General features: G+C 76.4%; 94 protein-coding genes, 1 pseudogene and 2 riboswitches (2 of these 97 running past the window's edge). Of the genes and pseudogenes, 44 read left to right on the top strand and 51 right to left on the bottom strand.

Features of this window, described 5'->3' with window-relative positions; all coding sequences use genetic code 11:
• Window positions 1-912: the 3' portion of a ubiquitin-activating E1 family protein gene (locus tag Cpa01nite_RS03070; protein WP_203667287.1), read on the top strand. It extends 105 nt beyond the left edge of the window; only the last 912 of its 1,017 coding nucleotides appear in the window; its start codon lies beyond the left edge, outside the window; its stop codon occupies window positions 910-912.
• 161 nt (window positions 913-1,073) lie between these two features.
• Here Cpa01nite_RS03070 and Cpa01nite_RS03075 read toward each other — a convergent pair whose 3' ends face one another.
• The 3 genes from Cpa01nite_RS03075 to Cpa01nite_RS03085 all read right to left on the bottom strand — a co-directional run bounded on the left by Cpa01nite_RS03075 (window position 1,074) and on the right by Cpa01nite_RS03085 (window position 3,949).
• Window positions 1,074-1,421 (bottom strand): WhiB family transcriptional regulator, encoded by a 348-nt coding sequence (locus tag Cpa01nite_RS03075; RefSeq protein ID WP_203667288.1) that lies wholly within the window; start codon window positions 1,419-1,421, stop codon window positions 1,074-1,076.
• A gap of 137 nt (window positions 1,422-1,558) precedes the next feature.
• Window positions 1,559-1,753: a hypothetical protein gene (locus Cpa01nite_RS03080; RefSeq protein WP_203667289.1), complete on the bottom strand. Its 195-nt coding sequence runs from the start codon at window positions 1,751-1,753 to the stop codon at window positions 1,559-1,561.
• Between the two features lie 156 nt (window positions 1,754-1,909).
• Window positions 1,910-3,949, bottom strand: coding sequence for an ATP-dependent helicase (locus Cpa01nite_RS03085; protein ID WP_203667290.1), 2,040 nt, complete (start codon window positions 3,947-3,949; stop codon window positions 1,910-1,912).
• Between the two features lie 146 nt (window positions 3,950-4,095).
• On the opposite strand from Cpa01nite_RS03085, the gene Cpa01nite_RS03090 reads away from it, so the two are divergent.
• A complete protein-coding gene (locus Cpa01nite_RS03090) occupies window positions 4,096-4,362 on the top strand; it encodes a mycoredoxin (protein WP_203667291.1) in 267 nt (88 codons plus the stop codon).
• An 8-nt stretch (window positions 4,363-4,370) separates the two neighbouring features.
• Here Cpa01nite_RS03090 and nudC read toward each other — a convergent pair whose 3' ends face one another.
• Window positions 4,371-5,564, bottom strand: coding sequence for an NAD(+) diphosphatase (gene nudC / locus Cpa01nite_RS03095; RefSeq protein WP_203667292.1), 1,194 nt, complete (start codon window positions 5,562-5,564; stop codon window positions 4,371-4,373).
• Window positions 5,565-5,760: 196 nt separating this feature from the next.
• On the opposite strand from nudC, the gene Cpa01nite_RS03100 reads away from it, so the two are divergent.
• Window positions 5,761-6,696 carry a phosphotransferase gene (locus Cpa01nite_RS03100; protein WP_203667293.1) on the top strand — a complete coding sequence of 312 codons (936 nt, stop codon included), beginning with the start codon at window positions 5,761-5,763 and terminating at the stop codon, window positions 6,694-6,696.
• Window positions 6,697-7,008: 312 nt separating this feature from the next.
• On the opposite strand, the gene Cpa01nite_RS03105 is transcribed toward Cpa01nite_RS03100, so the two are convergent.
• Together Cpa01nite_RS03105 and Cpa01nite_RS03110 are read right to left on the bottom strand one after the other, a co-directional pair.
• Entirely contained in the window at window positions 7,009-10,593 is a 3,585-nt protein-coding gene (locus tag Cpa01nite_RS03105; protein ID WP_203667294.1) for an ATP-dependent helicase, read from the bottom strand.
• Window positions 10,590-14,018, bottom strand: coding sequence for an ATP-dependent helicase (locus Cpa01nite_RS03110; RefSeq protein ID WP_239068484.1), 3,429 nt, complete (start codon window positions 14,016-14,018; stop codon window positions 10,590-10,592). Before Cpa01nite_RS03110 ends, Cpa01nite_RS03105 begins: the two co-directional genes overlap by 4 nt.
• A gap of 64 nt (window positions 14,019-14,082) precedes the next feature.
• Here Cpa01nite_RS03110 and Cpa01nite_RS03115 point away from each other — a divergent pair, with 64 nt between their 5' ends.
• Both Cpa01nite_RS03115 and Cpa01nite_RS03120 read left to right on the top strand, forming a co-directional pair.
• The gene (locus Cpa01nite_RS03115) at window positions 14,083-14,808 is read left to right on the top strand and encodes a TetR/AcrR family transcriptional regulator (protein ID WP_203667295.1); all 726 of its coding nucleotides are present in this window, start codon (window positions 14,083-14,085) and stop codon (window positions 14,806-14,808) included.
• A 42-nt stretch (window positions 14,809-14,850) separates the two neighbouring features.
• Window positions 14,851-15,075, top strand: coding sequence for a DUF3107 domain-containing protein (locus Cpa01nite_RS03120; RefSeq protein WP_203667296.1), 225 nt, complete (start codon window positions 14,851-14,853; stop codon window positions 15,073-15,075).
• A gap of 60 nt (window positions 15,076-15,135) precedes the next feature.
• Here the strand turns inward: Cpa01nite_RS03120 and Cpa01nite_RS03125 are convergent, their stop codons facing one another.
• Complete coding sequence (locus Cpa01nite_RS03125; RefSeq protein ID WP_203667297.1) at window positions 15,136-15,894, bottom strand: ferritin-like fold-containing protein; 759 nt, start codon at window positions 15,892-15,894, stop codon at window positions 15,136-15,138.
• A gap of 142 nt (window positions 15,895-16,036) precedes the next feature.
• On the opposite strand from Cpa01nite_RS03125, the gene Cpa01nite_RS03130 reads away from it, so the two are divergent.
• Together Cpa01nite_RS03130 and Cpa01nite_RS03135 are read left to right on the top strand one after the other, a co-directional pair.
• Window positions 16,037-17,299, top strand: coding sequence for an MFS transporter (locus Cpa01nite_RS03130; protein ID WP_203667298.1), 1,263 nt, complete (start codon window positions 16,037-16,039; stop codon window positions 17,297-17,299).
• Window positions 17,300-17,599: 300 nt separating this feature from the next.
• On the top strand, window positions 17,600-19,324 hold the full coding sequence (locus Cpa01nite_RS03135; RefSeq protein WP_373307308.1) for a DEAD/DEAH box helicase: 1,725 nt from the start codon (window positions 17,600-17,602) through the stop codon (window positions 19,322-19,324).
• A 250-nt stretch (window positions 19,325-19,574) separates the two neighbouring features.
• On the opposite strand, the gene Cpa01nite_RS03140 is transcribed toward Cpa01nite_RS03135, so the two are convergent.
• From Cpa01nite_RS03140 to Cpa01nite_RS03150, 3 genes are read right to left on the bottom strand one after another with little or no spacing between them, the layout of a single operon-like run.
• A complete protein-coding gene (locus Cpa01nite_RS03140) occupies window positions 19,575-20,450 on the bottom strand; it encodes an oxygenase MpaB family protein (protein WP_203667299.1) in 876 nt (291 codons plus the stop codon).
• Window positions 20,451-20,507: 57 nt separating this feature from the next.
• Window positions 20,508-21,131 (bottom strand): MarC family protein, encoded by a 624-nt coding sequence (locus Cpa01nite_RS03145; protein ID WP_203667300.1) that lies wholly within the window; start codon window positions 21,129-21,131, stop codon window positions 20,508-20,510.
• A complete protein-coding gene (locus Cpa01nite_RS03150) occupies window positions 21,128-21,970 on the bottom strand; it encodes a PHP domain-containing protein (protein WP_203667301.1) in 843 nt (280 codons plus the stop codon). The genes Cpa01nite_RS03145 and Cpa01nite_RS03150 overlap by 4 nt, the downstream gene beginning before the upstream one ends.
• A gap of 80 nt (window positions 21,971-22,050) precedes the next feature.
• Here Cpa01nite_RS03150 and Cpa01nite_RS03155 point away from each other — a divergent pair, with 80 nt between their 5' ends.
• Window positions 22,051-23,619, top strand: a complete 1,569-nt coding sequence (locus Cpa01nite_RS03155; RefSeq protein ID WP_203667302.1) for an aminopeptidase P family protein — start codon at window positions 22,051-22,053, stop codon at window positions 23,617-23,619.
• A 94-nt stretch (window positions 23,620-23,713) separates the two neighbouring features.
• Here Cpa01nite_RS03155 and Cpa01nite_RS03160 read toward each other — a convergent pair whose 3' ends face one another.
• The gene (locus tag Cpa01nite_RS03160) at window positions 23,714-24,472 is read right to left on the bottom strand and encodes a YflT domain-containing protein (RefSeq protein ID WP_203667303.1); all 759 of its coding nucleotides are present in this window, start codon (window positions 24,470-24,472) and stop codon (window positions 23,714-23,716) included.
• A gap of 173 nt (window positions 24,473-24,645) precedes the next feature.
• Here Cpa01nite_RS03160 and Cpa01nite_RS03165 point away from each other — a divergent pair, with 173 nt between their 5' ends.
• The 5 genes from Cpa01nite_RS03165 to galK all read left to right on the top strand — a co-directional run bounded on the left by Cpa01nite_RS03165 (window position 24,646) and on the right by galK (window position 29,957).
• Complete coding sequence (locus tag Cpa01nite_RS03165) at window positions 24,646-25,977, top strand: magnesium transporter MgtE N-terminal domain-containing protein (protein WP_203667304.1); 1,332 nt, start codon at window positions 24,646-24,648, stop codon at window positions 25,975-25,977.
• Window positions 25,970-26,572, top strand: coding sequence for a DUF1003 domain-containing protein (locus Cpa01nite_RS03170; RefSeq protein ID WP_203667305.1), 603 nt, complete (start codon window positions 25,970-25,972; stop codon window positions 26,570-26,572). Before Cpa01nite_RS03165 ends, Cpa01nite_RS03170 begins: the two co-directional genes overlap by 8 nt.
• 63 nt (window positions 26,573-26,635) lie before the next feature.
• A complete protein-coding gene (locus tag Cpa01nite_RS03175; protein WP_203667306.1) occupies window positions 26,636-27,802 on the top strand; it encodes an Mrp/NBP35 family ATP-binding protein in 1,167 nt (388 codons plus the stop codon).
• Between the two features lie 59 nt (window positions 27,803-27,861).
• Window positions 27,862-28,689: a DeoR/GlpR family DNA-binding transcription regulator gene (locus Cpa01nite_RS03180; RefSeq protein WP_203667307.1), complete on the top strand. Its 828-nt coding sequence runs from the start codon at window positions 27,862-27,864 to the stop codon at window positions 28,687-28,689.
• A gap of 5 nt (window positions 28,690-28,694) precedes the next feature.
• Window positions 28,695-29,957, top strand: a complete 1,263-nt coding sequence (gene galK / locus Cpa01nite_RS03185; RefSeq protein ID WP_203667308.1) for a galactokinase — start codon at window positions 28,695-28,697, stop codon at window positions 29,955-29,957.
• Window positions 29,958-30,145: 188 nt separating this feature from the next.
• Here galK and Cpa01nite_RS03190 read toward each other — a convergent pair whose 3' ends face one another.
• Window positions 30,146-30,823, bottom strand: coding sequence for a helix-turn-helix domain-containing protein (locus tag Cpa01nite_RS03190; RefSeq protein ID WP_203667309.1), 678 nt, complete (start codon window positions 30,821-30,823; stop codon window positions 30,146-30,148).
• A gap of 56 nt (window positions 30,824-30,879) precedes the next feature.
• On the opposite strand from Cpa01nite_RS03190, the gene Cpa01nite_RS03195 reads away from it, so the two are divergent.
• Window positions 30,880-32,208 (top strand): MFS transporter, encoded by a 1,329-nt coding sequence (locus Cpa01nite_RS03195; protein WP_203667310.1) that lies wholly within the window; start codon window positions 30,880-30,882, stop codon window positions 32,206-32,208.
• Between the two features lie 15 nt (window positions 32,209-32,223).
• Here the strand turns inward: Cpa01nite_RS03195 and Cpa01nite_RS03200 are convergent, their stop codons facing one another.
• Window positions 32,224-33,036 carry an exodeoxyribonuclease III gene (locus tag Cpa01nite_RS03200; protein ID WP_203667311.1) on the bottom strand — a complete coding sequence of 271 codons (813 nt, stop codon included), beginning with the start codon at window positions 33,034-33,036 and terminating at the stop codon, window positions 32,224-32,226.
• A gap of 69 nt (window positions 33,037-33,105) precedes the next feature.
• Window positions 33,106-34,374, bottom strand: coding sequence for a TetR/AcrR family transcriptional regulator (locus Cpa01nite_RS03205; RefSeq protein WP_203667312.1), 1,269 nt, complete (start codon window positions 34,372-34,374; stop codon window positions 33,106-33,108).
• Window positions 34,375-34,459: 85 nt separating this feature from the next.
• On the opposite strand from Cpa01nite_RS03205, the gene Cpa01nite_RS03210 reads away from it, so the two are divergent.
• On the top strand, window positions 34,460-35,398 hold the full coding sequence (locus Cpa01nite_RS03210) for an ATP-binding cassette domain-containing protein (RefSeq protein WP_203667313.1): 939 nt from the start codon (window positions 34,460-34,462) through the stop codon (window positions 35,396-35,398).
• Window positions 35,395-36,204, top strand: a complete 810-nt coding sequence (locus Cpa01nite_RS03215) for an ABC transporter permease (protein WP_239068485.1) — start codon at window positions 35,395-35,397, stop codon at window positions 36,202-36,204. The genes Cpa01nite_RS03210 and Cpa01nite_RS03215 overlap by 4 nt, the downstream gene beginning before the upstream one ends.
• Before the next feature lie 102 nt (window positions 36,205-36,306).
• On the opposite strand, the gene Cpa01nite_RS03220 is transcribed toward Cpa01nite_RS03215, so the two are convergent.
• On the bottom strand, window positions 36,307-37,122 hold the full coding sequence (locus tag Cpa01nite_RS03220) for a phosphotransferase (RefSeq protein ID WP_203667314.1): 816 nt from the start codon (window positions 37,120-37,122) through the stop codon (window positions 36,307-36,309).
• 168 nt (window positions 37,123-37,290) lie between these two features.
• Here Cpa01nite_RS03220 and Cpa01nite_RS03225 point away from each other — a divergent pair, with 168 nt between their 5' ends.
• On the top strand, window positions 37,291-38,862 hold the full coding sequence (locus Cpa01nite_RS03225; protein WP_203667315.1) for a purine-cytosine permease family protein: 1,572 nt from the start codon (window positions 37,291-37,293) through the stop codon (window positions 38,860-38,862).
• On the top strand, window positions 38,859-39,590 hold the full coding sequence (locus Cpa01nite_RS03230) for a cysteine hydrolase family protein (RefSeq protein ID WP_203667316.1): 732 nt from the start codon (window positions 38,859-38,861) through the stop codon (window positions 39,588-39,590). The genes Cpa01nite_RS03225 and Cpa01nite_RS03230 overlap by 4 nt, the downstream gene beginning before the upstream one ends.
• 193 nt (window positions 39,591-39,783) lie before the next feature.
• Here Cpa01nite_RS03230 and Cpa01nite_RS03235 read toward each other — a convergent pair whose 3' ends face one another.
• The 3 genes from Cpa01nite_RS03235 to Cpa01nite_RS03245 form a co-directional block, all read right to left on the bottom strand.
• Complete coding sequence (locus Cpa01nite_RS03235; protein ID WP_203667317.1) at window positions 39,784-40,662, bottom strand: bifunctional methylenetetrahydrofolate dehydrogenase/methenyltetrahydrofolate cyclohydrolase; 879 nt, start codon at window positions 40,660-40,662, stop codon at window positions 39,784-39,786.
• A 13-nt stretch (window positions 40,663-40,675) separates the two neighbouring features.
• The gene (gene glyA / locus Cpa01nite_RS03240; protein WP_203667318.1) at window positions 40,676-41,965 is read right to left on the bottom strand and encodes a serine hydroxymethyltransferase; all 1,290 of its coding nucleotides are present in this window, start codon (window positions 41,963-41,965) and stop codon (window positions 40,676-40,678) included.
• Window positions 41,966-42,027: 62 nt separating this feature from the next.
• Window positions 42,028-42,116, bottom strand: a riboswitch (ZMP/ZTP riboswitch).
• Between the two features lie 65 nt (window positions 42,117-42,181).
• Window positions 42,182-42,688, bottom strand: a complete 507-nt coding sequence (locus tag Cpa01nite_RS03245) for a GNAT family N-acetyltransferase (RefSeq protein ID WP_203667319.1) — start codon at window positions 42,686-42,688, stop codon at window positions 42,182-42,184.
• A 148-nt stretch (window positions 42,689-42,836) separates the two neighbouring features.
• Here Cpa01nite_RS03245 and purU point away from each other — a divergent pair, with 148 nt between their 5' ends.
• Complete coding sequence (gene purU / locus Cpa01nite_RS03250; RefSeq protein ID WP_203667320.1) at window positions 42,837-43,709, top strand: formyltetrahydrofolate deformylase; 873 nt, start codon at window positions 42,837-42,839, stop codon at window positions 43,707-43,709.
• Between the two features lie 58 nt (window positions 43,710-43,767).
• Here purU and Cpa01nite_RS03255 read toward each other — a convergent pair whose 3' ends face one another.
• Window positions 43,768-44,550, bottom strand: coding sequence for an ATP-binding cassette domain-containing protein (locus tag Cpa01nite_RS03255; RefSeq protein ID WP_203667321.1), 783 nt, complete (start codon window positions 44,548-44,550; stop codon window positions 43,768-43,770).
• A 49-nt stretch (window positions 44,551-44,599) separates the two neighbouring features.
• A complete protein-coding gene (locus tag Cpa01nite_RS03260) occupies window positions 44,600-45,718 on the bottom strand; it encodes an ROK family transcriptional regulator (RefSeq protein ID WP_239068486.1) in 1,119 nt (372 codons plus the stop codon).
• Between the two features lie 214 nt (window positions 45,719-45,932).
• Between Cpa01nite_RS03260 and Cpa01nite_RS03265 the strand changes: the two genes are divergently transcribed.
• Window positions 45,933-46,127: a hypothetical protein gene (locus Cpa01nite_RS03265; protein ID WP_203667323.1), complete on the top strand. Its 195-nt coding sequence runs from the start codon at window positions 45,933-45,935 to the stop codon at window positions 46,125-46,127.
• Between the two features lie 4 nt (window positions 46,128-46,131).
• Entirely contained in the window at window positions 46,132-46,515 is a 384-nt protein-coding gene (locus Cpa01nite_RS03270) for a type II toxin-antitoxin system death-on-curing family toxin (RefSeq protein ID WP_203667324.1), read from the top strand.
• A 67-nt stretch (window positions 46,516-46,582) separates the two neighbouring features.
• Here the strand turns inward: Cpa01nite_RS03270 and Cpa01nite_RS03275 are convergent, their stop codons facing one another.
• The gene (locus Cpa01nite_RS03275; protein WP_203667325.1) at window positions 46,583-47,800 is read right to left on the bottom strand and encodes an NADP-dependent isocitrate dehydrogenase; all 1,218 of its coding nucleotides are present in this window, start codon (window positions 47,798-47,800) and stop codon (window positions 46,583-46,585) included.
• A 205-nt stretch (window positions 47,801-48,005) separates the two neighbouring features.
• Here Cpa01nite_RS03275 and Cpa01nite_RS03280 point away from each other — a divergent pair, with 205 nt between their 5' ends.
• On the top strand, window positions 48,006-49,124 hold the full coding sequence (locus tag Cpa01nite_RS03280; protein ID WP_203667326.1) for an aquaporin: 1,119 nt from the start codon (window positions 48,006-48,008) through the stop codon (window positions 49,122-49,124).
• Between the two features lie 298 nt (window positions 49,125-49,422).
• On the opposite strand, the gene Cpa01nite_RS03285 is transcribed toward Cpa01nite_RS03280, so the two are convergent.
• A complete protein-coding gene (locus Cpa01nite_RS03285) occupies window positions 49,423-49,842 on the bottom strand; it encodes a DUF3017 domain-containing protein (protein WP_203667327.1) in 420 nt (139 codons plus the stop codon).
• Window positions 49,843-50,167: 325 nt separating this feature from the next.
• Between Cpa01nite_RS03285 and Cpa01nite_RS03290 the strand changes: the two genes are divergently transcribed.
• Window positions 50,168-51,505, top strand: a complete 1,338-nt coding sequence (locus tag Cpa01nite_RS03290; RefSeq protein ID WP_203667328.1) for an FAD-dependent oxidoreductase — start codon at window positions 50,168-50,170, stop codon at window positions 51,503-51,505.
• A gap of 185 nt (window positions 51,506-51,690) precedes the next feature.
• Here the strand turns inward: Cpa01nite_RS03290 and Cpa01nite_RS03295 are convergent, their stop codons facing one another.
• From Cpa01nite_RS03295 to Cpa01nite_RS03315, 5 genes are all read right to left on the bottom strand, one after another.
• The gene (locus tag Cpa01nite_RS03295; protein ID WP_203667329.1) at window positions 51,691-52,893 is read right to left on the bottom strand and encodes a VanZ family protein; all 1,203 of its coding nucleotides are present in this window, start codon (window positions 52,891-52,893) and stop codon (window positions 51,691-51,693) included.
• Window positions 52,894-53,106: 213 nt separating this feature from the next.
• On the bottom strand, window positions 53,107-56,202 hold the full coding sequence (locus tag Cpa01nite_RS03300; protein WP_203667330.1) for an alpha-mannosidase: 3,096 nt from the start codon (window positions 56,200-56,202) through the stop codon (window positions 53,107-53,109).
• A 68-nt stretch (window positions 56,203-56,270) separates the two neighbouring features.
• Entirely contained in the window at window positions 56,271-57,176 is a 906-nt protein-coding gene (locus Cpa01nite_RS03305; protein ID WP_203667331.1) for a carbohydrate ABC transporter permease, read from the bottom strand.
• The gene (locus Cpa01nite_RS03310) at window positions 57,176-58,105 is read right to left on the bottom strand and encodes a carbohydrate ABC transporter permease (protein ID WP_203667332.1); all 930 of its coding nucleotides are present in this window, start codon (window positions 58,103-58,105) and stop codon (window positions 57,176-57,178) included. The genes Cpa01nite_RS03305 and Cpa01nite_RS03310 overlap by 1 nt, the downstream gene beginning before the upstream one ends.
• Window positions 58,105-59,463 carry an extracellular solute-binding protein gene (locus tag Cpa01nite_RS03315; RefSeq protein WP_203667333.1) on the bottom strand — a complete coding sequence of 453 codons (1,359 nt, stop codon included), beginning with the start codon at window positions 59,461-59,463 and terminating at the stop codon, window positions 58,105-58,107. Before Cpa01nite_RS03315 ends, Cpa01nite_RS03310 begins: the two co-directional genes overlap by 1 nt.
• Before the next feature lie 218 nt (window positions 59,464-59,681).
• Between Cpa01nite_RS03315 and Cpa01nite_RS03320 the strand changes: the two genes are divergently transcribed.
• Genes Cpa01nite_RS03320 through Cpa01nite_RS03330 form a run of 3 tightly spaced genes read left to right on the top strand, consistent with a single transcriptional unit; the run spans window position 59,682 to window position 61,326 of the window.
• Window positions 59,682-60,107: a hypothetical protein gene (locus tag Cpa01nite_RS03320; protein ID WP_203667334.1), complete on the top strand. Its 426-nt coding sequence runs from the start codon at window positions 59,682-59,684 to the stop codon at window positions 60,105-60,107.
• On the top strand, window positions 60,101-60,328 hold the full coding sequence (locus tag Cpa01nite_RS03325) for a helix-turn-helix transcriptional regulator (protein ID WP_203667335.1): 228 nt from the start codon (window positions 60,101-60,103) through the stop codon (window positions 60,326-60,328). The genes Cpa01nite_RS03320 and Cpa01nite_RS03325 overlap by 7 nt, the downstream gene beginning before the upstream one ends.
• Window positions 60,325-61,326, top strand: coding sequence for an NAD(P)-dependent alcohol dehydrogenase (locus Cpa01nite_RS03330; RefSeq protein ID WP_203667336.1), 1,002 nt, complete (start codon window positions 60,325-60,327; stop codon window positions 61,324-61,326). Before Cpa01nite_RS03325 ends, Cpa01nite_RS03330 begins: the two co-directional genes overlap by 4 nt.
• Here the strand turns inward: Cpa01nite_RS03330 and Cpa01nite_RS03335 are convergent.
• The 5 genes and pseudogenes from Cpa01nite_RS03335 to purN form a co-directional block, all read right to left on the bottom strand.
• Complete coding sequence (locus tag Cpa01nite_RS03335; protein WP_203667337.1) at window positions 61,319-62,548, bottom strand: ROK family transcriptional regulator; 1,230 nt, start codon at window positions 62,546-62,548, stop codon at window positions 61,319-61,321. The genes Cpa01nite_RS03330 and Cpa01nite_RS03335 overlap by 8 nt on opposite strands.
• A 62-nt stretch (window positions 62,549-62,610) precedes the next feature.
• Window positions 62,611-66,354: pseudogene (gene pulA, locus Cpa01nite_RS03340) on the bottom strand (pullulanase-type alpha-1,6-glucosidase); the annotation flags it as partial.
• A 226-nt stretch (window positions 66,355-66,580) separates the two neighbouring features.
• Window positions 66,581-68,212 carry a bifunctional phosphoribosylaminoimidazolecarboxamide formyltransferase/IMP cyclohydrolase gene (gene purH / locus Cpa01nite_RS03345; RefSeq protein WP_203667339.1) on the bottom strand — a complete coding sequence of 544 codons (1,632 nt, stop codon included), beginning with the start codon at window positions 68,210-68,212 and terminating at the stop codon, window positions 66,581-66,583.
• Window positions 68,213-68,261: 49 nt separating this feature from the next.
• A riboswitch (ZMP/ZTP riboswitch) is annotated at window positions 68,262-68,353 on the bottom strand.
• A gap of 34 nt (window positions 68,354-68,387) precedes the next feature.
• Complete coding sequence (locus Cpa01nite_RS03350) at window positions 68,388-68,612, bottom strand: PLDc N-terminal domain-containing protein (protein WP_203667340.1); 225 nt, start codon at window positions 68,610-68,612, stop codon at window positions 68,388-68,390.
• A 75-nt stretch (window positions 68,613-68,687) separates the two neighbouring features.
• On the bottom strand, window positions 68,688-69,347 hold the full coding sequence (gene purN / locus Cpa01nite_RS03355; RefSeq protein WP_203667341.1) for a phosphoribosylglycinamide formyltransferase: 660 nt from the start codon (window positions 69,345-69,347) through the stop codon (window positions 68,688-68,690).
• Between the two features lie 159 nt (window positions 69,348-69,506).
• On the opposite strand from purN, the gene Cpa01nite_RS03360 reads away from it, so the two are divergent.
• Window positions 69,507-70,130, top strand: coding sequence for a hypothetical protein (locus Cpa01nite_RS03360; protein WP_203667342.1), 624 nt, complete (start codon window positions 69,507-69,509; stop codon window positions 70,128-70,130).
• A 47-nt stretch (window positions 70,131-70,177) separates the two neighbouring features.
• Here Cpa01nite_RS03360 and Cpa01nite_RS03365 read toward each other — a convergent pair whose 3' ends face one another.
• The 4 genes from Cpa01nite_RS03365 to sucC form a co-directional block, all read right to left on the bottom strand.
• Window positions 70,178-71,545, bottom strand: a complete 1,368-nt coding sequence (locus tag Cpa01nite_RS03365) for a cell division protein PerM (RefSeq protein WP_203667343.1) — start codon at window positions 71,543-71,545, stop codon at window positions 70,178-70,180.
• Between the two features lie 211 nt (window positions 71,546-71,756).
• The gene (locus tag Cpa01nite_RS03370) at window positions 71,757-74,282 is read right to left on the bottom strand and encodes an RCC1 domain-containing protein (RefSeq protein WP_203667344.1); all 2,526 of its coding nucleotides are present in this window, start codon (window positions 74,280-74,282) and stop codon (window positions 71,757-71,759) included.
• A 374-nt stretch (window positions 74,283-74,656) separates the two neighbouring features.
• On the bottom strand, window positions 74,657-75,553 hold the full coding sequence (gene sucD / locus Cpa01nite_RS03375) for a succinate--CoA ligase subunit alpha (RefSeq protein WP_147794277.1): 897 nt from the start codon (window positions 75,551-75,553) through the stop codon (window positions 74,657-74,659).
• A 38-nt stretch (window positions 75,554-75,591) separates the two neighbouring features.
• A complete protein-coding gene (gene sucC, locus Cpa01nite_RS03380) occupies window positions 75,592-76,776 on the bottom strand; it encodes an ADP-forming succinate--CoA ligase subunit beta (protein WP_203667345.1) in 1,185 nt (394 codons plus the stop codon).
• A 173-nt stretch (window positions 76,777-76,949) separates the two neighbouring features.
• On the opposite strand from sucC, the gene Cpa01nite_RS03385 reads away from it, so the two are divergent.
• The 3 genes from Cpa01nite_RS03385 to Cpa01nite_RS03395 all read left to right on the top strand — a co-directional run bounded on the left by Cpa01nite_RS03385 (window position 76,950) and on the right by Cpa01nite_RS03395 (window position 78,400).
• A complete protein-coding gene (locus tag Cpa01nite_RS03385; protein ID WP_203667346.1) occupies window positions 76,950-77,183 on the top strand; it encodes a helix-turn-helix domain-containing protein in 234 nt (77 codons plus the stop codon).
• Between the two features lie 31 nt (window positions 77,184-77,214).
• Window positions 77,215-77,766, top strand: a complete 552-nt coding sequence (locus Cpa01nite_RS03390) for a Clp protease N-terminal domain-containing protein (protein WP_203667347.1) — start codon at window positions 77,215-77,217, stop codon at window positions 77,764-77,766.
• Window positions 77,767-78,013: 247 nt separating this feature from the next.
• Window positions 78,014-78,400: a hypothetical protein gene (locus Cpa01nite_RS03395; protein ID WP_203667348.1), complete on the top strand. Its 387-nt coding sequence runs from the start codon at window positions 78,014-78,016 to the stop codon at window positions 78,398-78,400.
• A 55-nt stretch (window positions 78,401-78,455) separates the two neighbouring features.
• On the opposite strand, the gene Cpa01nite_RS03400 is transcribed toward Cpa01nite_RS03395, so the two are convergent.
• The 7 genes from Cpa01nite_RS03400 to Cpa01nite_RS03430 all read right to left on the bottom strand — a co-directional run bounded on the left by Cpa01nite_RS03400 (window position 78,456) and on the right by Cpa01nite_RS03430 (window position 89,051).
• The gene (locus Cpa01nite_RS03400) at window positions 78,456-79,577 is read right to left on the bottom strand and encodes an amino acid adenylation domain-containing protein (protein ID WP_203667349.1); all 1,122 of its coding nucleotides are present in this window, start codon (window positions 79,575-79,577) and stop codon (window positions 78,456-78,458) included.
• Window positions 79,574-80,674 (bottom strand): hypothetical protein, encoded by a 1,101-nt coding sequence (locus tag Cpa01nite_RS03405; RefSeq protein WP_203667350.1) that lies wholly within the window; start codon window positions 80,672-80,674, stop codon window positions 79,574-79,576. Before Cpa01nite_RS03405 ends, Cpa01nite_RS03400 begins: the two co-directional genes overlap by 4 nt.
• On the bottom strand, window positions 80,671-81,585 hold the full coding sequence (locus tag Cpa01nite_RS03410) for a hypothetical protein (RefSeq protein ID WP_203667351.1): 915 nt from the start codon (window positions 81,583-81,585) through the stop codon (window positions 80,671-80,673). The genes Cpa01nite_RS03405 and Cpa01nite_RS03410 overlap by 4 nt, the downstream gene beginning before the upstream one ends.
• Complete coding sequence (locus Cpa01nite_RS03415; RefSeq protein WP_239068487.1) at window positions 81,585-83,207, bottom strand: phenylacetate--CoA ligase family protein; 1,623 nt, start codon at window positions 83,205-83,207, stop codon at window positions 81,585-81,587. Before Cpa01nite_RS03415 ends, Cpa01nite_RS03410 begins: the two co-directional genes overlap by 1 nt.
• 5 nt (window positions 83,208-83,212) lie before the next feature.
• Complete coding sequence (locus Cpa01nite_RS03420) at window positions 83,213-83,878, bottom strand: AIM24 family protein (protein ID WP_203667352.1); 666 nt, start codon at window positions 83,876-83,878, stop codon at window positions 83,213-83,215.
• Between the two features lie 138 nt (window positions 83,879-84,016).
• The gene (gene pcrA, locus Cpa01nite_RS03425; RefSeq protein ID WP_203667353.1) at window positions 84,017-86,590 is read right to left on the bottom strand and encodes a DNA helicase PcrA; all 2,574 of its coding nucleotides are present in this window, start codon (window positions 86,588-86,590) and stop codon (window positions 84,017-84,019) included.
• A gap of 43 nt (window positions 86,591-86,633) precedes the next feature.
• A complete protein-coding gene (locus Cpa01nite_RS03430) occupies window positions 86,634-89,051 on the bottom strand; it encodes a glycoside hydrolase family 31 protein (RefSeq protein ID WP_203667354.1) in 2,418 nt (805 codons plus the stop codon).
• Window positions 89,052-89,111: 60 nt separating this feature from the next.
• Here Cpa01nite_RS03430 and Cpa01nite_RS03435 point away from each other — a divergent pair, with 60 nt between their 5' ends.
• The gene (locus tag Cpa01nite_RS03435; RefSeq protein ID WP_203667355.1) at window positions 89,112-90,143 is read left to right on the top strand and encodes a LacI family DNA-binding transcriptional regulator; all 1,032 of its coding nucleotides are present in this window, start codon (window positions 89,112-89,114) and stop codon (window positions 90,141-90,143) included.
• 60 nt (window positions 90,144-90,203) lie between these two features.
• Here the strand turns inward: Cpa01nite_RS03435 and Cpa01nite_RS03440 are convergent, their stop codons facing one another.
• Complete coding sequence (locus Cpa01nite_RS03440; RefSeq protein WP_203667356.1) at window positions 90,204-90,554, bottom strand: hypothetical protein; 351 nt, start codon at window positions 90,552-90,554, stop codon at window positions 90,204-90,206.
• 98 nt (window positions 90,555-90,652) lie between these two features.
• On the opposite strand from Cpa01nite_RS03440, the gene Cpa01nite_RS03445 reads away from it, so the two are divergent.
• Window positions 90,653-91,168, top strand: a complete 516-nt coding sequence (locus tag Cpa01nite_RS03445) for a hypothetical protein (RefSeq protein WP_203667357.1) — start codon at window positions 90,653-90,655, stop codon at window positions 91,166-91,168.
• Window positions 91,169-91,207: 39 nt separating this feature from the next.
• On the opposite strand, the gene Cpa01nite_RS03450 is transcribed toward Cpa01nite_RS03445, so the two are convergent.
• Both Cpa01nite_RS03450 and Cpa01nite_RS03455 read right to left on the bottom strand, forming a co-directional pair.
• Complete coding sequence (locus tag Cpa01nite_RS03450) at window positions 91,208-91,867, bottom strand: LuxR C-terminal-related transcriptional regulator (protein ID WP_166942131.1); 660 nt, start codon at window positions 91,865-91,867, stop codon at window positions 91,208-91,210.
• Window positions 91,864-93,150, bottom strand: coding sequence for an ATP-binding protein (locus Cpa01nite_RS03455; protein ID WP_203667358.1), 1,287 nt, complete (start codon window positions 93,148-93,150; stop codon window positions 91,864-91,866). The genes Cpa01nite_RS03450 and Cpa01nite_RS03455 overlap by 4 nt, the downstream gene beginning before the upstream one ends.
• 136 nt (window positions 93,151-93,286) lie before the next feature.
• Here Cpa01nite_RS03455 and Cpa01nite_RS18810 point away from each other — a divergent pair, with 136 nt between their 5' ends.
• The 4 genes from Cpa01nite_RS18810 (at window position 93,287) to Cpa01nite_RS03470 (ending at window position 96,859) form a co-directional block, all read left to right on the top strand.
• Window positions 93,287-94,879, top strand: a complete 1,593-nt coding sequence (locus Cpa01nite_RS18810) for a PspC domain-containing protein (RefSeq protein WP_203667359.1) — start codon at window positions 93,287-93,289, stop codon at window positions 94,877-94,879.
• Window positions 94,879-95,757 carry a hypothetical protein gene (locus Cpa01nite_RS03465; protein WP_203667360.1) on the top strand — a complete coding sequence of 293 codons (879 nt, stop codon included), beginning with the start codon at window positions 94,879-94,881 and terminating at the stop codon, window positions 95,755-95,757. Before Cpa01nite_RS18810 ends, Cpa01nite_RS03465 begins: the two co-directional genes overlap by 1 nt.
• 151 nt (window positions 95,758-95,908) lie before the next feature.
• Complete coding sequence (locus Cpa01nite_RS18960; RefSeq protein WP_373307311.1) at window positions 95,909-96,061, top strand: type IV toxin-antitoxin system AbiEi family antitoxin domain-containing protein; 153 nt, start codon at window positions 95,909-95,911, stop codon at window positions 96,059-96,061.
• On the top strand, window positions 96,062-96,859 hold the full coding sequence (locus tag Cpa01nite_RS03470; protein WP_203667361.1) for a hypothetical protein: 798 nt from the start codon (window positions 96,062-96,064) through the stop codon (window positions 96,857-96,859).
• Between the two features lie 94 nt (window positions 96,860-96,953).
• On the opposite strand, the gene Cpa01nite_RS03475 is transcribed toward Cpa01nite_RS03470, so the two are convergent.
• Window positions 96,954-97,448 (bottom strand): aromatic ring-opening dioxygenase LigA, encoded by a 495-nt coding sequence (locus tag Cpa01nite_RS03475; protein WP_239068488.1) that lies wholly within the window; start codon window positions 97,446-97,448, stop codon window positions 96,954-96,956.
• A 296-nt stretch (window positions 97,449-97,744) separates the two neighbouring features.
• Between Cpa01nite_RS03475 and aroD the strand changes: the two genes are divergently transcribed.
• Window positions 97,745-98,569, top strand: coding sequence for a type I 3-dehydroquinate dehydratase (gene aroD, locus Cpa01nite_RS03480; protein WP_203667362.1), 825 nt, complete (start codon window positions 97,745-97,747; stop codon window positions 98,567-98,569).
• A 78-nt stretch (window positions 98,570-98,647) separates the two neighbouring features.
• On the opposite strand, the gene guaA is transcribed toward aroD, so the two are convergent.
• Entirely contained in the window at window positions 98,648-100,249 is a 1,602-nt protein-coding gene (gene guaA, locus Cpa01nite_RS03485) for a glutamine-hydrolyzing GMP synthase (protein ID WP_203667363.1), read from the bottom strand.
• A 40-nt stretch (window positions 100,250-100,289) separates the two neighbouring features.
• The gene (locus tag Cpa01nite_RS03490) at window positions 100,290-100,694 is read right to left on the bottom strand and encodes a MerR family transcriptional regulator (RefSeq protein ID WP_373307315.1); all 405 of its coding nucleotides are present in this window, start codon (window positions 100,692-100,694) and stop codon (window positions 100,290-100,292) included.
• 237 nt (window positions 100,695-100,931) lie between these two features.
• On the opposite strand from Cpa01nite_RS03490, the gene Cpa01nite_RS03495 reads away from it, so the two are divergent.
• A complete protein-coding gene (locus Cpa01nite_RS03495) occupies window positions 100,932-102,059 on the top strand; it encodes an acyltransferase family protein (RefSeq protein ID WP_239068490.1) in 1,128 nt (375 codons plus the stop codon).
• A 93-nt stretch (window positions 102,060-102,152) separates the two neighbouring features.
• Here Cpa01nite_RS03495 and Cpa01nite_RS03500 read toward each other — a convergent pair whose 3' ends face one another.
• Window positions 102,153-102,557 carry a DUF3817 domain-containing protein gene (locus Cpa01nite_RS03500; RefSeq protein ID WP_203667364.1) on the bottom strand — a complete coding sequence of 135 codons (405 nt, stop codon included), beginning with the start codon at window positions 102,555-102,557 and terminating at the stop codon, window positions 102,153-102,155.
• Window positions 102,558-102,686: 129 nt separating this feature from the next.
• On the opposite strand from Cpa01nite_RS03500, the gene Cpa01nite_RS03505 reads away from it, so the two are divergent.
• Window positions 102,687-104,633 (top strand): ABC transporter transmembrane domain-containing protein, encoded by a 1,947-nt coding sequence (locus Cpa01nite_RS03505; RefSeq protein WP_239068491.1) that lies wholly within the window; start codon window positions 102,687-102,689, stop codon window positions 104,631-104,633.
• The gene (locus Cpa01nite_RS03510; RefSeq protein ID WP_203667366.1) at window positions 104,614-106,347 is read left to right on the top strand and encodes an ABC transporter ATP-binding protein; all 1,734 of its coding nucleotides are present in this window, start codon (window positions 104,614-104,616) and stop codon (window positions 106,345-106,347) included. The genes Cpa01nite_RS03505 and Cpa01nite_RS03510 overlap by 20 nt, the downstream gene beginning before the upstream one ends.
• A 114-nt stretch (window positions 106,348-106,461) precedes the next feature.
• On the opposite strand, the gene Cpa01nite_RS03515 is transcribed toward Cpa01nite_RS03510, so the two are convergent.
• The gene (locus Cpa01nite_RS03515) at window positions 106,462-107,343 is read right to left on the bottom strand and encodes an SURF1 family protein (RefSeq protein ID WP_239068492.1); all 882 of its coding nucleotides are present in this window, start codon (window positions 107,341-107,343) and stop codon (window positions 106,462-106,464) included.
• Between the two features lie 291 nt (window positions 107,344-107,634).
• Here Cpa01nite_RS03515 and Cpa01nite_RS03520 point away from each other — a divergent pair, with 291 nt between their 5' ends.
• The 4 genes from Cpa01nite_RS03520 to Cpa01nite_RS03535 form a co-directional block, all read left to right on the top strand.
• Window positions 107,635-110,124, top strand: coding sequence for a phosphoketolase family protein (locus tag Cpa01nite_RS03520; RefSeq protein WP_203667367.1), 2,490 nt, complete (start codon window positions 107,635-107,637; stop codon window positions 110,122-110,124).
• A gap of 219 nt (window positions 110,125-110,343) precedes the next feature.
• Complete coding sequence (pta, locus tag Cpa01nite_RS03525; RefSeq protein WP_203667368.1) at window positions 110,344-112,425, top strand: phosphate acetyltransferase; 2,082 nt, start codon at window positions 110,344-110,346, stop codon at window positions 112,423-112,425.
• Entirely contained in the window at window positions 112,422-113,609 is a 1,188-nt protein-coding gene (locus tag Cpa01nite_RS03530; RefSeq protein WP_203667369.1) for an acetate/propionate family kinase, read from the top strand. Before pta ends, Cpa01nite_RS03530 begins: the two co-directional genes overlap by 4 nt.
• Window positions 113,610-113,764: 155 nt before the next feature.
• A protein-coding gene (locus Cpa01nite_RS03535; RefSeq protein WP_203667370.1) for a tetratricopeptide repeat-containing diguanylate cyclase crosses the window boundary here: on the top strand, window positions 113,765-114,480 show its start. 1,042 nt of this gene lie beyond the right edge of the window; only the first 716 of its 1,758 coding nucleotides appear in the window; the start codon lies at window positions 113,765-113,767; the stop codon falls past the right edge of the window.

The following is a 114,480-nucleotide window of genomic DNA, read 5'->3' on the forward strand; positions in this document are numbered from 1 at the left end:
CGGGCCGAACGCCTGCTCCGCGCCGGCGACCGCCCCGTGGACGACGCGCTGCCCGCGTCGGCGCTCGCCGCCCTGCGCGCCGCCGGGCTGCTCCGCCCGCGCGGCGCCCGTGCCCGCCGGGTCCGCCCGGACCTGGTGCCCGAGGCCCTCGCCCACGGCCTGACCCGCGCGGACGGCGACGGCGTCGACTCCGTGCGGCGGCGGTCGCGCGCCACCGTGGCTGTGGTCGGGCTCGACCGCGCCGGGACCACCGCGGCGAGCACCCTCGCGCTGGCCGGCGTCGGGGGCCTGCTGCTCGACGACCCGCGCCCGCTCGGCCCTGCGGACGTGGCGGGACCCGTGGCCGCGCGCCGGACCGTCGACGGCGCGACGGACCGCGCCACCGCGGTCGTCGACGGGTTGCGCCGGCTCGCCCCCCGCACCCGCGTCCACGTGCGCCGCGGCCTCGGCGCCGTGCTCGCCGAGCGGCCGGACGCGGTGGTGACGGCGTCGGCCGGGGCGACCGACCCCGCGTCCGCGCTCGCGCTGCTGGGCGCGGACCTGCCCCACCTGCCGGTCGTCACACGCGAGGCGGATGCCCTGGTCGGGCCGTTCGTGCGCGCGGCGGCGGACGACCGCGCCCTGCCCTGCCTGCGATGCCTCGACCTGCACCGCGCCGACGCCGACCCGGCGTGGCCGGTGGTGCTGGCGCAGCTCGTGGCCCCCGGCGCCGACGGGCACGCCCCGGGCGTGCCGGCCGCGCTCGCCGCCGTCGCGGGCGGGCTGGCCGCCGCCGAGGTGCTCGCGCACCTGGACGGCGGGTCGCCCCGGACGGCCGGGGCGCAGTACGAGGTCCCGGTGCCGTCGGCGGAGCCGCGGCTGCGCCGGTGGGCGGCGCACCCGGCGTGCGGGTGCGCCGCCCTGGACGGCTGACCGCCCGGCCGTCGTGGCCGGCCGGGCGGGGCGGACGAGCGGGCGGGGCGGACGAGCGGGCGGGGCCGCCGCCCGACCGTCGTGGCCGGCCGGGCGAGCGGACGGCGAGCCGCGCGGCCCCGCCCCCGGGTGCGGACCGGGGGCGGGGTGGCGGGCGGCGGTCAGGCCGCCGGGCTCGCGTCCTTGCGCGGCCGGCCGCGGCCGCGCTTGACGGCGACGACCTGGCCGGCGACGAACACCTCGCCGCCCCACACGCCCCAGGGCTCCTGCCGCTCGAGCGCGCCGGCGAGGCAGCCCTCGAGGAGCGGGCAGGTGCGGCAGAGCGCCTTGGCCTGCTCGACCTCGGCGGTCCGCTCGGCGAACCAGAGCTCGGGGTCGTTGGACCGGCACGGGATGAGCCCCGCGACGAGGGCGTCGAACTGCACATCGGTGACGGCGGGCGTCGAGGCGGGCGGCCAGGGACCGGAACCGCCCTGGTTGACCGTGTCGAGCAGCGTCGTGAGCCGCACGATGTCCTCCTGATGACTTGCGGGTTGAGCGAGGTGGCGGTGGATCCGCGGGTGCCTCGCTCCTCCGCGCAGTGCGGGGGAAGACGAAGGCCGCGGGATCCGGGTGGACTCCGCGGCCTGAGGGGCTGGTCATCGACTCAGATGACCGGTCCTCCTGGGACGGAGTCGGGGGCGGACGAGAGATCGCGCGCACGCAGCCGGAGACCGGTGCCGCCGAGGCCACGGATGCCCGTGGGGGCGGCGGGGGACACAGCGGTCCCCTGGAAGGTGCCGGAGGTGGGTGCCAGGAACGGCAGCGCGATCGCGCCGAGCTCGTTGTTCATCTTCTTCACAGCACCACACCTCCTTCTCGTCATCGGGCCGCCGCCGCTTCGCGCAGCACGGCCTTCCAGCAGGACTCGTTCACCGTAGAGGGGCCCTCGCGGGCGGCACAACCGATTTACCGAGGAATCTTCCGGACTTTTTTTCCGGGTCACCCGGACGGCGGGTCAGCGCACCGCCGCGGCGTCCCCGGCGGCGGGCCGCCGACCGGCCACGATGGCCAGCAGGTCGGGCCCGTACCGGTCGATCTTCGCCGGGCCGATGCCCTGCACCCGCGCCAGCTCCGGGACGCTCGCCGGGCGCAGCTCCGCGATGGCGGCGAGCGTGGCGTCGCCCAGCACCGTGTACGCCGGCTTGGACGTCGAGCGGGCGAGGTCGGCGCGCCAGACGTGCAGCGCGGCGAGCAGCTCGGCGTCGACCTCCCCGGTGAGCCGCGGCACGGCGCGCGGGCGGCCGTCGCCGAACCGCGCGCGCCCCTCCTGCGGCCACAGGCCGTCGAGGAACCGCGAGCGGCGGCGGGTCGCGCGGCCCCCGGGGTTGCGGGCCCGGCCGTAGGACAGCTCCAGGTGCACCCGCGCGCGGGTGATGCCGACGTAGAGCAGCCGGCGCTCCTCCGCGAGGTCCGCGGCGGTGTCGGCGGACGCCCACGGCACCAGGCCCTCGCTGAGCCCGGCGAGGAACACCGCGTCCCACTCCAGGCCCTTGGCGGCGTGCAGCGACGCGAGCGTCACGCCCTCGACGGTCGGGGCGTGCTGCGCGGCGGCGCGCTCGTCCAGGTCGGCGATGAGGTCCTGCACCGTGGCCCGTCCGCCCGCGCGCTCGGCCGCGGCGGCGAGGTCGTCGGCGAGCGTCACCAGCGCGTGGAGGGTGTCCCAGCGCTCGCGCGAGGCGCCGCGCGCCGCGGGCGGCTCGTCCGACCAGCCCGCCGACCGCAGCGCGTCCCGGACCGTCTCGGTCATGGGCACGTCGGCGTCGGCGGCGACCGCGGCGCCCCGCAGCCGGACGATCGCGTCGCGGACCTCCTTGCGCTGGAAGAACCGCTCGCCGCCGCGGAGCACGTACCCGATGCCCTGGTGCGCCAGCGCCTGCTCGAACGCCTCGGACTGCGCGTTGGTCCGGTACAGGACGGCGATCTCGCTCGGGCGGGTGCCCGCGGCGATCAGCCGGCCGATCCGGGTGGCGACGCCGGCGGCCTCCGCCTCGTCGTCGTCGTAGACCGCGAACCGCACCGGCCCGCCGGACGGGCGCTGCGCGATGAGCTCGAGCGGCTCCCAGCGCGCGCCGCGGTCCTTCGGCGCGCGGCGCAGCACCTCGTTGGCCAGGCCGACGACCTGCGGGGTCGACCGGTAGTCGCGGACCAGCCGGACGACCTGCGCCTCGGGGTGCTCGGCCGTGAACCGGGTCAGGTAGTGGGGCGTCGCCCCGGCGAACGAGTAGATGGTCTGGCTGGGGTCGCCCACCACGCACAGCTCGTCCCGGCCGCCGAGCCACTGGTCGAGCAGGAACTTCTGCAGCGGGGAGATGTCCTGGTACTCGTCGACGACGAACCGCCGGTACTGGTGGCGGATCTCGTCCGCGACCGCGCGGTTCTCCACGAGCATCCCCGACAGCAGCCAGAGGATGTCCTCCATGTCCATGACGCCGCGCGCGTCCTTGGCGTCCTCGTACGCCGTGATGAGCCGGGCCACGACGTGGTGGTCGTGCCCGGCGGGCGCCGGCCGGTCGGCCGCCGCCGCGGCGCGCACGTAGTCCTCGGCGGTGATGCGCGAGACCTTCGCCCACTCGATCTCGGACGCGAGGTCGCGGACGGACACCCGGTCGACCGACAGCCCGAGCCGGTGGCACGCGTCCGCCACGACCGGCGCCTTCTGCGCGAGCACCTGGGGCGAGGGGCCGCCGACGACCTTCGGCCAGAAGTACCGCAGCTGGCGCAGCGCGGCCGAGTGGAACGTGCGCGCCTGCACGCCCGCGACGCCGAGGTCGCGCAGGCGGGTGCGCATCTCCCCCGCGGCCCGCGCGGTGAACGTCACGGCGAGCACGCTGGTCGGCGCGTACACGCCGGTGCGCACGCCGTACGCGATCCGGTGCGTGATCGCGCGCGTCTTCCCCGTGCCCGCGCCCGCCAGGACGCACACCGGCCCGGTGAGGGCGCGCGCGACCTCCCGCTGGTCCGGGTCGAGGGCGTCGAGGAGGTCGTCGGCAGGCATCGCGGAGATCCTCGCACCTCCCGCCGACACGCCGGGACGGTCGTCCCCAGGCCGCCGGGGCGTGATCGGCTGACGCGTCCGGGATGATCCTGCGGGCGCCGGGCGTTCTGCTCGGTGACGCGACACCGACCATGCGAAGGCAGACGATGACGACCACGCAGGACCTGCCCGCCGAGGGCACCGTGACGATGTACTCGACGACCTGGTGCGGCTACTGCCGCCGGCTCAAGACGCAGCTCGACTCCGCGGGCATCGCGTACACCGAGGTCGACATCGAGCAGACGCCGGACGCCGCGTCGTTCGTCGAGCAGGTGAACGGCGGCAACCAGACCGTCCCGACGGTGCTGTTCCCGGACGGCTCCGCCGCCACGAACCCGTCGCTGGTGCAGGTCCGCGAGCGCCTCGGCGCCTGAAGCGCGGCTCAGCGCGTGCCGAGCGGACCCTCGTCCGCGGGGGCCGGGGCGGCGCGCCGGCCCTGCCGGCGGGTGGCGGGCGCCGGCGGCTGCGCGGCCGGGGCGGCGTCCTCGGCCGGGGCCGGCCGCTCCGCGGGGGCGGGCCGCCCGTCGGCGGCACCCGTCTGGCCGTCCGTCGCCGCCGCCTGCTCGGCCGGGGGCACCGCGCCGCGGCTCCAGCCGTCGCGCAGCGGGTCGGACGGCAGCGGCCCGCCGAACCAGTCCTCGATCAGCGCGCGGGCGATGGACGTCCCCGGCGGGAGCACCACGGTCCCGTCCTCGACCTCCGCGCGCAGCGTGTCGCGGTCGAACCAGCGCGCGGCGCGCAGCTCGTCGCCGTCGACGGTGATCTCCGTGGACAGCGCCCGGGCGCGGAAGCCCAGCATGAGCGACGCGGGGAACGGCCACGGCTGGCTGCCCCGGTACTCGACCTCGCCGACGACGACCGCCGTCTCCTCGCGCGCCTCCCGGCGGATCGCGTGCTCGACCGACTCCCCCGGCTCCACGAAGCCCGCGAGCGTCGAGAACCGGTGCGTGGGCCACGCCGCCGAGTTGGCGAGCAGCAGCCGGTCCCGGTCGTCGACGACCGCCATGATCACGGCGGGGTCGGTGCGCGGGTAGTGGTCCGAGCCGTCGACCGGGCACCGGCGCACCCAGCCGCTCGACACCGGCTGCGTCTCCGCGCCGCACCGCGGGCACCGCGGGTTCCGGACGTGCCACTCGTAGAGCGCGACCGCCGCGGTCGCCAGGCCGGCGTCCCGCGCGGACAGCTCGGCGCCGACCTCGCGCAGCGCCGTCCACTCGTCGCCCGCGGCCAGCGCCGCCGCGGCACCCTCGGGCACGTGGTGCGCGAGGTACGCGGGGCCGTGCGGGCGCTCCTCGCCGGGGGCGACGCCCGGGACGCGGTCGGCGTCGTCGTAGCCGAGGAACGCCCAGCGCTCCGCCAGCGACGAGCTCGGCGCGCGGAGCGCCGCCTCCTGCGGCGAGTAGAGCGCGAGCGCCGGCCGGCGGCCGCGGCGGCGGGTCACGACCCGTCCGCCGGACACCAGCAGCACGCGGGTGGAGTCGTCGTCGAGCAGCGCGGGCAGCAGGTCCTCGTCACCGCGGAGGTCCGCGGCCCGGTCCGTGACCGTCCGCGACAGAGGGAGGTCGGAGGCGAACACGTCGCCACGGTACGCGTCGCGGGCGGAGGTCGCAGTCGACGGACGCCGGGCGACGTCGCGGGGCGGCGGGCGGCGGGCGACGACGTGGAGCCGCGGCCCCGGGCGACGTCGTGGAGCGGGCGGCGGGCGACGCCGCGGTGACACGCCCGGCGCCGGGCGGTCTGCCCCGGGCGCCCGCGGGTCCTACCCTGGGGCGGTGCGTTCTCCCCTTGCCCTCGCCGCCCTCGCGACCGTCGCCGTCCCCGGCTTCGACGCCCGCGAGGTGCGCGCCGCCGCGGCCCCGGGGGACGACGACGTCGCGCTGGTGACCGACGGGCAGCGCCGGCACTGGGTGGTGCGCGCGCCGCGGAACGCCGCCGCGGGCGCCGCCCTGGAGGCCGAGCTCGTGCTGCTGTCCGCCCTCGGCGACCAGGTGGACGCCGGGAAGCTGCCGTTCGACGTGCCGCGCGTCGCGGGCGCCGCGCCGCTCGAGGAGGGCGGCCGCGTCGTCGTCCACCGCGAGCTGCCGGGCCGGCCGGTCGACCTGGAGCGCGTCGCGCCCGGCCCCGGCATCGCCGCGTCACTCGGCCGTTCGATCGCCGCGCTGCACGAGCTGCCGGTGGCGATCGTCGAGGACGCCGGGCTGCCCGTCTACGACGCCCCCGCCTACCGCGCCCGCCGGCTCGCCGAGGTCGACGAGGCCGCCCGCACCGGCCGCGTGCCCGCCACCCTGCTGCGCCGGTGGGAGGAGCGGCTCGAGGACGTCGCGCTGTGGAAGTTCGCGCCCGTCGTCCTGCACGGCGACCTGTCCGCCGACCACGTGCTCGTCGCCGACGGTGCCGTCACCGGGGTGACGTCGTGGGGCGAGGCCAAGGTCGCCGACCCCGCCGACGACCTCGCGTGGCTGCTCGTCGCCGCCCCGCAGGACGCCGTCGACTCGATCATGGAGGCGTACCAGCTGCGCCGCACCGAGCTCACCGACCCGCACCTCGCGGACCGCGCGCTGCTCGCCGGCGAGCTCGCGCTCGCGCGCTGGCTGCTCTACGGCGTGCGGTCGGGCGACGGCGAGGTGGTCGCGGACGCCGTGCAGATGCTCGACGAGCTGGACGAGCAGACCCGCGACGTCGCCGAGCCGGGCGCCGCCCCGCTCTGACCGGCCGCGGCCACGCGCTCCCGGCGCGCCCCGCTCCCGCGCTCCGCTAGCGACCCCGCTCCCGCGCTCGCTCTCGCTCTCGCTCTCGCGAGGTCGTCATATCGCGCCGAGGTCGTCATCAACGAATGACGACCTCGGCGACGAATGACGACCTCGCCGGCTCCCCCGCTCGACAGCCGCCCACCTCGCCAGCTCCCCCGCCCGACCGCCGCCCACCTCCCCGGTTCCGCGGTCACGAGCTCCGCGGAGCGGGCGACCTCGCGCGCGACCGGCGAGCTCCTGCGGGACCGGCGACCAGCCGCCGGCGCGCGGTCAGGCCGGCGGGCCCTCCGTCGCCGCGAGGAGCAGTCGCTCGATCTCGTCCGCGCCGAGCAGCCGCTCGGGGCGGACGGTGCGGCCCGCGCCGACGTAGCAGAACGCCGCGCTGACCCGGTCGAGCGGCGTGCCGGTCCACCGGGACCACGCCAGCCGGTACACGGCGAGCTGCAGCTCCCGCACCGCGGTGGCGGCGGGGTCGGTCGGCGGCGCGCCGGTCTTCCAGTCGACGACGACCACCGCGTCCCGCTCCGGGCGGTCCGGGTCGCGGAACACGGCGTCGATCCGGGACCGCAGCACGTACCCCGCCACGGTCGTCTCGACGTCGACCTCGACCGCGACCGGCTCCAGCGCGGCCCAGGGCGTCGCCAGGAACGCGGCGCGCAGGGCGGCCTCGTCGGCGTCGACGGGCACGGAGTCGTCGTCGGCGCCGGGCAGGTCGTCCAGGTCGACCAGCGCGGGCGACCCGAAGAACCCCTCGACCCAGGCGTGGAACTGGGTGCCGCGCCGGGCCTGCGGGGACGGCCGGTTCGGCACCGGGCGGCGCAGCGCGCGGGCGAACTCGCCGCGGTCGGCGGCCAGCCGGACGACCGCGGACGCGGACAGGTGCGCGGGCAGCTCGACCTCGGGCCGCGGCCGGGACTCCAGCGCCCGCTCGGCGAGCAGCAGGTCGACCGTGCGGTCCCACGCCGACCGCCGCCCCGGGCCGGACCCGCCCGCCGCGCGCTCCGCCCGGGCCGCGCGCACCGCCGCCGCGGCCGCCTCGACCGCGGCGCGCCGCACGGGACCGCCCTCGGCCTCCCCGCCGAACGGGTCGGCGGGCCACACGGCCCCCGCGACGTCCTGGGTCCGGGGGTTCTCGGTGCCGTCGTCGGGCTGCACCGCCCAGCCGTCGACCCGCGCGAGCCCCGCGTCCACGACCTCGGTGAGGAACAGCGACGGCGGCCGCACCCGGGTGCCGTCGCCCCACCACGCGCCGGTGAGCAGCAGCGACGCCCGCGCGCGGGTGAACGCCACGTAGGCGAGCCGGCGCTCCTCGGCGACCTGGTGGTCGCCGGCGTCCAGCAGGAACTGCTTGCGCCGCTCCTCCAGGTCCTTGGGGTCGGCCGCGCCGGCGTAGGCGAGGTCGGGCAGGTCGTGCCGGTCGCCGCGCAGCGGGTACGGCAGCTCACCCAGCCCGGTCAGCCACGCCGAGTCGGTCGGGCCGCTCGGTCCCTGGGTCCGGGTCGCGGGCAGCCCGCCGTCGACCAGCCCGGCCACGGCGACCGCGTCCCACTCCAGGCCCTTCGCGGCGTGCACGGTGATGAGCTGGACGGCGTCCGGGTCGGGCTCGGCCACCGGCATGTCGAGGCCGTGCTCGTGCGCGTCCGCCGACTCCAGCCAGGCGAGGAACCCGCCGAGCGTCGGGTCGTCGGTGGCGTCTGCGTACCGCACGGCGACCTCGCGGAACGCGTCCAGGTGCGCGCGCGCCCGGCCCGGCGCGACGCCCGCGCGGGCGGCGACCTCGATGTCCAGGCCCCAGAGCCGCTCGGCGTGCGCGACCAGCTCGGGCAGCGAGAGGTAGGTGTGCTGACGGACCGCCCGCAGAACCTCGCCGACGGCCACGACCCGGGCCAGGCCCGTCGGGGTGAGCGAGCGGCCGGACGGGCTGGTCCAGCCGGGCGGCGGCGGGGAGTCCACCGCGTCCACGATGCTGCGCTCGTCCACGACGTCGGCGACCACCGGCGCGGGCTCCGCGGCGCCGTCGCCGGGCACGCCCGTGCTCGGGGCGCCGTCGATCGCGACGCCGTCGCCGGCGAGCGCGCCCGGCCCGCCCCCAGCGCCCGCCCCGGTGCCGGGGCCGGCCGCGTCCCCGCGTCCGGGCTCGGCCGCGCCCGCGACCGGTCCCGCCTGCCCGCCGGCGCCCGCCGCCGACGCCGCCCGCTCCCGCGCCACGGCCGCCGCGGCGCGCGCGTCCAGCCCCTGCGCCAGGTGCGCGGACCAGTCCGCGAGCGCGTGCAGGTCCGCGGCGCCGAGCATGGTGCGCGCCCCGGTGAGGAGCCGCATGAGCGAGTCGCCGCGCGACGGGTCGTGCGCCGCCTGCAGCAGCGCCACCACGTCGACGACCTCGGGGGTCGCGAGCAGCCCGCCGAGCCCGACGACCTCCACCGGGAGGCCTGCGGCCCGCAGCGCCCGGTGCAGCACCGGGAACTGCGCGCGCTTGCGGCACAGCACGGCCGCGGTCACGCGCGCGCCGCCCGGCGCCGGGGCGCCGCCGTCGACTCCCGGCCCGCCCTCGGGCCGCCAGCGCGCCGCGACGAACTCCGCGACCGCCTGCGCCTCCTCCTCCAGGGTGGGCGCGAGGTGCGCGATCACGTCGCCCGCTCCCGCGCCGGGCCGGGCGCCGAGGGTGGGTAGCGCGACGCGCGCCTTCTCCGGGCGCCGCAGCGGCGCGGCGACGTGGTTGGCGGCGTCCAGGACGGCGACGTCGTTGCGCCAGGAGGTCGACAGCGCGTACACGGCTGCGGGCTGCCGGTCGCCGTCCGCGGCGACGTCGGGGAAGTCGGTCGGGAACCGCTCGAGACCGCCCGCGCTCGCGCCGCGCCACCCGTAGATCGACTGGTGCGGGTCGCCGACGGCGGTGACCGGGTGCCCGCCGCCGAACAGCTGGGACAGCAGGACCAGCTGCGCGTACGACGTGTCCTGGTACTCGTCGAGCAGCACGACCCGGAACCGGGCTCGCTCCCCCGCACCGACCTCCGGCACGTCGCGGGCCAGCCGCGCGGCGATCGCGACCTGGTCGCCGAAGTCGAGCGCGTCGGACGCGCGCTTGCGCTCCCGGTACGCCGCGACCAGGTCGAGCACCCGCTGCCGCTCCCGCAGCGAGCCGACGAGCTCGCGCACCTTGGCGTACGGCTGCCGCGGCGGCGTGCCGGGCGGGGTCGCCTCGATGTCCTCGACGATGCCCTCGATGCGCCGCCGCGCCTCGTCGGCGTCGATGAGGTGCTCGTCCAGGGCCCCCGACAGCGTGAGGACCGCCTCGACGACCGTCGACACCGCGGCGGACGAGTCGAGGTCGGCGGTCCACGACTCCACCACCTCGCTGGCGAGCTGCCACTGCGCGGCCTCTCCGAGCAGCCGCGCGGACGGCTCGACGCCGATCCGCAGGCCGTGGTCGCCCACCAGGGACGCCGCGTAGGCGTTGTAGGTGGAGATGGTCGGCCGGGCCACCGTGAGCAGCGCCGCGCCGCCGTCGGCCGCGTCCTCCGCGACGGACAGCCCCGGCAGGTGCACGCCCTCGGCCGCGGCGGCGCGGGCGAGGTGCCGCAGCCGGCGCCGGACCCGCTCGGCGAGCTCGCCGGCGGCCTTGCGGGTGAACGTGAGGCCCAGCACCTCCTCGGGCGCCACCAGACCGTTCGCGAGCAGCCAGACGACGCGGGCGGACATGGTCTCGGTCTTGCCCGAGCCGGCGCCGGCGACGACCAGGGCCGGGCTCAGCGGCGACTCGATCACCGCGACCTGCTCGTCGGTCGGCAGGTCGCGGCGCAGCAGCCGGGCGATGTCCTGCGCGGACAGGGTGGCGGCCAGGGCCGGCGCGGTCACGCGACCACCTGCCCGCCCTCGTCGCGCAGCGGGCACGAGCGGCGCACCGGGCAGCGGTCGCACAGGGTGTTGGCGGTCGCGGCGAACGACGACGCGGCCATCCGCTCCGCCACCTCCTCGATGTGGGTCCGCGCCCAGGACGGGTCGTCCGGGGCGTCCGGGCCGAGCGCGGGCTGCTCGCGCAGCGCGGCCTTGTTCTTGTTGACGTCGGACACGAACACGAGCTGCGCTCCCGCGCTGGTCGCGCCGGGCGGCAGGCCCTCGACCGCACCGGCGTCCACCGCGAGCTGGTAGGCGCCGAGCTGCGGGTTCGTCGTCGCCTCCTGCGCCGACGGCGCGGTGCGGCCGGTCTTGAGGTCGACGACCCGCACGGGGATCGCCGCGTCGTCGGGCCCGTCGGCCGCGTCCGCGTCCGCCCGCTCGACCCGGTCCAGCGTCCCGCGCACGACGGCGCGGTCCAGCTCCAGCTCGAACCGCGCCTCGATCGCCAGCGGCTCCCCGGCGTGCGCGAGGTAGTCCGCGAGCCGCCCGACCATGGCCTCCGCGCGCCGGCGCTCGAGCGTGGCGGGCCAGCCGTGCCCGAGCCCGAGCTCCGGCCACCGCCGGTCGAGCTCCGCGAGCAGCTCCTCGCGGCCGCCGCGCGGGTGCGTCTGCGCGAGCGCGTGCACGAGCGTGCCGAGCGACTGCCGCGCGCTGCTCGGCGCCGTGCCGCCCGCCGCCTCCAGGGCCCAGCGGAGGGTGCAGGTGCCCGCGGTCTCGATCCGGGACGGCGACACCGGGACGCGCTGGCCCTCGGCCCACAGCGGGGCGTCGCTGGACGGCTCGGCGAGGCCGTGCCACTCCGCGGGGTCCGCGCCGGGCACGCCCTCGTCGGCCAGGCGCGCGAGCACGCCCGCGGCTTCGGGGTCCGGGACGCCGTCCCTCGCCGCCTGCTCGAGCCGCCCGCGCAGCTGCGCGACCAGGCCGCGCAGGTCGAGCGGGGCCGGGGCGACCGTGCGCCGCGGGTCGTCGTCCTCGTCGTTCGGCTCGACCAGGTCGAGGAACGGCGACGGCTGGTCGTCCTCGTCGGACACGGCCGTCACCAGCAGCACCCGCCTGGCGCGGGAGACGGCGACGTGGAAGGAGCGGAGCTCGTCCGCCAGCACCGCGGCCCGGGCCGCGGCGCCCGCCTCGGCAGCGGCGTGCGCGTCGGCCGGGGCGTCGGCGGCGGCCGCCCGCCCGGCGCCGCGGCCCGCGAGCACGTCGACCAGCGCCTGCGACCCGAGCAGCGAGTCGCGGAGCCGGAGGTCCGGCCAGACGCCCTCCTGCACGCCCGCGACCACGACGACGTCCCACTCCCGGCCCGCCGCGCCCGCGGGGGTGAGCACCGAGACGGCGTCCCGCCGGGCGCGCGCCGCGATCGTGTCGGACGGCAGCTCCTGCGCCTCCACCCACTCGAGGAACGCGGCGGCCCGGGCCTGCGGCATGCGGTCGACGAAGGTCTCGGCGGCGCGGAACAGCGCGAGCACGGCGTCGAGGTCCCGGTCCGCCCGCGCCCCGCCCGGGCCGCCCGCGAGCGCCGACCGGCGCCACGGCTCGGCGAGGCCGGACGCGTCCCAGATCGCCCACAGCACGCCCTGCGCGTCCGCGCCCGGCGCCGCGGCCGCCGCCCGGCCCTCGGCCAGCACCGTGGCGATCCGGGCCACGGGCCGGCGGACGACCGGCTGCAGGCCTGCCGCGAGCGCGGGCGACAGCAGGACCTCGACCAGCAGCTCGTCGCTCGCGCGGCCGCCGCCGAGGGCGACCTCCTCCGCGCGCAGGCTCCGGCGCAGGCGGCGCAGGCCCACCGCGTCGAGCCCGCCGAGCGGGGAGCAGCACAGCCGCGCCGCGAGCTCGGCGTCCAGGGCGGAGCCCCCCGCGTCGGGGCCCAGGGCGACCCGCAGGGCGTCGAGCAGCGGCCGCACGGCGGGCTCGTCGCGCAGCGGCACGTCGCTGCCGACCACGGCGACCGGCACCTGCGCCGAGCCGAGCGCGCGCCGCAGCGCGGTCACCTGGCCGCCGGAGCGGGCGATCACGGCCATCTCGGCCCACGGGGTGCCGTCCTCGAGGTGCGCGCGGCGCAGCGCGTGCGCGACCCAGGCGGCCTCCTGCGCGGGGCTGGGCAGCACGGCGGCGCGGACGACGTCGCGCGGGACCACGACGTCGGCCCCGTCCGCGCCCCCGGCGTCGTGCGCCGCCACGCGGTCGGCCGCTCCGCCCTGCGTCGGCACGCCGGCGGGCACGGGCGCGCCTCCGGCGTCCCCGGCGCCGGGCACCGGCAGCGCCCGCCGGTGCGCCGCGCCGCCCACCACCGCGACCCGCTCGGCCACCCGCGCCGCGACCCCGCGCAGCACCGGGCCGTGCCGGCGCACCCCGTCGAGCACGAGCCGCGTCGCGCCCAGCTCCCCGGGGCCGTCGCCGGCCACGTCCGCCCGGCCGACCAGCGCCGGCGTCGCCCCGCGGAACGTCTGCACCGCGGCGTCGGGGTCGGCGAGCAGCAGCAGCCGCGCCCCGTCGTCCTGCAGCACGCGCAGCAGCCGGGCGGTCGCCTCGGTCGCCTCCTGGTAGTCGTCCACCACGACGAGCCGCCACCGCGGGCGCGGCCCCGGCAGCTCGTCCTCCCAGTGGCGCAGCACCTCGGCCGCCTCCTCGACGACGACCGCCGGGTCGTACCGGGCGCCCGCGTCCGGCGTACCCGCGCGCAGCGTCGTCACGTCGACGTACTCCCGGTAGAGCGCCGCCGCGGCGACCCACTCGGGACGGCCGTGCCGCTCGCCGAGCGCAGCCAGGTCCTCGGGCTCCACGCCCCGCTCGGCCGCGCGCATGACGAGGTCGCGGAGCTCGCCGCGGAACGCCCGCAGGGTCAGCGCCTCCTCCGGCACGCCGGCCGGCCAGCGCAGCGGCACGCCCTCCCCCGCGGCGTGGCCCGCGAGCAGCTCCGCGAGCGCGAGGTCCTGCTCCGGGCCGGAGATGAGCGTCGGGGCGGGGTCGCCCAGCAGCGCGGCGCGCGCCCGCAGCACCGCGAACGCCGCCGCCGCGGGCGTGCGGACCATCGCCTGCCCGGTCGTGCGCCGCACCCGGCCGCCGATCCGGTCGCGGAGCTCCGCCGCGGCGCGGCGCCCGGACGCGAGCACGAGCACCTCGTCCGGGGACGGCAGGTCCGGCGAGGGGAACAGCCCGTCGTCGTCCGCCCCCAGCGCCGCCGCCACGGCCTCGACCGCCAGCAGGGTCTTGCCCGTGCCCGCCGCACCCACCACCAGCAGCGCCGGGTGGGTGCCCGCGACCACGCGGTCCACGACCGCCCGCTGGTCCGCGCCGAGGCGGACCGGCGCCGGCGCGTCCGCGAGCGCGGGGCGCACGAGGCGCAGCCCGCCCGCGGGCGGCGGGGCGGCGGGGGTCGGGTTCACGAGCTCGATCCCATCACACGCCACCGACACCCGGAGGCAGCGGGCGCGGCCCTATCATCGCCCGATGGACCAGCCCCCGGCCGGCCGCGGACGCCCGGCGCGCATGCCCCGCGCGCTCCGCCGCGCCCAGGTCCTGGCGATCGCCCAGGAGCTGTTCACCTCCGAGGGCTTCCACCACGTCTCGATGGACGACATCGCGGACCGCGCCGAGGTCAGCAAGCCGGTGCTGTACCGGCACTTCCCCTCGAAGCTCGACCTGTACCTCACGGTCGTGGACGCCCGCGGCGACGAGCTGCTGTCCGCGGTCGACGCGGCCGTGGCCACGCACCCGCCGGGCGAGGTCCGCCCGCACGACGCCCGCGCCATCCTCACCGGCGTCGTGCGCGCGTACGTCGACTTCGTGGACGGGGCGGGCGAGTCGTCGGCGCTGCTGTTCGAGTCGGACGTGCGGCACGACCTCGAGGTGCGCGCCCGGGTCGAGCGCGCGACCGAGGCGGTCACCCGGCGGCTGGAGGCCGTGCTCGCGGACGTGGCCGGCGTGCCGCCGGAGACGGCCGCCCTGCTGGCGCCGTCGGTCGCCGCCACGGCGCAGGCCGCCGCCACCCGCCGGCTGCGCGCCCCGGGCGCCGCGTCCGCGCGGGACACCGCCGCCCTGGTCGCGCGCCTGGCCTGGGGCGGGGTCGCCGGGTTCCTGCCCGGGGCCGAGGAGCCCGACGACGGGACCGACCCCGTGTCCACCCAGCGCGAACGTGGCCCGCTCGACGGCCCCGCGGGCGCGCGCCCGGCCTAGGATGACCGGGCAGCGACACGACGGACGAGGAGACGACGAAGCGTGGACATCACGATCGGTGTGCAGAACCTGCCCCGCGAGCTGGTGATCGAGTCGGACCAGACGGCCGACGAGGTCACCGCCGCCGTCACCGAGGCCCTGAACGGCAAGCCGGTGCTCGAGCTGGTCGACAACCGGGGCCGACGCGTCATCGTGCCGTCCGCCTCGATCGGCTACGTCGAGATCGGCACGGAGTCGAAGGGCCGCGTCGGCTTCGGCGCGATCTGACCCCTGACGCAGCGACGCCCCCCGCACCGGCCGGTGCGGGGGGCGTCGTCGTCGGTGGGCTCAGGCGGTCAGGCCCAGGCGGGACATCCGGCGGGTGTGCTCCGCGGTGAGCTCGCCGAACAGCTTGCCGGGGGCCGCCGCGTCCGCCTCCGCGGCCGCCGCCCCCGCGGGCTCGGCGGCCGGCGCCGCCGGCTCATCCGCCGCGCGCCCGGCCTCCGCGGCCTCGCGGCGCGTCACGAGGCGGCCGAGCCCGGGGTGCGCCGACATGGCCTGCTGGACGACGCCGAGCGCCTCGCCGACCAGCCGGCGGCCCCAGAGCGCGAGCCGGGACACCAGCACCTCGTCCTGCGCGCCGGCCGCCTCGAGCTCGCCGACGGCGAGGTTCGCGTGCTCGGCGTCGTCGAGCACCTCGAGCAGGAGCGCGCGCGACCGGTCGTCCACGGCGGACGCGGCGATCCGGCAGAAGTCGTCGGACACGCCGTCGGCCACGTAGGACCGCAGCAGCCGCTCCCACCACGTGCTCGGCTGGGTCCGCGAGTCGAAGTCCTCGAGCAGGCGCGCGTACGCGCCGAGGCACCGCTCGGGCTCGCCGCCGAGCTCGACGACGCGGGCGAGCACGCGGTCGCGGCGGTCCACCGCGGCGGCGGCCAGCCGGCTGAGCTCCAGCTGCTGGGCGGTGCTGGGGGCGACGCGGGCGTCCTCGGCGAGCCGGTTGAAGGCGACGTGCTGCAGGTGGGCGACCAGCCCGAGCAGCTCGACGGTGTCGGCGGCCTCGGGGGCGTGCGCCGCCTGGGCGTCCTGGTGAGCGACCTCGGTCATCCGCCCAGGGTACCGCCGGGGTCGCGGGAGGCTCTCGTCGCGCCCGCGACCGCCCGGTACGATGGGCGGCGCTGAGGGACATCGGACGCGACCTGGAGGCGGGGAGGCGCGTCGCCCGTCTCGTGCACCCGGAGGGTCCCTCGTGTCCGCCCTGAGCGCCTACGCGCGTCTGTTCCGCCTGGCCGGCCCGGCCTACGTCCTCGTCGCCTTCCTCGGCCGCCTGCCCATGGCGATGGCCCAGCTCGGCACCCTGCTGCTCGTCTCCACCGCCACCGGCACCTACGGCCTCGGCGGGCTCGCCGCGGGCGCGCTCGCCGTCGCGAACGCGGTCGGCGCCCCCGTCGCCGGCGGGCTGGCCGACCGGTTCGGGCAGCGCCCCGTCGTCCTCGTGCAGTCGGTCGCCGGCGCCGCCTCGCTCGCCGCGCTGACCCTGCTCGCGCACGCCGACGCCGGCGGCGCCGTGCTCGTCGTCGTCGCTGCGGTCACCGGCCTCGCGCTGCCCCAGGTCGGGCCGCTCGCCCGGGTGCGCTGGCGGCCGATCACGTCCGGCACCGGCCCCGAGCAGCGCCGGCTGGTCGACGCCGCCTTCTCCTACGAGGGCGCCGTGGACGAGGCGTCGTTCGCGATCGGCCCCGCGCTGGTCGGCGTCGTCGCCGTGTGGCTGTCCCCCGCCGGCGCGCTGGTCACCGCCGCCGTCCTCCTGGCGGTGTTCGGCACGGCGTTCGCGCTGCACCCGACCGCCCGCCGCACGGCCACCGGCCCGCACGCCCGGCCGACCGGGCGGCTGCTGACCGGCGCGTTCGCGGTGCTCGTCGTCGCGCAGGCGGCGGTCGGCGTCCTGTTCGGCGCGACCCAGACGGGCACGACCGTGCTCGCCACCCAGGCGGGCCAGCCCGGCCTCGCGGGCCTCATCCACGCCGTGCTCGGCGTGGGCAGCGCCGCCGCCGGCATCGGCACCGCGTTCATCCCGGCGCAGATCGGGCACGAGCGCCGGGTGCTGGCCGCGGCGTGCGCGCTGGTCGCGCTGTCCTGGCCCCTGCTGCTCGTCGACTCGCTGCCCGCGCTGACGGCCGCCGTCGCGGTCCTCGGGTTCGCGGTCGCGCCGTACATGATCGGCGTGTTCTCGCTCGGCGAGCGGGTCGTCCCGGCCGGGCGCACCGGCGCGGCGATGACGGCCCTCGCCTCGGCGACCGGCGTCGGCTACGCGCTCGGGTCGAGCGTCGCCGGCCGGCTCGCGGACGTCTCCGGGCACACGGCGGCGTTCGCCGTCACCGTGACGACGACGGCCGTCGCGCTGCTGGTCGCGGCGACCCAGCAGCGGCGGCTGCGGTCCGCGGTGCGCGCCGCGGCGGACGCTCCCGAGCCGGCCGGCGACGCCGCGGCTCCGGCCGTCGTCGCGGGCTGACGGGACCCCGGGCGGGCCCGCGGACGACCCCGCCCGGCGCCGGCGGGCCCGCGCCGGACCGGCCGCCGCCCGCGCCGTTCCCGCGGTCCGGGCGTCGCTGCGCGTATCATCGGGCGTGTTCATCGGTTGCCCGGTCGTCCCGACCACGGTGCGCCGAGCGAACCGCGGCGCCCCGGCGCCCGGCCCGCGCTCGACTGACTTGCACGATCGGCTGCCGGACCACCTGTGGCGATGCCCGTCGCGGGCCCCCTCGCGGGACGCGACGCGCGGCACGCCACCTTCACGAGTGAAGAGCAGTCCGTGACCTCGACCGACCCCACCACCGACGCCGGCCTCGCGCCCGAGGACGTCGCCGTGGAGACCATCGACACCCCGACCGCCGCCTCCGTGCAGGCCGCCGACGTGACCTTCGCGGACTTCGACGTCCGCCCGGAGATCGTCCAGGCGCTCGCCGACGCCGGCATCAGCACCCCGTTCCCCATCCAGGCGATGACCCTGCCCGTGGCGCTGTCCGGCCACGACATCATCGGCCAGGCCAAGACCGGCACCGGCAAGACGCTCGGCTTCGGCGTCCCGCTGCTGCACCGGGTCGTCGCCCCCGGCGAGGAGGGCTTCGACACCCTGCCCGCGCCGGGCAAGCCGCAGGCGATCGTCATCGTCCCCACCCGCGAGCTCGCGGTGCAGGTCGCGGGCGACCTCGAGACGGCGTCGAAGCGCCGCTCGGTCCGCATCTCGCTGCTGTACGGCGGCCGCGCGTACGAGCCGCAGATCGAGATGCTGCAGCGCGGCGTCGAGGTCGTCGTCGGCACGCCGGGCCGCATGATCGACCTGATGAACCAGGGCCACCTCGACCTGTCGCGCATCACGTGCGTCGTGCTGGACGAGGCCGACGAGATGCTCGACCTCGGCTTCCTTCCCGACGTCGAGAAGCTGCTGGCCCGCACCCCCGCCTCGCGGCACACGATGCTGTTCTCGGCCACGATGCCGGGCGCCGTCGTCGCCATGGCCCGCCGCTACATGACCCAGCCGACGCACATCCGCGCCAGCGAGCCGGACGACGCCGGCCAGACGGTCAAGAACATCAAGCAGGTCGTCTACCGCGCGCACGCGCTCGACAAGGTCGAGGTGCTCGCCCGCATCCTGCAGGCCGAGGGCCGCGGCCTGACGATCGTGTTCGCCCGCACCAAGCGCACCGCCGCGAAGGTCGCCGACGAGCTCGTCGAGCGCGGGTTCGCCGCCGGCGCGCTGCACGGCGACCTCGGCCAGGGCGCGCGCGAGCAGGCGCTGCGCGCGTTCCGCAACGGCAAGGTCGACGTCCTGGTCGCCACCGACGTCGCCGCCCGCGGCATCGACGTCGACGACGTCACGCACGTCGTCAACTACCAGTGCCCCGAGGACGAGAAGACCTACCTGCACCGCACCGGCCGCACCGGCCGCGCGGGCAACAAGGGCACCGCGGTCACGTTCGTCGACTGGGACGACGTCCCGCGCTGGTCGCTCATCGACAAGGCGCTCGAGCTCGGCTTCCCGGAGCCGCAGGAGACCTACTCCTCGTCCCCCCACCTGTACACCGACCTCGACATCCCCGCGGGCACGAAGGGCCGGCTCCCCCGCTCGAAGCAGACCCGCGAGGGCCTGGGCGCGGAGGTGCTCGAGGACCTCGGCGAGACCGGCAAGCGGCACTCGTCGGGCCGGGACTCGGGCGGGCGCGACGGCGGCCGCGGCGGCCGTGACCCCGGCGGGCGCTCCGGCTCCCGCGACGGCGGGCGTGGCGAGGGCCGCGAGCGGTCCGAGGGCGGCGAGGGTCGCTCGCGCAGCCGTCGTCGGGGTGGCTCGGGCTCCGGGGACGCGGCCGCGGTCGCGCCGGCCGAGGGCTCGACCGGCCCGTCGGAGTCGACCACCGGTCCCGCCGAGGGCCGCGAGGAGGGCTCGGCCCCGCGCCGTCGCCGCAACCGCCGCCGCACCCGCGGCGGCCAGGGCGGCGCGTCCGGCGAGCAGGCGCCGGCCGCTCCCGCGGAGGTCTGAGCCTCCCGCAGGACGACGACGAGGGCGCCCCGGCCACCCGGCCGGGGCGCCCTCGCGCTGTACCCGGGGGTGCGGCGACCTGGGGTCGCGGCGTTCCCGGGGTGCGGCGAACCCGCCGGCGCGCCCGGCGAGGTCGTCACAACCCGGCGAGGTCGTCACTCGTTTGTGACGACCTCGCCGCGATATGACGACCTCACGGCGAGGTCGAGGGTTCCGCGGGGGTCGGGGTGGCCGCGTCTCGGCGCGCGCGTCAGGGCGTCGCGTCCGCCGTCGGCGGGGCCGGGGTCGTCGCCAGGGCCCAGCGGATCAGGCGGGTGATCGCGTGGCCGCCCGCGGGGGCGAGGCTCGCGTCCAGCCACGGCACGTCCGGGAGGCCGAGCGGGGCGCGCGCGGCGCGGGGCAGGCCCGCGATCGCCGCCGCCGCCAGCACCCCGTACGGCAGCCGCACCGGCACGGGCAGCGGGGGGTCGGCCAGCAGGAACTCCGCCGCCTCCCGCGCCGCGGGCGTGCCGCGCAGCTCCGGGAGGTACGAGTCGAGCGCCGCGTGCAGCCCGGCCGCCGTCTCGGGCAGGTCCTCCGCGCCGAGCGCGCGCCCCACCCGCGCCGACTGCGCCACGTAGGCGTCGCAGCCCGCGGCGTCGAGCGGCCGCGCCCCGTAGCGCTGGTGCGCGGTGAGGAACGCGTGCGCCTCCGTGATGTGCACCCACCGGAGCAGGTGCGGGTCCGAGGCGGCGTACGGCTCTCCGTCCTCCGTCACGCCGGTGATCCGGTCGTGGATCGCCCGCACCGTCGCGACCGCCTGCTCCGCGTGCTCGGCGGTGCCGAACGTCGTGACCGCGAGGAACGTGCTGGTGCGCTGCAGCCGGCCCCACGGGTCGCCGCGGTAGCCGGAGTGCGCCGCCACGGCTGCCATCGCCAGCGGGTGCCAGGACTGCAGCAGCAGCGCCGTCAGCCCGCCGACGAACATGGACGCGTCGCCGTGCACGCGCCGGATGGCGTCGTCGGGCCCGAACCAGCGCGGGCCCGGGGTCAGGTGGATGCGGTCGCGCACCTGCGGGCCGCGCGGGCCGGCGACGCGGGCGAACAGCTCGTCGCCGAGCCGGCCGCGGAGGGACGGAGTGCTCACGCGCCGATCCTCGCCCCGCGGCGCCGCATCGGCGACCCCGCGGGCGCCGCGCGGGCGCTACGCCGCCTTGACGAACGCCGTCACCGCGTCGGCCACCAGCTGGACCGCGATCGCCGCGAGCAGCAGGCCCGCGATCCGGGTGACCAGCGTGGTCCCCGAGTCGCCGAGCAGCCTGTGGATGAACCCCGCGAACCGCATCGCCAGCCAGAGGCACACGTGCACCAGCACGATGCCGACGGCGATCGCGACCCAGTCGGCCGCCGTCCCGTCGCTCTGCTGCACGAACACCATCACCGCGACGATCGCGCCCGGCCCCGCGAGCAGCGGCGTCCCGAGCGGCACCAGCGCCACGTTGACCTTGGAGTTGCCGGACGGCTGCGGCTCCTCGGACTTGCCGGTCAGCAGCTCCATCGCGACGAGCAGGAGCAGCAGGCCGCCGGACGCCTGCAGCGCGGGCAGCGAGATGTGCATGTAGGACAGCAGGCTCTGCCCGAACACCGCGAACGCCAGGACGACGCCGAACGCGACGAGGATCGCCTGCCGGGCCGCCCGGTTCCGCTGCTGCCGGGTCATGGCGCCGGTCAGGCCCAGGAAGATCGGCACGGTCCCGGGCGGGTCCATGATCACGAACAGGGTGATGAAGACCTCGGACAGCAGCCGCCAGTCGAGCACCGCGCTCATCCGCGCACCACCGCCGTGCGGCCGCGGCGCTCGATCTCGGCGAGCACCTCCGGCGCGGTCGTGTTCTCGCCCAGCAGGTTCTCCTTGCCGGTGCCGTGGTAGTCGCTCGACCCGGTGACCAGGAGCCCCAGCCGGTCGGCGAGCGCCGTCAGCCGCGCGCGCTGCTCCGGGGTGTGGTCGCGGTGGTGCACCTCGAGCCCGGCGAGCCCCGCCTCCGCCAGCTCCTCGACGTCGGAGTCCGGCACGACGCGGCCGCGGCCGTCGGCGCCGGGGTGCGCGAACACCGGCACCCCGCCGGACGCCAGGACCGCCTCGACGGCCTCGACCGCCTCCGGCGCGTAGTACGGCACGTAGTACCGGCCGCGCGCGGACAGCAGGTCGTCGAAGGCCGCGGTCCGGTCCGGCACGATCCCCAGCGCCACCAGGGCGTCGGCGATGTGCGGGCGGCCTACGACGGTTCCGGGCGCCTGCTGGGCGAGCACGTCGTCCCAGGTGATCGGCAGGTCCTCGGACAGCCGCTCGACGATCGCCCGGCCCCGGTGCAGCCGCGCGTCCCGGGTCTGCGCGAGCACGCCGGCCAGCGCCGGGTCCGCGGGGTCCTGCAGGTAGGACAGCAGGTGCACGCTCACGCCGCGCGACAGGGCGGACACCTCGGTGCCGGGGACCAGGGCGACGCCGAGCCGGCGGGCGGCGTCGGACGCCTCGCCCCAGCCGGCGGTGGTGTCGTGGTCGGTCAACGCGACGACGTCGAGCCCCGCGGCCGCGGCCGACGCCACCAGCTCCCCCGGGGTCTCGGTGCCGTCGGAGACCGACGAGTGGGTGTGGAGGTCGATGCGCACCGCGCAAGGCTACTCACCGGTACGGGTTCCCTCGGCCACCGCCCGCCCGCGACGCCGCGCGCCGGTGCCAGACTGGGGCCATGGTCACCGATCCCACGCCCGAGACCCCCGCGCCCGCCCTGACCGAGCCCGCCGCGGACGCGCAGACGCTCGCCGACCGCGGGTCGAACCGCAGCCAGCGCCCGCAGTCGGCCGCGTTCCTCGACTGGGTGACGTCCGGCTGGGCCGAGCGCCCCGCGAGCACCGCCGCCGCCGGCGACGCCGCCCCGTTCACCGCCGCGCGCCGCGCCCGCCTCGCCGCCGCGTTCCCGGGCGAGCGCCTGGTGGTCCCGGCCGGCGCCTACAAGGTGCGGTCGAACGACACCGACTACCGGTTCCGCCCGCACTCGGCGTTCGCGCACCTGACCGGGCTCGGCGCGGAGCAGGAGCCCGACGCGGTGCTCGTGCTGCACCCGGCCGCCGACGGCGAGGGCGACGAGCTGCCCGGCGGCGGCCGGTCCACGCACCGCGCCGTGCTGTACATGCGGCCGCTCGCGGGCCGGGACACCGAGGAGTTCTTCTCCGACGCCCGGTACGGCGAGTTCTGGGTCGGCCCGCGCCCGACGCTCGAGGACATGGCGACGGTCACCGGCATCGCGACCGCGCACAGCGACGACCTCCGCGACGCGCTGGCCAAGGACGCCGGTGCCGACGGCGTGCGGATCCTGGTCGTGCCGGGCGTCGACGAGGCGGTGGACGCGGTCGTCGAGGAGATCCGCGCGGCCGAGGACGCCGGCGAGCGCGACGCCACCCTGGTCGAGGCGCTGTCCGAGCTCCGGCTGCTCAAGGACGAGCACGAGGTCGCCGAGCTCCGCAAGGCCGTCGCCGCGACCGCCGAGGGCTTCGAGCAGGTCGTCCGCCGGCTGCCGGAGGCGGTCGCGCACCGCCGCGGCGAGCGGGTCATCGAGGGCACGTTCCTGTCCCAGGCGCGGGTCGAGGGCAACTACGTCGGCTACGAGACGATCGCCGCGGCCGGCGCGCACGCGACCACGCTGCACTGGACCGACAACGACGGGCAGGTCCGCGACGGCGAGCTCGTGCTCATCGACGCGGGCGTCGAGGTCGACTCGCTCTACACCGCCGACGTCACCCGCACGCTGCCGGTCGACGGGACGTTCACCGACGCCCAGCGCCGGGTCTACCAGGCCGTGCTCGACGCCGCGGACGCCGCGTTCGCGGTCGCCGTGCCGGGCAACCGGTTCCGCGACGTGCACGCCGCCGCGATGGAGGTCATCGCGGCCCGCCTGGACGAGTGGGGCATGCTGCCCGTCCCCGCCGCCGAGGCGCTGTCCCCCGAGGGCCAGCAGCACCGGCGCTGGATGGTGCACGGCACGAGCCACCACCTCGGCCTGGACGTGCACGACTGCGCGCAGGCCCGCCGGGAGATGTACCTGGACGCGGTGATCGAGCCGGGCATGGTGTTCACGATCGAGCCGGGCCTGTACTTCCAGGTCGACGACCTGCGCGTCCCGGAGGAGCTGCGCGGCATCGGCGTCCGGATCGAGGACGACGTGCTCGTGACCGCCGACGGCAACGAGAACCTGTCCGCCGCGCTGCCCCGCCGGCCCGAGGACGTCGAGGCGTGGATGGCGGGCCTGCTCGCCGGCTGACGCCGCGCGGGACGCCCCGCCACGGCCGACGGCCCCGGCCCCCTCGAGCGAGGGGGCCGGGGCCGTCCGTCGTCGTGCGCGGGGGCCGCGCGGGTCAGTCCTGCTTCTCGGGACCCGGCTGCCCGGGCTCCGGGGCCGGCGGGGTGGCCGGCGGCTGCGGGGCGAGCTGGCCGTAGCGCGGCTCGGCGGGCGGCTGCGGGGCGAGCTGGCCGTACCGCGGCTGCGCCGGCGGCTGGCCGGGCTGGCCGGGCTGGCCGGGTGCGACGGGCGGCTGGCCCGGCTGGCCCGGCGCCGCCTGCGGGTACGCCGCGGCCGGGTCGGACGGGCGGGCGCCCATCGGCTGCGCCGGCGGCACCGGGGTGGCCGCGCCCACCCGCACGCCGCCGACCTCGCGCAGCATCTGCCGGGCGTCGTGCGCGCGCTCGGTGCGGCACAGCACCGCGTACTGCGCGGCGACGATCTGGCTCTGCGAGGTGAAGTCCCGCTTGCCGCGGCTGGTGGCGTAGACCAGCACGGCGAGCAGCAGACCCGCCGCGCCGCCGAACAGCACGGCGGCGAGCAGGATGCCGGACGACCCGCCGGACAGCAGGAACAGCAGGCCGATGAACACGCCGAACCACGCCCCGGAGCCGAACCCGCCCATCGCGACGCGGGCGTAGGTGAGGCGGCCGGTGACGCGCTCGACCATGCGCAGGTCCGTGCCGACGATCGTCACCATCTGGACCGGGAACTCGTGGTCGGAGAGGTGGTCGACGGCCTTCTGGGCCTCGAGGTACGTGCCGTAGGACGCGACCGTCTCGCCCTGGGGCAGGGTGGGCGTCTGGGGGATGCGGGCACCGCCGGAGAACGACATGCCTCCATCCTCGCCCTCCAGGGGTGCTCGGCGCCAGGTGACCAGGCCGCTGCGCAGCGGATTCGTGGCCGGCGTCCAGCATCCGGCCAGGTTCGCGCCGCACCACGGACCCGGTCCGCCGCCCCGCGCGGCCGCCGCGCTGAACGCCCGGGGCGGCGTCTACGCTGACCACCGTGAGCGGCACCGGGACCCGAGTCTTCGTCGCGCGCCTCGCGGGCACCAACGTCTTCGACCCCATCGGCGACCAGGTCGGCCGCGTGCGCGACGTCGTCGTCCTGCTGCGCCCGAAGGGTGCTCCCCGAGCGGTCGGCCTGGTCGTCGAGGTGCCCGGCAAGCGCCGCGTGTTCCTGCCGCTGACGCGCGTGACCGCGATCGACGCCGGCCAGGTCATCTCGACCGGCCTGGTGAACATGCGCCGGTTCGAGCAGCGGCCGTTCGAGACCCTCGCGGTCGGCGAGCTGTTCGACCGCACGGTGCAGCTCGCCGACGGCTCCGGCACGGCGACGGTCGAGGACGTCGCGATGGAGCGGCAGCGCAACGGCGACTGGCTGGTGTCCAAGGTGTTCGTGCGCCGGCACACCGGCCGCACCGGGCTCCTGCGCCGCCGCGGCGAGCCCGAGCTGCTCGACATCGACGCGATCGCCGGGCTGGCCCGGACGGCCGCCGACGCGCAGGGCGCCGCGCTGCTGCTGGCGCAGTACGACGAGCTCAAGCCCGCCGACCTGGCCGACGTGCTGCACGACATGGGGTCGACCCGCCGGATGGAGGTCGCGGCCGCGCTGGACGACGAGCGCCTGGCCGACGTCCTCGAGGAGCTGCCCGAGGACGACCAGGTGGCGATCCTGTCCCACCTCGAGCGCACCCGCGCCGCCGACGTCCTCGAGGCCATGCAGCCCGACGACGCCGCTGACCTGCTCGGTGAGCTGCCCGACGACCAGCAGGCCGAGCTGCTCGCGCTCATGGAGCCCGAGGAGGCGCGCGACGTCCGCCGGCTGCTGGCGTACGAGGACAACACCGCGGGCGGCCTGATGACGACCGAGCCGGTGATCCTGGGCCCGGAGACGCCGATCGCGGCGGCGCTGGCCCACGTGCGGCGCAAGGACCTGACGCCCGCCCTCGCGTCGATGGTGTTCGTGGTGCGGCCGCCGCTCGAGACGCCGACCGGGCGGTTCATCGGCGTGGTGCACCTGCAGCGCCTGCTCCGCGAGCCCCCGCACGAGGCGATCGGCGCCCTGGTCGACACCGACATCGACCCAGTGCCCGCCGACGCGCCCCTGCTCGCGGTGACCCGTCGCCTGGCGACCTACGACCTGCTCGCGATCCCCGTCGTCGACGACGACCGCCGCCTGCTCGGCGCGGTCAGCGTCGACGACGTGCTCGACCACCTGCTGCCCGAGGACTGGCGCGAGACGGACGAGGAGGTGCAGCCCGTGCCCGCGGGCGAGGTGCCCGCCGTGCGCGCGTCCGGCCGGGGCCCGATCCCGAGGGGAGGCCGCCGTGGCTGACCGTCTCGACACCCCGAAGGCCGCCCGCCGGTCGCTCCTGCCCAAGCTGGAGGACGACGCCTTCGGCAAGGTGTCCGAGGGCATCGCCCGGTTCATGGGCACCCCGCGGTTCCTGCTCTGGCTGAGCCTGTTCTGCGCGGCGTGGCTGATCTGGAACTCCTGGGGCCCGGAGAACCTGCGGTTCGACAAGGCCGCCAACGGGTTCACCGCCCTGACGCTCATGCTGTCGCTGCAGGCGTCCTACTCGGCGCCGCTCATCCTGCTCGCGCAGAACCGGCAGACCGACCGGGACCGCGTGCAGGCCGAGCAGGACCGGCAGCGCGCCGAGCGGAACCTCGCGGACACCGAGTTCCTGGCGCGGGAGATGGCCTCGCTGCGCATCGCGCTGTCCGAGGTCGCGACCCGCGACTTCGTGCGGTCCGAGCTGCGGAACCTGCTGGAGGAGCTGGTCGAGGAGCGCGAGGCCGCGGAGGACGACGCCGCGGACGGCTCCCGCGACGCCGCCGCCCGGGACCGGGTCGACCGGGGCCGCGCCGACCGCGCGCGCGACCGGCGCGCCGCCGCGGAGGACCGGGGCCGGAGCACGACCGCCTGACCACTCACGGGGCCGGGACCGGGTCCCGCGGGTGGGCGTGGCGCCGGTCCTACGATGGACGGCATGTCGCCCGCCGTGGACCCCCGTGACCCCGAGGCCGTCGCCGCCGCCGTGCGGGAGGCCCTCACCCGGGTGGTCGACCCGGAGATCCGGCGGCCGATCACGGACCTGGGCATGGTGCGGTCGGTCGACGTCGACACCACCCCCGCCGCCGGCGCGCTCGTCACCGTCGGCATCGACCTGACGACCGCGGGCTGCCCGCTGCGGGACACGATCACGAAGGACGTGACCGCCGCGGTGCGGTCCGTCGAGGGCGTCGCCGACGTGCGGATGGCGCTCGGCGTCATGAGCCCGGAGCAGCGCGCCGCCCTGACCGAGCGGCTGCGCGGCGGGGCCGAGCCGGAGATCCCGTTCAGCAAGGCGACCTCGCTGACCAAGGTGTTCGCGATCGCGTCCGGCAAGGGCGGCGTCGGCAAGTCCTCGGTCACCGCGAACCTGGCCGTCGCGATGGCCGAGCAGGGCCTGCGGGTCGGCGTCGTGGACGCGGACATCTACGGCTTCTCGATCCCGCGGATGCTCGGCGTCACGCAGCCGCCGACCCGGGTCGACGAGATGCTGCTCCCGCCGATCGCGCACGAGGTCAAGGTCATCTCGATCGGCATGTTCGTCCCGCCCGGCCAGCCCGTCGTGTGGCGCGGGCCGATGCTGCACCGCGCGCTGCAGCAGTTCCTCGCGGACGTCTTCTGGGGCGACCTCGACGTGCTGCTGCTCGACCTGCCGCCCGGGACCGGGGACATCGCGATCTCGGTCGCGCAGCTGCTGCCCGGCTCCGAGCTCGTCGTGGTGACCACCCCGCAGCTCGCCGCGGCCGAGGTGGCCGAGCGCGCCGGCTCGATCGCCACCCAGACCCGGCAGGGCGTGGTCGGCGTGGTCGAGAACATGGCCTGGCTCGAGCAGCCCGACGGCTCGCGGCTCGAGCTGTTCGGCTCGGGCGGCGGCGCGCGGGTGGCCGAGGGGCTGTCCCGGTCGACCGGGACGACGGTGCCCGTGCTCGGCCAGGTGCCGCTGGACATCCGGCTGCGCGAGGCCGGCGACGGCGGCACGCCGGTCGTGCTGACCGACCCGGACTCCCCCGCGGCGGTCGCGCTGCGGGGCGTGGCGGCCGCGCTGACGTCGCGCTCGCGCGGCCTGGCCGGGAGGTCCCTCGGCCTGACGCCGGTCGGCCGCTGACGCCGCGCCCCCGCGGCCGCGATGTTGGTTCCTGTGCGGTCGTGGTGGATACTGTCGCGGTGCTCGCGAGCCAGCGTCAGGACCGCATCCTCGCGGAGGTGCGCGCCCACGGAGCCGTCCGCGTCGCCGACCTGGTGGACCGGCTCGACGTCTCCGAGATGACCGTCCGCCGCGACATCACCGAGCTCGACCGCGCCGGCCTGGTGCGCCGGGTGCACGGGGGCGCGGTGTCCGCCGACCCGGACGCCGCCGCGGGGCGGCCCACCGACGAGCCGGCCTTCGCCGAGAAGAGCACCTGGGCCACCGCCGAGAAGCGGGACATCGCGGCCCTCGCGGCCGCCACGGTCGAGCCCGGCCAGGCGATCGCCCTCTCCGCGGGCTCGACGGTGCACCTGCTCGCCCAGCGGATCGCCGCGGACCCGGCGCTGCGCCCGCTGACGGTCGTGACCAACTCCCTGCCCGTCGCGCACACGCTGCACCACGCCGCGGTCGACCCGGCCGGGCTCGACGTCATCCTCAGCGGCGGCACCCGCACCCCGTCCGACGCCCTGGTCGGCCCGGTCGCCGACACCGCGTTGACCACGCTGCGCGTCGACCGGCTGTTCCTCGGCGTGCACGGGCTGGACGAGTCGGGTCTGATGACCCCGAACCTCGCCGAGGCCGCCACCGACCGCGCGCTGCTCCGCTGCGCCGCCGCGGTGACGGTGCTCGCCGACCACACGAAGTGGGGGGTGGTCGGGCTCGCCCGCATCGCCGCCCTGGAGGAGGTGGACGTCGTCGTGACCGACACCGGCCTCCCGGAGCCCGCCCGGGCGGTGCTGGCCGACGCCGGCTGCGCGCTGCTGACCCCCGACGACACGACCGACCACCAGCCCGAGGAGCGATGACGCGCATGGAGCAGCAGCACGAGACGACACCCGTCTGGGTCCAGGCCTGGGACCCCGCCGAGGGGTCCGAGCGCGTGCGCGCGCTGTTCGCCGACCGGTTCGGCGCCGAGCCCGACGGCACCTGGTCCGCGCCGGGCCGGGTCAACCTGATCGGCGAGCACACCGACTACAACGGCGGCCTCTGCCTGCCGTTCGCCCTCCCCCACCGCACCTACGTGGCCGTGCGCCGCACCGACGGCGACGCCGTCCGGCTGGTGTCGGCGCAGGAGACGTCGGGGGTCCGCGAGGTCGCGCTGTCCGAGGTCGCCCCCGGCACCGTGAGCGGCTGGCCGGCGTACGTCGTCGGCGTGGCGTGGGCGCTGCGCGAGGCGGGCCACGACGTCGGCGGGTTCGACATCGCGGTCGACTCCTGCGTCCCGTACGGCGCGGGCCTGTCGTCCTCGGCCGCGCTGGAGTGCGCCGCGGCGGTCGCGATCGACGCGCTGTACGGCCTGGGCCTGGCCGGCACGGCGGAGCAGCCGGACGACGCGGGCCGCACCGCGCTGGCCGAGGCCTCCATCCGCGCGGAGAACGAGATCGCCGGCGCCAGCACCGGCGGCATGGACCAGGCGGTGTCGCTGCGCGCCCGCTCGGGCCACGCGCTGCTGCTCGACTGCCGCGACGGGTCCACCCGGCACGTGCCGTTCGACCTGTCCGCCCACGACCTGGCGCTGCTCGTCATCGACACCAAGGCGGAGCACGCGCTCGTCGACGGCCAGTACGCCGCCCGCCGGGCCGCGTGCGAGGAGGCCGCCTCCCGCCTCGGCATCGCGACGCTGCGCGAGATCGACCTGGACGGGCTCGGCGACGCGCTGGCCGCGCTGGCGCACGGCACCGGGCCGGTCGGCGAGGGCCGGGACGAGGTCGAGGTCCTGGTCCGCCGGGTCCGGCACGTGGTCACCGAGATCGCCCGGGTCGAGGAGTTCGTCGCGCTGCTCGACGACGACCGGGTCGAGGAGGTCGGCGCCCCGATGGACGCGTCGCACGCCTCCCTGCGGGACGACTACGAGGTGTCCTGCCGCGAGCTCGACGTCGCCGTCGAGGCGGCGCGCGAGGCCGGCGCGCTCGGCGCCCGGATGACCGGCGGCGGCTTCGGCGGCTCGGCGATCGCGCTCGTGCGCGCGGGCGCGGTCGACGAGGTCGCGGCCGCCGTCGCGGCGGCGTTCGCGGCCGAGGGGCTGCACGCGCCGGCGTTCCTGGTCGCGACCGCGAGCGCCCCGGCGGCCTGACCCGGCCGGCGCGCACGCCCCGCGCGCTGCACGCCCCGCGCGCCGCGCCGCACGCCCCGCGCGCCGCGCCGCACACACCCCGCGCACCGCACGCCGCGCTCCGCACGCCGCCGAACCTGCAGAAGTTGCGGGGTTCCCGCGCCGGGAACCCCGCAACTTCTGCGATCTCGACGCGCGATCGCGGCGCGCTACGCGCGCGGGAGGCGGCCGGCGTCCTCGTGCAGGGCGAACAGGACGGAGTACGGGCGCCCGCCCGGGGTCGGCCGGCGCTCGGCGAGCTCGGTGAAGAACGCGTCGACGCGGTCCATCAGCTCGTCGTGCTCGTCGGCGCTGAGCCGGACGCCGAGCCGGGTCATCCGCACCGAGTCCGGGTCCGCCTCGGCGACCTCCTCGACGAACGTCGAGACCATGAGCTGCCACTTGCCCGGGAAGTCCGGCGCGCGCCACGACTTCCGGGTGGCGCGGTACGGCACCTCGCGGGAGCCGCGGGCGCCGCGCCGCACCGGGTCGGCGGCGAGGAACCCGCGGTCGACGAGCGTGCGGACGTGGTGCAGGACGGTCGCGGGGTTTCGGCCGAGGCGGTCGGCGATCTCGCGGTTGGTCAGCGCCTCGTCGAGGCACATCCGCAGGATGCGCAGCCGCACCGTGGACGCGAGCGCGCGGGCGTCGGCGTCGCGCTCGGCCGGGTCGGCGGAATCGGTCGGGTCGGCGGGGTCGGCCGGGTCGGCGGGGTCGGCCGGGTCGGCGGGGTCGGCCGGGTCGATGAAATGGGCCGGGTCGGCGGAGTCGGTCGGGTCGGCGCCCGGGCCTGCGGCGGCGGGCGCCGGCAGGGCCCACTGCGGGTCGGGCGTGCGCGCGGTGGCCATGCCCCGATCCTAGCGACTGATTGACATCTCCCAATCAGTGACGCCACGCTGGTGCCATGTCCACCCCCGCACCCGCCGGGCCGCCCCTCGGCGCGCCCGGCCCGGCCGAGCCCCGTCCCGCGGAGCCCGAGGCCCCGGCGCCCCGACGGTCGCTCGCGCGGCACCCGGACTTCCGGCGGCTGTGGGTCGGCGACGCGTTCGGGCAGCTCGGCTTCCAGCTGACCGGCATCGCGCTGCCGGTGCTGGCGGTGCGCGACCTCGGCGCGACCGAGTGGCAGATGGGCCTGCTCACCGCCGCCGAGACCGCGGCGTTCCTCGTCATCGGCCTGCCGACCGGCGCGTGGGTCGACCGGATGCGCAAGCGCCGGGTGCTGATCACGGCCGACCTGGTGCGGGCCGCGACGCTCGCGGTCGTCGTCGCCCTGGCGCTCACGGGCCACGCGTCGATGGCGGTGCTGTACGCGGGCGCCCTGGTGATGAGCGTGGCGACGGTGTTCTTCGACGTCGCGCACCAGTCGTACGTCCCCGGGCTGGTGGGGCTGGCGCACGTCGGCGAGGGCAACGCCAAGCTGCAGGCCACGCAGTCGGTCGCGGGCGTCGCCGGGCCGGCCCTCGGCGGGGCGCTGCTGCGCGTCGTCGTCGCGCCCGTGCTCCTCGCGGTGAACGTCGTGACGTACCTGGTCTCGGCGCTGGCGCTGTCCCGGATCCGGACGGTCGAGGAGCTGCCGGCGCGGGAGCACCGCCGGCCGCTCAAGGACGAGATCGCCGAGGGGCTCGCCTTCGTCGTCCGGCAGCCGCTCCTGCGGCGGATCGTCGCGTGCACCGCCATCGGCAACCTGTTCGGCGCGGTGTCGACGGCGGTCGTCGTGATCTTCGCACTGCGCGAGCTCGGGCTGGACGAGGCCGCCTACGGCACGGTGCTGTCCGCGTCCGCGGTCGGCGGGCTGCTCGGCGCGGTGGCCTCCGACCGTCTGGTGCGCTGGTTCGGCGAGGGGCGGGTCATCCCGCTGTCGGCACTCGCGTTCGCCCCCGGGGCCGCCCTGACCCCGCTCGCGGCGGTGCTGCCGTTCCCGCCGCAGGCGACGCTCGTCGCGGGCGGCGTGCTGTTCTACGGCGCGGTCGTCGTCTACAACGTGGCCCAGGTGAGCTTCCGGCAGCGGGTGTGCCCGCCGCCGCTGCTCGGGCGGATGAACGCCTCGGTGCGGTTCATCGTGTGGGGCACGACGCCGATCGGCGGGCTGCTCGGCGGCTGGCTCGGGCACACGCTCGGCGCCCTCCCGACGCTGTGGATCGCGGCCGGCGGGGCCGTCGTCGCATCGCTGCCCGTGCTGCTGTCGCCGCTGCTGCGGATGCGCGAGCTGCCGGGGGCGCCGGAACCGCGGTGACGCCCCCGGCGCGCGTCAGACGTCGTAGGTGACGACCACCGGCGCGTGGTCGCTGAACCGCGCGTCGTACGTCGCGGCGCGGTCGATGTCCACGGTGCGCACCCGCTCGGCGAGCGACGGCGTGGCCAGCTGGTAGTCGATCCGCCAGCCGGAGTCGTTGTCGAACGCCTGGCCGCGCCAGGACCACCACGTGTACGGGCCGGGGCCCTCGCCGCCGTGCGCGCGGCCGAGGTCGACCCAGCCCTGCTCGTCGAACCACGTGTCGAGGTAGGCGCGCTCCTCCGGCAGGAAGCCCGCCGCCTTGCGGTTGCCGCGCCAGTTCTTGATGTCGACCTCGCGGTGCGCGATGTTGAGGTCGCCCGCGACGACCACGTCCGCGCCCTCGCCCGCGAGCTCGGCGAGTCGCTTGGTCATCACGTCGAGGAACGCGTACTTCTCGTCCATCTTCGGCGTGCCGGCCTGGCCGGAGTGCACGTAGGCGGACACCACGGTGACCACCCGCGGCTCCGCGCCGTCGACGGCCGGCAGCTCGAGGTCCGCCTCGACCCAGCGGCCGCTGTCCGCGGGCACGCCCGTGCCGATCCCGATCCGGACCGCCCGCATCGGCAGCCGGGACGCGATCGCGACGCCCGCGCGGCCCTTGGTCTCGCTCGCCTCGTGGGCGAGGTGCCAGTCGGCGGCGGCCAGGTGGTCGGCGAGGATCTCGTCGGAGGCGCGCACCTCCTGCAGCAGCAGGACGTCCGGCCGCCGGGCCTCGATCCAGTCGGCCATGCCCCGCTTGAAGGCGGCCCGGATCCCGTTCACGTTCGCAGTCGCTACCGTCAGCACGCGGACCATCCAACCTCATGCCACCGACATCCCCGGACGCCGCGGGCGCCCGCCGGGGCCGGGCGGGGGTCAGCCGGCGGCCTCCCGGCGCGCGGCCTCGCGCGCCTCCGCCCGCGCCACCGCCGCCGCGACGCCGTCGAGCATCAGCCGCAGCCCCCAGTCCGGGTGCCCCTCGTCGTCCGGCGCCTCCGCGCCGTCGTCGAACGCCCCCGCGTCCAGCGCCTCGGCGAGCACCGGGTGCGCCTCGGGGTCGGTGACGGCGCGCAGCACGGCGGCGTAGTCCATCAGCGCGGGGTGCGCGGCCGGACCGGGCGCCGCCTCCTCCCCCGCACCACCGCCCGCGGCACCCGCGGCACCCGCGGCACCCGCCGCCGCCCGCGCCGCCATCGCCTCGGCCGCCACGACCTGCCCCTCGGCGAGCAGGTGCAGCGACAGCCGGCCGACGACGGCGGTCTTCTCCGCCCAGGTCAGCGGCGTGCCGTCGAGCGCCTGCAGACCCCGGTCGAGGAACGCCACCCTCGCCGGGCCCGGCAGCGCCGCGACCACCGGCGTCTGCATCGTCCACGGGTGCCGCGCGGCGAGGGCGAGCTGGTCGTGGCACCACCGCTCGAGCGCGACCCGCCACGCGGGCGCGCCGGGCGAGGACGGGGGCGCGCCGCCGCCGTCGTCCGCCGTCTCCGCGGCCCGCCCGAGCGCGGTGTCGAGCATGAGCGCCAGCAGGTCGTCCTTGCTCGACACGTACCGGTAGAGCGCCATCGTGGTGACGCCGAGCCGCTCGGCCACGCGCGCCATCGACACCGCGCCGAGCCCGTCCGCGTCGGCGAGCGCGATGGCCGCGTCGGCGATGCCCGCGAGCGTGAGGCCCGGTCGGGGTCCCCGGCGACCGGCGGGCGCGGGACGCCAGAGCAGCGCGAGGCCCGGGGGCAGCGCCGGGCCGGCCGCGTCGTCGCCGGGCTCCGCGGCCGCCAAGGCCCGCAGGCGCGCGCGCTCGACCTGCCGGGCGGCGCGCTGTGCGGCGAGGTCCGCGTCCAGCGCCGCCTTCTGCGCGTCGCGCTCGGCGCGGTCGGCCTCGCGCTCGACCTCGCGGACGGCGCGCTCCTGCTCGGCGCGGAGGCGGTCGGCCTCCTTCTCGGCGGCGCGCGCGGCCTTCTCCCGGTCCCGCTGCGCCTTCTCGGCGTCCCGGCGTGCCCGCTCCCGGTCCTTCTCGGCCCTGGCGGCCTCCTTCTGCGCGGCGCGCGCGGCCTTCTCGCGGTCCCGGCGGAGCGCCTCGGCGTGCCGGCGCGCGTGGTCGTCGTCGCGTCCGCCGGAGTCGGCCGGTCGCTCGTCGTCGGGCTGCATCGGGCTCCTTGACCGTGGGCGTGAGAACTGTGTACAACATACACACCGCATATCCGTGTACGACGTAGACAGAAAGGAGCCGGCGATGGACACCCCGATGATCGAGACCCGGGCGCTGCGCAAGGCGTTCGGGTCGACCACCGTGCTGACCGGCGTCGACCTCGCGGTCCCCCGCGGCCAGGTGCTCGGGCTGCTCGGCCCGAACGGCGCGGGCAAGACCACCACCGTCGAGGTGCTCAGCACGCTGCTGCGGCCCGACGGCGGCAGTGCCACCGTCGCCGGGCACGACGTCGTGCGGGAGCCCGGCCGGGTGCGCGAGGCGATCAGCCTCACCGGCCAGTACGCGGCCGTCGACGAGCTGCTCACCGGCCGGGAGAACCTGCGGCTGATGGCACGGCTCGCGCACCTGCCGCGCGCCGCCGGGCGCGCCCGCGGCGAGGAGCTGCTCGGGCTGTTCGACCTCGGCGACGCCGCCGACCGGCTGGTCCGCACCTACTCCGGCGGGATGCGCCGCCGGCTCGACCTCGCGGTCGGCCTGCTCACCCGGCCCGCCGTCCTGTTCCTCGACGAGCCCACCACGGGCCTCGACCCGCGCAGCCGCTCCGACCTGTGGGCGGTCATCCGGGACGTCGTCGCCCAGGGCGCCACCGTGCTGCTCACGACCCAGTACCTGGACGAGGCCGACGCGCTCGCCGACCGGGTCGCCGTCCTCGACCACGGCCGCGTCATCGCCCAGGGCACCGCGGCCGAGCTCAAGCGGCAGGTGGGTGCGGCGCACGTCGAGCTGCAGCTGGCCGACGGACGGACCGAGCGCGTCGCGACCGACGCGTCGGTGCCCGACGTCCGCCGCATCCTCGCCGACGTCGAGACGCGCCGGCTGCCCGTCGAGTCCTGGCGCGTCGCCGTGCCGACGCTCGACGACGTGTTCCTCACCCTCACCGGCCGCCCCGCCGACACCGCGTCGCCCTCCGGCGACCCGGCGGCCGACGACGGCGCGGCCCTGCTCGCCCGGGAGGCGTCGTGACCACCACCGCCCTCGCGCCCGCGCGCGCGACGACCCGCCCGCCGGCCGGCGGCTGGGCCCTGCAGGACACCGCGGCGATGATCGGGCGCAGCCTGCGCCGCTCGCTGCGGACGCCGGACACGCTGATCATGGGCATCGCGCTGCCGGTCATCCTCATGCTGCTGTTCGTGTACGTGTTCGGCGGCGCGATCCAGACCGGCCAGGCCGCGTACGTCGACTACGTGGTGCCGGGCATCGTCCTGCTCTGCGCCGGGTACGGCGCGGCGACCACGGCCGTCTCCGTGGCGTCCGACATGACCGGCGGGCTGATGAACCGGTTCCGCACCCTGCCGGTGCGACCGGTCGCCGCGCTGACCGGGCACGTCGTCGAGTCCGTGGTGCGCAACGCGGTGTCGACGACGCTGGTCGTCGGCGTCGCGTACGCGGCCGGGTTCCGGCCCACCGCGGGACCCGGCGAGTGGCTGGCGGTCGCCGGGCTCGTGCTGCTGTACGTGCTCGCGCTGACCTGGACCGCGGTGTGCATCGGCATCGTGTCGTCCGGGCCGGAGGCGGCCAACGGCTTCACGTTCGCCATCATGTTCCTGCCCTACGTGTCGAGCGCGTTCGTGCCGCCCGAGTCGATGCCGCGGGTGCTCGAGTGGGTCGCGACCTACCAGCCGGTGACGCCGGTGACGGACACCGTGCGGGCGTGGCTGGTCGGCGCGCCCGGCGGGCAGCCGCTCGTGGCGCTGGCGTGGTGCGCGGGGCTGCTCGTGGTCGCGCGGCTGACGGCCGCCTGGCTGTTCCGGCGGCGCGCCACGCGCTGAGGGCGGCCTGCTGCACGACCGCGGAGGATCTCTGGCGCACGCCGGCGGTCCCGACGCACGGCCCCGGGTCCGTCGGCTACCGCGTCGGCGGCCCCGGGGTCGTCACACCGGGACGCCGAGCCGCGCCGCGAGGCGCGCGGTGTCGGCGCGGTGCCGCGGTCCGTCGTCCGCGTACTCGAGGCACCAGAGCAGCTGCTGGAGAGCAGCCCGGTCGTCCGCGTCGGCGTCCGCCGGCGACCCCGGCATGCCGTCCCACAGGGCCGCCCGCGCGGCGTCGGCGTCGGCCGGGCCGGCCCACGCGCTGTCCCAGTCGAGCACCGCCGCGAGCCGCCACCCCGCGGACCCCGGGCGGACGAGCACGTTGGCGTGGTGCAGGTCGCCGTGCACGAGCACCGCGCCGCCGCGCCCGTCGAGCAGCGCGCCGTGCCGGTCGAGCGCCCGCTCCGCCGCGTCCCGCCGCCACCCGGCCGGGACCCGGCGACGCGTGCGGGCGGGCAGCGCGTCGTGCTCCGGCGCGGGCGGCGCGCCCAGGTCGCCGAAGCCCGGCTGCGCGACCCGGCGCAGCCGCGCGAGCACGTCCGTCAGCTCGGCGAGGACGGCCCGCTGCTCGTGGTCGCCAACACGCGGGTGCACCTCCGCCCACGGGCGCCCGGCCACGTGCTCGGTGACGTGCACCTGAGTCCCGCCGACGACCCGCGCCGCCACCGTGCGCGGCACGGGCACGCCGGCCTCGCGCGCGGCCTCCTGTGCATGTGCCGCGCGGAGCAGGTCGGGCGCGACGCCGACGGGCGCGGACTTCACGACCAGCCGTTCGCCCGCCGGGCCCGTGCCGGCGCGGACGGTCGCGCCGCCGTCGCCGGGGAGCGCGCCGGCCGTCCGGGCGCCCGGGCCGAGCACCGCCGCGAGCAGGTCGTCCACGACGCCCATCGTGGCAGCCCGGGTCGGCGCCGTGGTCGTCCCGAGCGCGGGGGGTCGTCCGCGGGCGCGGGGGGTCGTCCGCGGGCGCGGGCAGCCGCCGGCCGGCGTCGTCCCCAGGCAGACGGCGCGGGGGTGACCGCGGGCGTCGTCGGTGGTGGGATGGGGCGCATGACCGTCCCTCCCCCGGCGGGCGCCGCGTCCGGCCCCGCACCCGCCACCGGCCCGGGCGCCGGCCTCGCGAGCGACGCCGAGACCGGCGCCGTCCCGCCCGGGCGCGCGCTGGCCGTCGAGTCCGCCGGCGTCGACGTCATCGCGGACGCCGACCGCAAGGGCAGGCCACGCCAGCTGTTCTGGCCCTGGTTCGCCGCGAACGTGTCCGTGCTCGGCCTGTCCTACGGCGCGTGGGTCCTCGACTTCGGCGTGTCCTTCACGCAGGCGCTCGTCGCGAGCGTCGTCGGCATCGTGTTCTCGTTCCTGCTCTGCGGGATCGTCGCCCTGGCCGGCAAGCGCGGCTCGGCCCCGACGATGGTGCTGTCGCGCGCAGCGCTGGGCGTCCAGGGCAACCGCGTCGCCGCGGTGCTGTCCTGGCTGCTCACGGTCGGCTGGGAGACGATCCTCACCGCGCTCGCCACCCTCGCGACCGCCACCGTCGTCGAGGCGCTCGGCTGGGGCGGCGGCTCGGGCGTCCAGGTCGTGGCGCTCGTCGTCGTCGCGGCGCTCATCATCGCCGGCGGCGTGTTCGGCTTCGACCTCATCATGCGGATGCAGACCGTGATCACCGTGGTCACCGCGGTGCTGACCGTCGGCTACGTCCTGCTCGTGCTCGACCACGTCGACACCGCCGCCGTCACCGCGCTGCCGTCCGGGACCGCGCAGGCGTTCATCGGGGCGCTCGTGTTCATGATGACCGGCTTCGGGCTGGGCTGGGTGAACATGGCCGCCGACTACTCCCGGTACCTCCCCCGGCACACGTCGGGCCGCGGCGTGATCGGCTGGACGACGTTCGGCGCCTCGCTGGCGCCCGTGGTGCTGCTGCTGTTCGGCCTGCTGCTGGCCGGCTCGGACCCGGACCTGCGCGCGGCGATCAGCGACGACCCCATCGGGGCGCTGACGACCGTCCTGCCGACCTGGTACCTGGTGCCGTTCGCGGTCGTCGCGGTGCTCGGCCTGGTCGGCGGGGCGGTGCTCGACATCTACTCGTCCGGGCTCGCGCTCGTGTCCACCGGGCTGCCGATCTCCCGCCCGGTCGCCGCCGGGATCGACGGCGTGATCATGGTGCTCGGCACGATCTACATCGTGTTCGGCTCGGACACGTTCTTCGGGGTGTTCCAGGGCTTCCTCATCACGCTGGGCGTCCCGATCGCCGCCTGGGCGGGGATCATGATCGCCGACGTCCTGCTGCGCCGGCGCGACTACGACGACCTCGACCTGTTCGACCCGCGCGGCCGCTACGGCCGGGCCGCCGCGGTCCCGCTGGGCCTGCTCGCGCTCGGGACCGTGCTCGGCTGGGGCCTCGTGACCAACGCGTCCGCGGGCTGGCTGGCGTGGCAGGGGTACCTGCTCGGGCCGTTCGGGCTCGGCGGCACGGAGGGCGCGTGGGCGTACGCCAACCTCGGCGTGCTCGTCGCGCTGGCGGTCGGGCTGCTCGGAACGCTGCTGCTTCGGCGCGGGGCCGTGCGCCGGCAGGAGGCGCTGCCGCCGTCGACCCGCGCGGACGTCGCCGCCGAGGTGGCGCGGTGACGGCCGCGGGCGGCGACGCCGCGGCGGGTGCCGCAGGGGCCGAGGGTCCGGCGGGTGCCGCGGGGGCCGAGGGTCCGGCGGGTGCCGCGGGGGCCGAGGGTCCGGCGGGGGCCGTGGGCGCGGAGGTCGAGGGTGCCGCGGGCGCGACGCCCGGGCGGGCCGTCCTGGTCGTGGTCGACATGCAGCCCGTGTTCGCCGACCCGGGCAGCCCGTGGGCCGCGCCCCGGTTCGCCGAGGCGCTGCCGGTGGTGCGGACGCTCGCCGAGCAGGCGGGCGCCGACCGCACCGTGTTCACGCGGTTCGTCGCCCCGGAGCGCCCCGAGGGCGCGTGGGTGGCGTACTACGCGGACTGGCCGTTCGCCCTGCAGCCCGAGGACGCGCCGGCGTACGCGATCGTCCCGGAGCTGGCCGACCTCGCGGCAGCGGCGTCGGTCGTCACCGCCACGACGTTCGGCAAGTGGGGCCCGGACCTCGCCGCCCACGTCGGGCCCGGCGACACGATGCTGCTCGCCGGCGTCTCGACGGACTGCTGCGTGCTGTCGACGGCGCTCCCGGCGGCCGACGCCGGGGTGGCCGTGCGCGTCGTGGCCGAGGCGTGCGCGGGCGCCGACGACGCGAGCCACGCCCGCGCCCTGGACGCGATCCGGCTCTACGCCCCGCTGGCCGACGTCGTCGACGCGACCACGGCGGGCGCGATCCTGGCGACCACGACGGCCCCGCCGGCCTGAGCCGGCGCTCGCGCTGCGGCCCGGTGCCGACGAGGTCGTCAGTTCCGCCCGAGGTCGTCGGTTCCGCCACCCTCCGCGTGGCCACGACCGACGACCTCGACGGCTCGCAAGGTCGTCGGAGCGCGCCACCGCGCAGCACGACGCCCGGGCCGCCCGCCCCCGCAGGGACCGACCCGGGCGTCGTGGTGCCGTCTCAGGCCTGGCGCTCGGCGGATTCCACCACGTTGGCCAGCAGCATCGCGCGCGTCATCGGCCCGACCCCGCCGGGGTTCGGCGACACCCAGGCGGCCACGTCGGCCACCCCGGCGTCCACGTCGCCCGCGATCCGGCTCTTGCCCGTCTCGGGGTCCTGCACCCGGGACACGCCCACGTCGACCACCACGGCGCCCGGTTTCACCAGGTCGGCCGTGAGGATCCCCGGCACGCCGGCGGCGGCGACGATCACGTCCGCGTACCGGGTGTGCTCCCCGAGGTCCCGCGTGCCGGTGTGCGTCAGCGTGACCGTCGCGTTGACGGCGCGCCGCGTCAGCAGCAGCCCGATCGACCGCCCGACGGTCGTGCCGCGGCCGATCACGGTGACCTCCGCGCCGGCCAGGTCGACGCCGTGCCGCGTGAGCAGCTCGATGATGCCGCGGGGCGTGCAGGGCAGCGGGGTGTCGATCTCCTCGTTGACCCGGAGCACCAGGCGACCGAGGTTGGTCGGGTGCAGGCCGTCGGCGTCCTTGTCGGGGTCGACGAGCTCGAGCACCCGGTTGGTGTCGATGCCGCGCGGGAGCGGCAGCTGCACGATGAACCCGGTGCAGGCCGGGTCCTCGTTCAGCCGCCGCACCGCGGCCTCGATGTCCTCCTGCGAGGCGTCCGCCGGCAGGTCCTCGCGGATCGAGGCGATGCCGACCTCCGCGCAGTCCCGGTGCTTGCCGGCGACGTAGGACACCGAACCCGGGTCCTCCCCCACCAGCAGCGTGCCGAGCCCGGGCCTGATGCCGCGCTCGGCGAGCACCGCCACCCGCGCCTTGAGCTCGTCCTTGATCGCGGCGGCCGTGGCCTTGCCGTCGAGCGTCTTCGCCGTCATGTCGCGGCCCCGATCAGTACTGCTGCAGGCCGGGGTACAGCGGGAACGCGTCGGCCAGCTTGGCCACCCGCGCCCGCAGGCCCTCGACGTCGGCGGACGCACCGGCGGTCAGCGCGGTCGCGATGATGTCCGCGACCTCGGTGAACTCGGCGTCGCCGAACCCGCGGGTCGCGAGCGCCGGGGTGCCGATGCGCAGGCCCGAGGTGACGCGCGGGGGGCGCGGGTCGAACGGCACCGCGTTGCGGTTCACGGTGATGCCGACGTCGTGCAGGAGGTCCTCGGCCTGCTGGCCGTCGAGCTGCGAGTTGCGCAGGTCGACCAGCACCAGGTGCACGTCCGTGCCGCCGGTCAGCACGGACACGCCCGCGGCGGCGACCTCGGGCGCGACCAGGCGCTCGGCGATGATCCGCGCGCCGTCGATGGTGCGCTGCTGGCGGGCCTTGAAGTCCTCGCCGCCGGCGATCTTGAACGACACGGCCTTGGCGGCGATGACGTGCATGAGCGGGCCGCCCTGCTGGCCCGGGAACACGGCGGAGTCGATCTTCTTGGCGTACTCCTCGCGGCTCAGGATGAAGCCCGAGCGGGGACCGCCGATGGTCTTGTGGACGGTGGACGACACGACGTCGGCGTACGGCACGGGCGACGGGTGCAGACCCGCGGCGACCAGGCCGGCGAAGTGCGCCATGTCGACCCAGAGCTTCGCGCCGACCTCGTCGGCGATCTCGCGCATCGCGGCGAAGTCGAGGTGCCGCGGGTAGGCGGACCAGCCGCCGATGATGACCTGCGGGCGGTGCTTCAGCGCGGCCTCGCGGATCGCCTCCGGCTCGATGAGGAAGGTGTCCGGGTTCACGCCGTACGCGCCGACGTCGTACAGCTTGCCGGAGAAGTTGATCTTCATGCCGTGCGTCAGGTGGCCGCCGTGCGCGAGCTCGAGGCCGAGGATGCGGTCGCCGGCGTTGGCGAGCGCGTGCAGCACGGCCGCGTTGGCGGTGGCGCCGGAGTGCGGCTGGACGTTGGCGTGCTCGGAGCCGAACAGCTCCTTGGCGCGGGTGATCGCGAGCGTCTCGGCGATGTCGACCTGCTCGCAGCCGCCGTAGTAGCGGCGGCCCGGGTAGCCCTCGGCGTACTTGTTCGTGAGGACGGAGCCCTGCGCCTGGAGGACGGCGCGCGGGACGAAGTTCTCGCTCGCGATCATCTCGAGCGTGCCCTGCTGGCGGGCGAGCTCCCCGTCCAGGACCGCCGCGATCTCCGGGTCCACCTGGGACAGGTTCTGGTCGAGCAGGGGCGTGCTGTCGGCGCTCATGCGTCTCCTCGGCAGTCGGCGTGCGCGGTCGTGTCGGCCGCACACCGGTGGTGTGTGGATGACCGCGGGGCCCAGGCGTCCGACCCGACGTCGCTCGTGCTGCGTCGCTCCCCGGTGGTGACCCACCTGTGCGCCAGTCGCGACCGGGTCAGCGTAGCAACGTCACCGCCGGGGCGGGACGGCCGGTCCGCAGGTCGGGCGGACGTGCCCGGGACGTCAGGCCGAGGCGGGCGCCTCCGCGTCGGCGTCGCCGAGGATCCGCCGCAGGTACGCGTACGTGAGGTCCCCGACCGTCTGGTCGTGCTCGTGCGTGTAGCCGTGCTTCTCGTACAGCGCGAGGTTCTGCACCGAGTCGCGCCCGGTGAACACCCAGATCTCCTCCACGTCCTCGGGCAGGTGCGGGAGGATCGCGAGCAGCAGCTGCGTGCCGATGCCGTGGCCCTGCTGGTCGGGCGCGACGGCGAACCGGCCGAGCGTGGCCTTCTTGCCCTCGAGCACCACGCGGATGGAGCCCACCAGGCGGTGACCGGCCCAGGCGCCCAGCGTGACGACGCCCTCGGCCGCGATGTCGGTGCGCAGCTCGGAGAGCGTCTGGGTCAGCGGCGGGATGTGCGGGTCGTCGTACTGCTGCGCCTCGGTGACGAACGCGGCGCGGCGCAGCGTCAGGAGCTCGCCGGCGTCGGCGTCGGCGATCGGACGGATGGTCACCTCGGTCTCGCTCATGCCCCCCATCGTCTCAGGAGGTCGGCGGGCTCGACAGCCCGGAGGTCCCGAGTTCGCCCGGATTCCACCCACCGGACGCGGCGTCCTGCTGCCGCCGCCCCCGGACGGCGCGCACCCGGCCGCGCACCCCGCGGGTACCCTCCCCTGCGTGACGACCTCGACGCCCGCCCCCGGCACGGCCACCTCCTGGGTGCTGTCGCTGTCCTGCCCCGACCAGCCCGGCATCGTCGCCGCCGTCGCGGGGCTGCTCGCCGAGCACGGCGGGAACATCACCGAGTCGCAGCAGTTCGGGGACCCGCTGTCGGGGCTGTTCTTCATGCGCGTCGAGGTGACCGCGGACCGCACCCGCGAGGAGCTGGAGGCCGCGCTCGCCGACCTCGCCCCGCGGTTCTCGATGGACTGGTCGCTCGACGTCGCCGGCCGCAAGGTCCGCACCCTGCTGCTCGGCTCCACCGCCGCGCACTGCGTGAACGACCTCGCGTTCCGCCAGCGGTCCGAGGGCCTGCCGATCGACATCGTCGGCCTGGTGTCGAACCACACCGCGCTCGCCGACCTGGCGGCGTTCTACGACATCCCGTTCCACCACGTGCCGGTCACGAAGGACACCAAGGCCGCAGCGGAGGCGCGGCTGCTCGAGCTCGTCGAGGAGCTGGACGTCGAGCTGGTCGTCCTCGCCCGGTACATGCAGATCCTGTCCGACGACCTGTGCCGCGCGCTGGCCGGCCGGGTCATCAACATCCACCACTCGTTCCTGCCGTCGTTCAAGGGCGCGCGCCCCTACGCGCAGGCCCACGACCGCGGCGTGAAGCTCATCGGCGCCACCGCGCACTACGTGACCGGCGACCTCGACGAGGGCCCGATCATCGAGCAGGACGTCGAGCGCGTCGACCACACCCGCGGGGTCGCGGACCTGGTTGCGCTCGGTCAGGACGTCGAGCGCCGGGCGCTGGCCCGCGCCGTGCGCTGGCACGCGGAGCACCGCGTGCTGCTGGACGGGCACCGGACGATCGTCTTCCGATGAGCCGCGGCTGATGGTTCTTCATCAGATCCGATGAGGAACCATCAGTCGGTGGCGGCCCTCAGAGCGTCGCCGGCCGGCTCGGCCGTGCGGCCCGCCCGGTCGGCGTGATCCCCGTGATCGCCGCGATCAGGTCCTCGTAGGACGCGTGCTCGGCGTCGAAGTCGCCGTTGATCCGCCCCAGGCGCAGCACGACGATCCGGTCGGCCACGGCCTGCACGTCGACCATCGAGTGGCTGATCATGACGACGCCGAGGCCGCTCTCCCGCAGCCGCTCGACCATGTTGAGCACCTCGGCGGTCTGCGAGATGCCGAGCGACGCCAGCGGCTCGTCCAGCACGACCACCCGCGGGTCGCCGACCAGCGTGCGCGCCACGGCCACGGCCTGCCGCTGCCCGCCGGACAGCGCGCGCACGGGCGCCCGGACGGACGGCACGCGCGCGGCGAGCTGGCTCAGCACCTCCCACGCGCGGCGCTCCATCCTCCGCTCGTCCAGGATCCCGCCGCGGCGCAGCTCCTGGCCGAGGAACAGGTTCTGCACGACGTCGAGGTTCTCGGCCAGCGCCAGGTCCTGGAACACGGCGGCGATGCCGAGGTCCCGGGCGGCGCGCGTGGACGGCATGGTGACCGGGGTCCCGTCGACCTCGATGTGCCCGGTGTCCGGGGTGAGCGCGCCGGACATCACGCGCGCGAGCGTCGACTTGCCGGCCCCGATGTCGCCGACGATCGCGACGACCTCGTGCGCGTGGATGTCGAGGTCCACGTCGACGAGCGCACGCACGGCGCCGTAGTTGAGGGAGACGCCCCGCACGGACAGGACGGGGGCGCCCGGTGCGCTGCTCATCGGTCCTCCTCCGCTGCCTCGTCGCCGCGTGCCGTCGTGCTGCACCGGCTCATCCTGCCACCGCCATCGACTGGGCAATACCGGCGTGGTCCAGCGCCAGCGCCAGCGCGCCCCGCACCTCCGCCGCCGTGCCGAGCTCCGAGACGACCACCTCGACCGGCCCCGCGGTGCTCGGCAGGGTCCGCTGCGCGAGCACGCTCCGGAACGTGTCCAGCAGGATCGGCCCCGCCTCCGCGAGCCGACCGCCGACCACGACGAGCTCCGGGTCGAACAGGTTGCACGTGTTCGCCGCCGCCACCGCGAGCAGCCGGCCCGCGTCCGAGATCACCCGCCGGCAGCCCGGGTCGCCGTCCTGCGCGCCGGCGATGACGTCCGACAGCGTGAGGTGGCCGTGGCTCGACTCGAGCATCCGCAGCAGTGCCGGCGCGCCGATGAGCGCGTCCAGGCAGCCGCGGTTGCCGCACCGGCAGATCGGGCCGTTGTCGTCGATCGTGATGTGCCCGAACTCGCCCGCCGCGCCCGTTCGGCCGTGGAACACGCGGCCGTCGACGATCAGGCCGCTGCCGACGCCGTGCGACACCTTGAGGTAGGCGACGTGCTGCTTGCCGCGGGCGGCGCCGTGCCGCAGCTCCGCGAGCGCCCCGAGGTTCGAGTCGTTGTCGACCTGGACGGGGACGCCGAGCCGGCGCTCGAGCACCTCGGGCACGGACACGCCGTCCCAGCCGCGCAGCACGCCGACCGACACGATCCGGCCCGACCGCGGGTCGACCGGGGCGGGCACGCCGACGCCGACCGCGAGCACCTCGGACATGGTCGCGCCGACGGAGTCGACGAGCTCGGTGAGCAGCAGGGACGCGCGCTCCAGGCCGGCGTCGGCGCGGTGGTCCGGCGGCAGCGGCATGCGCTGGTCGGCGACGATCCGCTGGGCGACGTCGGCGATGGTCACGCGCAGCGAGCGCGAGCCGAAGTGGATGCCGCCGACGAGCCCGAGGTTGCGGGCGAGGGTGACCTGCTGCGCGCGCCGGCCGCTGCGGGAGGTGGGCGCCGTGGCGAGCACGCCGGCGCCGGTGAGCTCCTTGACGATGTTCGACACGGTGGCGGGTGACAGCCCCGTGACGCCGGCCAGCTCGACCTGCGTGAGCGACCCACGCTGCTGGACGGCACTCACGATCCGGGCCCGGTTGGCTTCACGGAGTGAAGATTGCGATCCCGGGGTCACTCTCTCAGTGCCCACGTAGCCGAGGATACAGGGGCGCGGACCCCACTCAGGGCGCTGCGCGCGGGCACCTGCGATGCGTTCACGAGGTGACGGCACCGGCACCCTGGTGGCGGCCCCGTCGCGCTCGGTACCGTCGTGGTACCAACCAAGGAGGGGACCGCCCATGGCCCGCACGCTCCGCCTGTCCGCCGAGGCCGAGCAGGCCGTCGCCGCCATCGCCGAGGCCGAGCACATCTCGCAGAACGAGGCGATCAACCGCGCGCTCCTCGACTACGCGCACAAGCGCACGGAGGTCCGCGACGCGTTGATCGCCTCGATCGTGGCGGAGGACGCCGCGATCCTCGACCGCCTCGCCTGAGCGCGTGCCGACGTTCCTCGGCCCGGAGGACCTGGTCGCGATCGCCCGGGCGGTCCTCGGCGGACGCCCCGCGCTCCGCGATGCGGGCGCACTCGTGGCCGCCGCAGGCCAGCCGGCCGCGACGTGGGACGGCGTCGCCCTCTACCCCTCTCTCGACGACCAGGCCGCCGCGCTCCTGGTCTCGGTCGTGAGCAACCACCCGTTCGTCGACGGCAACGAGCGGGTCGGGTGGGTCGGCGTGCGCCTGTTCTCCGCGCTGAACGGCCACCGGCTCGCGATGCCCGAGGACGACGCGGTCGCGCTCGTCCTGGCCGTGGCGGACGGCAGCGCACGCGACGTGCCGCTGGTCGCCGGATCACTCAGCCGGCACCGCCGGGCGACGGTCTGACGCCGGTACGACGACGGCCGCCGCCCGCGGGTGCGGGGCGACGGCCGTCGGGGTCGTGCGTCGGGCGTCAGCCCAGGCGCGCGGCCAGGTTCTCGTCGAGGGCCGCGAGGAAGTCCTCGGTGGTCAGCCACTCCTGCTCCGGGCCCACGAGGAGCGCGAGGTCCTTGGTCATCTTGCCGCTCTCGACGGTCTTGATGACGACGTCCTCGAGCGTCTCGGCGAACTGGGTGACCTCGGGGGTCTGGTCCAGCTTGCCGCGGTGCTTGAGGCCGCCCGTCCACGCGAAGATCGACGCGATCGGGTTGGTGGACGTCGGCTTGCCCGCCTGGTGCTGGCGGTAGTGCCGGGTGACGGTCCCGTGCGCGGCCTCGGCCTCGACGGTCTGGCCGTCCGGGGTCATGAGGACCGACGTCATGAGGCCGAGCGAGCCGAAGCCCTGCGCGACGGTGTCCGACTGGACGTCGCCGTCGTAGTTCTTGCACGCCCAGACGTAGCCGCCCTCCCACTTCATCGCGGAGGCGACCATGTCGTCGATCAGGCGGTGCTCGTAGGTGAGGCCGGCCTCCGCGAACGCGGCGGCGTACTCGGCGTCGAACACCTCCTGGAACAGGTCCTTGAACCGGCCGTCGTAGGCCTTGAGGATCGTGTTCTTGGTCGACAGGTACACCGGGTACTGCCGCTGCAGGCCGTACGCGAACGAGGCGCGCGCGAAGTCGCGGATCGACTCGTCGAAGTTGTACATGGCCATCGCGACGCCGCCGTTGTCCGGGTACGTCACGACCTCGGTCTGGATCGGCTCGGAGCCGTCCGCCGGGGTGAAGGTCAGGGTCAGCGTGCCCGCGCCCTGCACCTTGAAGTCGGTCGCCTTGTACTGGTCGCCGTGGGCGTGGCGGCCGATGATGATCGGCTTGTTCCAGCCCGGCACCAGGCGCGGGATGTTGCTGATGATGATCGGCTCGCGGAACACCACGCCGCCGAGGATGTTGCGGATCGTGCCGTTCGGGGAACGCCACATCTTCTTGAGCCCGAACTCCTCGACGCGGGCCTCGTCCGGGGTGATCGTCGCGCACTTGACGCCGACGCCGTGCTCCTTGATCGCGTTCGCCGCGTCGACCGTGACCTGGTCGTCCGTCGCGTCGCGGTTCTCGATCGACAGGTCGTAGTAGCGCAGGTCGATGTCGAGGTACGGATGGATCAGGCGGTCCTTGATGAACTGCCAGATGATCCGCGTCATCTCGTCACCGTCGAGCTCGACGACCGGTCCAACCACCTTGATCTTCGCCATGCGGCCAGATTACTTGACGTCGAGAGACTTCGCGGGCCCCACTGCGTGGTCGACCGACGTCCAGGCGTCGCACAGCGATCGGTGGCATGCTCGGACGGTGTCCCCGGCCGGGGCCGCGCAGCAGCGCGCCCGCAGGTCGGACCCGGTGCGGGACCGCCTCACGGCGCGACCCGCGCCCCCATCGCACCCGGACGAACGGAAGATCATGTCGCAGGACAAGCCCGAGCCCGCCGAGGCCCCGGACGCCGCCACCGGCGCGACCGACCCCCAGCAGGGCACCGCCGGCGCCGCACCCGTGACCCCCACGCCGTCCGCGCCGCCCGCCGGCGCGGCAGTCCCCGCTCCCGGCCCGGCGAGCGCCCCGGCCCCGAACGCCGGCACCGCGGAGCCGACCGCCGCGCCCGCCCCGGCCGCCGCGCCGGCGCCCGCCGCCGTGCCCGTCGGCTTCGGCGCGGCCAGCGGATACGGCACCGCCACGACCGCGCTGGACGACGACGTCGAGATCGAGGCCGTCCGCGCCACGCTCACCGGCCCGTCCCTGGTCGCCCGCGTCGGCGCCGAGCTGTTCGGCACGTTCGTCGTGGTGCTGGCGGGCCTCGGCGTCGCGCTGTTCGCCCAGGTCGTCGGCGCCGGCCTCGTCGGCATCGCGCTCGGCTTCGGCTTCGGCACCGTCGCGGCGTTCGTCGCCGTGGCGCACGTGTCCGGCGGCCACTTCAACCCGGCGATCACGCTCGGCGGCGCGCTCGCCGGCCGCACGCCGTGGACGCACGTGCTGCCGTACTGGCTCGCGCAGCTCGTCGGCGCCGCCCTCGCCGCCGCCGTGCTGTTCGTCGTCACCACGTCGCTGGAGGCGCTGGCCGGCAACGAGCGGGCGTTCTTCAGCAGCACCGCCAACGGCTACGACGCGCACTCCCCGATCGCGCAGTCCACGGGCGGCGCCGGCTTCGGCCTCCTGGGCGCGCTGCTGATCGAGGCCGTGCTCGCCGCGGTCGTCGTCGGCGTGTACCTCGGCGCCACCGACCGCCGCGGTCGCACCCGGCAGCAGGCCGCGTTCGCCTACGGGCTGGCCGTCGCGTTCGGGATCCTCGTCGCCTACCCGGTCACCGGCGGCGCGCTGAACCCGGCGCGCTCGACCGCGGCGGCGATCTTCTCCGACTCGTGGGCCTGGGGCCAGATCTGGGTGTTCTGGGTCGCGCCGCTGGTCGGCGCCGCGCTCGCCGCGCTGCTGTACCGCGCGTTCGCGACCGCCCCGGCCGAGGACGACGTGCTCGACGAGGACCTGGAGATCGACGAGATCGAGGTCGAGGCGCAGCCCGCGCGCTGAGCCCGCACGCCCCCTGGCGCAGGGGCGGTGACCCGGACGGGTCGCCGCCCCTGCGGCGTTCCCGGGGTCGCGGGCGGGGACCGGTCGTCCCCGGCGCGCACGACCCCACGGTGGAACCGCCCGGACGAACACGCCGGGGCGTGTCGGTGCGAGAGGATCCGCTCGCACCGGGACGAACGGGGCGGGACCGGGGTCCGGGCGGGGCAGGAGGCCGGGGCGGGAGCCCGGCAGTCCGCTGCTCGCGAGCGGCGCGGGACCGGCGCCGAGCCGGGACGTCAGGTCCGACCGGACCGTCGGGTCAGGGCAGGACCGGGGTCGGCACGATCTGCGACAGCACGCCGATCGCCAGCGCGAGCCCGGCCAGCGTCGCCACGTCGACCGCGCGGCGCCGCACCACCAGCGCCGCCGGCGCGCGCCGCACGACGGCGCGGACCACCGCGCAGCACGCGAGGAAGCAGGCCAGCGCGAGGGCGCCCGTCGGGGTCCCGGCCGCCAGCGCGAGCGCGACGCAGAACAGCACCGCCCCGGCGATCACCCACAGCGACCAGTTCCGGTCGGCGGCCAGCGACGCACGCGCGATCGCCCGCGGGTCGAGCGGCTCGCCGTCGGGGCCGAACCGCTCGTCGTCGGGCGGCAGGTGCGGCACGGGCGGCGCCACGTGCGCCACCGGCGTCGGCGAGGTCGCGGTCGAGGGCGCGGGTGCTCCGTCCTGGGTCACGCGCGGCTCCTCCCGAGGTGCGGCGACCGTCGCGCACCCGCTCCTCCGAGGTTACCGCGGCGCGCCCCGCCCACCCGCGTGCGCGCGGTGTCGCGCCGTGGCCGCGCGCGCCCGGTCGTGCCGGCGGCGGACCGCCCGCCGCCGTCGGCGCAGGGTGGTCCGCGCCGTCGCCGCGCCGTCGCCGCACCGTCGCCGCACCGTCGGCCGCCGTCGCCGCGTGGCGGTCCGGGCGGTCGTCGCACGCGCGGTCGCGCCGCCGCCGGGCGGCCGCCGGCCCACCCCGCGCCGACCGTTCGTGCCGCGTCCGCGCAGGTACCGTGGCCGGGTGCCTGATGCCGGTCGCCCCGCTGCCGCCCCCGCCCGCACCACCACCGGGACGCCCGCCCCGCCGGCGCCGGCGTCGGTCGTGGTGGTCGGCGCGGGCATCGCGGGCGCGCGCACGGTGCTCGAGCTGCGGGCGCAGGGGTTCGCCGGCCGGGTGACCCTGCTCGGTGCCGAGGGCGTCGCGCCGTACGACCGTCCGCCGCTGTCCAAGCACCTGCTCGACCGCCCCGCCCCCGCGTGGCTCGCCGACGAGCTCGGCGCGGACGCGCTCGCCGCCGCGGACGACGTCCGGCTCGCCTACCCCGCCACGGGCCTCGCGGTCGACGACGACGGCGTGCGGGTCGCGACCGCCGACGGCGAGGTCGCCGCCGACGCCGTGGTGGTCGCGACCGGCGCCGCCGCCGTCCGGCCGCCGGCGTGGGGCGGCGCCCTGACCCTGCACACGGCGGCCGACGCGGAGCGGCTGCGCGCGGCGCTCGGGCTCCCCCACGGGCTGGCCGACGGCACCGCCGCGCCCGGCACGCCGGCAGGCCGGCCGCGGCGGCTGGTCGTCGTCGGCGCGGGCTGGATCGGCGCCGAGGTGGCGACCGTCGCGGCCGCCGCGGGCGTCGACGTCACGGTCGTCGAGGCGCGCGAGGCGCCGCTGATGACGGCCCTCGGCGCCGAGGTCGGCGCGCTCACGGCGCCCTGGTTCGACCGGGCCGGCGTCCGGCTGCTCACCGGGGTGACGGTCGCCGCGGTCGACGACGACGCGGTCCGGCTCGCCGACGGCACGGCGCTGCCCGCCGACGCCGTGCTCGCCGCGGTCGGGGCGCGCCCGGCGACGGGGTGGCTGGCGGGCGCCCTGCCGCTCGAGCCGGACGGGTCGGTGCTGGTGGACGAGCGGCACACGCCGGTCGGCGGGTCCTGGCGGGTGCGGGTGGTCGGCGACGTTGCCCGGCGCCGCTCCGCCCGGCACGGCTGGGTGCCCGGCGGGCACTGGGACGCCGCGCTGCGCGGGCCCGCGGTCGCGGTCGCGGGCCTGCTCGGGCACGACGCCGCGGAGTCCGACCTCGCGCCCTACGTGTTCTCGACCCAGCTCGGGCACGAGCTCGCGCTCTACGGCCTGCCCGGCGCGGGCGACGACGTGGTGCTGCGCGGCGACCCCGCCGAGGACGAGGGCTGGACCGCGCTGTGGTTCGCGCCGGGGACCGGGACGCTCACCGCGGCGTTCGCCGTCGACCGGCCGCGGGACGTCGGCGGGGCGCGGCGGCTGTTCGCGGCCGCGACCCTGCCGCGGCTCGACCGGGCGCGCGCCGCCGACCCGGCGGTGCCGCTGCCGAAGGCCCTCGCGGGCTGACGCGCCCGCCTGGTGCGGGCCGCCGGGCGCGGGCCGCCGGGCGCCGGTCGCGACCCGCTCGCGGCCCAGGCCCGATCCACCGCCCGGGCGCGACCCGCTCACCGCCCGGGCGCGACCCGCTCACCGCCCGGGCGCGACCCGCTCACCACCGGGAACCGACCCACTTACCGCCCGGGTGGCGACGCTCACCGCCCCGGCGCGACCTCCGCGGCCCGCCCCGCCGCCGGACCGCCGGCCGACGGCATCGCCCGCGCGTCCACCAGCTCGGCACCGGTCAGCGCGTACGACAGCCCGCGCCGCCCGCGGCTCCACGGGACCGCGAGCACGGACGCGACGACCAGCGCCGGCTGCGCGACGGCCGCCACCGCGGCCACCACGACCACCCCGTCCCCGTCGAGCCCCGGCACGGGCAGCGACGCCAGCACCTGCAGCAGCCCCCACAGCCCCGCCCCGAGCGCCCCGCGGGCCGCCCGGCGGCCGAGCGACCCGCGCCGGAGCGTCCCACCCGGCCCCGGCCAGCGCGGCTCGAGCCACATCGCCCGCTGCCCGAGCGACGCCCCGCTGCCGACGAGCGGCGGCAGCCAGAGCAGCACGGCGACCGGCAGCACGGTGCCGACGAGCAGCTCGACGAGGTCCCTGTCCGCCGGGATCGGCCGCCCGGTCGCGACCAGCAGCAGCCGGTGCGCCACCACGAGTGCGTACCCGACGAGGCTCACCAGCACGACGTCCACGACCATGCCGAGCCACCGGCGCACCGCCGTCACGGGCCGCGGCAGCCCGCGCGTGGCGGCGAGCTCGCCGGACCGCGGCATCCAGCCGAGCACCACCGGCGCCAGCAGCGCCCCGATCAGCCCGCCCAGCGTGTTGGTGAGCAGGTCGTCGACGTCGCCGAGCCGGTACGCGCAGCCGATCAGCCCGAAGATCCCCGTCGCCTGCGTGGTCTCGATCAGCAGCGACGCGGCGGCGGCCGACAGCGTGCTCGCGAGCACGCCCCAGCCGAGGTACCGGCGCGCGAGCACGCCCCACGGCACGAACAGCAGCACGTTGAACACGACCTGCAGCACCGCGGCGCTGCGCAAGGTCGCCGCGAGCCCGAGCCCGGCGGTGTCGCGCCGGATGTCCGCCACGAACTGCAGCGGCCGGAGCTGCGGGCCGCCGACGCCGTACCGCGCGCACCACGCGGCGAGGTCGCCGGCGGGCAGCGGCAGCAGCGTGTACGCGAGCAGGGCGACCCCGTAGACCGCGAGCGCCGCGGCGCCGAGCAGCCGCCAGCCGCTCAGCCGGCCGTACCGCCGGCTCTGCAGCGCCACGAGCGGGACGAGGAGCGCGGCGAACGCGGCGAGCCCGCCGACGACGCCCACCCAGGCCGGCCAGGTCCAGCGATCCATGCCCGCCACGGTAGGGCGCCGGCGCGTCCGCGCACGTCGGCGGGCGGGCGGAGGGCGCGGTCCCGGCCCGGTGCGTCGCGCCGCCGACCTCCCGACCCGGCTCCTGCCCCGACCGCCACCGCGCCCAGGTAGGGCCGTTCCGCCGAGGTAGGACCGTGCAGGGCCCTACCTCGACGAGAACGCCCTACCTCGGCGCAACAGAGCGCACCCGGGTCAGCCCCGGCGGAAGCGCAGCGTGACGAGCTGGAACGGCCGGAGGTCGAGCGCGACCGCCGCGCCCGCCGCCCCGGCCGTCCCAGCGGCCCCGTCGGTGCCCACGACCGCCCGCGCCGGCACCTCGCGCTCGAGCAGGTCGACCTCGGCCACCCCGGCGGCGTCGAAGCCCGCCGTGACGGTCGCCCGGGCACGCCCGCCGTGCGCCTCGTACAGCCGCACGACCACGTCGCCGGACCCGTCGTCCGCCAGCTTGACCGCCTCGACGACCGCCCCGGGCCCGTCGACCGTCACCAGCGGCTCCACCGCCCGCCCGCCGCGGACCTCGCGCACCGGCAAGTTCGCCCGGTACCCGTCGACGACGGCCTCCGGGATCCCCGCGCCGACGTGCAGCACGGACAGGAACCGGTGCCGCCCCTGGTCGGCCTCCGGGTCGGGGAACAGCGGCGCGCGCAGCAGCGACTGCCGCAGCACCGTCGCCGTCCCGCCGTCCTCGCCGACCGCCCGCGTGACGTCGTGCCCGTACGTCGCGTCGTTGGCGACCGACACCCCGTACCCGGGCTCGCCGACGTGCAGCCAGCGGTGCGCGCAGATCTCGTACCGCGCCTCGTCCCAGGACGTGTTGGTGTGCGTCGGCCGGTGGACGTGCCCGAACTGGGTCTCCGCGGCGGACCGGTCGGCGTGCACGTCCAGCCCGAACGCCAGCTTGAGCAGCCGCTGGCGCTCGTGCCAGTCGACCTCGGTGACGATCTCGACGGCGCGGGTGCCGGGCCGGAACGTCAGCTCCTGCACGATCGTCGAGTCGCCGACGGTGCGCGAGGTGCGGACCACCGCGCGGTCGGGCTTCTCCGCGACGACCTCGACGGTGTCGGCGTCGAGGAGGTCCTCGACCGTGCGCCGGTACTCGGCGTCGATGTCCCAGGCGTCCCACTGCCGCGGCACGTCGCGGTGCACCTGCAGCAGGTTCGCCAGGTGCCCGGGCGCGACGGCCTCACGACCCGCCGCGAGGTCCCGCACGGACGCGAGCTGGCCCCCGGGCGTCAGCCGGACGTCGAGCGCGTCGGTCCGCACCCGCAGGGCGTCGCCCTCGCGCAGCACCTCCACCGCGCCCGACCCGGGCCCGTCCGCCCCGTCGTCGGACGCCGGCGCGCCACCCAGCGCCGGCACGCCGTCCCGCGCGTGCGGCGCGGCGTTCAGCCGCACGGTCCGGTCGCCGTCGCCGACCAGGGCCGCGAGCGCCGCCTCGATCACCGCGGTCGCCCGCGCCTCGACGTCGGCGTACGCCTCCTCCGCCTGCCGGTACACCCAGCCGATCGACGACCCGGGGAGGATGTCGTGGAACTGGTGCAGCAGGACGACCCGCCACAGGGCGCGCAGCTCCTCGGCCGGGTAGGCCGCGCCGGTCCGCACGGCGGCGGTCGACGCCCAGAGCTCGGCCTCGCGCAGCAGGTGCTCGCTGCGCCGGTTGCCTCGCTTGGTCCGCGCCTGCGAGGTGTACGTGCCGCGGTGGTACTCCAGGTACATCTCCCCGGACCACACCGCGGGCGTGCCGGGGCCGGCGTCGGCGAGCTCCGCCTCCGCGCGCTCGAAGAAGGTGTTCGGCGACCCGAGCTCGACCTCGGGCAGCCCGCCGAGCGACCGCGCCCGGTCGGCCGCCGCCAGCATCTCGCGGGTCGGCCCGCCGCCGCCGTCGCCCCAGCCGAACGGCACCAGCGACTCGGTGGCGACGTCCTTGTCGGCGAAGTTCCGCTCGGCGTGCGCGAGTTCCCGCGGCGACAGGTCGGAGTTGTACGTGTCGACCGGCGGGAAGTGCGCGAGCACCCGGGACCCGTCGATGCCCTCCCAGTGGAACGTGTGGTGCGGCATCCGGTTGGTGTCGTTCCAGGACAGCTTCTGCGAGAGGAACCACCGCGACCCCGCGGCCCGGACGATCTGCGGCAGCGCGCCGGTGTAGCCGAAGGAGTCCGGCAGCCACACGTCCTGGGTCTCGACGCCGAGCTCGTCGAGGAAGTACCGCTTGCCCTCGACCATCTGCCGCGCGAGCGCCTCGCCTCCCGGCATGTTCGTGTCCGACTCGACCCACATGCCCCCGACCGGCACGAACTGACCCGCGCGGACCTTGTCGCGGATCCGCTCGAACAGCTCCGGGTGCCGCTCCGCCACCCACGCGTACTGCTGCGCCGACGAGCAGGCGAACACGAAGTCCGGCCGCTCGTCCATCAGCGCGACGACGCTGGCGAAGGTCCGCGAGCACTTCCGGACGGTCTCCCGCGCCGGCCACAGCCAGGCCGAGTCGATGTGCGCGTGCCCGGTCGCGAGCACCCGGTGCCCGCCCGGCGCGGCCGGCACGTCGAGCACCGGCCGCAGCACCGCGCGCCCGGCCGCGGCGGTCCCGGCGACGTCCGCCGGGTCCACCGCGTCGACGACCAGGTCCAGCGCCCGCACCGCCCGCGCGTACCGGGTGGACGCCGGGTCGACGACCTCGACCAGCCCGAGCACCGCGAGCAGGTCCTGCTGCAGCTCCCAGACCTCGACGTCCCGCAGCACCACCTCGGCGGAGCGCAGCGCGTACAGCGGGTCGGTCCCGGCGGTCAGCGGGTCGCCGAGCGGCGTCGGCCCGTACCAGGTGCTGCTGCCGACGTCCGGGTTGCCCGCGGCCTCGACGTACACGTCGACCCGCTCCTCGGCCCACGGCACCGCCTGGTTCCGCGGCGACAGGCCCTTGACCGCCACACCGTCCGGGCGCAGCACCAGGCCCTCGGCCTGGAACCCCGGTTGCGTGGTGGTGAAGCCCAGGTCGATCGCCAGCTCGACGGCGTGCCTGCCGTCGCGCACCCCGTCGGAGCCGAGCCAGCCCGCCGGGACGTCGCCGGTCATCCGGAACCACGTCGTGCTCCACGGGGCGCCCCACGGCGTCCCGGGCGGCGCCGCGGTGTACGTCTGCGCGGTCGCCTCCGCGAACGGCACCGGCTCCCCCGGCGCGGTCCAGGCGGTGACGTCGAGCGGGGCGCGGCCGGCGACGACCGCCGGGGCGAGCCGCTCGTGCAGGAACCGCTGGACGCGCTGGACGACGGCGGCGGAGTGCTCGACGGGCATGGTGGACCTTCCTGACGTGCGGGGATCGGGTCGAGAGGCGGGAGCGGCGGGTCGGACGGGGCCGGGCGTCAGCCCTTCACGGCCCCGGACATGGCGAACGAGCCCCCGGAGAACCGCTGCACCAGCAGGTAGAGCACGAGGACGGGGACGGAGTAGAGGATCGAGAACGCCGCGAGCCGGCCGTACGCCACGGTCCCGTAGGTGCCGAAGAAGCTGTAGATGGCGACCGCGGCCGGCTGGTTGTCGGGCGAGAACAGCAGCACGAACGGCACGAAGAAGTTCCCCCACGCCTGCGTGAACACGAAGATGAACACCACCGCGATCCCCTGGCGCATGAGCGGGACCACGATCCGGCGCAGCGCCGTCATCGACCCGGCGCCGTCCACCCAGGCGGCCTCCTCCAGGGACACCGGCACGGAGTCCATGAAGTTCTTGGTCATCCAGATCGCCATCGGCAGCGACGTCGCCGCCAGGAAGAAGATGGTCCCGGGCACGGAGTCGAGCAGCCCCAGGTACACGAACAGCGCGTAGACCGGGACCATCATCGCGGTGATCGGCAGGCACGTGCCGAACAGGATCGAGTACAGGAACGGCTTGCGGAACCGCATCTGGTACCGGGACAGCGGGTACGCGGCGAGCACCGACGCCAGCACCGTGACGACGCCGGTGCCGAGGGACAGCACCGTGGAGTTCCACAGCGGCCGGAACGTCGCGTCCCAGGTGAGGATCTCGGTGAAGTTGTCCGTCGTGACCGACTCGGGCAGCTTGACCGACACCGTCGCCGCGGGGTCGAGCGACGCCAGGACGATCCACGCGAGCGGCACGAGGAACGCGACGCCGACGAGCACCAGGGCGAGCGTGACGAGCAGCCGGCCGGTGCGCCGCCGCGGCGAGGCGACCGACGGGACGCGGCGGCCGGCGCGCCGGCGGGCGGACGTGGCCACCGGGGCGGTGGGGGCGGTGAGCGCGGCCATCAGTCCACCTCCGGCTTGAGCACGCGGATGTACACGATCGAGAACACGGCCCCGACCAGCAGCGTCACGGTCGCGATCGCCGTGCCGTAGCCGACCTGCGCGAACTTGAACGCCTCCTGGTAGGCCAGGACGGGCAGCGTCGAGGAGTCCGTGCCGGGCCCGCCACCGGTCATCACCCAGATCAGGGTGAACACCGCGAGGGTCTGCAGGGTCGTGAGCATGAGGTTGGTCGAGATGGACCGGCGGATCATCGGCAGCGTGATCCGGAAGAACCGCTGCGGCCCGGTCGCGCCGTCGATCGCGGCGGCCTCCGTGACGTCCGGCGGCACCTCGGACAGGGCGGCGCCGTAGACCATCATCGAGAAGGCCGTCCCGCGCCAGATGTTCGCCAGGATCACCGCGAGCATCGGCACCGAGATCAGCCAGGTCGGGCCCGTGAGGCCGAACCAGCCGAGCACCTGGTTGAGCGTGCCGTCGGTGGAGAAGAACGCGTACAGCGCGAACGCCGCGACGATCTCCGGCAGCACCCACGCGACCACGACCAGCGCCGACACCACGGCGCGGAGCGGCTTCGCGGCGGCCCGGAGCAGCAGCGCGAGCGCCATGCCGAGCACGTTCTGCCCGATCACGGCCGACGCGCCGACGAACACCACGGTCAGGACGACGGCCTTCCAGAACCCGTCGTCCGCGAACAACGACGCGTAGTTGTCCAGCCCGACGAACTCGGGGTTCGCCGCCCGGTAGCCGGTCAGGGCCTGGTTGGTGAGCGAGCCGTAGAACGACCACAGCACCGGGCCCGCGAGGAACACGAGCATGAGCGCGACCGCGGGCAGCAGCGGCAGCAGCCGCAGCGCGGTCCGGCCGGGCCGGCGGCGGGGGCGGCGGAACCCGCCCCCCGCCGCCGGCCGGTCCAGCGTGGCGGCGGTCATCAGCCGGCGGCCTGCGTGCCGTCGTCGCCGACGATGGAGACCAGCCCGTCGTCGTAGGCCGCGGCGGCCTCCTCCGGCGTGGCCTGCCCGGTCGCCACCGACTCCGCGGCGACCTGGATGTTCGACGAGATCTGCGAGTAGTCCGGGGTCGCCGGCCGGAAGTGCGTGTACTCGACCAGCGAGCTGAAGAACTCGAACGACGGGTTGTACCCCAGGTACTCCGGGTCCTCGGCCACGTCGGTGCGCACAGCGATCTGGCTGTTCTCGGTGTCGTACTTGAGCGAGTTCTCCTTGTTCAGCGCCGTGGCGATGAAGTCGAACGCCGCCTGCGGGTCGCCGGCGTGCGCGCCGACCGCCAGGGTCCAGCCGCCCGACATCGAGGTGAACCCGGGCTCCTGGCCGTCCTGGGTCGGCATGGCCGCCATGCCCATCGTCTGCTCCCACTCGGGCCAGGCGTTGTCGCCGGTGATCCAGCCGCCGGGCAGCCACGAGCCGTCCACCGCCATGGCGAGCTTCCCCTGGGGCAGCATCTCGGTGGCGACGCGGGCGCCGACCGACGCGTCGAGCGCGACGTCCAGCGACGGCGCGAGGCCCTCGCCGTAGATCGTCTCGAGGAACGCCAGCGAGTCGACGAAGCCCTGCGAGCCGGTGATCCACTTCTGGCTCTCGGCGTCGTAGAGCTCGTCGTCGGTGCCGTAGAGCAGCATCTCGAAGCCCTGCATCGTCGTGGCCTCGCCGGCCGCCTTGCCGGCGTACACGTTGATCGGGGTGACATCGGGCAGCTCGGCCTTGATCGTGCGGGCCGCCTCGAGGATGTCGTCCCAGGTCTCGGGCTGCCAGTCCGTCGGCAGGCCGGCCTGCGCGAACAGGTCCTTGTTGTAGTAGAGCCCGCGGGTGTCGGTGCCCATCGAGACGCCGTAGACCTTGCCGTCGTCGCCGAGGCCCGCCTCGCGCGCGGTCTCCGGGAACTGCTCCCAGTCCTCCCACGCCTCGACGTACTCGTCGATCGGTTGCAGGTAGCCGGCCGCGGCGTCCGAGCGGATCTGGAACGTGTCCTCGTAGATGACGTCGGGGGCGGTGTCCGCCGACCCGTTCATCAGGGCGAGCTTGGTGAAGTACTGGTCCTGCTCGGCCTCGATCGGCACCAGGTCGACGGTCATGCCCTCGTTGGCGGACTCGTACTCCGACTTGGCCTTCTGCAGCAGGTCGTCGAGCTGCACGAACTGCGCGGTCTTCTGGTACGCGACGGTGATCGTCGAGTCGTCGGCGGCGCTGTCGCCGCCCCCGCTGCTGCACGCGGCCGTGAGGCCGAGCGCGACGACGGCCCCGGACGCGATGACGGTCTTCTGCAGACGCATGGATGCTCCTTTGCTCCACGTGCACGGCCCCGGGCGGCGCTGCCCCGGACGGGATAACTACAACGTCTTGATGAATTGCTGTCAAGGGTGCGGGCCGACCCGAGACGCAACCGTGACGTCCGCGAGATGTCAAAGATGTTTGACATCGGACGTCCGCCCGCCCTACCGTCGAGATGTCAAACATCTTTGACATCATGACGCGGGATCGGAGCGGGCCCATGTCCTACCAGGAGAAGAACACCTGGGCGTACGGCGTGATCGCCGTGCTCGGGTACGGCGCGTACCTGGCGGTGGTGCTGGCGCGCGCGGACGGCGGCCCGCTCGCCGAGGTGGCGTACGCCGGCCCGATGCTCACGACGATCGGCGCCGCGGTGCTGTCCGGGATCGTCGCCGGGATCGTGCTCGGCGCGACCTCCCCGGACCGCGCGGTGCGGGACGAGCGGGAGCGCGAGATCGAGCGGATGGGCGAGCGCGTCGGGCAGTCGTTCCTGGTGCTGGGCGGTCTCGGCGGCCTGGTGCTGGCGCTGCTGGAGGCGGACTGGTTCTGGATCGCCAACGCGCTGTACCTCGGGTTCGTGCTGTCGGCGGTGCTGTCCGCCGCGGCGCGGCTCGCGGCGTTCCGCCGGGGGGTGGGCCCGTGGTGAGGCCGACCGCCGTGACCAACCGGATCCGGGCGCTGCGCACCGACCGGGGGCTGACCCAGGCGCAGCTGGCGGAGCTGCTGGGCGTGACCCGGCAGACCGTGATCGCCGTCGAGCAGGGCCGGTACTCCCCCTCGCTCGAGCTGGCCTTCCAGATCGCCCGCGCGCTCGGGCGGTCCATCGACGAGGTGTTCACGTACGAACCGGACGGAGGTGCGTCATGAGGGCCGTGGTGCGGGAGCGGTACGGGGACCCGGCGGTGCTGCGGGTCGTGGAGCGGGACCTCGCGGCGCCGGCGGGCGACGAGGTGCACGTGCGGGTCGCGGCGGCCGGCGTCGCGATGGGCGACTGGCACATGGTGGCGGGGCTGCCGTCGGTGCTGCGGCTCGTGACCGGGCTGCGCGCGCCGCGGGAGCACGGGGTCGGGCTGGACCTCGCGGGCACCGTCGAGGCCGTCGGTCCGGACGTCACCGGGCTGCGCCCGGGCGACCGGGTGCTGGGCTGCGGCCGGTCGGCGTTCGCGGAGACGGCCGTCACGCGGGCGGGGCGGGTGGCCGTCCTGCCGGACCACGTGGCGTTCCCGGTGGCCGCTGCCGTCCCGACCAGCGGCACCACCGCGCTGCACGCGCTGCGCACCGGCCGGGTGGGCGCGGGCTCGCGGGTGCTGGTGCTCGGGGCGGGCGGTGGCGTGGGGTCGCTCGCGACCCGGCTGGCGGTGCTCGCGGGGGCGGAGGTGACCGCCGCGACGGCGCGGGCGGACCTGGCGGCGGCGCTGGCGGGGTTCGGTGCGGCGGTGGTCGACCGCGGGGCCGGGGCGGCGGCGCTCGGGAGCGGCTACGACGCCGTGCTCGTGACCGGCGGGCTGACCCCGCTCGCCGACCTCCGCGCGCTGGTCGGGCTGCGCGGGACGCTGGTGCTCGTCGGCGCGGAGGGCGGCGGCCGGGTGCTGGGCGGGCTGACGCGGCAGCTCGCCGCCGCGGCGCGCGACCCGTGGACCCGGCAGCGCCTGCGCAGCGTGGTGTCGCGGGAGAACCCGGCCGACCTCGCGCGGCTGAGGGACCTGCTGGCGAGCGGCGACCTCGCGCCGGTGCTCGACCGGACGTTCCCGCTGGACGAGGCGGGCGCGGCGATCGACCGGCTGGCGTCGGGGGCGGCGCGGGGGAAGGTGGTGCTGACGGTCGGCGGACGCGCCGGCGACGGCGACGGGCCCGGCGTCAGCTGACCAGCAGCAGGTCCGACGGGCGCGGGGCGAACGCGCGGGCGAGCAGCAGGCAGCCCGCCCCGACGGCGCCGACCTGCGGGCCGAACGCCGACGACGCGACCGCGAGGCCGTGCCCGCCCGGCACGACGTGCGCGGCGACCTCGTCCTCGAGCGCCGGCGCCGCGTGCGCCGCGATGCGGTGCCACAGCGGCCCGCCGACCAGGACCGCCGGCACGTCGAGCAGGTCGGTCAGCACCCCGGCGGCCATGCCGACCCGGCGGCCCGCCAGCGCCAGCACCTCGCGGGCACCCGGGTGGCCGGCGTCGGCGGCGGCGCACAGCGCGGTGATCGCCTGGTCCACGGCGCGCGGGTCCGTGCCGTCGCCCCACGGCGGCAGGTCCACGCCGGCCGCGCGGCCCTGCTCCGCGAGCGCCTCGGCCCGCAGCACCGCGCCGAGGCAGCCGCGCCGCCCGCACCAGCACCGGGCGCCCTCGGGGTCGGCGGTCAGGTGCCCGGACTCCCCCGCGTTCCCGGAGACGCCGCGGACCACCTCGTCGTGCAGCACCGTCGACACCGCGACGCCGGTGCCGAGGTAGAAGAACACGAAGTCGGACGCGTGCTCGCCGGGGTGCCACAGGTGCGCGCTCGCCGCGGCGATCACGTCCTTGTCCAGCACCGCGCGCAGGCCGGTGCGCTCGGCGACGGCGTCCCGGAGCGGCACGTCGTGCCAGCCGGGCAGGTGCGGCGGGTCGAGCACCACGCCCGCGGCGACGTCGATCGGCCCGGGCGCGGCGATGCCGACGCCGAGCACGCGGTCGCGCTCGACGCCGGCACCTGCGATCAGGCCCTCGATCTCGGCGACCAGCCCCGCCACGACGGCCTCCGGGTCCTCCGGGACCGGCGTCGGCACCTGCGCCCGCGCGACGACCGCGCCCGACAGGTCGAGCAGGACGAACGTCATCGTCGCCGGGTCCAGGTGCACGCCGACGGCGAACCGGCTGCCCGCCTCGAGCCGCAGCAGCGTGCCCGGCCGGCCGGGGCCGGTGCGCGCCGCCTCGCCCTCCTCGACCACCAGACCGAGGTCGAGCAGGCGGCGCGCCACGTTGGTCACGGTCTGCGGGGACAGCCCCGTCCGGCGCGCGACCTCCGCGCGGGCCAGGCCGCCGCCGGCGCGCCGGACCACGTCCAGGACGACCGTCTGGTTGAAGTCGCCCATCCGCGGCAGGTTGGTCCCGCGACGCATCACGCCTCCGTCCGTCCGCCGGGCGACCGGCGGCCCGCAGGGGGCGCGGTCGGCTGGACGCATCATGGCAGACGGTCGACCACCCCCACGCGCTCCGCGGCGGCCCGTGCGCGGGACCGGGCGCGGACCAGGAGGGTGCCGCCGACGAGCGCGGCGAGGGCGCCGAGCAGGCCGAGGAGCACGTGGGCGCCGGTGACGGCGAGCGCGCCGCCGGTGCCGCCGCCCGCGCCCGGGCCAGCCGCGGCGGGGTCGCCGTCGGTGCCGCCCGCGGGGTCGCCGCCCCCGCCGGGGGTGCCCGGGTCCCCGGGCGTGCCGGGTGTGCCCGGGGTGCCAGGGTCGACCGGCCCCGTCGCGTCCTGCGGCTGCACCAGCACCGCCACGGTGCGCGCCGGCACGGTCACGGTCCCGGTCGCCGCGTCCCACGTCGTGGTCCGGACGACGTCGTCCGCGCCGGCGGCCTGCACCGGCGACAGCGCGTACGCCGCGCCGGCCAGCCCCGGCAGCTCCTGCGTCACCGCGTCGGGCGACGCGTTAAACACCACGAGCAGCCCGTCCAGGTCCGCGTCGACGTCCGGCCCGGCCTTGTCGTCGACGTGCATGACGATCACGCCCGGGGTCGCGCCCGCCCCGGCGTCGGGGAACGTGAGCTTCTGCCGGATCAGGTCGGCGTCGCCGAGCCGGAACAGCGGCGTCGAGAACCGCAGCCGCAGCAGGTCGTCCGCGGCCGCACGGGCCGTGGCGATGTCCGCGGCGGTCGGCTTCAGGGCCGCGTCCTCGAGCAGCGGGCGCATCTGCGGCCACTTCTCGGCGTTCGCCCACGCGCCGGGCAGGCCGCGGCCGAAGCCGTTGTCCTGCCCGGTCCAGTCGATCGCGTTGAACCAGTCGCCGGAGTCGTAGCTGTCCCGATCGAGCGACTTCGACCGGAGCTGGTCGGTGCCCGCGTGCCAGAACGTCACCGTCTGCGCGAGCGCCGCGGTGGCCTGCGACAGCGTGTTCATCCGCACCCGGTCGGCCATCGAGGTGCTCTGCGGCAGCTTGATGGTCAGCAGGTCGAACAGCGTCTCGTTGTCGTGGGCGTCGACGTACGTGACGACCTCCTCCGGCGAGTCCGCGTACCCGGCGGGCGCGCCGCGGTAGTCGACCTCGTCGCCGCGCCGCACCTCCCCGGTGTGCGTGGTCAGCTCGTAGTCCCGGAGATTGCCGGCGAGCCCGAGCCGCACGACGTCGGTCGCGAGGCCGAGGTCGGCGTACTCCGTGGCCGACCCGGTGTTCACCGTGGCCGCGTCGCCGAGCTGCGCGGGCTGCCCGTTCGGGTCGGTGGCGAGCCCGGTGCCGAAGCCCTGCGTGAACATCGACGAGCCCTCGACCGGCGACCCGCCGTGCACGGCGTCCCGGAGCCGGTCGGAGAACGTGCCGATCCCGGTTCCGCCGAGCTGGCCCTGGGTGGCCTGCTCGAACAGCGCGTTGCCGGCGACCTCGCCGAAGTCCCAGCCCTCGCCGTAGAGGTACACCGCCGACCCGTCGACGCCGTCCGCCTCGACGGTCAGCGCGTCCAGCGCCTCCCGCACGGCCAGCATGTTCTGCTTCGAGTGGTGGCCCATGAGGTCGAACCGGAAGCCGTCGACCTTGTAGTCCCGGGCCCAGGTGACCACCGAGTCGACCATGAGCTTCTCGGCCATCGCGTGCTCGGTGGCGACGTTCTGGCAGCAGGTGCTGGTCTGCACCTGCCCGGTGCCGTCGAGCCGGTGGTAGTAGCCGGGGACGACCCGGTCGAGCACCGACCTCGCGTCCTGGCCGCTGGCGGCCGTGTGGTTGAACACCTGGTCGAGGACGACGCCCAGGCCCATCTCGTGCAGGGCGCCGACCATCGTGCGGAACTCCGCGACGCGGGCGCCGCCCTCGGGGTCGGTGGCGTACGAGCCCTCGGGCGCGGTGAAGTGCCACGGGTCGTAGCCCCAGTTGAAGCCGTCCCGCTCGCGGATCGCGCCGACGGCGGCCTGCTGGTCCTCGGCCGCCGGGCCGAAGCCGGACAGGTCGGGCGTGGTCGCCTGCGCGGCGCGGTCCTCCTCGATCGACGCGATGTCGAACGTCGGCAGCAGGTGCACGGTCGTCAGGCCCGCGTCCGCGAGCTCGCGCAGCCGGGCGGTGCCGTCCGACTCCCGGGCGAACGCCAGGTAGGTGCCGCGCTCGGCCTCCGGGACGGTCTCGTCCGCGATCGAGAAGTCGCGGACGTGCAGCTCGTAGATCGTGTGGTCCACGGCCCGCTCGACCACCGGCTGGGCGGTGTCCGCCCAGAGCGCCGGCCGGTACGCCGGGTCGGCCAGGTCGACCGCGACGGCGTGCGTCGAGTTCAGGGTGAGCGCCACGGCGTAGGGGTCCGTGACGACGTTCGTCTCCACCCGCCCGGTCGACGGCACGTAGACCTCGACCTCGTACTGGTAGCGCACGCCGGCCCAGGACGGGTCGCCTGTCGCGGACCAGGTGCCGTCGGCCGCCCGGTCGGTGGCGACCCGGGTGGGGGTGGTCGACGTGTCGGCGCCCGGCGCCCAGGTCAGCAGCGTGACCTCCTGCGCGGTCGGGGCCCAGAGCCGGAACGTCGGGGCGCCGCCCGACCAGGCGACGCCGAGGTCGGCGTCGGCCGCGGCGGCGTACAGGTCGTCCAGCGCGCCCGGGGTCTGCACGCCGGTCAGCGCCGTCAGCCCGTCGGCGCCCGCCTGGGACACCTGGACCTCGCCGGTGAGCAGCGCGCCCGGGTCGGCGCCCGGGTCGAGGCGCAGGGCCACCGAACCCGCGAGCGCCGGGAAGTCGGCGAGCACGTCGGCGGGCAGGCCCGCGGGGTCGCGGGTGAGCGGGACCTCGCCCGCGCCGGCGGGCCCGGTCACGGCGCCGTCGGTCACCCCGAGCCCGCCGTCGGGCGCGTGGTGCAGCGCCCAGGTGAGCTCGGCGGGGTCCGCGCCGCCGAGCAGGTCGGCCGGCCACGCGAGCAGATCCGCGCGCACCCAGTGCGCGCGCTGCTGGCCGACGCCCGTCAGCGGCGGGTTCTCGACGGTGATCTCGAGCAGGTGCGTCGCGACGTCGTAGGCGAACGCCACCTGCTCCCCGTCGGACGTCGCGAAGGTGTAGTTGTCCCCGCCCATCGCCCCTCCCTGGCCGTAGTTGACGTCCCAGGACATGCCGTGGGCGACCTTGACCTGGTACGAGCCTGCCGGGATCTGCGTGGTCGACCACTCGTACACGCCGTCGCCGTCCGGGTCCTTCGCCCAGGTGGCCAGGCAGTCGGGCGCCCAGTCGCCGGGGCAACCCGCCGCCGCCTGGTACGAGCCCGGCAGCGTGACGACGGGGCCTTGCGCGGTGTTCTGGAAGTCGCCGGACACCGGGTCCCAGTAGAACGTGACGTCGACGGGCGCGCCGCCCGGGGCGCCCGGGACGGTGTAGGCCACGTTCGCGCCCGCCGGGTCGCCGCCGAGCCCGAGCGCTCCGTCCCAGCCGCCGTCGAAGGCGACCTTGTACTCGTAGTCGCCGGGCGGCAGCGCGAAGGTGCCCTCCCAGACGCCGTCGGGGCGCTCGGCGAGCTCGGCCGCGGCGCAGCCGGGCTGCCAGTCGCCGGGGCAGCCCATCGCGGTGTTGTGGCTGCCGGGCACCGAGACGGTCGCGAAGGCCGCGGTCGGCGCGGCGGCGGCCTCGGGGCCGTCCGGCCCCTCCGCCCCGGCGGTCGTCGCGCCGGAGAGCAGCAGCGCCGCGGCGGCCAGCAGGGCGAGGGCGCGGCGCCGGGCGCTGCGGGGTTCGAGGGGTGTCCGGGGCGCCACGGAAGGGCGCCTGCGGGCGTGCGTCATCACAGGACTCCATCGTCGGGGGTGAGCGTCAGCAGCGCGGCTGCCTGCGACTGTACGCGTTTGCAGAAACATCCGGCAACGACCTGCAAACGGTCGTCCCACCCCCCGACGCACCGAGACCCACTGATCCGGCCGAGCCCACCCGAGAAGTTGGGGGGGCCTCGACCGGATCAGTGGGTCTCGGGGGACGCGGCGCGCGTCAGTGCGCGAAGTGGCGCGTGCCCGTCAGGTAGAGCGTCACGCCGGCCGCGGCCGCGGCGGCGACGACCTCCTCGTCGCGGACCGACCCGCCGGGCTGCACCACCGCGCGCACGCCGGCGTCCAGCAGCACCTGCAGGCCGTCGGCGAACGGGAAGAACGCGTCCGAGGCCGCCACCGCGCCGCGCGCCCGCTCGGCGTCGCCGGCGTTGGCCCGCTCGACGGCCAGCCGGCAGGAGTCGACCCGGTTGACCTGGCCCATGCCGACGCCGACCGACGCGCCGCCGTCCGCGAGCAGGATCGCGTTCGACTTCACGGCCCGCACGGCGCGCCAGGCGAACGCGAGGTCCGCCAGCGTCGCGGTGTCGGCGGCCTCGCCCGCGGCCAGCGTCCACGTCGCCGGGTCGTCGCCCGCGGCGTCGAGACGGTCGACCTCCTGCATCAGCAGCCCGCCGCTGATCGGCCGCAGCTCGACCCCGGCGGCCGGCGCGCCCTCGAGGACCAGGAGCCGGATGTTCTTCTTGCGGGTGAGCACCTCGAGCGCCTCGGGCTCGTACGCGGGCGCGACGACGACCTCGGTGAACACCTCGGCGATCTGCTCCGCCGCGGCGCGCGTGACCGTGCCGTTCGCCGCGATGACGCCGCCGAACGCGGAGACGGGGTCGCAGGCGTGGGCCTTCGCGTGCGCGTCCGCGATGTCCGCGCCGACCGCGATCCCGCACGGGTTCGCGTGCTTGATGATCGCGACCGCCGGGCCGTCGTGGTCGTGCGCCGCGCGCCAGGCCGCGTCGGCGTCGACGTAGTTGTTGTACGACATCGCCTTGCCGTGCAGCTGCTGCGCCTGCGCCAGCCCGGCAGGGCCGTACCCGGAGGTGTAGACGGCGGCGCGCTGGTGCGGGTTCTCGCCGTACCGCAGCACGTCCGCGCGGTCCCAGGTCGCGCCGACCCAGGCCGGGAAGCCGGTGCGCACGCCGTCGACCTCGTCGGTCGTGGTCGCGACGTTGCCCATCCAGGACGCCACCGCGACGTCGTAGGTCGCCGTGTGCACGAACGCCTGCGCGGCGAGCCGGGTGCGCTCGGCCAGCGTGAAGCCGCCGCCCTGCACGGCCGCGACGACCTCGTCGTACCGGGCGGGGTCGACGACGACCGCGACGCTCGGGTGGTTCTTCGCCGCCGCACGCACCATCGACGGCCCGCCGATGTCGATCTGCTCGACGCACTCGTCCGGGGTCGCGCCCGAGGCGACGGTCTGCGTGAACGGGTACAGGTTGACGACGACCAGCTCGAACGGGGCGACGCCCAGCTCGTCCAGCTGCGCCAGGTGCTCGGGGCGGCGGGTGTCGGCGAGGATGCCGGCGTGCACCCGCGGGTGCAGCGTCTTCACGCGGCCGTCGAGGCACTCGGGGAAGCCGGTCAGGTCCTCGACCCGCGTGACCGGCACGCCGGCGGCGGCGATCGTCCCCGCGGTCGAGCCGGTGGACACGAGCTCGACGCCCGCGGCGTGCAGGGCGGTCGCGAGCTCGACCAGCCCCGACTTGTCGTAGACGGAGAGCAGCGCGCGGCGCACCGGGCGGCGGGTGCCGTCGGCGGTCGGGTCGGCGACGGGCTCGACGGGCGGCAGGGCGTGGGACATGGCGGTCCTCCGGTGTGGTCGGTCGGGCACCACGGGGGTGCCGCTCGGGACCCTGCACCCAGGCGGACGGTGCATCGGCGGGACTGCCTCGGCCGCTCCCTGGTGGTCAGTTCCACCTCGACGCCAGTCACGACCGGGCACGAGCCTAGCCGACGCCGGTGGGGCGGCCGGCGGGTCAGTCGGTGCGGCGCCCCTTCGCGAAGTACGCGATCGGGCCGACCCAGTTCACCGAGATCGCGAGGCCCCAGGCCGCTTTCGGCCCGTTGACCAGCGCCGCCGGGCGCCGCGACAGGTCGCGGTACGCGGCTGCGGCGAGCGCGAGCTGCGTCGCGGTGAGCAGGACGGTGGTGACCTTGCGCCCGGTGCTGAGCCCGGACCAGCGTGCGCGTGCGAGTCTCATGGCCCGACGCTACGCGCCCGGGTCGCCGGGCGGCGCGGGCCGGAGGTCCCGGCGGCGCGGCGGGACGCGCGCCGGTCAGCCGACGGTGACCGAGCGCCCCTCGACGGTCAGCCCGCCCGCCACGATGCGGCCGACCCAGTCGACCAGCAGCCGGCGCTCGGCGACCTTGATCCGCTCGTGCAGCGTCGCCTCGTCGTCGCCCGGCTCGACCGGGACCGCGACCTGGGCGATGACCGGGCCGGTGTCGACGCCCGCGTCCACGACGTGCAGCGTGCAGCCGGTGACCTTCGCGCCGAACGCCAGCGCGTCCCGCACCGCGTGCGCGCCGGGGAACGACGGCAGCAGCGCGGGGTGCGTGTTGACGACGCGGCCCGGGAACCGGTCGAGCACCGCCGCGCCGAGGATCCGCATGAAGCCCGCCGAGACGACGAGATCCGGCCGGAACACCGCGATCGACTCGGCCAGCGCGCGGTCCCACGCGGCGCGGTCGTCGAAGTCGCCGGGCGCCACGACCGCGGTCGGGATCCCCGCCGCGCGCGCCAGGTCCAGGCCGCCCGCGGAGGCGCGGTCCGCCACGACGCCGACGACGCGGCCCGGGTACGCCGGGCCCTCGTGCGCCGCGAGCAGCGCCGCGAGGTTCGAGCCGCCGCCGGACACCAGGACGACCAGGCGGCCGGTGGCGCGGGTGGCGGGGCGGGGCGCGTCGGGGGTGCCGTGCGGGGCGGGGGCGGCCATGGGCGCCCACCCTAGCGGGGCGCCCAGGTGCGCCCGCGCGGGCCACCCCGCCGAGATGGCACCTCTCGGCTGTGCGGACGAGCCGCACCACAGCCGAGAGGTGCCGTCTCGGGACGGCCGGGTGCGCCCGCGCGCGGGGCGTGCGCGAGAATGGCGACCGTGAGCAACCCGTACGCCCCGCCCTCGTCCGACCGCGCACCCGCGGACCGCGACGGGCGCGCGGCGGGCGGCGACCCCACCGACCCGGCGGACCCGACCGGCCCCGCCGGCCCCGGCCCGACCGGACCCACCGGCCCGGGCCCCGCCGGCCCCGGTCACCCGCTGCCGCCGCACCCCGCGCCCGGCCCGCACCCGCCGCGCCCGCACCCCGGCCCGGCCGCGCCGCCGCCGTCGCCCGAGTCGCTCGCCCGCCTGGGCCGGCTCGCCCGGCACTTCTCGGTGTGGCTGCTCGCCGGCGTCGTCGTGACGCTGCTGCCGCTGCCGTGGCGGTTCGCGTCGATCGCGTTCCTGGTCGGCGCGCTCGTCGCCGGCGTGCGTGCGCTGGTGCACGTGCTGCGCACCGGGCTCCGCGGCGGGATGGGCGCGATGCTCGTCGCCGGCCTGCTGGTGACGGGGCTGGTGCTGGTCGGCGCCCTCGGCTCGCTGGTGACCTGGCGGATCGACGCCGACCGGCAGGCCTGCCTCCAGGGCGCCCTGACCCGGACGGCCGAGGCCGCGTGCGAGCGCGACTACGACGACGCGGTCGCGGACCTGACCGGCAGGCTCACCGTCGGCCGCGGCTGACCGCAGGCCTCGACCGGAGCGGTCCGCCCCGGCGGACCCCGGCGCCGTCAGCCCCGGCGCGCCGCCCCGGTCACGGCGGCCCACGCGCGGCGCACCGCTCCCGCGACCGCCGCGCGCACGTGCCGGTCGCCCGGCAGCAGCACCAGCAGCGACCCGAGGGCCACGCCCGCCGCCACGGCCAGCGCGACGAGCACCGGCTGCGGCCCCAGCTCGGTCATCCGCCCCGGCCCGATGCCGCCGCGGGACAGCGCCGCCAGCACCAGCGTGCCCAGCCCGGCCACCGCCGCCGAGACCAGCCCGGCGACGGGGGCGTCGAGCGCGCGCTCGGTGACCAGCCGGCGCCGGAGCACCGCCGCGGAGGCCGCCCCGGCGAGCAGCGTCACCACCGGGACGGCGAGCAGCACGCCGCCCGTGACGTCCGGCGCGGGGAGCGCGCCGAGCAGCGGTACCGCCGGCACCGCGCCGGCCTGCACCTCCCCCACCGCGAACGACGTCCCGGTCCCGACCGCGAAGCCCGGCCCGGCGAGCCACGCCAGCGCCCACAGCACGAGCGTCGGGGCGTACGCCAGCTCGGCGACGGCGAGCACGATCCCGCCGACCGCGTCGAGCCGCAGCGACGCGACGACGTCGGCGATCGCGCCGCGCCCCGCCACCACCCAGAGCGTGGCCAGCACGGCGGCGAGCAGCACGAGCGTCGCGAGCGCGGTCGTGCCGGCGGCGACCCCGTGCGCCACCGGCTCGGGCAACCGCGACCGCACCGGCTCGACGACGTCCCGGAACCGCGGCGCCTCCGGGCGGCGGAGCAGTCCCGCGCCGAGGCCGAGCGAGGCGACGACGGCGCCCGCCAGCAACCCGATGCCCACGTGCAGCAGCGGCACGCCCGTCGCCAGACCGACGACGAGCAGCACGCCCACGTACGCGCCGACGCCCGCGCCGAACGCCGACCGCGTCGCGTACCCGGACCGGCGCGCGGAGGCGTAGCAGCCGAACAGCGCCAGGGCGGTCAGGCCCAGCGGCACGAGCGTCACCGAGGGCGCGTCGGTCAGCGGCACGCCGTGCGCGAGCAGCCACAGGCCGGCGCCGACCTCGACCGCGCGGGTCCACGGGATGCCGCTGGTCGCCGGCGCCGCGGAGGTCGCGACGTAGGCCGCGACCGCGGGCAGCACCACGACGAGCAGCGACAGCAGCGCCGCCTGCAGCCCGGCCAGCAGTCCGCCGACCCAGCGCGGGGCGCCGTCGAGGTCGCTGACGAAGAACCGCGGCGGGGCGGAGTCGTCCACGACCCGGCGCCGCGCGCGGCCGCCGCCCACCGGTCCGGGACCGCCCGAGCCCGAGCCGCCCGAGCCACCGGACCCGCGGGCCCCGGGCGCGCCGGAGCCGCGTCCGTCGGGGCGGGTGCCGGGCGGGGTGGTCATGGCCCCATCGTCCCCGGCCGGCGGCGCCGGGCGGGCGAGGCGCCCCGGCGTGCCGCGGGGTGGAGCGGGTGGCGTGCCACACGCCGGGACGGCCCGGGTGGCCCGCCGCCCCGGCCGCTCGGACGGCACGAGCGCCGACCTCCGCGCCGGCCCCTGTCCGACCGGCCCACGCGAGGCGACGGTGGCCGCGCCCGCGGTCCGCGCCCCCGGGTCAGGCGCGGCCGCGGCGGCGCCGGACCGCGGCGCACGCGGAACCGCCGAGCACGAGGAGCGTCGCGGCCAGCACCGCACCGCGGAGCGCCGCACCGGCACCGGTGGCCGCGAGGTCGCGCCCGTCCCGCTCGACGGACGGTGGGACGTCGGCTCCGGCTCGGGGGGCCCCGGCCCCAGGGCCCGGGCCCGGCCCGGGACCGGACGCCGGCTCGACCCGCACGACGACGTCGATCCGCGCATCGGCTCCGACCCCGTTCGACGCCGCGATCGTCGCGGCGAAGTCGCCCGCCTGGACCGGGACACCGGCGACCGTGCCGCCCGGGTCGAGCGCGAGCCCCGGCGGCAGCGTGCCCGACGCGACCGACAGCGTCGCCTCCGGCGTGCCGCCCACCGTGAACGCGTAGGAGTACGCCACCCCCACCTCGGCAGGCGGCGGGTCGCCGGCCAGCGTCACCGGCTCGTGGACGACGAGCTCCACGTCGACCGTCGCCACCCCGCACTCGGCGGAGACCGCGGGGTCGTCGGCCAGCACCCGGAGGGGGTAGGTGCCCGGGGTCGTCGGCGTGCCCGACAGCACCCCGGAGACCGACAGCGCGAGGCCCTCCGGCAGCGGGCCGCCGTCGGCGGCGAGCCGCGCCTCGGCCGCGCCGGGGCCCAGGCCGAAGGCGAACTCGTACGGCTCCCCGGCCACCGCGGCGTGCGGTGCGCCGACGATCGTCGGGCAGGTGACCGAGCGGACAGCCCGGTGCGCGGTGACCGTGCCGAAGTCGTTGGTGAGCACCACCCGGTAGCGGGCCGCCGCCTCGGGTTCGTCCGGTGCGGTCACGGTCAGCCGGGTCGTCCAGGTCGTCCCGTCCACGTTCAGCTCAGGCTCGGCATCGACGTCGGCCCAGCCGCCCGCCGCGCCCTCGACCTGCCACTCCACCGCGAGGACGGCGGAGCTCGACGCGGTTGCGGTCAGCACGACCTCCTCCCCCGGGCGCGCCGCGGTGGTGACGTCCGGCTGCCCGACCAGGGCGGGGGCCACGCCGTAGGCGAACGCGCCGGGGTGGGTGAGCGTCGTCCCGCCCGTGCGCACGTGGACGTCGACCGCACCGGCGGCGTGCGGCGGCGTGACCGCGTGCACGACGGCACCCACGCGTCGCACCTCGGCCGCGGCCGCGTCGCCGAACCGGACCTCGGTCATCGCCGTGTGCACGGAGCGCGGCGCCTCGACCTGCTGGTCCGCCGGCGCGCCCAGCCCGAGCTGCCCGACGTGCCCGGTGCCCCACGCCAGCACGTCGCCGGCCTCCGTGACGGCGAACGCGCGGCGCTGCCCGAACGTGTGCTCCACCGGCCCCATGGCGAGGACGGTCACGCCGCTCAGGAGCTCGCCGTCGTACTCCAGCACGGTCGGCCGGGTGGCGTCCCGGCCACCCGCGAGGACCCCGTCGCTGGAGTCGCCCCAGCCGTAGACGCGGCCCTCCGCGTCACGCGCGAGCGCGATCCGGTGGGTCGCCGCCACCTCGACGATGCGCGCCCCCGACGGAACGGCGTCGAGGTCCAGGGCCAGCGGTGCGGGGTTCGTCGACAGGCCGACCTCGCCGGTGCCGAGCTGCCCGTAGGTGTTGCTCCCCCACGCCACCATCGACCCGTCCTCGGTCACGGCGTACGCGGCGCTGATCCCGATGGCCACGTGGACGACGCGGTGGCCCGACAGCGCGCCGGAGGTGTCGACCTCGACCGGGTGCACGGAGTCCCCGTGGATCCCGGCCCCGAGGCGACCGTTCCCGTTCCCTCCCCACGCCCAGGCGACGCCGCTCGCGGTCCGGGCGATCACGGTGGCCCGGCCGGCCGACACCTGCGCGACCGGGGACCCGCCGAGCTGCTCCGCGACCAGCGTCGGTGTCCGCACGTCGTCGAGGCTCCCGGTGCCGAGCCGTCCGAACTGCCCGCGGCCCCAGGTGTAGACCCCGGTCTCGGACACGGCGACGGCGAAGTGCTGGCCCGCGTCGACCTGGACCACCGCCCCCGCGCCGGCGGGCAGCGCCACCCGCGCGGGCGTCGCGCTCCCGCCCAGGCCGGCCCCGGGGCCGAGGCCGAGCTGTCCGTACCAGTTCCCACCCCAGGTGTAGACGGCGCCACCGCGTGTCCGCGCGATCGAGTGGTCCGCGCCGGCGGCGACCTCCACGACGTCGTCGCCGTCGAACGCCGCGCGGTCGATCGGGGTCGGCTCGAGCGCCTCGGTCACGTCACCGAGGCCCAGCTGCCCGAGCCCGCCCGTGCCCCACGCGTGGACCACCCCGTCGGCCGTCACCGCGAGGGTGTGCGCGTCGCCGGTCGACACCTGCACGAACGCCGGCGGGTCGGTGGCCTCGATCGCGACCTCGGTGCCGCCGCCGACCGGTCCGCGCGCCGGCGACACCGCCGACGGGCCCCCGGTGCCCCGACCGGGGTCGGCCCCGGCGGCGACGGCTCCCGGCAGCGCGAGGGCGACGGCCAGGAGGCCCACGGTGAGGATGCGGCGGGGGGTGCGGAGGCTCACGCGATCACCTGCTCGTCACGGCGAGGTCCGGCGCCCCGGGGGTGCGGGCGCCGGCGCGGTCCGGCGCGGTGGCGCCGTCGCGTCACGCACCCTAGGGACCCCGCAGCCGACCCCGGTCCCGGTCAGCACCTACGGAGCGACGAACGGCCCCGTCTCACCGCCGATCTGAGTGGCGCGCAGGGCTGGCGGACGACCACCTAGGTGGCGCGCCCACGCCGGCGCACCGGCGCGCGCGGGTTCGCCGGTTCCGCGCGAGGTCGCCGGTTCCGCAGGGGGTGGGACCCGCGCAACCGGCGAGCTCGGCGGCCCCGGGCACGGCGACGGGCGCCGCACCCCCGGGAGGGTGCGGCGCCCGTCGCGGTGCGGTGCGCCGGTCAGCTGAGCAGCGCGCGCGCCAGCTCGGCCGTCTCGGTCGGCGTGGTGCCGACCTTCACCCCGGCGGCCTCGAGGGCCTCCTTCTTGGCCTGCGCGGTGCCGGCCGAGCCGGACACGATCGCGCCGGCGTGGCCCATCGTCTTGCCCTCGGGGGCGGTGAAGCCCGCGACGTAGCCGACGACCGGCTTGGTCACGTGCTCGGTGATGTACGCCGCGGCCCGCTCCTCGGCGTCGCCGCCGATCTCGCCGATCATGACGATCAGGTCGGTCTCGGGGTCGGCCTCGAACGCGGCGAGCGCGTCGATGTGCGTCGTGCCGATGATCGGGTCGCCGCCGATGCCCACCGCCGTCGAGAACCCGAGGTCCCGCAGCTCGTACATCATCTGGTAGGTCAGCGTGCCGGACTTCGACACCAGGCCGATCCGGCCGGGGCCGGTGATGTCGGACGGGATGATGCCGACGTTCGACTTCCCGGGGCTGATGAGGCCCGGGCAGTTGGGGCCGAGCAGCCGGACGCCCTTGGCCTGGGCGTAGGCGAAGAACTCGGCGGTGTCCGCGACCGGGACGCCCTCGGTGATGATCACGATCAGCGGGACGCCGGCGTCGACGGCCTCGATGACGGCCGCCTTGGTGAAGGCCGGCGGCACGAAGATGACCGACACGTCGGCCTTGGTCGCCTCGACGGCCTGGGCCACCGAGCCGAACACCGGGATCGCCACGGTCAGGCCGGAGCCGTCGCCGCGGGGGAACTCGACGCTGGTGCCCGCCTTGCGCGGGTTCACGCCGCCGACGACGGTGGTGCCCGACGCCAGCATGCGGGTGGTGTGCTTGCTGCCTTCGGACCCGGTCATGCCCTGCACGATGACCTTGGAGTCCGCGGTCAGGAAGATCGCCATGGTGGGTTGTCTCTCGTCTCTCGCGTCGCTGCGGTCGGTCAGGCGGTGGCGGCCAGGCGGGCGGCCTCGGCGGCGCCCCCGTCCATGGTCTCGGCCAGCGTGACGAGCGGGTGGGCCGCGTCCCGGATGATCCGGCGGCCCTCGAGCACGTTGTTGCCGTCCAGGCGCACGACCAGCGGCTTGGTCGCCTCGTCGCCCAGGATGCCCAGCGCCGCGACGATGCCGTTGGCGACCGCGTCGCACGCCGTGATGCCGCCGAACACGTTGACGAACACGGACTTCACCTGCGGGTCGGACAGGATGATGTCCAGGCCCGCGGCCATCACCTCGGCCGAGGCGCCGCCGCCGATGTCGAGGAAGTTCGCCGGCTTCACGCCGCCGTGCTGCTGCCCGGCGTACGCGACGACGTCGAGGGTGCTCATGACGAGCCCCGCGCCGTTGCCGATGACGCCGACCTCGCCGTCGAGCTTGACGTAGTTGAGGTCCTTCTCCTTGGCGCGCGCCTCGAGCGGGTCCGCCGCGGCGGCGTCCTCGAGGGCGGCGTGGTCCTCGTGCCGGAAGTCGGCGTTGCCGTCCAGCGTGACCTTGCCGTCGAGCGCGACGACCTCGCCGGCCTCGGTCAGCACGAGCGGGTTCACCTCGACGAGCGTGGCGTCCTCCTCGCGGTAGACGTCCCACAGCTTCGTGAGCACGGCGGCGACCTTCGGGCCGATCTCCGCGTCGAAGCCGGCGGCGGCGACGATCTCGTCGGCCTTGGCCTGGTCGATGCCGGTCCGCGGGTCCACCGGGACCTTCGCGAGCGCCTCGGGCCGCTCGACCGCGAGCTGCTCGATCTCCATGCCGCCCTCGACGCTCGCCATCGCGAGGTACTGCCGCTCCGCGCGGTCGAGCAGGAGGGAGAAGTAGTACTCCTTCGCGATGCTCGCGCCGGCGGCGATCATCACGCGGTGCACGGTGTGGCCCTTGATGTCCATCCCGAGGATCTCGCCGGCGCGCTGCTCGGCCTCCTCGGCGGAACGGGCGATCTTGACGCCGCCGGCCTTGCCGCGGCCGCCGGTCTTCACCTGCGCCTTGACGACCACCACGCCGGTCGCGCCGTCGGCGCCCAGCAGGGTCTCGGCCGCCGCCCGCGCCTCGGAGGGCGTCGTCGCGACGATCCCTCCCAGGACGGGTACCCCGTGCCGCTCGAAGATGTCACGTGCCTGGTACTCGAACAGGTCCACCTGCTGCGGTCCTTCCCTCGCCCTGCGGTCCCGTAGGGGGCTGGCTGCTCTGCCGCGGACGATCGTAGCCCGCGGCCGGAGCTTTATCTCCACGTCGAGATATGTGACCCAGGTCGCACGGCCGGCGTCAACCTCTCTTGACACTGCGCCGCAGTGTCAAGCAGAGTTGACGCATGACCGGCACCGACCCCACCACCGACTCCGCCGACGGCGCGCTCGCCGCGGCGACGGCCGACGACCCCGCGACCGGCCTGCGCGCCGTGCGCTCGCTGCGGGTGCTCGCCGACCGGCTGGAGACCCTGCAGGTCGGCCGGGCCCGCGAGCTCGGCTGGTCCTGGCAGGACATCGCGGACGCCCTCGGCGTGAGCCGGCAGGCCGTCCACCAGAAGCACCACCGGCGCGACTGACCCCGCCGGGACCCAGCGAGAGGAGACGACCATGTTCGAGAGGTTCACCAGCGGCGCCCGCGCCGCGGTCGTGCAGGCCCAGGAGGTCGCGCGCGACCTCGGCGACGCCCGGATCACGCCGGCGCACCTGATCGTGGCGGTCGCGTCCGTCGACGACCCCGCGGCCGCGGCGCTGGCGGCGCACGGCGCCGGCAGGGCGGCGCTGCTCGACGCGTTCGACGGCGACGGGCTCGACCCGGCGGCCCTCGCGGCGCTGGGGATCGACCTCGACGCCGTCCGGCGTCGGGCGGACACCGTGTTCGGCGCGGGCGCCCTCGACCGGGCCGACCGCGCGCGGCGCGGCGGCGGCCGGCGGTCGCCGGGGCACCTGCCGTTCACGCGGGACGCGAAGAAGACGCTCGAGGTCGCGCTGCGTGAGGCGGTCCGGCTCGGGCACCGGCGCATCGAGGCCGGGCACGTGCTGCTCGCGGTCGTCCGCCTGTCCGACACCGACGGGCACGCGCTGCTGCGCCGCGCCGGCGTCGACCCGGCCGCGCTGGCCGCGGACGTGACGGCCCGCCTGGGCGGCGCGGCGGCGGCCTGACCCGCCGGGTCGGGCGCGGCAGCCCGACGCGGCGCGGTCCGCGGCGGCCCCACCCGGCGCGGTCCGCGGCGGCCCCCACCCGGCGCGACGGCGCGGCGCGCGCGGCCGCGAGCGCCGCGAGCGCCCCGCCGAACGAGCACCCGACACGTCGAGAGAGCATCCAGTGGATGCTCTCTCGACGTGTCGCGTGCTCTCTCGAGGCGGACCCGCCTCCGGGAGGCACGCGCCGGGCGGCTACCGTGGCCGGGTGAGCGACCCGCGCCTGACCCCCGACGCCCGCGCCCGGCGCACCCGCACGCTGCGGTGGGTCGTCCCGCTGGTCATCGGGGTGCCGCTGCTCGCGGTGCTGCTGGTCGTGACGCTCCGGGTCAGCATCGGCGCCGGGGTGGCGCTGCTGGTCGTCGGCCTGGCGATGGCGCTCGCCGGCTGGGCCCTGCAGGCGCGCGACCGACGCCGCGCCGACCGGCTCGCACCCGCGGACCCGGCGCTGCGCACGAACCCCCCGCTCGACGTGGCTCGGGTCCGGGCGCTGCGAAGCGAGGGCGGGCACGTCGCCGCGGTCCGCGAGGTCCGGCGCCAGGCCCCGTGGCTCACGCTCGCCGAGGCCGTCGACCTGTCGCAGCGCATCGGCTGAGGCCGGGCGCGACCTCCGACGTGTCCGATGCTCACTCGGCGCGGACGCCGGCGCGTCAGGCCGGCAGGCGCGGGGCGCGCGGGACCTCGCCCAGCGGGCGGCCGGTGCTGAACACCGCGAGCGCCACCTCGGACCGGCGCAGGCCCAGGTGCCGGCGCAGCGCGGCGTGCGGGCCCGGGACGTCGACGACCTCCGAGTGCGGCGACACCGCGTGGCCCGCACGGTGCGCGTGCAGCCAGAGCCGCTGCAGGCTGCGGCCGGCGTCGAGCACCCGCTCCTCCGGCAGCCCGGTGCGGCCGTCGAGCACCGGCGCGCGCGCCGGCCCGCCGCGCTCGCGCGCGTCCACCGAGGCGTCGGCCACGAGCACGTGGTGCACCCCGCGCTCCGGCGCCGGGACCCCGGCGCCGCCCCGCGCCCGCGCTCGTGCCGTCAGCGCCGCGTCCGCCACCCGCGCGACCGCCCCGAGCGCCCCGAGCGCCGGGTCGCGCAGCCACAGGTGCCGCGTGACGGGCGCCCCGAGCCGGGCGAGCGCGGGCGGCACGAGCAGCACCCGGTCGCTGAGCCCGTCGCGCGCGTAGCCGGGATGCTCCGGGCTGAGCCGGAGCCAGTGCAGGAGCTCCTCCGCGACCGGCCGGCGCGCGAGCGTGCCGACGCCGCCCCACCGCACCAGCCGCGCGAGCACGGCCGGGTCGACCGCGCGCAGGCGGAGTCCCGGCGCGAGCGTGCCCGCGGGCAGGTCGTCGTACACGGCGGGGTCGCCCGCCAGGTCGCCGCGGTAGACGGCGCGCTCCCGCACGTCCGCCGGCGTGGCGGCCGGGGAGCCGGTGGCCGCGCCGCCGAGCCGTACCCGCAGCACCGGCCGCTCCGGGTCGGCCGGCCCGCGCACCGGCAGCGCGTCCAGCGCGCGCAGCGCGGGCAGCGGCTCGACGACCAGCTCCCGCCCGGCCGCGGCCGCGCCGACCGCCGCGCACTCCACCCACGCGCCGAGGCTCAGCAGGACGTCCCGGAAGGTCGGGTCGCCGGCGGGCAGCGTGCGGCCGGGGACCACGGCGACCTCGACGCCGGGGCCGTCCGGGCCGGCGACGACGACGCGGGGCGCCCACGGCTGGGTGTTGTGCGGGCTCGGCGCCCGGGCGGCGAGCGCCACCAGGTCGGCGAGCAGGGTCTCGTCGCTCATGCACGCTCCTGCGGCACGGGCCGCCGGTAGAAGGTGAGTCCGTGCAGCGGGCGCCCGCCGAACCGCTCGGACTGCCGCGCCGACGCGGGGTTGTCCCGGCCGACGGAGGTCATGCGCAGCCGCCGGTAGCCGCCGGCGTGCAGGCCCGCGTGCAGCTCCCGGCTGAGCAGCGTGAGGATCCCCTCGCCCTGCCGGTCGGGCCGGGTGCCCTGGATGACGAGGACCGCGTCCTCGCGGTAGCGCCCGCGGGTGGCGAGCAGCCGGAGCTGCTCGACCGGCCCGAGCCGACCACCCGTCGCCTGCAGGAACCGGGTGATGTCGGGGACCGCGAGCACGAACGCCACCGCCGCGCCGTCCTCGTCCCGGGCGAGCAGCAGCAGGCGCTCGTCCAGCAGCCACGCCAGCCCGTCCGTCGCCGCCCGCATCTCCGCCGGGGTGATCGGCGTGTAGTACGGCAGCGCCGCGAACGAGGCGTTGAGCAGGTCGAGCAGCTCGGGGACCAGCCGGCCCATCGCCCGCCGGGACCCGTGCTCGGGCCGCACACCCACGGCCGCCCACTCGGCCGCGGTCGGCGCGTCGACCGGCCGCACGTCGGCCACCCAGGTGTCCGCCTCGTGCCAGCGGCGGAACCCCGCCGCCTCGTAGACCCCCGGCACGTGGGCGGGGTTCCACGGCGAGTCGACGAAGCCGCGCTCCGCCCACCCCGACGTGACCACGCCGCCGGTCTGGTTCGGCAGCAGGGACACGGGGCCGATCAGCTCGCGCTCGCCGGTGGCCCGCGCCTCGAGCGCCGCGAACAGCGCGCCCGCCGCCGTCGCGTCCGCGAACTCCGTCGCCCCGAACAGCAGCGCCCGCGTCCCGAGCTTCGCGTCCAGCCGGGCGTCCCGGTGCGCGGTCGTCCGCCCGACGACCACGCCTGCGTCGTCGCGGGCCAGCAGCAGCTCGACGGGTCCGCCGGGGTGCGGCGACGTCCCGCGCCACCACGACCGGACGGTGGGCGCCTGCAGCGGGACGGCGAGGTCGCGCGGGTGCAGGTCGAGGGGCAGCCGGAGGAACTCGCGCAGCTGGCGGCGGGTCGCGACGACCTCGACCCTCACGCGGTGCCACCCGCGTCGTCGGCCGGGTCCGCGTCGACGGGGTCCGCGTCGGGGTCGGCGGGGTCCGCGGCGGCGGAGCGGGCGGCGGCGTCCACCCGCCCGTGCAGCCGGATGTACCCGCCGGTCCCCCACCGCTCGCCGTCGGTGATCCACCGCATGAGGTCCCGGTGCTCGGGCATGCGGGCGAACGCCAGCAGCTCGTCGCGACCGGAGAAGAACGCGAGCGTCCCGAGCGTGAACGGCGGCGACCAGTACACGGCGTACCAGCGGAACCCGCGGAGCCGCTGCATCTTCGCCACCATCGGGTACCAGGTCCGGGCGAGCGCGAGCCACGCCAGCGGGCCGGTGTACCGGGTGGCGCCGACGAACATGGCGCGGGCATCGGCCAGGCCGGGGTGCGCGCGCGGTCCGCGGGCCCCGGCGGGACGGTCGGCGCCGGTCGCGCGGCCACGGCGGCCGCCGCCCTCGCGCCGGCCGGAGCTCCCGCCCGGGCGTCGCGGGTACCCCGGCGCGCCGTCGCCGCCCTCCGCGACCCGCGGCGGCTCGACCCCGCGCCGGACCTCCCCGGACAGCGCGGCGAACCGCTCGACGTGCGCCATGGACCGGTCCTCGGCCCGCCAGACGCCGTTGCTGTACCCCTCGGGCTCCGCCGCGTAGACGTGCGCGAACCCGCCCCCCGTGCCCGCGGCGGACCGCTCGGCGTCCGCGGCGAACCGCTCGGCGTCCGCGAGCGTCGCGAAGAACGCCAGCACCCCGCGCCGCCGCGCGACGCCGCCCGGCAGGTCCCGCTCCCGGAACCGGCGCTGCCGCACCATCCCCGGCGCGCCCGCCGCGGACCGCACCCGGTCCGTGACGACCAGCGCCTCCGCCCGCCCGAGCGGCGGCGTCCGGCTGAAGTCCGAGGTCCGCATCAGGACGCGCCCGCCGCGCCGTCCCCGGCCGTCGCCTCCGCGGCGCCCCGGTCGCCCGGGTCCACGACGTACACGTTCTTGATCTTCCGGTGCCCGCCGGCGAACGGGCCGGTGCCGTGGTCGTGCACCTGCACCCGGATGTCGCGCGCGGCCTCGTCCTCCTCGAGCGACTGCGCGATGTCGCGCGACACCGACGCGAGGTGCGCGAGCACGCCCTCGGCGGACCGCCGGGCCAGCGCGTCCCGCTCCCCGTCGTCCAGAGCGGCGTCGGCGCGGAGCTCCAGGTGGATGACCGGCCGCTGCTCCTGCCCGCCGATCTCGACCAGCCCGAGCCGGAACGACTCGATCGCCGAGGCGTGCGGGTTGTCGAGGTACAGCCCGTTCTCGACGTCGAGCGGGTAGATGTTGGCGCCCATGTACGACACGGTCGAGTCCTTGCGGCCGAACAGCAGCACGAACGGCAGCCGCATCCGCTGGGTCGCGAACGCCCGGTCGAACCCGAACGCCAGCCGCGGGTAGCGGGCCACCAGCGCGCGCATCTCCGGGAACGTGACCAGGCGCGCCTCGTCGCCGATGTCGTACCGCAGCTTCGGGCTCATGATCGACGTCGAGTTGAGCGTGACCAGCAGCTCGCCGTCGTCGGTCGTCTCGAGGAACGTCTCCAGCGGGTTGTACTGCAGGATCATCGGCGTGCGCTGCTCGTCGTCGCCGAGCACCGACGCGCGCAGGCCGGGGTGCGCGAGCAGCGAGCGCCGCAGCCACACCGCCAGGTCGGTCTCGCCGGCCATGCCGATCGTCAGGTCGGAGGCGCCGTACCCGGAGTAGATCCGCGCGAACCGCTCCTCGAGGTAGTCCCGCAGCCCCTCGGTGAGCGCCTCGCCGCCGACGAAGCCGTTGAGGTCGTAGCGGTCCCAGTCGAACCCCTCGGCGTCGAGCCGGTCCCGCAGGTGCTTGAGGAACGGCGGGTAGGCGCTGAGCACGTAGGTGTACCGCGGGCCGAAGTGCCGGAGCGTGTCGACGATCTTGTCGACGTCGGGCCCGGTGTTCTTCACCATCGCGATCTTGGCCATCGCGATGCCGGTGTTCGTCCCCGTCGCCCACGCCCCCATCGAGAACGCGTTGATCGCGAACAGGCGCCGGCTGCCGAACAGCATCGTCACGTAGCCGGCGACGTTGCGGTGCACGGTGCGCAGCTCGCGGCGCGACCGCATCCAGTTGTACGGCTTGCCCGAGGACCCGCTCGACTCGTCGACGACCGTCCCGACCGTCTCGATCCGGCCGTTCCAGCACCGGTCGTCCTCGGTGTACCGGTCGACGTAGTCCTTCTTGGAGGTGGGCGCGTACGCGTCGAGCCGCCACCAGCGGAACCGGAAGCCCTTCTCGGTGAGGAAGTCGCGGTACGCGGGCACGTCCAGGTAGGCGTACTGGCACATCATCCAGGCGTGCAGCCGCGCGAACCGCTCCATCGACGGGCGGTAGTGCCGGGCGGTGAACCGCCACAGCGCGGGGTGCAGCCGGTACAGGCCGTAGAACGCGGACACCGCCGCCGCGGCCAGGCGCAGCGCCCACTGGCGGGCGAGGCTCGGACGGGCGGGGCGGTCCGTCGGGATCGGGACGACCACGGCGGTCAGGCGGTCGGGACGGGGTAGCCCTCGGAGGGCTGGACGACGACGAAGCCCGGGCCGTGGAACGCGTACTGGAACGCCTCACCGGTGCCGCCGCGCAGCAGCGAGCTCACGTTCATGCTCGACACGACGCCCGGCGTGAGGTTCGCCGACCAGCACACCGCGGCGTTCGGGTCGACGAACGTGGGCTGCTGGGAGCAGTCGAGGATCATCGGCTGGCCGTGCGAGGTCAGCGCCACGGTGCCCTGCCCCTGGATCAGGGTGTTCCAGAACCCGCCGGTCATCATCCCGGCGCCCTTGGTCCGGTGCATGTCCCACTGCAGCGCCGCGTCGAACGCCAGCAGCGACGAGCCGCCCACGCTGATCGCGTCGCCCTCGAGCTGGAGCAGGAACACGTGCTCCGCGGCACGCGCGAAGAACACCTCGCCCGGGCCGGACACCCGCATGAGCGGCTGGTCGTCGGCGCTCATCGCGCGCTTGACGAACCGGGCGAGCGAGCCCGACGACTCGTGGTGGAACTGCACCTGCCCCTGGTGGGCGACCATCGCGCCCTTCGCGGCGAGCACGTCGGGGCCGAGCGTGACCTTGAGCATCTTGGTGCTCTGCAGGGCGAACCGCTCGGCGGACTGCACCTCGTTGTGGGCCTGGTCGAAGATCGGGCTGCGCATGCGCCGATCATGCCCGAGATGCGCAGGTGGCAGGCGCGCGACCGCCCGCCGGACCGGCGGGATCACCCGTCCGGACCGCGGTCGTCGCGGCCGGCGGCGGTCGCCGCGCGGCTGGGTCGCGGCCGGCGGCCCGGCGGGTCAGAGCTTGGTGACCGGCGAGTACCGCAGCAGCAGCCGCTTGGTGCCCTCGGTGCCGAAGTCGACCTTCGCGACCGCGTTCGGCCCGCCGCCCTCGACCGCGACGACGGTGCCCAGCCCGTAGGCGTCGTGGGTGACCTTGTCCCCCACCGTGAGCGTCGGGATGGCCGCGTCCGGGCGCGGGGTCGCCGAGCCGAACGTCGCGCCGCCGGACCCGGGCGCCTTGCGGGGCGGCTCGCCGGCGCGGGACGCGGCCGAGCTCTTCTTCCAGCTCGGCGTGGTGCCGGACCCGGAGCCCGACCGGTCGCCGTAGCCGCCGCCCGAGGAGTAGCCCGACCGACCGCCGAGGAACCCGCCGGGGCCGCGCAGCCGGTCGTTCGACGACTCGCGCCGCCGCCAGTCGATGAGGTCCTCGGGCAGGTCGTCGAGGAACCGGCTCGGCGGGAACTCGTTGGGCACGCCCCACGCGGTGCGGACGGCGGCGCGCGAGATGTACAGCCGCTGCCGCGCGCGGGTCAGGCCGACGTACGCGAGCCGGCGCTCCTCGGCGAGCTGGTCGGTGTCGGCCAGCGACCGCATGTGCGGGAAGGTGCCGTCCTCCATGCCGGTGAGGAACACGACCGGGAACTCCAGGCCCTTGGCCGTGTGCAGGGTCATGAGCGTGATGACGCCCTGGTCCGGCTTCGGCTGGCCGTCCTCGTCGTCGCCGCCGTCGTCGGACGGGATCTGGTCGGAGTCGGCGACCAGCGACACCCGCTCGAGGAAGTCCGCGAGGTCGCCGTCGGGGTCGGACTGCTCGAACTCCGAGGCCACCGCGTGCAGCTCGGCGAGGTTCTCGACGCGGGTCTGGTCCTGCGGGTCCTCGCTCGCGCGCAGCTCGGCGAGGTAGCCGCTGCGGTCGAGGACGACGGACAGGATCTCGGCCGGGCCGGCGCCCGAGTCGGCGAGCGCGCGGAGGTCGGCCATCATCTCGGCGAACGACCGCAGGCCGGTGACCGCGCGCGTGCCGAGGCCGGGCACGTCCTCCAGCCGCTCGAGCGCGGCACCGAACGAGATCCGCTCGCGCTCCGCGTGGCCCGCGACCATCGCCTCGGACCGGTCGCCGAGCCCGCGCTTGGGCACGTTGAGGATCCGGCGCAGGTTGACGTCGTCGTCGGGGTTGGCGACCGCGCGCAGGTACGCCACGGCGTCCTTGATCTCGCGCCGCTCGTAGAACCGGGTGCCGCCGACGACCTTGTACGGCAGGCCGACGCGGATCAGCACCTCCTCCAGCGCGCGGGACTGCGCGTTGGCCCGGTAGAAGATCGCGACGTCGCCGGGGCGGACTCCGGCGGAGTCGCCGAGGCGGTCGATCTCCTCCGCGACGAACCGCGCCTCCTCGTGCTCGTTGTCCGCGACGTAGGCGACGATCTTCGGCCCGGAGCCGGAGTCGGTCCACAGCCGCTTGGCCTGGCGTCCCGGGTTCTTGCTGATCACCGCGTTCGCGGCGGACAGGATCGTCTGGGTCGAGCGGTAGTTCTGCTCGAGCAGGATCGTCGTCGCGTCCGGGTAGTCGGCCTCGAACTCCATGATGTTGCGGATGCTGGCACCGCGGAACGCGTAGATCGACTGGTCGGCGTCGCCGACGACCGTGAGCTCGCCGCGCGGCAGGTCCTGGGCGTCGGTGCCCGCGCCGGCGAGCTCGCGCACGAGCACGTACTGCGCGTGGTTGGTGTCCTGGTACTCGTCGACGAGCACGTGCCGGAACCGGCGGCGGTAGTGCTCGGCGACCGCGGGGAACGCCTGCAGCAGGTTGACCGTCGTCATGATGAGGTCGTCGAAGTCGAGCGCGTTCGCCTGGCGCAGCCGCTGCTGGTACCGGGTGTAGACCTGCGCCAGCGCCTGGTCGAAGTCGTTCGAGCCGCTCGCGGTGGCCGCGAACGCGTCGGGGTCGACCAGCTCGTCCTTGAGGTTGGAGATCTTGGACTGCAGCGCCTTCGGCGGGTACTTCTTGGGGTCCAGGTCGAGCTCGCGCGCCACCAGGCTCAGCAGCCGCTGGGAGTCGGCGGAGTCGTAGATCGAGAACGACTGCCGCAGGCCGAGCGTGGCGGCCTCGCGCCGCAGGATCCGCACGCACGCCGAGTGGAACGTCGACACCCACATCATCCGGGCGGACGGGCCCACCAGCGACGCCACGCGCTCGCGCATCTCGGCCGCGGCCTTGTTGGTGAAGGTGATCGCGAGGATCTCCCCCGCGCGCGCCTGCCGGGTCGCCAGCAGGTGCGCGATGCGGTGGGTGAGCACCCGGGTCTTGCCCGAGCCGGCGCCCGCGACGATGAGCAGCGGCCCGCCGTGGTGCAGCACCGCGGCCCGCTGCTGCGGGTTGAGGCCGACCAGCAGCGCGTCCGCGTCGATCGACGGGGCGCGGCCGCGCGTACCGCGGCGGTCGTCGCCGTCACCGGGCGCGTCGGGGGCCTCGCCCGCGCCGGCGCCGTCGCCGGGCTGGTCACCGCGCGGCGGCACGGCGGCCGGCAGGCGACCGAGGTCGGAGAGGGCGAGTCCTGGCAGCGGGAGGTTCTCGAAGAGCGACGTCATGGCAGGGCCAAGCCTAGGCGCCCCCACCGACACCCGCGGTGCCTCAGCCGCGGGCCAGCAGCACCTCGCGCAGCGCGGACAGCAGCGACGGCGGCAGGCCCAGCGCCTCCAGGTGGGACAGCCGCACGTGCAGCGGCCGGTCCGACGTCGCCGCGGCCAGGGCGCGGGTCAGCAGCGCGTTCTCGGTCCACGCCCCGCGGAGCACCCGCAGCACCTCGTCGTCGACCGCCGGGCCGGCGAGCGGGACCGTGCCGCACGTCACCTCGAGCCGGGCGCCGGCGGGCACGCCGCGGACGTCGACGCGCAGCCGGCCGTCGTCGGTGACGCGGGTCCCGGCGGCGACGGGCGCGCCGCCGACCCGGGCCGTCACGCGCGCCGCGGCCTCGGCCGTCGCCCCCGCCGTCACCAGCGTCAGCGTCCAGTCCCGCTCGGCGGGCACGCACGCCGCGGCGCCCGCGACCGGCCCGACCGTCAGCGTCCCCGTCCCGTCGGCCCACGCCAGCGCCGTCCGCGCGATCCCCGCGGGGTCGGTGCCGTCGCCCGCCCCGTCGTCCTCGACCAGCGTGAACGCGCCGTCGGCGCCGGGCACGACCAGCAGCTCCAGGTGCGCGGGGTTCACCGGGTCGTTGCCCGGCACCTCGGCGCCGTCGAGCGGCACGATCGCACCCGGCCGGGCCAGCACCGGGATCGTGTCGAGCGGCCGGTGCAGGTCCAGCAGCCGGTCGCCGTCGTAGACCGCGCCCGTCAGCACGTCGACCCAGGTGCCCGGCGGCAGCCAGGCCCGCACGGCCGAGGCCCGGGTGACGGGGTCGGTCGGGGTCGTCGCCGGCGCCACCAGCAGCTCCGAGCCGAACAGGAACTGCTGCGGGGCGTCGTACGCCTCCTCGCGGTCGGGCCACGCGTGGTACAGCGGGCGGACCAGCGCCTCCGACTCGGACGCGGCCCGGTGGTTCATCGTGTGCAGGTACGGCACGAGCCGGTGCCGCAGCTGCAGGAACGCCGTCTGCACCTGCCGCGCGTGCGGCCCGAACGACCACGGCTCCTTGCTGGTGAACGGGTTGTCCGAGGAGTGCAGCCGCAGGACCGGCGAGAACGTCCCGAGCTGCACCCACCGGGTCGCGAGCTCCTCGTCCCGGACGCCGAAGTAGTGCCCGCCGATGTCGTGCGACCACCAGCCGTAGCCGACGTTCGCGGCGGTCGCGGTGAACTCCGGCTGGAACGCGAGCGAGTCCCAGGTGATGACCGTGTCGCCGGAGAAGCCGACGGGGTACCGGTGGCTGCCCGGCCCGGCGTACCGGGAGAACGTCAGCCCGCGCCGGCCGTCGCGCGCGCTGTCGAGGTAGTGGAAGTGGTTGAGCATCCACAGCGGGTCGATCCCCGCGACCCGCGAGTGCGCGCCCTGCTGCCAGTCGACCCACCAGAAGTCGACGCCGTCCCGCTCCAGCCCGCGGTGCAGCACCGAGAAGTACGCGGCGAGGAACTCCCGGTCCGTCACGTCGAAGGCGATCGGGTCGCCGTCGGGCTCCCGGCCGAGCGCCGCGCACATCGCGGCGTAGGCGTCCTCGTGCGCCCGCACGCCGTCGGCGGGGTGCACGTTGAGCGTGACCCGCAGGCCCCGTTCGTGCAGCCACGAGAGCAGCGCGGGCGGGTCGGGGAACAGGTCCCGGTTCCACGTGTACCCGGTCCAGCCCGAGCCCAGCGCCGGGTCGACCTCCGTGACGTGCCAGTCCATGTCGAGCACCGACACCGACAGCGGGATCCGCTCCGCGGCGAACCGCTCGACGACCTCCCGGTAGGCCTCGGCCGTGTACCGGTGGAACCGGCTCCACCAGGTGCCGAGCGCCCACCGCGGCAGCACGGGCACCGGGCCGGACACCGCGTGGAACGCGCGCAGCGCCTCGGCGTGGTCGTGCGCGTAGCCGAACACGTAGAGGTCCTGGCGGGAGCCGTCCCGCGGGGCGACCCAGCCGTCCGGCTCGAACACCATCGACGCCGAGTCGTCGAGCACCGCGTAGCCCTGCCGGGACACCACGCCGCCCTCGAGCGGCACCCGGCCGTCCGCCTCGTCGAGCGTGCGCGCCGTGCCGCCGAGGCCCTCCGCCGGCTGCCCGTACCGCCACACCGAGTGGTACGCGCTGACGCCGCCGCTCACCTCCACCGACAGGCCCGCCGTGCTGAACGGCCCGCGGTCGTAGACCAGACGGAGCCGGGACGTCACGACCTCGACCACGTGCCCGCGGTCGACCACCCGGAACTCCGGCACCGGCAGCGCGCGGCGCCGGGCGAAGGTGCTGGGGCGGTCCTCGAACCGGCCGTCCTCGGCGTACTCCAGCCGCATCAGCCCGTCGGCGAGGACGGTGACGCGCCAGTGGTCGCCCTGGACGACGGCGCGCGGGTCGGCGGCGCCGTCGGGGGCGGGGCCGGTGGCGAGGGGGTGCTGGGGGGCGTCGGTGCCGCTCATGACGACCTGTTTAACGCTAAAGTGGCGCGCACGTCAACGCCGATCAGGGAGGCTGCGCCGGTGGACACGGTCACGCTCAAGGACGTCGCGCGCGCCGTCGGCGTCAGCGTGATGACGGTGTCGAACGTGGTCAACGGGCGGCTGGACCGCGTCTCCCCCGCGACCGCCGCGCGGGTCGAGGCCGCCGTCGCCGACCTCGGCTACGTGCCCAGCGCCGCGGCCCGGACGCTCGTCGCGCGCCGCAGCGGGCTGGTCGGGCTGCTGCTGCCCGGCCGGGCCGACGCCGCGAGCCTGCTCGGGTCGCCGCACGACGTGGCGGTCACCGGGGCGCTCGAGGCGGCGCTGCGCCGCCACGACCACCACCTGATGCTGCGCGGGGTCACCACGGCCGCCGACGTGCGCGACTCCGTGCGGCGGTGGGGGCTCGATGGCGTCGTCCTGATGGGGTTCACGGACGCCGCGGTGGCGGGGCTCGACCTGCCCACGACCCTGCCCGCGGTGCTGGTCGACGCGGGCGGGCCGGCCGGCCCGACGCAGGCGCGGGTCGGGTCCGACGACCTCGGCGGCGGGCGGCTGGCCGGGAAGCACCTGACCGGGCTCGGCCACCGGCGGCTGGTGCTCTGCGGGCCGGCGGACGGCACCAGCGGCGTGGTCGAGGCGCGCCTCGCGGGCTTCCGGGCGGCCGCGAGCGCCGCGGGGCTGCCGGCGTCCGCGGTGCGGGTGCTGGACGCGCGGACGACGTACGGCGACGGGGTGGCGCTCGGCTCGCGGCTCGCCGCGGACGTGCGCGCGGGGGCCGTCACCGCCGTGCTCGCGACCGCCGACGTGCTCGCGGCCGGCGTCGTGCGCGGGCTGACCGACGCCGGGGTCCGGGTGCCGGACGACGTGTCGGTGCTCGGCTACGACGACGCGGAGCTCGCCCGGCAGGTCACCCCCCGGCTGTCGACCGTCGGGCAGGACACGGGCGGCAAGGGGCGGCTCGCGGCGGAGCTGCTGCTCGGGCTGGTGACCGGGGACGGCGCCGGGGTGCGGGCCGCGACGGTGCCGGTCGCGCTGGTGGCGCGGGAGTCGACCGGGCCGGCGCCGGGCTGACGGCTCTCGTCGGAGGTCCGTCGTCGGACGCGCCGGGGCGGACCGCGCCGATGCGACGCGTCAGCGCCAGAGCACCGCCACGACCACGTTCGCCAGCGTCAGCCCCAGCGTCGCGCCGACCAGCCCCCGCGTGACCCGCTCGGGCCGGCGCGTGCCGTACCAGACCAGCCCGGTCACCACGAGCGCGACGACGAGCTTCACGCCGATCTTGGCGTTGTCCGGCGGCTCGAGCCCGCCGACCTCGGCGGACCGCAGCCCGACCATGACGATCCCCGTGACCAGCGCGGTCAGGGCGCCGTGCAGCGCGCCCCTCGGGAACGCCGGCGTGCGCAGCGTGACGAGGCAGCCGCCCAGCACGATCGCCCAGCCGACCAGGTGCAGCACGACCAGCAGGCCGTACACGACGTCCATCGGAACTTCCCTCGCTCGGCGCCCGGTACGTGACAGGATCCCTGCGCGGCCCGCCGGCCGCGCACCGCTGTGCCCGACGAGCCGAATCCGAGGATGTCATGACCACGCCCGTGCCCCCGAACTCCGGCGAGCCGAACCCGGGCGAGGCCCAGCCCGAGCGCCCGCACGCCGACGAGCCGCAGGGCGTGACGCCTCCGGTGCCGGGCGGCCACCCCGCCCCCGGTGCCTACCCGGCTCCGGGCGCGTACCCCGCCGCGCCCGAGGCGTACGGCTCCGCGCCCTACGGCTCCGCCCCGGGCCCGTACCCGGTCGCAGCGCAGCCGGCCCCGAGCCCCACGCTGGCGATCGTCGGTCTCGTGACCGCCGTGATCCCGTGCACCGCGCTCATCGGCCTCGTGATCAGCATCGTCGTGCTGGTCCGCGGCCGCCGCGGCGGCGTGCCGGGCCGCGGGCTCGCGGTCGCCGGCGTGATCGTCGGCGCGCTGTGGCTGGTCGCCGGCGTCGTGGCGCTGGCGCTCGGCGCGTTCGGGGTCGCCTCGCTCGTCGAGACCTGCGCCGAGCTCGGCAACGGCGTGCACTACGTCGACGGAGTCCGCTACGAGTGCAACGTCTGACGCGCCACCCCGGGTGACCCCGGCGGCGGCGTGCCCGGCTCAGAGCAGCCGGCGCGCCGCCGCCCACCGGGTCAGCTCGTGCCGCGACGACAGCTGCAGCTTCCGCAGCACCGCGGACACGTGCGTCTCGACGGTCTTGATCGAGATGAACAGCTCCCCCGCGACCTCGCGGTAGGAGTACCCGCGGGCGATCAGCCGCATGACCTCGCGCTCCCGGGCCGACAGCCGGTCGAGCTCGTCGTCGCCGGTCGCCACGTCGCCCGCCGCCGCCCCGAACGCGTCGAGCACGAAGCCCGCGAGCCGCGGCGAGAACACGGCGTCGCCGCCCGCCACGCGCAGCACCGCGTCGCACAGGTCGGGGCCGGAGATCGCCTTGGTGACGTAGCCGCGCGCGCCGGCGCGGATCACGGCGACGACGTCCTCGGCGGCGTCCGAGACCGACAGCGCGAGGAACCGCGTCCCGCCCAGCAGGTCGGTGCACGCGCGGATGACCTCGGCGCCACCGCCGCCGTCGCCCCCGGGCAGGTGCACGTCCAGCAGCACGACCGGCGGCTGCGTCGCGCGGACGACCTGGATCGCCTCGTCGACCGTGGCGGCCTCGCCGACGACGTGCACCCGGTCGTCGAGGGACGCCTTGACGCCCGCGCGGAACATCAGGTGGTCGTCGACCAGCACCACGTCGACCGGAGCGTCGTTCATCCCTGCATCGTCCTCTCGTCCTCCGCCACCGCGGGCTCGCGCACCAGCGGCATCCGCAGCCGCACCTCGGTGCCGCCGCCGTCCTTGCACACCACCGACGCCGTCCCGCCCCGCCGGCGCACCCGCCCCAGAATCGACTCCCGGACCCCGAACCGGTCGGCCGGCACCGCGTCGGGGTCGAAGCCGTCGCCGCGGTCGCGCACGAAGACCTCGACCTCGTCGGGCCCGGCCTCCAGGTAGACCGTCACCGGCGGGCGCCCGTGCCGGACGGCGTTCAGCAGCGCCTCACGGGCCGCCTGGAGCAGCGCGTCGGTACTCGCGTCGGGCTCGGTGTCGCCGACCACGACCGTCTCGATCGTCACCGCCTCGCCGTCCGGGCCGGTCCGGGTGTCCTCGATCTCGGCGACGACCGCCGCCAGCACCGCGGCCACCGACGTGCCGGGCTCGGGGCGGTCGTCGTACAGCCAGGCGCGCAGCTCGCGCTCCTGCGCGCGGGCCATCCGGGCCACCTCGGTGGGGTCGTCCGCCCGCGCGCGGATCAGGGCCAGGGTCTGCAGCACGGAGTCGTGCAGGTGCGCGGCGATGTCCGCCCGCTCGGACTCCCGGGCGCGGGCGGCGCGCTCGTCGCCGAGCTCGCGGACCAGGCGCAGCCACCACGGCGCGAGCACCAGCGCCACGCCGCCCAGCACCGCGACGGCGGCGACCGTCGACTGCACCAGGGTCCCCGGGGTCGCCTCCTGGCCGACGAGCAGCAGCACGCCCACGCCGGCGATCACGAGGCCGCCGACCAGCCGGAGCACGCTCACCGGGCCGCGGCTGCCGTGCTTCCGCTCGCGCTGCACCGCGTCGAGCTGGCTCCACGCGAGCGCGGCGCCCGCGACCAGCAGCAGCACCGGGACCACCCAGTTGCCCACCACGTCCGTGCCCGCGCGGGCCAGCAGCATCGCCGCCGCGCCCGCCAGCAGCGCGACGCCGACCGCGATCTCCGTCCAGGGCAGCCGGCGGAGCCGGTGCACGGTCTCGCTCTCCAGCGGCCGGTGCAGGCGGGACAGCTCGGCGGGCCGGTCCGCGTCGGCCGCGGCGGCGGGGTCGCCCACCGGGATCGTCACCCACCAGAACACGTACAGCGCCGCACCGATCCCGCCGACCGGGGTGAGCAGCACGAACAGCACGCGCACCAGCCGCACGGACAGGCCCAGGTGCAGCGCGACGCCGGCCGCGACGCCGCCGACGACGCGGCCGCGCTCCGGGCGGCGCAGCGGCAGGCGGGACGGGGACTCCATGCCCTGATCGTCACACGTCCCGGAGCGCCGCCGAACCCCTCGGGGGCCGAGATCAGGGACCCCCGGGCCACATTCAGGGGCGGGTCAGGGGGGTACCCGATGCCGCCGCCGGCACGCCGCGCGCCAGGATCGAGCCATGACGAACGACAGCGCCGACCGCGGGTCGGGCACCGTGCCGCCAGGCGGCCCCGGTGCCCCTGGCCCCGTGCCTCCCCCGGCACCCCCGTCCGACGGCCACGGGACCTCCGGCTTCTTCGACGCGATCCGCCGGGCGGGTCTCACCCGCTCGCAGGACCGCTGGGTCGGCGGCGTCGCCGGCGGCCTCGCCGCCCGGTTCGGCATCGACCCGCTCCTCGCCCGCGGCATCGTGGGTGTCAGCATGCTGCTCGGCTTCGGCTTCGTGCTGTACGGCCTCGCGTGGGCGCTGCTGCCCGAGCAGGCCGACGGCCGGATCCACCTCGAGGAGACCATCCGCGGCCGGTTCGACATCGCGCTGCTCGGGGCGATCGCCCTGGTCGTCGTCGGGTTCAGCGGCGGCGACTGGTGGTTCGCCTGGGGCCCGTTCGGCGTCGAGTGGATCCGCGCGCTGGCGTGGATCGCCGTGGTCGCCGCCGGGATCGTGATCGTCGTCAGCGCGCTCCGGCGCGACCGGGACGGCCGCCCGCGCGGCCCGTCGTGGCAGCCCCCGACCCAGGAAGGACCGCGTCCGATGACCACCCCGAGCACCCCGCCCGCCCCGCCGGCGGGCCCCGCCCCGACCGCGCCGTACGCCTCCGCCGCGCCCGTCGCGGGCGCCACCGCGCCCGTGGGTGGGCCGGCCCCGCAGCCCGGGGGCCCGGCGCCGTACGGGTCGGCGCCCGCCGGGGGCCAGCCGTACGGGTCGCAGTCGTACGGGGCCCAGCCCTACGGCGCCCAGCCCTACGGCGCGCAGCCGTACGGCGCGCAGCCGTACGGGTCGGCCCCGGCCGGCCCCGGCGCCCGGCGCCCTCAGGGGCCCGTCCCGCCCGCGCCGCCGAGCCGCGGCTGGAACCCGCCGCCGCCCGCCCCGCCGACGCCGCCGCGTCCGCCCAAGCCGCCGCGCCGCGGACCCGGCGCCGCCCTGACCGGCGTCGTCGTCGCGGTCATCCTGCTCGGCCTCGCGGGCCTGCTGCTCGCCGAGCGCACCGGCGTCTACGACGGTCCCATCGCGGCCGTGGTGGTCGGCGGGGGCGTGCTCCTGGTCGGCCTCGGGATCATCGTGTCCGGGCTCCGCGGCCGCACCGCCGGCGGGCTCACCGCGCTGGCGATCATCGGCATGGTCGTCGCCGGCCCCGCCGTGCTCGCCGACGACGCGCGCTGGGACCACTGGGACGGCGACCGCGGGCCGGTGCGCACCATCGACACCGCGCCCACCAGCCGCGTCGCCGCCGAGCGCGGGTACTCGTTCGGCGTCGGCGACGCCACCGTCGACCTGACCGGCGTCCCCCTGACCGACGAGACCCTCGAGGTGCCGATCAGCGGCGGCCTCGGCGACGTGACCGTGATCGTGCCCGAGGGCGCGGCCGTGGTCGCCGACGTCACCTCCGGCGCGGGCAACGTCACCTGGAAGGTCGACGGCAAGAACGACCGCACCGACGGCGTGGGCCACGACCAGACCTTCACCAGCGAGGCCGTCACCGACCGCGACGACGCCCAGATCGAGCTCACCGTCGAGGTCGGCGTCGGCAGCATCACCATCGAGGAGGACTGATGACCACCGGACCCGAGTCCCCCCGCCGGGACGACGCCGACGAGCCCGTCACCGAGCGCATCGAGCTGCACGACGGCGCCGCGTCGGACGACGAGACCACCGAGGTCGCGACGATCGACGACGCCACGCAGCAAATCGAGCGGACCGAGGCCACCACCGGCGACACGACCCGCCTGGAGACGGTCGACGCCACCCAGCGGATCGACACGGTCGGCGACACGACCCGGATGGACACGATCGGCGACACCGCCCGGATGGGGACCGTCGACGCGACCGCCCCGACGGCCCCGGTCGGCGACACCGCCCGGATGGAGACGGTGGACGACGCCGGCAGCGGCGACCAGGTCGACGACACGACCCGGGCGGACGCGGTCGGGTCGGCCGGCACCGGCTCCTCCCGCTCGACCGCCGCCGGCGCTCCCGAACCGTACGGCTCGACCGCCGCCGGCACGTCCGGCTCGGCCGCCGCCCACGGCACCGGCCCCTACGGCTCGACCGGCACCGGCTCGACCGCCGCGTACGGCACAGGCCCCGCCACCACCCCGTCGGCCGACGCGTACGGCCCCGGGTCGACGGGCACGATCGGCGCCCCGCCGAGCGCGGGGCCGGGCGCGGGTGCGGGCTCGACCGCCACGCAGGGCACCCCTGCCACGACCACGTCCCCCGCGCCGTACGCGGAGGAACGCGGCCCGCGGGCCGGCACGGTCGTCTGGGGCCTGATCGTCGCGGCGGTCGGCGTCCTGATCCTCGTGGTCGCCGCGGGCGTCCAGATCGACGTCCAGCTCACGCTGATCGTCCTGCTGGCGGCGGCGGGCCTGGCCCTCCTGCTGGGCTCGGTCATCACCGCGGCCCGCCGCAAGCCCCGCACCCCCCGCTGACCCGAGGCCGACCGCGAGAGAGCATCCAACACGTCGAGCGAGTACCCAGTGGGTACTCGCTCGACGTGTTTCATGCTCTCTCGGCGTCGAGCCCGAACCCGAGGCTGTGGACGACGGCCTGCCCACTCCGCCCGTGCGGCAGGGTGGACGGATGAGCAGCACGGGTGGCCCGGCCCTCCCGATCGTGGCACCGGTGTCGGCACCGGTCACGGCCGACGACGCGCGTGCGAGCGGCCTCGCCGGCGAGGACCTCCGCCGAGCGGAGCGCGCCGGTTCGCTCGTGCGCGTCGGTCGCGGCGCGTAGGTGCCGGCGGACACCTGGGCCTCGGCCGACGAGGCGGAACGGCACCGGCTCCGTGTCCGCGCGACCGCGCGTCAGCTGGCGGCGCCCCTGTTCGGTCACGAGTCGGCGGCGGCGGTGTGGCGGCTCCCGCTGCTCGGCCGCTGGCCCGTGGAGGTGCACGTGCTGGTCCGTGGTTCGTCGAACACGCCCTCGACCGCGGGTGTGCGGCGGCACCGCGTGTCCACCCTCCCCGCGGTCCGCGACCGGGACGGCGTCACGGTCACGACCGTCGCGCGGACGGTGGTCGACCTGGCGCGCGCGGGGTCCTTCGCCCGTGGCCTCGTCCTCGCCGACGACGCACTGCGACGGCACGGCGCGTCCGTCGCCGGTCTCGCCGAGGAGGTCACGGCAGCCGGCGGCGGGCGCGGCGTCCGAGCCGCGCGCCGGGTCGTGGACGAGGCGGACGCGGCGGCCGAGTCGCCGGGCGAGTCGCTGAGCCGAGCGCGGATCATCGAGCTCGGCCTGCCGCGCCCGGTTCTCCAGCACGATGTGCGGGACGGCCGAGGTCTCGTCGGGCGGTGCGACTTCTTCTGGCCGGGGCTCGGCATCGTCGGGGAGTTCGACGGCCGGCTCAAGTACCGCGTCGACGGCGTCGGGGACCGCCGCGCCGTCGAGGAGCGGGTCTGGACGGAGAAGCGCCGCGAGGACCGGCTCCGCGACACCGGTCTGCGCGTCGTCCGCTGGACCTGGGCCGACGCCCTGGACCCTGCACGCCTCGCCCGGGTGCTCGGGTCGGCGGGCATCCGCCCCGCCCGCTGATCGCCTCTCGCCGAGCGAGCATGCAACACGTCGAACGAGTACCCACTGGGTACTCGTTCGACGTGTTCGGTACTCGCTCGGCGACCGTGCGCGGTCAGGCGCGGACGTTCTCCTGCGGCGCCGGCGACGGGGTCGCGGCGTCGGTCGGGGTGACGGGCTTGCGGCCGCCGAGGGCGAACAGCGCCCAGCCGATGAGGACGAACATGACGCCGAGGCCCATGACCAGGGCGGCGACGCCGAACGCCACGACCGAGGTGAACAGCGACGCCCGCAGGAACGAGGCGTTCATCGCGACGTCGCGCAGCGGGTCGTCCTGCTCGAGCTCGGCGTAGGTCTTGCCGCCGGTCGCCTCGAGCGCGTGGTGGTTGATGATGTCGGCCTGCGCGAACGCCGTCCACGGGCTCGTGACGGGCTGGCCGCCGAACGCGGCCGCGTCCTCCGAGACGGTGATGTTCTCCTCGGCGAGGTGGCTCGAGACCGAGCCCCACGTGACGCCGCCCGCGATGACGAGGACGATGCCGGCGATGGCCGAGATGATGCCGATGACGCGTGCAGCCTTCGAGCCGCCCGTCGCTGCCACGGTAGCCATGTGGTCGATCCCTTCCCGATACCCCCGTTGCGGACCGACCGTCGGCCGGCCCGGTGGACCTTGTGAGCCCTACGTGAAGAGCCTGCTCCCCCCGCCGGCCGAGACGTGGGACGAAGGTCTTGGTTTGTGGCCGATCCACGCTCGTGACCCCGCGCACAAAGCCCGGATTCCCGCGGATCGGGTCCTAGGTCCCACCTACGACACGTCGTCAGCCTAGGACAGAGGTCCTGGTCGTGGGCCCATCCGTCACCGGTGATCCGGCCCCGCTACCCTCGGCCGGGACCGAGGAGGACCGCATGACCCCCACCCCCGCCGACCCGCCCGTCACCGCCCCCGGCACCGACGCGGGCACGCCCGGCCGCACCCCCGTGACGGTCCGCGGCGCCGTGATCGGCGGCGCCCGGCCCGTCGTCGTCGTCCCCCTCACCGCCGCCACCCCGGACGCCCTCGTCGCCGAGGCGGGGCCGGTCGTGGCCGCCGCCCCCGACGTCGTGGAGTGGCGCGTCGACCACCTCGCCGACGGCGCCCCGACCCCCGCCGACGTCGCCGCGACCGGCCCCGCGCTCGTCGCCGCGCTCGGCGGGCTGCCCCTGCTGGTCACCGTCCGCACCGCCGCCGAGGGCGGGCGCGCCGCCGTCGACGACGCGGCCTACGAGGCGCTGCAGGCCGCCGCGGTCGACGCCGGGGTGGCCGACCTGCTCGACGTCGAGGTCGGCCGCGACCCGGCCGTCGTGGCGCGGCTGGTCGAGCGCGCGCACGCGGCGGGGGTTCCGGTCGTCGGGTCCAGCCACGACTTCGCCGGCACGCCGCCGCGGGCCGCGATCGTCGACCGGCTGCTGGGCATGGCCGCCCTCGGCGCCGACGTGCTCAAGGTCGCCGTGATGCCGCGCGACCCGGGCGACGTGCTCACGCTGCTCGCCGCCACCTGGGAGGCGTCGACCCGCACGGACCGGCCGGTGATCACGATGGCGATGGGCGAGCTCGGCGTCGCGAGCCGGCTCGCGGGCGGGGCGTTCGGCTCCGCCGCGACGTTCGGCACGGTCGGCGCCGCGTCCGCGCCCGGCCAGGTCGAGCTCGGCGCCCTCCGCGCGGCGCTCGACCTCGTGCACCCCGCGCGCTGACCCCGCCCCGGACGCACGACGGCCCGGCACCCCGCCAAGGGGCACCGGGCCGGCGCGGCACGGCTCAGCGGCCGCGCGTCACTCCCACTCGATGGTGCCCGGCGGCTTGCTCGTCACGTCGACCACCACGCGGTTGACCTCCGGCACCTCGTTCGTGATGCGGGTGGAGATCGTCGCCAGCACGTCGTACGGCACGCGGGTCCAGTCGGCGGTCATCGCGTCCTCGGACGACACCGGGCGCAGCACGACCGGGTGCCCGTAGGTCCGGCCGTCGCCCTGCACGCCCACCGAGCGGACGTCGGCGAGCAGCACGACCGGGCACTGCCAGATCTCGCGGTCCAGGCCGGCGCGGGTCAGCTCCTCGCGGGCGATGAGGTCCGCAGCGCGGAGCACGTCGAGGCGCTCCTGCGTGACCTCGCCGATGATGCGGATGCCGAGGCCGGGGCCGGGGAACGGCTGGCGCCAGACGATGCTCTCCGGCACGCCGAGCTCGAGGCCGACGGCGCGGACCTCGTCCTTGAACAGGGTGCGCAGCGGCTCGACGAGCTCGAACTGCAGGTCGTCGGGCAGGCCGCCGACGTTGTGGTGGCTCTTGATGTTGGCCGCGCCCTCGCCGCCGCCGGACTCGACGACGTCCGGGTACAGCGTGCCCTGGACCAGGAACTTGACCTCCTGGCCGTGCTCCCCCGCCTCGGCGACGACCTCGCGGGCCGCGTCCTCGAACACGCGGATGAACTCGCGGCCGATGATCTTGCGCTTGGTCTCCGGGTCGGTGTGCCCGGCGAGCGCGTGCAGGAACCGCTCGCGGGCGTCGACGACCTTGAGCTGCACGCCGGTCGAGGCGACGAAGTCCTGCTCGACCTGCTCGGCCTCGCCGGAGCGCAGCAGGCCGTGGTCGACGAACACGCAGGTGAGCTGGTCGCCGACGGCCTTCTGCACGAGCGCGGCCGCGACGGACGAGTCGACGCCGCCGGACAGGCCGCAGATGACGCGCGCGTCGCCGACCTGGGCGCGGATGCGCTCGACCTGGTCGGCGATGACGTTGCCCGGGTTCCACTCGGGGGCCAGGCCGGCGCCCTCGTAGAGGAAGTGCTCGAGGGTGCGCTGGCCGAGCGGCGAGTGCTTGACCTCGGGGTGCCACTGCACGCCGAACAGGCGGCGGGCGCGGTCCTCGAACGCGGCGACCGGGGACCCGGCCGACGTCGCGAGCACCTCGAAGCCCTCGGGCGCGGCGTGCACCGCGTCGCCGTGGCTCATCCAGACGGTCTGCTGCTCGGGGCTGTCCGCCAGCACGGTGCCGGTGGCGACGACCTCGACGGGGGTGCCGCCGTACTCGCGGTTGCCGGTCTGCGCGACCTCGCCGCCGAGGGCCTTCGCCATCGCCTGGAAGCCGTAGCAGATGCCGAGGACGGGGACGCCGGCGTCGAACAGGGCCGGGTCGACGAACGGGGCGCCGGCCGCGTACACGGACGAGGGGCCGCCCGACAGGATGATCGCCGACGGGTCCTTGGCCAGGAGGTCCTGGACGGACGCGGTGTGCGGGACGATCTCGGAGTAGACGTTCGCCTCGCGCACGCGCCGGGCGATCAGCTGCGCGTACTGCGCGCCGAAGTCCACGACGAGGACGGGGCGGGGCGTGTCGGAGGGCGGCGGCGCGGGCGTGGCGGGGGCGTCGGTCACCGCACCAGGGTAGTGCGAGCCGACGACGGGTCGGGACGCCTCAGGAGCCGGAGCGCTCGCCGATGCGGCGCTGCCGGCTGATCTCCTTGCGGAGGCTCTCGTGGAAGTCCTCGGCGACGGCGAGCTGCTCGCGCAGCGCCCGGGACCGCTCCTCGGCGGCCAGCCGGTACATCCGCAGGCGCTCGAGCAGGGCCTCGTGCTCCTCGGCGGTGATCCCCGGCTCGTTGATCCGGTCGAGCACGCCGAGCAGGTCGCCCATCTCGTCGAGGGAGAAGTCGAGCGGCTTCATGCGCTTGATCAGCTCCAGCCGTGCGATGTCGGGCTCGGTGTACAGGCGGAAACCGCCGTGCGTGCGGGCCGAGGGCCGGACGAGGCCGACCTCCCCGTAGTACCGGATGGTCCGCAGCGACAGGCCGGTGCGCTCGGCGACCTCGCCGATCTGCATGTGGTGCAGGCTCACGGCCACCTCCTTCCGCACCGGGCGACTCCCGAGCATAGCCACGACGCCCTCCACGGGGCGGGACCTGCGGCTCCGCACCTGACGCGGGAGGACCGGGCGACGCGGCGCCACCCTCCTCTCACGTCAGCGTCGGTGCGGGTGTGTGAAGATCCCGTGCCGGTCGTCACCCGCCTGGCGCAGCGGTCTATCCAAACGCGACAATCCGGACATACCTTCCGTTACGTGAGGGATGACGCACCGGCCGCCGCGCCGACGAACCCCGGCCTGCCCGGTACCGGACACGCCGCGCCGGTGCCCGCGCCGGGGGCCCCCGGGGCCCCGACGGGTCGACTGCCCGGCCTCGACGCCCTGCGCGGGCTCGCGGTCGGCCTCGTGCTGCTCAACCACGCGGCGCCCGACCGGTTCGGCGCCGCCGGGGTCCTGGGCGTGACGATCTTCTTCGCGCTGTCGGGCTGGCTCATCACCGGCGTGCTCATGCGCGACCTGGACCGCGGCGGGCGGATCCGGTTCGGCCGGTTCTACGGGCACCGGCTGCTGCGGCTGTACCCGCCGCTGCTCCTCATGCTCGCCGGGTACGTGGTGGTCGAGGGCGCGTTCGACCTGCTGGGCGAGGCGCACCTGGTGCTCGAGACCCTCGTCGCGGCGCTGACCTACACGATCAACATCCCCGGGCTGCCGCACGGCAGCGAGTCGGTCTACCACTTCTGGACGCTCGCGGCGGAGGAGCAGTTCTACCTGGTGTGGCCGATCCTGCTCGCGTGGGCCTGGCGGCGGGGCTGGCTGCGCGGGGCGACCGCCGTGTGCGTGGCCGCCGCGCTGGCCGCCTGCATGGTGACCCTGCTGCTCGTGGTCCCCGACGTCGCCAGGATCTACGCCCTGCCGACCTCGTGGGGCGCCGCGCTGCTCATCGGCTGCGCCGGCTACCTGGGCCGCCGCGCCGTCGCCGAGCGGCTGCCGCAGACGGCCGGCGCGCGCCGGGCGGTCCAGGTCGGCCTGGTCGCGGCGCTGCTCGCCGCCACGATGCTGAGCGGCCTGGCGGCGCACACCGCCTGGTACCTGCTCGGCGTCCCGGCCGTCGCCGTCGCCACCGTGGTGCTGATCAGCTACGTCGGCGGCTGGCGTGCGCTGCCCACCCGCTGGCTGCGGCCCGCGGTCGCCCTCGGGACCGTGTCGTACGCGGCGTACCTGTGGAACGGCGCGATCGTCCGCTGGCTGGGCCACCCGGACGACCTCGCCGGCGCCGCGCTGGGCATCGCGCTCACGCTGCTGGCGGCGACCGCGAGCTGGTGGCTCGTGGAGCGCCCGGTCGCCCGCTGGCGCGCGCGTCGCCCGGCCCGCGCCGCCGCCTGACGCGCCGGCGCCGGCACGTGTGCGGCCGGCAGCTGCGGGTGCCGCCCCGGGCGCGGGCGGCCGACCTCGGCGGGTGCGGGGCGCGGCGGGCGCTCAGCCCAGGCGGGCCTGCGCCTCGGCGTGCACGCGGCGCTCGAGGACGAACGACATGACCGGCACGACGCCCGCGAGCGCCATCGTCACCAGCCGGCCGAGCGACCAGCGCATCGCCGACCACAGCTGCACGACCGTGACCAGGTACACGACGTAGATCCAGCCGTGCACGATCGCGATCCAGGTGCCGAGGACGGGCAGCGGCGAGCCGGTCTGCGGGTCGACCCCGTTCGCGTGGAACACGTACTTCAGCACCATCTCCACGCACAGGACCAGCAGCATCGTGCCGGTGACGAACGCCATCACGCGGTAGCGGGTCAGCCGCCCCGCGGTCCCCGGCGGCACGGCGGCCGCGCGCGGGGCGGCGGCGGGGGCGGGGGCGGGCTGGCCGGTCGGCTCGGTCATCGCGGCGGGTCCTCTCGGGCGGGGGTCGGGACGCTGCCTGCGATTCTCGCCCACCGGCGGGCGCGCGGCGGCGTCCGGCGGGCAAAACCCTTGCCGATGTGTCGGGGGTCACCCGTAGCGTTGACCGACGTGCGACCCCTCCCCCTGCCGGACCCCGGCCGACCGCCGACGACCGGCCCCTGGCGCCTCATGCTCTGGCAGGGGCGCCGGCAGCTGGGCGTGCTCGCGGGCGCGACCGCCGTCGCCGTCGTCGGGAACGTCGCCGCGGCGCTGCTCCCGTGGCAGCTCGGCCGCGTCGTCGACGACGGCCTGGACGAGGGCCTCGGCCGCGCCCTGTGGCTCGGCTGCCTCGGCGTGCTCGCGCTCGGCATGGTGCAGGTGGTCACGAACGTGTGGGGCCACCGGCTCGACGTGGAGAACTGGCTGCGGGCGGCGTTCGCGTCGTCGCAGCAGGTCGGCCACCACGTCACCCGCACCGGCGACGCCGTCACCGACGAGCTGCCGACCGGCGAGGTGGTCGCGACCGTCGCCTCCGACGCGCTCCGGATGGGCGAGGTCTACGCGATCCTGCCCCGGCTGGTCGGCGGGATCGCGGCGTACCTGGTGCTCGGCGTCGTGCTGCTCAGCACCTCGGTCCCGCTGGGGCTGCTGGTGCTGCTCGGCCTGCCGGTCGTGGTCGCGGTGCTGTCGCTGATCGTCCGGCCGCTGCAGAAGCGGCAGGCGGAGCAGCGCGAGGCGACCGGCCGGCTCACCACGCTCGGTGCGGACACCGTCTCCGGGCTGCGGATCCTGCGCGGCATCGGCGGCGAGGAGGTGTTCGCCGCCCGGTACCGGGAGCAGTCGCAGCAGGTGCGCGCGGCGGGCGTCCGGGTGTCGCAGACGCAGTCGCTGCTCGACGCGCTGCAGACCCTGCTGCCGGGCCTGTTCCTGGCGGTGGTCGTCTGGGCCGGCGCGCGGCTCGCGATCAGCGGGGACATCACGCCCGGCCAGCTCGTCGCGTTCTACGGCTTCGCCGCGTTCCTCACCCAGCCGCTGTGGACCGCCAGCGAGGCGATCCGGGTGGTCACCCGCGCCGTCGTCGGCGCGCGCAAGATCATCCGGGTGCTGTCCGTGCGGGTCGCGGGGTCCGACGACCCGGCCACCCCCGCGGCGTCGCCCGGCGCCGGCGAGCCGCTCGTCGACGAGGCCAGCGGGCTGGTCGTGCGGCCGGGCCGGATCACCGCCCTCGTGAGCGCGGACCCGGACGAGACGGCGCGGCTCGCCCTGCGGCTCGGCCGCCTCGGGCCCGCGCGGCACGGCGGGCCCGACGACGAGGACCTCCTCGAGTCCGGCCAGGACGGCACGATCCCCACGCCGCGCGACCCCGCCGACGACCCCGGCCTGTCCCGGGTGCGCTGGGGCCGCGCGCTGCTGACCGAGCTCGGCCTCGCCGAGGTCCGCGACCGGGTCGTCGTCGCCGAGTCGACCCCGCACCTGTTCACCGGCCGGCTGGCCGACGAGCTCGACGTCCGCGGCGGCGCGGACCGGGACGCCCTGCTCGAGGCGATGACGGTCGCGGACGCGGCCGACGTGCTCGACTCCGTGCCCGGCGGCCTGGACGGCGAGGTCGAGGAGAAGGGCCGGTCGCTGTCCGGCGGTCAGCGGCAGCGGGTCGCGCTCGCCCGGGCGCTGCTCACCGGCGCCGAGGTGCTCGTGCTGATCGAGCCGACCAGCGCGGTCGACGCGCACACCGAGGCGCGGATCGCCCGCCGGCTGGCCGACGCCCGCCGCGGCGCCACCACCGTCGTCGTCACCGCCAGCCCCCTGGTGCTGGACGCGGTGGACGAGGTCGCGCTGGTCGCCGGCGGCCGGGTCGTGGCGACCGGGACGCACCGGGAGCTGGTCACCGCCCGGGACGCCGCCGGGGCCGCCTACCGCGCCGTCGTGTCGCGCGCGGAGGACGAGCCCGCCGGGACGCCCGCCGACGACGCCCCCGCCGGCCACGACGCCCACCCCGCCGGCGACACGCCCCCGGACGACCCCACCGCCCCGACCACGACCGACGAGGAGGACCGCCGTGAAGCTGCCCGTCGCTGACGCCCCCGCGCTGCGCCGGCACACCGCCGCGCTGCTCCGCCGCCACCGCCGCGGCCTCGGCGTGGTCGTGCTGCTGCACGTGCTCGCCGCGACCGCCGGCCTGGCCGGCCCGTGGCTGCTCGGCCGGCTGGTCGACGGCGTGGTCTCCGGCACGACGACCGCCGCGGTCGACCGCACGGTGCTGGTCCTCGTCGTCGCCGTGCTCGCCCAGACCGTGCTCATCCGGTACGCCCAGCGCGCCGCGATGGTCCTGGGCGAGACCGTGTTCGCCGAGCTCCGCGAGGAGTTCGTCGCCACGGTCACCCGGCTGCCGCTGTCGACCGTCGAGCGCGCCGGCACCGGCGACCTGGTCGCCCGGACCACGACCGACATCGACCGCGTCCAGTACACGGTCCGGTTCGGCGTGCCCCGGCTGCTGGTCACGGCCGCGACGATCGTGCTGACCCTGGTCGCGGCGTTCGCGACCAACGCGCTGGTCGCCGTGGGCCTGCTCGCCGGCGTGCCGCTGCTGCTCGCCGTCACCCGGTGGTACCTGCGCCGCGCGGCCCCGGCGTACCTGCGGGAGTCGGCCGCCTACGCCACGCTCAACGGCACGATCACGGAGTCCGTCGAGGGCGCCCGCACCGTCGACGCCCTCGGCCTCGGCGCGCGCCGGCGGGCCCGCGTGGACGCCGACCTGCGCGAGGCCTTCGCCGCCGAGAGCGCGACGCTGAACCTGCGCTCCGTGCTGTTCCCCGGCGTCGACACGTCGTTCGTGCTGCCGGTCGTGGCGGTGCTGGCCTGGGGCGCGTACCTGATCTCGACCGGGCACGCCACGATCGGCGCGGTCACGACCATCGCCCTGTACGCGACGCAGATCATCCACCCGATCGGCGAGCTGATCTTCTGGCTCGACGAGATCCAGGTCGGCGCGACGTCGCTCGCCCGGATCCTCGGCGTGGCCGACGTCGCGTCCGACCGCACCGCCCGGGACGCCCGGCCCGACGGCTCCGACGTCACCGCGCGCGGCGTCCGGTACGCGTACCGGGCGGGCCACGACGTGCTGCACGGCGTCGACCTGGACCTGCGGCCCGGCGAGCGGCTCGCCGTCGTCGGACCGTCGGGCGCCGGCAAGTCGACGCTCGGCCGGATGCTCGCCGGCATCCACCCGCCGACCGGCGGCTCCGTCACCGTCGGCGAGGTGCCGCTGGTCGACCTGCCGCTCGACGAGCTGCGCGGGCACGTCGCCCTGGTCACCCAGGAGCACCACGTGTTCGTCGGCCCGCTCGCGGACAACCTGCGGCTCGCCGACCCGTCCGCCGACGACGCCGCCCTGGAGCGGGCCCTGCGCGCCGTCGACGCGTGGGACTGGGTCCGGGCGCTGCCGGAGGGTCTGGGCACGCCGGTCGGCTCCGGCGGCACGCCGCTCACGCCCGCGCAGGCGCAGCAGGTCGCGCTGGCCCGGCTCGTGCTGCTCGACCCGCACACGCTCGTGCTGGACGAGGCGACGTCGCTGCTCGACCCCCGCGCCGCGCGGCACCTGGAGCGGTCGCTGTCCGCGGTGCTGCACGGCCGCACGGTCGTGGCCATCGCGCACCGGCTGCACACCGCGCACGACGCCGACCGGGTCGCCGTGGTCGACGCCGGGCGGATCAGCGAGATCGGCCCGCACGACGACCTGGTCGCCGCGGGCGGGGACTACGCCTCCCTCTGGCACTCCTGGCAGCGCGAGTAGCGGGCGCTCGGGCGCCGAGCGGTCGCAGCTCGGCCGCTTCCGGGCGCGGAAGGCCCCGATCCGCGACCGCTCGGCGGGCGGCGCGGTCGTCGCGGCGGGGGCTGAGCCCCGCGACTAGGCGCGCGCGTCCTCGACGCCGCCGGCGGCACGCGGTGCGGGGTCCCCGTCGGCCGTGCCCTCGCCCTCCGGCTCCTCGTCGAACGCGCCGGACAGCCGCAGCACCTCGTCCTTGAGCAGCCGCACCCACAGGAACACCGCGAACCCGCCGAACACGAACCACTGCGCCGCGTACCCGAGGTTCTGGATGTTCAGGCCCGTCCCGGACCGGGTCGGCGGCGGCAGCAGCTCGACGGTCACGTCCTGCGCCGGCTGCGAGCTCGTCAGCACGGCGTAGCCGGTCCAGATCGGCCCGCCCCAGACCCCGAGCAGCTCGGCGGACGAGATCGAGTCCGTCGTCCCCGGCGCGAGCGAGGCGTGGTCGGCGCCGGAGTCCTCGGACGCCTGCAGGTACCCGGTGACGAGCACCGGCCCCGCCGGTACCTCGAGCCCCGGCGCGTCGGGGTCGTCGCCGGTCACCCACCCGCGCACGACCGGCAGCACCGCCCCGTCGACGGCCGGGTCGTCCGACGCGACGCGCAGCGGGGTGAGCACCAGCGACCCGGTTCGCTCGCCCAGCGCTCGGCCCGGCACCAGCAGCTGCCCGTCCGCCTCGTACTCCCCCGCGACCTCGACCCGGCGGCCGACCAGCTCGCCCTCGAACGTCGTCTGCGGCAGCAGCACCTCGGCGATCGGCACGGGCGGCTGGGCCTCGATCTCGGCGAGCCGCGCCGCCTGGGCGGCGGCGCCGCGCACCTCCGCGCGGTCGAGCTGCCAGGCGCCGAGGAACCCGCAGGCGGCCGCGACGGCGAGGAACAGCACCAGCAGCCCGATCATCCGGGGGGTGCGCGCGACGCGCCACAGCGTGAGCGGGGGCTCCGCGGGCGGGGTGGAGGGCACCGCAGCACGGTACCCGGCGGACCTGGGTGCACCGGAACCGGCGGCCCGGCGCCGGGTCACGACCCCGCCCCCGGCCGCACCCCGCCGCCCGCGCCACGGATCCCGTCCGGCCTGGTGCGGCGCCCCACCCGATGGGGTTGTATGGATCCGGCTGCGCTGAGCAGCCACGGGGCGTCCTGGGACGGACGTCCCGGATCGCGGCGTCCGGCGCCGCAAGGCTGGGACGGCCCGGCGGGGGGTGCTCGACCGGGCCCACGGCACATCCGTGGTTCTGCGAAACGGGGAGAGAGCATGACGACGACGACGGTGCCCGTCGAGACGTGGCGGGCCGGTTCGGGCCAGCCGGTCTCGGAGGAGACGCTGCGGCGGATCGACGCCTGGTGGCGGACGGCCAACTACCTGTCGGTCGGGCAGATCTACCTGCTGGCCAACCCGCTGCTGCGGGAGCCGCTGACCAAGGACCACGTGAAGCCGCGGCTCCTGGGCCACTGGGGCACCACGCCGGGTCTCAACTTCCTGTACGCGCACCTGAACCGCGTCATCGCGGAGCGCGAGCAGTCGACGCTCTACCTGACCGGCCCCGGCCACGGCGGCCCGGGTCTCGTCGCCAGCGCCTACCTGGACGGCACGTACTCCGAGGTCTACTCGGACATCACGCCGGACGAGGAGGGCGTGCGCCGCCTGTTCCGCCAGTTCTCGTTCCCGGGCGGCATCCCGAGCCACGTGGCCCCGGAGACCCCCGGGTCGATCCACGAGGGCGGCGAGCTCGGCTACGCCCTGTCCCACGCGTACGGCGCGGCGTTCGACAACCCGGACCTGCTGGTCGCGGCGGTCGTCGGCGACGGCGAGGCCGAGACCGGCCCGCTGGCGACGTCGTGGCACTCGAACAAGTTCATCGACCCGGCCAAGGACGGCGTCGTGCTGCCGATCCTGCACCTCAACGGGTACAAGATCGCCAACCCGACGGTGCTGGCGCGCATCCCCGAGGACGAGCTGCTCGACCTCATGCGCGGATACGGCCACAAGCCGCACCTGTTCGTCGGCGGGTTCGACGGCGAGGACCACGCGGCCGTGCACGCCCGGTTCGCCGAGCTGCTCGACGTCGTGCTGGACGAGATCGCCGAGATCAAGGCGCGCGCCGCCGCGGGCGACGAGTCCCGCCCGTCCTGGCCGATGATCATCTTCAAGACCCCCAAGGGCTGGACCTGCCCGCCGGTCATCGACGACAAGCAGGTCGAGAACTCCTGGCGCTCGCACCAGGTGCCGCTGGCCAGCGCCCGCGACACCGACGAGCACCTGCAGGTCCTCGAGGGCTGGCTGAAGTCGTACCGCCCGGAGGAGCTGTTCGACGCGGACGGCGCGGTCCGGGCCGACATCACGGCCCTGTCCCCCGGCGGCACGCTGCGGATGAGCGACAACCCGCACGCGAACGGCGGGCTGCTGCTCAAGGACCTGCGCCTGCCCGACTTCCGCGACTTCGCGGTCGACGTGCCGGTGCCGGGCGGCTCCATCTCGGAGGCCACCCGCGAGCTCGGCAAGTACCTCACCGAGGTCATCCGCCGGAACCCGGACAACTTCCGGATCTTCGGCCCGGACGAGACGGCGTCGAACCGCCTGCAGGCCGTGTTCGACGTGACGAACAAGCAGTGGAACGCGGAGTACCTGCCGACGGACGTCGACGACCACCTGGCCCGGATGGGCCGCGTCGTCGAGATGCTGTCGGAGCACCAGTGCCAGGGCTGGCTCGAGGGCTACCTGCTGACGGGCCGGCACGGCCTGATCACCTCGTACGAGGCCTTCATCCACATCGTCGACTCGATGTTCAACCAGCACGCCAAGTGGCTGAAGGTCACCAACCACATCCCGTGGCGCCGGCCGATCGCCAGCCTGAACTATTTGCTGTCCAGCCACGTGTGGCGCCAGGACCACAACGGGTTCAGCCACCAGGACCCGGGCTTCATCGACCACGTGGTCAACAAGAAGGCCGAGATCGTCCGGGTGTACCTGCCGCCGGACGCGAACACGCTGCTGTCGACCTACGACCACTGCCTGCGCAGCCGGCAGTACGTCAACGTCGTGGTGTCCGGCAAGCAGCCCGCGCCGAACTTCCTCACGATGGACGAGGCGATCGCGCACTGCACCCGCGGCCTCGGCATCTGGGAGTGGGCGGGCACCGAGGTCGAGGGCGAGGACCCGGACGTGGTGCTCGGCTGCGCGGGCGACGTGCCGACCCTCGAGGTGCTGGCGGCGGCCGACATCCTGCGCCAGGAGCTGCCGGACCTCAAGGTGCGCGTGGTCAACGTCGTCGACCTCATGCGGCTGCAGGACGAGCGGGAGCACCCGCACGGCCTGTCCGACCGGGACTTCAACACGCTGTTCACGACGGACAAGCCGATCGTGTTCGCGTACCACGGCTACCCGTGGCTGATCCACCGCCTGACGTACCGCCGCAAGGGGCACAAGAACCTGCACGTGCGGGGGTACAAGGAGGAGGGCACCACCACGACGCCGTTCGACATGGTCATGCTCAACGACCTCGACCGGTACCACCTGGTGATCGACGTGATCGACCAGGTGCCGTCGCTCGGCTCGAAGCACGCGGGCCTGCGGCAGCGCATGGTCGACGCGCGGCTGAAGGCGCACAACTACACCCGGACGTTCGGCGAGGACATCCCGGAGGTGCGCGACTGGGTGTGGCCCGACGCCGGCGAGACCGGCACGGAGGAGGGCGGCCCCCAGCGGTCCAGCGCCACCGTGTCGACGGGCGGCGACAACGAGTAGTCCCGACGCGGCCGGTGGCCCGCACCACCCGTGGTGCGGGCCGTCGGCCTTCTGGGACCTAGGTCACAGCGGTCCGTCCCGGCGCGTCCGGGAACGGCCCCGGGTGGCCCTCGTCACCCGCCCGCGTCGCTGACCAGGCGGCCGTCGTCCGGCAGAATTCATCCCACGACCATGACGACCGGCGACCCCGGTCCTGCCGACACAGGAAGAAGCCCACCCGTGGCCCGCAGCATCTACGTCACGTCCCCGGAGGGGGACACCGGCAAGTCGACCGTCGCCCTCGGCCTCGTCGACCTGCTGACCCGGACCGTGCAGAAGGTCGGCGTGTACCGGCCGATCGCCCGGTCCACCGAGACCCCCGACTACGTGCTGGAGCTGCTGCTCGCCCACGACGGCGTCGACCTGTCCTACGAGGACTGCATCGGCACGACCTACGAGTCGGTGCACGCCGACCCCGAGGCCGCGCTGGCCACGATCGTGCAGCGGTACCACGCGATGGCGCGCGACTGCGACGTCGTCGTCATCGTCGGCACGGACTACACCGACATCGCCGGCCCGGCCGAGCTGGGCTTCAACGCGCGGATCGCCGCCAACCTCGGCGCGCCGGTGCTGCTGTGCGTCAAGGGCCAGGGCCGCTCGCCCGAGGAGGTCCGCCAGGTCGCCGAGGTCGCGGCGGCCGAGCTCGAGGCCGGCCACGCGCAGGTCGTCGCGATCGTCGCGAACCGGTGCGACCCGGCGTCCCTCGACGCGGTCCGCGCCGAGCTGTCCACCCGCGCCACCGCGTGGGCGCTGCCCGAGGAGCCGTTCCTCGTGGCCCCCACCGTCCGCCAGCTCATGGAGTCGGTCGAGGGGTCGCTCGTCGGCGGCGACGCCGAGCTGCTCTCCCGCGAGGCCACCGAGGTCCTGGTCGGCGCCATGTCGATCGAGCACCTGCTGGAGCGGCTCTCCGACGGCGTCGTCGTCATCGTCCCGGGCGACCGGTCCGACATCCTGCTCGGCCTGCTCATGGCGCACGCGGCCGACGGCTTCCCGTCGCTGTCCGGCATCATCCTCAACGGCGGGTTCGAGCCGCCGGCGATCGTGTCCCGCCTGGTCGACGGCCTGCGCAGCAAGCTGCCGGTGATCCGCACGCACCTCGGCACGTTCGGCTCGGCCAGCGCCGCCGCCGGCACCCGCGGCCGGCTGTCCGCCGACTCGCAGCGCAAGGTCGACACCGCCCTCGCCCTGTTCGAGAAGCACACCGACGCCGAGGAGGCCCTGGCCGCCCTCGAGGTGCCGGCTCCCGAGGTCGTCACCCCGCTCATGTTCGAGTACGAGCTGCTCGACCGGGCGCGGTCGGACCGCAAGCACGTCGTCCTGCCCGAGGGCAGCGACGACCGCATCCTCCGCGCGGCCTCCACGCTGCTGCAGCGCGAGGTCGCCGACCTGACGATCCTCGGCGACGAGGCCGCCATCCGGACCCGCGCCACCGAGCTCGGGCTGGACCTGTCCGCCGCGAAGGTCATCGACCCGAAGGCCGGCCAGCTGCTGGAGCGGTTCGCCGCCGAGTACACCGAGCTGCGCAAGCACAAGGGCATGACCGTCGAGCGCGCGCGCGAGATCGTGTCCTCCGTGTCCTACTTCGGCACGATGATGGTGCAGCTCGGCCTGGCCGACGGCATGGTCTCCGGCGCCGCGCACACCACGGCGCACACCATCAAGCCGTCCTTCGAGATCATCAAGACCACCCCGGGCACCTCGGTCGTGTCGTCGGTGTTCCTCATGTGCCTCGAGGACCGCGTGCTGGTCTACGGCGACTGCGCCGTGAACCCGGACCCGACCGCCGAGCAGCTCGCGGACATCGCGATCTCGTCGGCCGAGACCGCCGCGCAGTTCGGCATCGAGCCGCGCATCGCGATGCTGTCCTACTCCACCGGCTCGTCCGGCTCGGGCGCCGACGTCGACAAGGTCCGCACCGCCACCGAGCTCGTCCGCGAGCGCCGCCCCGACCTGAACGTCGAGGGCCCGATCCAGTACGACGCCGCCGTGGACGCCTCGGTCGCCCAGACCAAGATGCCCGACTCCGCCGTCGCGGGCCGCGCCACCGTCTTCGTGTTCCCGGACCTCAACACCGGCAACAACACCTACAAGGCCGTGCAGCGCTCCGCCGGCGCCGTGGCGGTCGGCCCGGTGCTCCAGGGCCTGCGCAAGCCGGTCAACGACCTGTCCCGGGGCGCCCTGGTGCAGGACATCGTCAACACCGTCGCCATCACGGCGATCCAGGCCCAGGCCATGGGCGCGACCCCGGAAGGCTCGAAGTGAACCACGTCCTCGTCATCAACTCCGGCTCCTCGTCCATCAAGTACCAGCTCGTGGACGCGACGAGCGGCGACGCGCTCGCCAGCGGCATCGTCGAGCGCATCGGCCTCGAGGTGGGCAAGGTCAAGCACGAGGGCCCCTCCGGGGAGACCGTCCTCGAGCAGGCCGTCCCGGACCACGAGACCGGCATGCGCCTCGTCCTCGACCTGTTCGAGCAGCAGGGCCCGCAGCTCCGCGAGGCCGACCTCACCGCCGTGGGCCACCGCGTCGTCCAGGGCGGCGACGTCTTCGACGGCCCGGCCGTGATCGACGACGAGGTGCTCGCGCAGATCGACGCGCTGTCCCCGCTCGCCCCGCTGCACAACCCGGCGAACGTCGCCGGCATCGAGGCGGCCCGGCACGCGTTCCCGAACATCCCGCACGTGGCGATCTTCGACACCGCGTTCCACCGCACCATGCCGCCGGCCGCGTACACCTACGCGATCGACGAGCAGGTCGCGAAGGAGTTCAAGATCCGCCGGTACGGCGCGCACGGCACGTCGCACCTGTACGTGTCCCGCGCGACCGCCGACTTCCTCGGCAGGCCGGTCGAGGAGCTCAACACGATCGTCCTGCACCTCGGCAACGGCGCCTCCGCGTCGGCCGTGCGCGGCGGCGAGTGCATCGACACCTCGATGGGCCTCACCCCGCTCGAGGGCCTCGTCATGGGCACCCGGTCCGGCGACATCGACCCGGCGGTGCTGTTCCACCTGGCCCGTGTCGGCGGCTACACGATCGACCAGCTCGACGAGCTGCTGAACCGGAAGTCCGGGATGCTCGGCCTGTCGGGCTACACCGACATGCGCGACGTGCACGACGCCGTGGCGAACGGCGACGAGCGCGTGAAGACCGCGCTCGACGTGTACTACCACCGGATCAAGGGCTACGTCGGCAAGTACTACGCCGAGCTCGGCCACGTCGACGTCATCACGTTCACCGCCGGCATCGGCGAGAACGACGACATCGTCCGGCTCAACGCCCTCGCCGGCCTGGAGCGCCTCGGCATCCAGGTCGACCCGGAGCGCAACGCCGGCCGCAAGAAGCAGCCGACGGTCATCTCCCCCGACGGGGCCGAGGTCACCGTGCTGGTGATCCCGACGAACGAGGAGCTGGAGATCGCGCGGCAGTCCGTCGCGGCGATCGGCTGACCCCGCCCGCACCCCCGCGAGGGCCCGCCCCGGCACGTCCCGGGACGGGCCCTCACCGCGTCACGCTCTCGCCGCCCCGAGGGCACCTGACCGGTCGGTTCAATTCACCCGGTCGACGCCTTGAGCGCCCGGGGGGTGCGGCCGATACGACGAGCATGACGCATGCCCCGGGCAACGAGGAGGACCGCGCGTCCTTCTGGCGCTCGGAGCTGGACAGGGTCGACCGGCTCTGCGACAGCGCGCCCGCGCAGTGCGTCGCCGCGCTCCCCGACCTTCTGGACCGCGCCCGCGACGAGGGCGCCGTGCCCGTCATCATCGAGCTGGAGTACAACGGCGGCTGGGCGCACCACCTGCTGGGCGAGGACGCGCTCGCGCTGTCGGCGATCGAGCGCGCGCTGGAGCTCGCGACCAGCCACGGGCTGCGCGCGTGGGAGGGCCGGCTGCTGCAGGGCCTCGCCGCGGTGTACAACGGGTTCGGCGACAACCTGTCCGCCCTGGAGCTGCTCGACCGGTCGCTGGCGATCCGCCGCGAGCTGGGCGACACCGAGGGCCTGGCCGCGGCGCTCAACAACCTCGCGGACATGTACATCTCCATGGGCCGGTTCCCGGAGAAGGCGCGGGAGCTGCTCGACGAGGCCGCCCGGCTGTGGCCCGAGCTCGACCGCCCGGACGGCACCTGCGCCACGCTGTCGGGCCTCGCCAAGCTCGACACCGACGAGAGCGAGGCGCTCCGCACCACGGACCCGGGTCGCGCCCGCGCACTGGCCGACCGGGCCGTGCAGTCCGCGCTGCGCGGGCTCGCGGCGGCCCAGGGCGCCCCGGGGGCCCACGCCGACGACACCGGCAACCCGCGCATGGCGGCCGAGGCGCA

The organism is Cellulomonas pakistanensis (assembly GCF_016862755.1).
In the GTDB taxonomy this organism is placed as follows: domain Bacteria; phylum Actinomycetota; class Actinomycetes; order Actinomycetales; family Cellulomonadaceae; genus Cellulomonas; species Cellulomonas pakistanensis.

Bases quoted from the DNA above. Each gene is read 5' to 3' on its own strand.
- Cpa01nite_RS03085 (WP_203667290.1), bottom strand. From the start codon at position 3,949: ATGCCTGCCGACGACCTCCTCGACGCCCTCGACCCGGACCAGCGGGAG.
- Cpa01nite_RS03090 (WP_203667291.1), top strand. From the start codon at position 4,096: ATGACGACCACGCAGGACCTGCCCGCCGAGGGCACCGTGACGATGTAC.
- Cpa01nite_RS03115 (WP_203667295.1), top strand. From the start codon at position 14,083: ATGGACCAGCCCCCGGCCGGCCGCGGACGCCCGGCGCGCATGCCCCGC.
- Cpa01nite_RS03125 (WP_203667297.1), bottom strand. From the start codon at position 15,894: ATGACCGAGGTCGCTCACCAGGACGCCCAGGCGGCGCACGCCCCCGAG.
- Cpa01nite_RS03145 (WP_203667300.1), bottom strand. From the start codon at position 21,131: ATGAGCGCGGTGCTCGACTGGCGGCTGCTGTCCGAGGTCTTCATCACC.
- Cpa01nite_RS03155 (WP_203667302.1), top strand. From the start codon at position 22,051: ATGGTCACCGATCCCACGCCCGAGACCCCCGCGCCCGCCCTGACCGAG.
- Cpa01nite_RS03160 (WP_203667303.1), bottom strand. From the start codon at position 24,472: ATGTCGTTCTCCGGCGGTGCCCGCATCCCCCAGACGCCCACCCTGCCC.
- Cpa01nite_RS03175 (WP_203667306.1), top strand. From the start codon at position 26,636: ATGTCGCCCGCCGTGGACCCCCGTGACCCCGAGGCCGTCGCCGCCGCC.
- galK (WP_203667308.1), top strand. From the start codon at position 28,695: ATGGAGCAGCAGCACGAGACGACACCCGTCTGGGTCCAGGCCTGGGAC.
- Cpa01nite_RS03190 (WP_203667309.1), bottom strand. From the start codon at position 30,823: ATGGCCACCGCGCGCACGCCCGACCCGCAGTGGGCCCTGCCGGCGCCC.
- Cpa01nite_RS03195 (WP_203667310.1), top strand. From the start codon at position 30,880: ATGTCCACCCCCGCACCCGCCGGGCCGCCCCTCGGCGCGCCCGGCCCG.
- Cpa01nite_RS03205 (WP_203667312.1), bottom strand. From the start codon at position 34,374: ATGCAGCCCGACGACGAGCGACCGGCCGACTCCGGCGGACGCGACGAC.
- Cpa01nite_RS03210 (WP_203667313.1), top strand. From the start codon at position 34,460: ATGGACACCCCGATGATCGAGACCCGGGCGCTGCGCAAGGCGTTCGGG.
- Cpa01nite_RS03225 (WP_203667315.1), top strand. From the start codon at position 37,291: ATGACCGTCCCTCCCCCGGCGGGCGCCGCGTCCGGCCCCGCACCCGCC.
- Cpa01nite_RS03235 (WP_203667317.1), bottom strand. From the start codon at position 40,662: ATGACGGCGAAGACGCTCGACGGCAAGGCCACGGCCGCCGCGATCAAG.
- glyA (WP_203667318.1), bottom strand. From the start codon at position 41,965: ATGAGCGCCGACAGCACGCCCCTGCTCGACCAGAACCTGTCCCAGGTG.
- Cpa01nite_RS03245 (WP_203667319.1), bottom strand. From the start codon at position 42,688: ATGAGCGAGACCGAGGTGACCATCCGTCCGATCGCCGACGCCGACGCC.
- Cpa01nite_RS03255 (WP_203667321.1), bottom strand. From the start codon at position 44,550: ATGAGCAGCGCACCGGGCGCCCCCGTCCTGTCCGTGCGGGGCGTCTCC.
- Cpa01nite_RS03265 (WP_203667323.1), top strand. From the start codon at position 45,933: ATGGCCCGCACGCTCCGCCTGTCCGCCGAGGCCGAGCAGGCCGTCGCC.
- Cpa01nite_RS03275 (WP_203667325.1), bottom strand. From the start codon at position 47,800: ATGGCGAAGATCAAGGTGGTTGGACCGGTCGTCGAGCTCGACGGTGAC.
- Cpa01nite_RS03280 (WP_203667326.1), top strand. From the start codon at position 48,006: ATGTCGCAGGACAAGCCCGAGCCCGCCGAGGCCCCGGACGCCGCCACC.
- Cpa01nite_RS03295 (WP_203667329.1), bottom strand. From the start codon at position 52,893: ATGGATCGCTGGACCTGGCCGGCCTGGGTGGGCGTCGTCGGCGGGCTC.
- Cpa01nite_RS03300 (WP_203667330.1), bottom strand. From the start codon at position 56,202: ATGCCCGTCGAGCACTCCGCCGCCGTCGTCCAGCGCGTCCAGCGGTTC.
- Cpa01nite_RS03305 (WP_203667331.1), bottom strand. From the start codon at position 57,176: ATGGCCGCGCTCACCGCCCCCACCGCCCCGGTGGCCACGTCCGCCCGC.
- Cpa01nite_RS03310 (WP_203667332.1), bottom strand. From the start codon at position 58,105: ATGACCGCCGCCACGCTGGACCGGCCGGCGGCGGGGGGCGGGTTCCGC.
- Cpa01nite_RS03315 (WP_203667333.1), bottom strand. From the start codon at position 59,463: ATGCGTCTGCAGAAGACCGTCATCGCGTCCGGGGCCGTCGTCGCGCTC.
- Cpa01nite_RS03320 (WP_203667334.1), top strand. From the start codon at position 59,682: ATGTCCTACCAGGAGAAGAACACCTGGGCGTACGGCGTGATCGCCGTG.
- Cpa01nite_RS03330 (WP_203667336.1), top strand. From the start codon at position 60,325: ATGAGGGCCGTGGTGCGGGAGCGGTACGGGGACCCGGCGGTGCTGCGG.
- Cpa01nite_RS03335 (WP_203667337.1), bottom strand. From the start codon at position 62,548: ATGCGTCGCGGGACCAACCTGCCGCGGATGGGCGACTTCAACCAGACG.
- purH (WP_203667339.1), bottom strand. From the start codon at position 68,212: ATGTCCCACGCCCTGCCGCCCGTCGAGCCCGTCGCCGACCCGACCGCC.
- Cpa01nite_RS03350 (WP_203667340.1), bottom strand. From the start codon at position 68,612: ATGAGACTCGCACGCGCACGCTGGTCCGGGCTCAGCACCGGGCGCAAG.
- purN (WP_203667341.1), bottom strand. From the start codon at position 69,347: ATGGCCGCCCCCGCCCCGCACGGCACCCCCGACGCGCCCCGCCCCGCC.
- Cpa01nite_RS03365 (WP_203667343.1), bottom strand. From the start codon at position 71,545: ATGACCACCCCGCCCGGCACCCGCCCCGACGGACGCGGCTCCGGCGCG.
- sucD (WP_147794277.1), bottom strand. From the start codon at position 75,553: ATGGCGATCTTCCTGACCGCGGACTCCAAGGTCATCGTGCAGGGCATG.
- Cpa01nite_RS03385 (WP_203667346.1), top strand. From the start codon at position 76,950: ATGACCGGCACCGACCCCACCACCGACTCCGCCGACGGCGCGCTCGCC.
- Cpa01nite_RS03390 (WP_203667347.1), top strand. From the start codon at position 77,215: ATGTTCGAGAGGTTCACCAGCGGCGCCCGCGCCGCGGTCGTGCAGGCC.
- Cpa01nite_RS03400 (WP_203667349.1), bottom strand. From the start codon at position 79,577: ATGAGCGACGAGACCCTGCTCGCCGACCTGGTGGCGCTCGCCGCCCGG.
- Cpa01nite_RS03410 (WP_203667351.1), bottom strand. From the start codon at position 81,585: ATGCGGACCTCGGACTTCAGCCGGACGCCGCCGCTCGGGCGGGCGGAG.
- Cpa01nite_RS03420 (WP_203667352.1), bottom strand. From the start codon at position 83,878: ATGCGCAGCCCGATCTTCGACCAGGCCCACAACGAGGTGCAGTCCGCC.
- pcrA (WP_203667353.1), bottom strand. From the start codon at position 86,590: ATGACGTCGCTCTTCGAGAACCTCCCGCTGCCAGGACTCGCCCTCTCC.
- Cpa01nite_RS03430 (WP_203667354.1), bottom strand. From the start codon at position 89,051: ATGAGCGGCACCGACGCCCCCCAGCACCCCCTCGCCACCGGCCCCGCC.
- Cpa01nite_RS03440 (WP_203667356.1), bottom strand. From the start codon at position 90,554: ATGGACGTCGTGTACGGCCTGCTGGTCGTGCTGCACCTGGTCGGCTGG.
- Cpa01nite_RS03445 (WP_203667357.1), top strand. From the start codon at position 90,653: ATGACCACGCCCGTGCCCCCGAACTCCGGCGAGCCGAACCCGGGCGAG.
- Cpa01nite_RS03450 (WP_166942131.1), bottom strand. From the start codon at position 91,867: ATGAACGACGCTCCGGTCGACGTGGTGCTGGTCGACGACCACCTGATG.
- Cpa01nite_RS03455 (WP_203667358.1), bottom strand. From the start codon at position 93,150: ATGGAGTCCCCGTCCCGCCTGCCGCTGCGCCGCCCGGAGCGCGGCCGC.
- Cpa01nite_RS18810 (WP_203667359.1), top strand. From the start codon at position 93,287: ATGACGAACGACAGCGCCGACCGCGGGTCGGGCACCGTGCCGCCAGGC.
- Cpa01nite_RS03465 (WP_203667360.1), top strand. From the start codon at position 94,879: ATGACCACCGGACCCGAGTCCCCCCGCCGGGACGACGCCGACGAGCCC.
- Cpa01nite_RS18960 (WP_373307311.1), top strand. From the start codon at position 95,909: ATGAGCAGCACGGGTGGCCCGGCCCTCCCGATCGTGGCACCGGTGTCG.
- Cpa01nite_RS03475 (WP_239068488.1), bottom strand. From the start codon at position 97,448: ATGGCTACCGTGGCAGCGACGGGCGGCTCGAAGGCTGCACGCGTCATC.
- aroD (WP_203667362.1), top strand. From the start codon at position 97,745: ATGACCCCCACCCCCGCCGACCCGCCCGTCACCGCCCCCGGCACCGAC.
- Cpa01nite_RS03490 (WP_373307315.1), bottom strand. From the start codon at position 100,694: ATGCAGATCGGCGAGGTCGCCGAGCGCACCGGCCTGTCGCTGCGGACC.
- Cpa01nite_RS03500 (WP_203667364.1), bottom strand. From the start codon at position 102,557: ATGACCGAGCCGACCGGCCAGCCCGCCCCCGCCCCCGCCGCCGCCCCG.
- Cpa01nite_RS03520 (WP_203667367.1), top strand. From the start codon at position 107,635: ATGACGACGACGACGGTGCCCGTCGAGACGTGGCGGGCCGGTTCGGGC.